Raw genomic sequence first — 111,198 nt, 5'->3', positions numbered from 1 at the left:
CCTGCCCGATTTATTACTTTAATAAAGTAATGACGGTATAATACCCTTGTTCATACAATTTAATGTATGATTGTACTACACTCTTGAATGTTGTTATTTCATTTCCTTCAAAGATCGCTTCTAAACTTAGGGACTAAAAATAATCGGTGATATAGTTAAACTCTTGCATAATCGCAAAACAAACCATCAACCCATTCTTTTGCTCGTTTTAAACTCGCTCGTTTAACTCCCAAAGCGGGTGCAAAGATAAACACAATTATTCTCCAATTCCAAATATTATCCAAACTATTTTTAATCTTTTTTCTTACCAAACAAACAAGATACTATAAATGAACAACTTTCAAAAGAAAAAAAAATTAATACAAACTGATGAAGTCTGGCTTAATCACAATACCGAGCCTTAAGCGTTGGCGAAATTGTTTGTAGTCTAACATGGATTCTCCATAGCCATTATAGTATTCTAAAAAGAGAAATTGATTATCATCATTGAATAACCGGACAGCAAAATTAGCTGTAATATTCGCATTTAAGTTTCGCCCCCCTCTCTTGGTCATAAGAAATCCGAAATTATATTTCTTTTTAGGGCTGGAATAATCCATTCCCCACATTCCCCACCCTGAATATTTTACTATATCCTTATTATTGCCTCCATCAACTATTGGAATCCAAGCTTTTGCGTGCATAGTCCAACGATCATTTAATGTAAAATGAGTACCGAATGAAACTTTATTCCAACTGCGAGAATCTTCTTCATCCTTACCATTAGATTCGTGCTCGAACTGAAGGGTCATAGTTCCCAGAAAACGATTATGTCTAACTAGAGCTCGCCCCAGCCCGACTGTTGGATTATAATTAAGATCGCGGAAGGGAAAAGATTTTTGAAACACATTCCAAAAAGCTTTTTGAGTATAAGTTAAAAACACATATGTTTTGAAAGGCAGGGTACTATTGGTTAGTTTATGACGAATACTGACCTGAAATTTTGCATCTGAATTTAGATTTGTAGGTTTTTCAAACAGATTCGTTCCCACGACAATATAGTTATCTTTATATATACCAAAAGATGGTAAGGCATCAAATCTATTTATAATACTATCTGCATTACTCAATTGTCTAGAAGCACCAAAAACAGAACCAACAAGTGCATCTGTCTGATGAGAAATGAAAGAACCAATACGGCTTCTGACTGTATCTGCCCTCTCATATGCTACTTTTACTGAGTCGGATTTCGTATCCTGAGCACTTACATAAAATTCTCCCACAGAAAAGAGAATGAAAAGAATAAAAATGTATCTCATTACAAGGTTTTGTATTTCTTATTTCTCAATCAATTTTGACAATACTTCAAACGCAATAGGACAAGTCTTAGCATTTTTAACAGTCAACATGTAGATTTGTTCGAACTTCTTTCTATCTGTATGAGGATACTCACGACAAGCTTTTGGCCTACTCTCATATATAGAACAATAATTGTCGGGCATTAAGAATGGACATGGCATAGATTGGAAAACATAATCGCCATCCTCATCCATTTTGAGATATGAATTGACAACTTCGGATGGCTTCATTTTCAAGGCTTTTGCGATACGCTCAATATCTTTATCATATATTGCCGGCCCTAAAGTCTTACAACAGTTTGCACAAGACAAACAGTCTATTCTTTCGGAAAATTCAGAGTGCAATTCTTGAACCCTGACATCCATTTTTTTTAGATGCTTTCTATTTTTTTTATAAAACTGACGAAACAAAGGTTCTGCCTTTTCTGCCAGAAGGCGCAGATTTTCATAATCTTTCATTCGTTCGGTCTTCTAAACGTGTAATTTCACCCACCATAGGTACTCTCATTCTGATCTTTATGTCTTCTTTTTCATACTTATGTCCAATCAAAAACATAAGTTTAGTAATCGCTGTCTCAAAGGTTGCATCAAATCCACTGATTACTCCTGCTTTTAAGAGCTCTCGTCCAGTTTCGTAACGCTGCATATCTACCATTCCTATATTACATTGGGTTATATTGAGAACAATAACTCCACGTTTCACGGTTTCGCGTATAGCTTCTACAAACCATGGAGAAAGGGGCGCATTGCCTGACCCATAGGTTTCAAGAATAATTGCTTTTATATTTTTAAGAGCCAGAATAGTCTCTACAGTCTGTCTCTCGATACCCGGAAAAAGCTTAAGTGTGGCTATACGTGTATCGAGGCGGTAATGAAATGCCGTTTTCTTATCAAAGTCGGGTTGATGAATTATTTTTCTGTCATACCTGATTTGAATTCCTGACTTACCAAGATTAGGATAATTATAAGACTTAAACGCATTGAAGTTTTCTGCGTTCACTTTTGTTGTTCTATTGCCTCTCAGCAAATCATTCTGAAAAAATATACATACTTCGGGCACTATAGGATTTCCCAGTTCGTCTTTATCCGCAGCTATCTCGAGAGCTGTTATAAGATTTTCTTTGGCATCGGTACGCAACTTCCCAATAGGCAGTTGCGACCCTGTAAGCACTATTGGCTTATGAAGGTTCTCTATCATAAAACTTAGAGCTGACGCAGTAAAAGACATCGTATCTGTACCATGCAGAATAACAAATCCATCGTATTTGTTATAGTTGCTTTCTATAGTATGTACCATCTTCTTCCAATGCTCGGGAGTAATATCTGATGAATCAATGACCGGATTGAATACAATATGATCTACATGGAACCGAAATCTTTGCAACTCGGGCAAATGACTATTGAGATGTGAAAAATCGAACGGTTCTAACGATCCCGTTTCGGGATTTTCGACCATACCTATCGTCCCACCTGTATATATCAATAGAATATGAGCGTTTACATCAATCATTATATATATAATATAGTTTTAAGATCGGTAAAAATAATTAAATAAAGGATACCCTAATAGCATTCAACGAGAAAAATAAAACATTTTGACAGAATTATTTCCAACAGAGTCGCTAAAACGCTTTATATCCAAGCCAAACACTGCACATAAACCAGAATAAATACGACAAATAGACACATCCGAATCATCAGTTTCACAAAACAACGAATTGAGAGGAATATATGCCAAAGAGTTCGGATTAAATTTACTTCCTATCGAAAACCGAAAACCTAATTTTACTAATTGTTTTGTTTGTTCAACGTTACCCCTATAACCATGAATAATCCAAGGCATATCGGGCCTATAGGATTTATATAAAGAAATTAATTCCTCCCACGCCTTTACACAGTGAATAATAAGAGGCTTCCTTATCTGTTCCGACAATTCTATCTGGGCGCTAAACACTTCTATTTGTCTGCTTATAGACTCGCCTCGGAGCTTATCCAAACCGGCTTCACCTATAGCTACTACCCTATCCTGAGAAGCAATAGATCTTAACAAATCCATCTTTCGTTCTGCTTCGAATGTATGCCACGGATGGATGCCACAAGAAAACCACACATCCGGACTGCTCTCTTTTTGAGCATAGAATGTATCTGGATAGGTATTCAAGATACACCTAACCTGATATCCGGCATCGCTGGTACAAGCCTTATGGGTATGTATGTTGTAAAGGTACATCGTTGCAAATATAAAAAACAAAAAGCGAGGTTTCACTTTCTATTGTAAAAACCTCGCAAATAAATCTTTCTACATATCCTCTACCGGATAAGATTGATAAATTCTTCGCGAGTTTTCGCCTGATTAAATACTCCTGTAAAATCGGACGTGGTTGTTGTCGAATTCTGTTTCTCCACACCTCGCATCTGCATACACATATGCTGGGCTTCTATAACAACCATAACCCCGAGTGGATTCAGTGTTTGCTGAATACAATCTTTTATTTGCAACGTCATACGCTCCTGAACCTGTAACCGGCGAGCAAAAACATCTACAACTCTGGCTATCTTACTGAGTCCCGTTATATATCCATTGGGAATATATGCGACATGCGCTTTCCCCCAAAATGGCAACATATGATGTTCACACAAGGAGTAAAAACCAATATCCTTAACTATCACCATCTGGCGATAATCTTCTTTAAACAAAGCTTTTCTTAGAATATCCTGAGGATTTTCCTCATAGCCTTTGGTGAGAAATTGCATTGCTTTGGCAACCCTTACAGGCGTATCTTTCAATCCTTCTCTATCAGAATTCTCTCCCAACAGACCAATTATATTCTTATAGTGAGTAGCTAATAGTTCTATCTCTTTTTCTTCTTGCATTCTAAAGTCTTTTTTACACACTATAGTAATTATTCAACAGGGCGCTTTACAACATCGGGTACTACATACATTTCCCGACCAAAAGACGGAAATGTTTTCTTCATCTCTTTAAGTACAGCTTCAGCTTCGTCACTCTTAAGAAAATTGCCAACTCTAAGCCGCCAAAAAGGAGAATGAAAGCTAACGACTGTTTCCAACTCGGGAAAAGCCGAACGTACTTGCGCCTGTTTAGACTCAGCCTCTCTTTTAGATCGCTGCTGATTATTTCCTGAAAAGACTTGAATTTTAAATCCTTTTACCCGTACAAATTCAGCATTAGGATCTACATGACCAAATTTTTTAGTTGTATCAGTTTCCTGACGAATTCCAAGCAGTCCGTTAATAGCCTCGTCTTGCAGTACTTTCACATTACCTTGTCCCCACTTTGAGGAATTCAGCTCTTCTATAATACTTCTTTCTTCACTCTGAGCAAAAGAAGATATAGAAATAAGAGTAAGTACAAACAAGAAATAAAAGCCCTTTTTCATAATCTTTATAGTATGTAAATTGCGGGAATCTGTTATTCCCGCAATTATATTATAATCTATCTTATATTAAAATCCTTCGATTACCGGAATAAATTTCTCTACTTCGAGAGAAGCTCCTCCAATAAGACCTCCATCAATATCAGGACAAGCAAACAATTCTTTGGCATTACCTCCATTGGCACTACCTCCGTATAGTATAGAAGTATTATTTGCTACTTCTTTACCATATTTATCGGCAATAGTTTCACGGATAAATGCGTGCATTTCCTGAGCCTGAGCAGAAGTTGCAGTCAATCCTGTACCTATAGCCCAAACAGGTTCGTATGCTATAACAATTTTAGAAAAATCTTCAGCAGAAAGGTTAAACAAAGCATCTACTGTTTGTCTTTTCACTACATCAAAATGTATATTTTTTTCTCTTTCATCTTTAGTTTCACCAATACAAAAGATAGGAGTTAATCCATTTGCCAAAGCAAGAACTACTTTTTCCTTCAAAAGAGCATCTGTTTCTCCGTAATATGTACGACGTTCCGAGTGCCCTAGTATTACATATTTTGCTCCGGTAGAAGCAATCATAGCAGCTGATACCTCACCTGTATAAGCTCCGGAAACTTTATTTGCACAGTTTTGAGCAGCAACGCCAAGTTTTGTAGATGATGCGACACTAGCCAAATGTATAAATGGAGTTCCTATCACTACATCACATTTCAAAGTTTTACCTGCAAGTGCAGCTTCCAAGTCTTTTGCAAAAGCAACACCTTCTTGCAAATTTTTGTTCATCTTCCAGTTTCCTGCTACAATGTTTTTTCTCATAATCGAATTGTTTATTATATTTATTATTCTGAAATCTGTTCTTCCAAATTTTCCTCTTTAGTTTTATTCTTTTTTCGTCTGAAAAACAATATATCGAAGCCCTTCAAACCAAGTAAAGGTAATAGAAAGACTACCGAAAGAGCTATAATATTTTGCTTGTCTTTCTCATCCTGATCGACAAACTGACCAAAGCCAAGTGTATCAAGATCGCCTGTCAGATCTTTTTCGGACGGGACAGCTATATCTGCCCATTTATTGACAACAACTCCATTTTTCAAGAGAATCAAGCCCGGATTGGAACGAATAATAGTCTTTAAGGTTCGTTCATCCATTGTGCAAAAGTCAAAGTTTACCGTATTCTCATTTGCCCACTTTATAATCTCATCAGTGGAAGATGCTGTCAGACAATAGAATTTATATCCATAATCGTTGGCATAGTTTTCTACATCCTCGAAACTACTCAAATAAGAATCATTCATCCTTTCAAGAGAAGGAGTAATCATCAGAAAAACATAATTGCTATCCGCCAATACATCTGATGTAATATCAGACTGATTGATGACTTCCGTCCTTTTGGCATCGAATGTCAATTCATTTATTGTAAAGTCTTTTATTGGAGAAGAAATACCTTCACTAATGACTTTTGTATCCATTCTAACAAATACCCATGTACTATCTTCCCATGGATAATTATCTTCTGCAAATTCCTTTTCCACCCCATCTTTGGCATACACAAATGTAGATTCCTCTATCCTCCCCTTTCCTACTTCAACATCCATTAGCTCAGGAAGATTTGCGCCTATCCGATAAGGACGAAAATCGAGTAAGGGATCGTACAGGTAATTGCGGAACACAAAGAGCCCTATGAATAGGAATATATACAGAAAAGCCAACCAATAGGTCTTACCTGTAAAGAAGTTACTTATGCGTTCACAATATATACAGACTACAATAGCACAGAACAAAAGCACTATATTCTTATAGAATGTTTGCCAATTGGTAATAATCAGAGCATCACCAAAACAGCCGCAATCTTCGACAGGATTAGCTATCGCCAGATATAGAGTAAGCAAGGTCATGAAAATCATAACCGCAAGCATAAGCCGCGAGTTCCATTTACGATATAGTCCGAAGAGCATACAAGCTCCCATAGCGAATTCAGCAATGCAGAGTGCAGCCGAAATAGGGAATGCAAGAAAAGAAAAAGTAGACAGATGAAAAGCAGTAAAATAGTCCTCAATTTTGTAGGCAAACCCAAATGGATCAACTGCTTTTGCAAAGCCAGAGAAAATAAAAGTCAGTCCCAGTATAATTCTGGAAATCTCAACTAACACTTTCACTATAATATTCTTCCCGGTCATTTACGATGTTTACGATTCTTCCCCATCGGGGTATTCCAGCTTGATCAGCCCAAACAATGAATAATTAATCATATCCATATAGTTGGCATCTATACCTTCCGAAACTATTGTTTTACCTCTATTTTCTTCTATTTGTTTGGTTCTGTATATTTTTGTCAGAATAAGATCTGTGTATGAACTGATTCGCATAGAGCGCCATGCTTCATCATAATCATGATTTTTGGCATACATCAGTTCTTTTGTCTCTGTCATATGCTTATCATACAAGGTCAACACTTGATTCTCATCCAAGTCGACACCATCCGAGTAGCCTAATTCGAGTTGTATAAGACCTATTATGCCATAATTGACAATACCAATAAATTCGGGCATTATACCTTCATCTATAAGACTTACTCCCTTTTCCTCTATACTGCGTATCCGTTTTGCTTTAATCAGTATCTGATCTGTAACCGATTGAGGCCTGAGAATACGCCACGAAGCTCCGTAGTCTTTTAATTTTTTGGAAAAAAGGTTGCGACATATCGCTATCACATGCTCGAATTGCTGTTTGGTATCTGCCATGTCAATATCTCTATTTTTCAGGCTACAAAGGTAGAAAAAATACTTGAATCTACGGGGGCATCGTCTATCATTTAATAATTTAAAACATCTAGTTCAGTTTTCAACTTCTTCAATTTATACAAATATATATCGGTAGCATACAAGCTATCAGTAACTACATATCGTTCGCTCAAAGAATGCAGAAAACACCGAAAGTCATTCTGAACTGCCTCGCGTTGCTGATGAACTAAGATAAAGCGATCTAATTCAAGATACTTCTTTTTGATTTCTCTAAGACAGAAAGGACGAATATCCAAAGAATCTTCCTCCAACAAAAGAGTATATTCTCCTCGGGGAACAATGAGCTGTAAACGTGGCATTACATGATAAGAAAAATCATTTACAACAAATTCAGGAACAGAATCTTCTTTGGACACAAAATCCCGCAGTTCTATGTATGCAACCTCTGTCTGTTTATAATAGCTTAGGTTCGAGTAAACCCTTACACTTGCATCTATACTCAACAAAAACCAGAAAGAGTAAAATAACCAGCGAGCTGTTTTAAGCTCGTATACTTTTGCCAAGACAACAGCTAAACTAAGAGCAAATAGAGCAAGCGAACATGTCATAAAACGAGGCACCAGTATAGGAGTGTAAACTATTGATAGGACAGCCCCTATGAGTATCGGTATAATAAAAGTGAGAAAAGAGAAAGCTGCAATGTATATATCTTTACTTCGAGACTTAATCCACGAAGCGAAAGCAATTAAAGTGAGCAGGAGTTGTACCGACATAAGCAAGACAAGTGAAATCACCATCTGAGTCTTAGAGAAAAGAGTAAATGGCTGCCATATTTCCTTCGGAGAGTACAGGTAATAGATATGTAGGAACAGATCGTTTTTAGCTAATGATTTTATCCAATACTCTTCCGAAACACTCTCCATTTGAGTTATCAACTGTAATAACCACGGGAGATAAGCAACACTAAAAGCCAAAGCACAGAATACTATATTTCGTATATTTTTCTTCTTATAAATGAATGCAATTAGCAGTAGAAAGTATATACCCAAGACGCTTAACAGCCCATAGTTATGCAAATAAGCCGATAGAATCCCCGAAAGCAGGAATAATATCCAATGAATTGTTTTACCCTCAAGAAAAACGTAATAAGCGGACAAGGCACAAGACAGAACAAAAAACATTGTCCACGAATACATCCTTATCTCAGTAGCGAGATACTGAGTTATGGGAAATAGTATTATAAGTAAAATGAAAGAGATGGCTACCTTATCTCCAAACAATTTGCGGATAGGGATACACCCTGAAATAAGTATGGCTAATACTCCCAAAGTAGAAAATATTCGAAAAGAAAATAAAGAGTCTCCAAATATGGAACTATATGCTTTCAGTCCCCAATAATAGAGAGGCGGATGTACATCTGTTGCTGTTATATGCAAAATGTCAGAATACGACATTTTAGACATAAAAACAGAGTAAGTATTATCGTACAAAATTGTAATATCTTTTGCATCAAGAAACAGGAACAAACAAAGCCCCAAAACAACCAACAATAAATAGGCAATATTATTAAAGGACTTCATCTCTTAGACGAATTATTGTTCTTCCATCTCAAAGACTCCATAAGTGTAGTAATATCCTTTTTCAAAAGTTGTACAATCGGAGAGATTGAGTCTGCTTTTACCTCCCGATCAAAATATAAAGAACCTCGTAAGAAGTTGGAAATACTATCGGTCAAATAAAATTGTATGGGAGTAGCCACAGAACCTTCTATGCCATACATAACCCCGTAGACATGATTTATGGAATCTCTATAAGTAGTCTGAGAAATACCCGCTGCAATAGCTGCATGACTATATGCCAAATGATAACTATCATCGACTAACTGATTAAATTCCCCTTTGGCAAATGGAATATATGTACAATATATAGTTGCATTATAAGCAGGATATTGAACATTGAACCAAAAATCGTTTTGAGTAGGCTGTTTATCTTTCACTTCCTCTACATTTGCATCGGAAGGATATGAAAAAGAGAAATAGGAATGATCGAATAAAACTTCCCTAAATTGAGCTCTTTCTATACGAGGATATCCTTGAGGCTTCGGGCTGTACTCACTACACGAAACAATTACAATGATAGATATAATCAAAAACAGAGACTTTCTCATATTTACAAGAAACAGACTAAAGCAAATGTTGTCACATCCGGTTTAATCCGTTTATAAAATTATAGACTACATATAAATGTAGTAAATTTATGAATATTAAAAAGGCAGATCGTCCTCTTCAGATACATTTGGTGTGCTGTTGTATGTACTGGTATTCGAAGGTTGTTTATAAGACTCATTAGCAGAAGTGTAACTAGATTCACCTTCTCCTTCACGCCTACGGCTACCAAGCAATTCAAGATTATCTGCATATATTTCATTCACGTAACGCTTTACACCATTTGCATCGTCGTAGGTACGCGAACGGATTTTTCCTTCTATATATACCTGAGTTCCTTTTCTTACAAATTGCTCTGCAACTTTAGCCAAACCCCTCCAACAAACAATATTATGCCATTCTGTCCTATCGGGAATCTGGGTTCCGTTGGCAGCTGTATATCCTCTTTCTGTTGTAGCCAACGTAAAATTGGCAACAGCACTTCCATTATCGAAATATTTTATATCCGGATCTTTTCCTACGTTCCCTACTAATATCACCTTATTTACAGACATACTTTATTTATTTTAAGGTCAGCGACCTATTATTATTTTATTACAGAACAACATTCAGTTACAATCAATTGACCATATCTTTTTATTTCCTGCTGGTTATACATTCACAAATATAAAAAAAAAATCAACTGCTACAGATATCTATATTATTTTCCTACCGAAACCATTTTTTGCAAAAACAAAGAATTAGGAATTACGATAAGTTCTCCATTATCTGTTCTTAGATGCGTGTAAAAAGTTAATATACTTTCTATTGTAGCCTCTATAGGCATATCTTTATCCAATATATGTATTTTATCTCCCATACGAAAAGGAGTAGAAAAGAAAATAATAATACCGGCTGTTACATTGCTCAACAGCGACCACTGGGCGAATAATGCCACTCCTATAACTGCAAAGATAGAGGAAACGGCAACCAGCATATTCTGAGGTTGAACACCCCATATTACGGCCAAAGTAACAATACATATGAAATTGACAGAAATATTAATAACTCTTGCAACATGAAGCATACGAGTTTCAGACTTCAATGTTAGTACTCCATACTTCTTCACAATTTTCCCCAATATATATTTAGAAGAAGGCGTTAATAAGATTATAATAGCCGAAGCTATTATTTGAGGTAAGTACTCTTTCAAAAACTCAAAAACCATTATCTATTTTTTAGGTTATAAATGTATCAATAAAAAAGACGCAACCAAATAAGCCGCGTCTTTTTCAATATCTAAAAAGGATGTATTCGACTATGATCCAAATGTCATATAGTAAACATTAGTACCAGACCATGCTCCTATATATTTTGTTGTTGCAGGAACTGTTGTACTTGTAGCAGGAACAACATATCTAAACTTAATAGCTACATCAGCTGTAGTTTCAGCCCCTGTATATTTAGGATTAAACAAATAACGAAGTTCGGATAAATTACCTATAGCATTTACTGTACGAGGCAGTGTTGGTGTATTTTCAGGATCTGTATCTGTTTTAAGAAATACCACATCAATAACAACTCGGTTCTTAGCATCGTCACTGGTGGCTCCACTACCTATTATAGCTCCATTCTCATCTCTTTGATTATTTCTATCGTAATAGAAATATGCATTCACGCCTTCTTTTTCTTTCAATGCAGGTACACTAAAAGTAAATAACCAAGAATCTCCAATATATTTAGTTGGAGCAAATGCTGAAATAGAAATAGAAGTTGCATTGATACTATCACTTTCTACAATACTTGGATCTATCCCGTAATATGGAGCTCCATCTACTAAGCTTTTTTGAGGTATCGGATAACCATTATCCAACACATTTACGTACTCTGCCTGATAAGTACCACCGGTACCGTTTAGCAAAATTTTATATCCTATCCAATAACAACGACCGGCCTCTAATTTATTTATTTCACTATGTTTCAAGTAGCCAACGCTTGTTACTGCATATTTTGCCCCGGTTGCCTCGTCATATGTAACGTAAGCGAAATCCCGATCTCTCTTTACCGAACTATCCCCGTCTCCCAGACAGGAAGTCATAAGCATTATAATGGAGAATACTCCCAAAACCAGTTTTAACAAAGGTGATTTCATGTTTAATATATTTTTAGTAACAAATTATTTAAAAATCAAACTTAAGTCCCATATTCAGATTCAACTGTGTTTTTCTGTCCGAATATATTGTACTGTATTTATTTCCTGCATCAAAGTAATAAGCTCCTCCGATAGTTCCATAAAGATACAACTTTTTATAGATAGGATATGCTACTCCAAGTGTTGTATGTGCAGAAAGTTGCGGATTAGACTGTTTCACTGATTCTCTAATATAATATGGTTCGGAATAGTATACACTAGGTTCCATCATAGGAATGGAAACGCCTTTAATAGATATTTTCATATCACTAACATACTTACCGTTAATATCTTTCTGAATCATACCACCTACCGATAAATAGAATCTAGCTTTCCCTAATTCATAAAACGTATAATTTAGAGATAATGGTATACCCAAATAGTTAAAGTATTGAGACTCCTCTATGTTAAAGCTACTATTAGATGTTATTTTCGATGAAAGATATGTATATACAATACCTGTTTCTACAGACAAGCGTGGGTAAATCTCTTTGCTAATTGTTACTCCAAAAGAAATGGGCTGTCTGTGTTTCAGATTAAAATTACTGTTCTCTTTTACTAATGCTCTATTAAAGGCTTCTGTCCTAATTGGATGAGAAAATAGCAAACTACCTCCTTGTTCACTAACATTTTCAGAGAGTAAATTTGCACTCGCAGCAACACCAAGAGAAAATCCTTTTGACCTGTTTTTCTTTGGTAATATAACCTTTGCTTCTGCTATTGCAGGTTTCTCCAGTTCTTCTATTTTATTTTCTTTTTCCGGCACTTCGCTAATACTATCATCTTTTGCAATAGGCATAGCAGACATTTGAACCGGAACATCGGCTAATAATGTCTTCTGCTCTACGATTACTTTTTTTCTAACAGGAGACTTAATAAATTCTTCAATAGAAATAGTATCCTCATCTTGCACTGTTTCCGGTTCAAAGGCATCTTCTGCAACTACTTTAGGTTCTATCGCTACAGGCTCTTCCGTCCCCGGGATAAGCAGCACTCCGGTAACAACCGCAGCAGCAACCCCGACTGCTATAGCTATTGTCTTTATAAGAGAGGCCTTCCCTACCGCAGTAGCTGTTGCACTTCCTGACGATGATGACGAAGACGCTGAAGAAGCATCAACTGAAGGAGCTGGCTGATTAGACAAAATCTGATCTAACCCACCCCATACCGAAGCAGGCACGTCCGGCTCAAAGTTGCTTAGCTTTGAGGAGAACAGATCTTTTATTTTATCTTTTTCCATATCCATCACTACGATCTCTCTTTTACATATCGTTTAACTTTCTCTTGCAATATCTGTCTTGCCCTGACATATTGAGAACGAGAAGTACCTTCACTTACACCTAACATATTAGCAATTTCCTTATGAGAATAGTCCTCTATAGCATAGAGGTTGAAGACAGTAGAGTAACCTCGGGGCAAGTCCTGTATCATTTTCAACAATTCGTTTTCCGAAATCTTATACATTTGGTCTTCTTCTGTAGAGTCATCGACTACATCAGGAAGATTTTGCACATCATCCGAAGTTTGAATTATTGCTTTCTTCTTTCTTAAGTTTTCTAAAGCTAGGTTTATAAATATGCGCTTCAACCAACCTTCAAATGAGCCTCTGTCTTGAAACGAATCAATATTGGCAAATACTTTGATGAATCCGTCCTGCAATAAATCCTGAGCAGAGTCTGCATCGGAACTATAACGCAAACAAATACTATACATCATACGAGCATATTTCTCGTATAGTAGTTTTTGAGTTTCGCGCTTCTGTTCTTTACAACCTGCTATAATTTGCAGTTCATTCATATTAGCTGAGCTTCATTTTAAAGATGCAGCTTGAAGAGAAATGTTGCATACATCTTTCATAAAATTCACTAACTATTAGTATAATTAGTGAAAACGATCATGTTTTTTTATTTTAAGTCTTAACTATTCCGGTTTTTGGGTAAACAGGACCATCTTCACTCGTAGCCTGTTACCAATATCTATAATATCAACAACGTCCTGTAGGCTTAACGATTTATCAGCCTGTAAAAGGACATTCATTTCTTCATTTTCAGCCTTTTTATCCAAAATGGCTTTTAATGTAGGTTCTATCTCATCTTTAGAGAGCTCTTTATCATTGATATAGTATCTTAAATCACGAGTGATTATCAAATTTATATTTTTCTTTGTCACAACCTGCTCCGATGTTGAAGCATTAGGGAGTAACACTCTTATAGCTGCCGGTGTAACCATAGTAGATATAATCAGGAAAAACAGCAACAAGAAGAACATTATATCGTTCAGTGATGCGGTATAAACCTCGGCTGTCCTTGTTTTTCTACGTTCAATCTTCATGTCTTATTGTATTCCCTATTATTTATTAGCTTAACACCTAAAATTAAGCTTCAGTAACTTGCTGTCCCCTTTTACAAGCTCTGATAGCTTTTATTACCTCGTTCGATTCTTTGTCGATATTTACTACTGCTTTATCAATACGTCCGTTTAGGATATAGTATCCCGCATAGGCAACTATACCGACCAATAAACCTGCTCCCGAGCATATCATTTTCTGATAAAGACCAGTAGATATAGTATCTATTGCCAAATCGTTTGTTCTGGCAATATCATAAAATATTTTTATTACTCCAAATATAGTTCCTAAAAATCCTAACATGGGTGCAATAGAAGCGGTTATCCCCAGCCAATTCATTTGGCTTTCGAGAACATTTATCTGTTGACGAGCCTCAACTTCCATTGCTTCCTGAATTTCATTATCGTCTCTGTCAAATTCTTTCAATCCGGCAGCTATAACTTTAGCGGATGCGTAAGGACGTTCGACACAAAACTTTAATGCTTTATCTATTTTTCCCTCATGCACCAATTCGATTACACGAGACAACCAAACAGAATCTTTTTTACCCAAGCGATTTATCACCAGCCATTTGTTAATAATTACATAAATAGCCAAAAGCGATAAAAGGAATATAGGCAGGAGGATCCATCCTCCTTTCATTACCAAACTCAAGTAGCTTTCTTCCGGAGCGGCTGCTGTTTGAGCAACTTGTTCAGCCATTTCAACTACTGGCTCTGCTGCTTGAAGTAAAATAGATAAATTCATAGATTAATGTATATTTATTACAATAAAATTCGACAGATAGACAAAGATAAGTCATCTGTCGAATTTTTATTTATCATTTAATATTCTTTAATATATACCAAAACTTACACTGTTTATATATTCATAGAAACAACTAACAACTCCTATGATAAAGATACCAGCCATAGACACAACCAGTGAAATTTTCATATAGCTATCAGTATTAACAGTTTCGATAGGCGAATTGTTTTTATTAATAAACATTGCTTTTACAACCAGTAAATAATAATACAATGATATTACTGTATTAAGAAATGCCAAGAACACTAATAATACATGACCTTGTTCCATTGCTGCCATAAATACAAACAGTTTACTAAAAAATCCGGCAGCAAAAGGAATACCTCCCAGCGAGAACATAGCGATCATCATAGCAAGGGCTAACTTAGGGTTGGTAGAATACAATCCATTATAATCATCCATATTCACTTTTCCCGTTTTATCCTCTATTGCAGATATAACACCAAAAGCAGCCAGATTGGAGAATACATATACAAATATATAGAATACTGTAGCAGCCATACCTTCGGCAGTACCGGTAAATAAGCTCAACATAATATAGCCGGCTTGCGATATTGAAGAAAACGCAAGGAAACGTTTCATATTTTTCTGACGAAGAGCAAAAAGGTTACCTATAGTTATAGTTACCAATATAATTATCCAAAGAATATTTACCCATACATCCTGCATTGACGGAAACACTTTGAACAAAATAGCCATAAGAGCAAAAACAGCAGCTCCTTTAGATATAGTGGATAAGTAAAGTGTTACGTTTGTAGGTGCACCCTGATAAGTATCGGGAGCCCACAAATGGAAAGGAACCAACGATATTTTGAAGAACAAGCCTGACATTACAAATATCATAGCCATAATTGTTAGTGGCGATGGATATATGTTCGCAGCGATGTCGGCATAATATAATGTACCGGTAGCTCCGTAAAGGAACGATAACCCAAAAAGCATTAATGCAGAAGAAAATATTGCATTAAATATATATTTAGCTCCAGCCTCCGCCGACTCGTGTTTGTACTTATTGAATGCTACTAATGCTGCTATAGGTAATGAGGCTGTTTCGAGTCCGATATAGAACAACAAGAAGTTGCCTGCCGAAATCATCAGATACATACCCAGCAAAGTGAGAACAGTGAGCATAAAAAACTCGCCTCTCTTGATTATGGATTCAGGTTTCTGCAACCATGAGTTAGCTTGCAACAGGATAAGAAAAACTCCAATATTCAGTATATTCTTTATTGTATGGTATACAGACCCTGTAACATACATTCCTGCAAAGGAGGTTCCATTGTCTTTGAAAAAGAAACATAGAACTGTATGAGCAAGGAATATAGTACAAGCTACAGGAAAATAATATTTCTTTGCGCTGTCTGAAGCAAACAAATCGTAAATAATAAGTAATAGAAATACCACGATAAGTGATAATTCGTGCTTCATCAACAAATAGTTACTTAAATCCATCTTTATTTTTATATCTTAATATTACTATTTACTCTTCCTTATTTTATATATGTCAGGCTTGCACTGATCAGATCGGAGATCCATCCCGGAAATAACCCCATCCCGGCTACACAAATAATCAGACCTACAGTTGCTATTCTTTCGTGCCATACTGCGTCTGTCAATTCTAAATGATGTGGATCTTGTACCGGGCCATATAATATTTTCCCAACCACTTTGAGTATATATACAGCGGTAGCAACAATCGAAGATATGGCTATGATAGTAAATACTCGGTGGAACATATCGTTATGTTCAAATGCTCCTACAAAAATGGTCATCTCTGCCACAAATCCGCTTAGCCCCGGAAGCCCAAGAGAAGCTAGTCCGGCAATTACATAACACACACTCAGGAAGGGCATTATTTTCATCAGTCCACCCAACTCCCGTATATCGCGAGTATGAGTACGTCCATATATCATACCTATGAGAGCAAAGAAAAGGGCTGTCATCAAACCATGAGACAACATTTGCATCACTGCCCCTGTCATTGCAGTCTGATTCATCATCAAAATAGCAAACAATACCAGTCCGCAGTGGCTTACAGATGAGTAAGCATTTATATATTTCAAGTCTGTCTGAGAAATTGCACCCAAAGCTCCGTAGATTACGCTAATACCTGTAAGAATAATAAATATCCACGACAACTCGTCAGCCGCCTGAGGCATCAAGCGCATTGCTATGCGAAAACATCCATATCCTCCAAGTTTCATCAACACTCCCGCATGCAACATGGAAACCGCAGTAGGCGCAGATGCGTGACCATCGGGCGACCATGTATGAAATGGGAAAAGAGCACCTAGTACTCCAAACCCGAGGAATGTAAGAGGAAATATCCAATACTGAGCCGAAACAGGGATTGCATTATTAGCTGCAATCTCCAATATATTAAATGTATAATCTCCTGTGACCGATGAGTTGTAATAAATACCAAAGATACCTACCGCAAGAAAGGCAGATCCTCCCATCAGCATCAGAGTAAGCTTCATTGCCGAATATTCTTTTCGCCCTGTACCCCATAGTCCTATGAGCAGATACATCGGAATCAAAGCTATTTCGTAGAAAAAGAACATAGTGAACATATCTAATGAAATAAAGAATCCGTACACACCTACCGAAAGTAGGGTAAGCCACATAAAGAAATCTTTTGGCAGAGGGTTCATATTCCATGAGGCAAATGTACCTGTAAATATTATGACTGAAGTTAACAATATCATAAGTACAGATATACCATCAACTCCGATAGCATAATGTATGTTCAATGCTTCGAACCAAACCTTGTCGTATGTAAACAACATTTCTGCCGTATTCCCTGCCCCCCTTTCCTGATAGAACATAAATAAAAGGACGAGAGCCAGAACAACTTCAATAACTGCACCAACCACTCCTACGGTGCGTACCTGTTTTATATTACGACAAGGTATAAATGCCACTAACATCAACACAGGTACCAGAACAAATAATGAAAGAATACTCATATTCTTGTATTTTAAATCTAAATCTTACTTACAAATAAAACAAATCAACCATCCGCAAAAACCAACAACAAGAATTAATGCACCAAGTAGATAGGCCAATGCATATTGCTGTATATAGCCCGATTGGAAATTCTTGATAGAGTTTGATGCAGCCTGCGTAACATAAGCTAATGAATCCATAAAACCATCAACATACTTCTTATCGAACCATGCAATTGGTTTTGAGATACGTTTAAAGATTATACTACGAGTAACAAACAGCCACAATTCGTCCCAATAGAATTTATTGTGTGCCCATTTGTATAATGTACTTATACTGCTTGCAATCTTATCAGGCAATTCATTTTTCTTATAATAAAGTCTGAATGCAATGCCGATTCCTACCAACGATATTATCACACTGGTGATGGCTATTTGCATATCTATATGCATGTCGTAGTTTGCTCCATCGGAAGTAACAAACTTGCCAAAAGGAACAAATCCTGCTAATGCTGCAAAAACTGCTAATATAATCAACGGCACAGACATTGCAGGGCCGGCTTCGTGCGGTTCGTGATGGTAGTGTTTCTTTTCGTAAAAGAATATGCGAAGAAACAGACGAGTCATATAGAAAGCGGTAAGACCGGCAGCGAAAGACAGAATAAAGTAGATAGCCTTATTATGCATAAAGGCAGCAGCCAAAATCTCATCTTTACTGAAGAAACCCGAAAACGGCCAGATACCTGCTATAGCCAACCATGCTATACCAAAGGTGATAGCTGTGATAGGTAATTTTTTCGCAAGTCCTCCCATATCGTCCATCTCATTACTGTGCACTGCATGAATAATAGCTCCGGCACAAAGGAACAACAAAGCTTTGAAGAACGCATGTGTAAACAAATGGAACATACCAGCCATATAACCCAATCCATGATGACCTCCATATTCGGATACGCCTAACGAGGTAAGCATGAATGCGATCTGCGATATGGTAGAGAATGCCAATACACGCTTTATATCTGTTTGTGTACAAGCCACTATGGCAGCAAACAGTGCTGTAATAGCCCCTACCCAAGAGATGACAGTAAGTATTTCGGGTGCTCCGAAGTGATATATAGGAAACAATCGTGCTACAAGGAATACTCCGGCTACAACCATCGTTGCAGCATGGATAAGTGCCGAAGCCGGCGTTGGACCTTCCATAGCATCGGGTAGCCAGATGTGGAACGGCATCATTGCCGATTTACCTGCACCTCCCATAAAAATGAGCAGCATAGCCCATGATAGGACAGACATACCCAAGAATGAAGCTCCTGCGGTAGAAGAAACACAGAGAGCAGCTTCCGAAGCGGTAAGTTTCGCAAAATCAAACGTTCCTGTAAAATATGATAATAATAAGATTCCAACAAGGAAGAAAAAGTCGGCAAAACGAGTGACAATGAAAGCTTTCTTAGAGGCTGCCACAGCCGAAGGTTTAACATAGTAGAAACTAATAAGGAGGAATGAAGAAACTCCCACAAGTTCCCAGAAAATATACATCTGGAAAATATTCGTTGCCACCACAAGCCCAAGCATAGAAAAACTAAACAAAGAAAGGAAAGCATAGTAGCGCTGAAATCCTTTCTCACCTTGCATATAGCCTAAACTGTAGACATGTACCATCAACGATACGGTAGTAATAACAACAAGCATCATTACCGAAATGGGATCGAGATACATTCCCAGATCAATATGCAAGCTATCTGTAAAGCGCAACCATTCAAAATTGAATACTCTTATTGCCTGATAAACTCCATCGGCACCTTTACCTACATTGAAGAAATACTGATAAGCTGTTATGTATGACAACATTGTCATCACAGTCAGGGAAATAGTTCCTAAGACTCCGGCAACCAGAGGTTTCATATATTTACCACCCAATCCCAGTATCAAAAACATAACGACCGGAAGGACGAGTATCAGTATAGAATAATTAAAGTGTTCCATATCTTAAATCTATTTCCTTACTTAGTTTTTCATTTTAGTTATATTCTCATCTACATATATACTCTTCACATTGCGGTATATATTGATGATAATAGCTATCGCTATTGCTGTTTCGGCAGCAGCTATACCTATAGCAAACAGGGTAAAGAAAAACCCTTCGAGCTGTCCCGGATAAAGATAGCGGTTGAACACTACGAAATTAAGATCTGCCGCATTAAGCATCAGTTCTACCGAAATAAGAACCATCAGCATGTTTTTGCGGGAAAGGAATCCATATACTCCTGCAAAAAACATCAGCGTACTTACAGCCAAATAAGCCTCAATAGGCACCGGCCCCGACAGAAAACTTGTTATAAAATCACCCATAACTTATATATCTTTTTTCTTATCTTTTTCTGGCAATCATTAATCCCCCTATTATACAAGCCAACAGTAATATACTGATTGCTTCGAATGGCAACAGATATTGATATTTATCAGTACCCATCATAGCCATACCAATGTCTTGCATCTCCAATTCGTTCTGTGTAACATAAGTGTAAAACCTATTCACATTATAGAATATGATATGTCCGCAAATAGCAAGTCCGGCCAAAGCGGCAAGAGCTGCTATAAACATCCGTCCCGGTTTTTCGAACTTAACGTCGACACCCGGCTCGTGCGTCAGCAAAATAGCAAAGATAAACAACACCATCACCCCTCCGGCATATACAGCTATCTGCACAGCCATCAGAAAGTGATAATCTAACAACAGGTACAATCCGGCTGTTCCCAAAAGGACAAACAGCAAGAATGTTGCTGAGCGAATAATTTTTTGTGTAGTCACTGCCATAAAGGAGGAGAATACAATTACCACTGCTAAAATGTAAAATATAATTTGTTCTGCCATAATCTATTGATTACCGTATATTATTTTATTTATCTTCTTTTTCGTCGTCAGCACTCTCCGGCTTCGAAGCGGGTACTGTCTTTGTTGTCACATCTCTTTTTATATCAAGCTCGGGATGCACATTGCCTTCCGTCTTAATATCCTGAGCCGGAACAGGTTCTAATGGTGTTTGAGGAATGCCTTCAGCACCTTTATTGTCTCCATGAACGGCTTCTTCTGCTTTTGCCACAGGCTGGGTTACAACGGGCTTCGGCTCTTTTTTCTTTTCCTTGAGCTTAGATCCTTCATGATTAAGCTGTTCAATCAGTTTGCTGCGTGTAAACAATGCGTTTTCGAACGTATTGGCAAAATGTATAGCATCGGACGGACAAGTGATGACACAAAGATTACAGAATGTACACATTCCTAAATCATATATATACCTGTCAAGAATTTTCTTTTTCTTGCCTTCCTCTGTTTCTATCGACTTAGAGATAACCTTAATCGTTCCATTAGGGCAGTTCATCTGACAAATACCACAAGCCGTACAATTATGTTCATTGTTTTCGTCATGAGGCATAATCAGCTCGCCACGAAAACGATCGGGAATAACAAGAGTAGCCCTGTTTTCGGGATATTGCTCTGTGATCTTTTTAGTCCACAATTCACCCCACGTCACTCTCATTCCTGTAAGAAGCGACTTAATACCTCCGAATAAACCTGAAAAATATTCTGAAACTGAACTCATTTTCTTTAGCTATGATATTAATTAAAGATTTTAGCTATGATCTCGACACTTGTCCAACCCAATAAGACCACTATTACCATTATCAATATATTAAACATATTAATCGGTAGTAAATATTTCCACTCAAGATTCAATAGTTGGTCGATACGCAAGCGAGGGAATGTCCACCTTACCCACAAACTAAGGAATACAAGGAAGAGTGTTTTTCCGAAGAACCAAATAGGAGATGGAATATAATTAAATATTGTATTTAATGTATCGAAAGGAGTATGTAATGGCATCCAACCTCCTAAGAATACTGCTGTTGCAATACCTGCCACAATAAACATATTTAAGTACTCGGCCAGATAGAAAAACCCGAACTGCAAACCTGAGTATTCTGTGTGATAACCGGCAGTCAATTCCGATTCGGCTTCAGGTAGGTCGAAAGGTCCACGATTGGTTTCGGCGTGTCCCGATATAAGATAAATAATGAATGCTATCAGCGCAGGGATATGACCATTAAAAATATTCCAGCAATATGCCTGCCCGTGTATAATCTCAGAAAAGCTCATAGTACCCGACAATACAACCATAGTCATAAGGGCAAATCCGGCCGAAAGTTCGTAACTTATAAATTGTGCCCCACTTCGCATTGCCCCGATCATGGAGTATTTATTGTTACTCGACCATCCAGCCAAGAGAACCCCGATAATACCTAACGAAGATACAGCTAGGACATAGAATACACCAATATTGAAATCGACAGCATATAGACCTTCGCCAAACTGTAAAGCCCCGAATGTAAGCATCGAAGATACAATCATAAAAAACGGAGCCGTAAAAAACAGGAATCTATCCGATTTATTTACATGGATAATTTCTTTTATCAGAATCTTTACCATGTCGGCAACACTCTGCACTACTCCATATTTACCAACACGGTTGGGACCTAAGCGGGCCTGAAAGAAAGCTGTGATTTTCCGTTCTAAATATATCAAAAACAAGGCTAATACAGCATACATAGTCAGCAAAGCAACGCCAACCAGCACAAATTCGATAGCCAGAACCGCCCATGTAGGTAAATTTTCTGTCAAAAAAACATCAAATCTTCTTAACAAACCTATTATTTCTAACGGTCGCGAATAGTTTAACAACATATATATTAGTTATATTGAATAAATAATCTTGGTTAACGGTCAATATCCGGTATCACATAGTCCATAGATCCTCCGATACCGATAAAGTCTGAAATTTTTTCGTCTGCACAAATCAGTGGCATAGCCGAAACAGCAGCCATAGACGGTGAACGGAACTTCAAACGATAAGGTGTTTTATCTCCTCTACTGTTGATATACACACCAAACTCACCCCTACCGGCTTCAACTCGTTGATAGTATTCGCCTTCGGGTAATTTTATTATAGCTTTGGTTTTGGCTAAGAAATCACCTGCCGGAATTTTATCTATAAGTTGTTCGATAATCTTAAGTGATTCTTCTATTTCGTCCAGACGGTTCAGATATCGTGCAAAAGCATCGCCTTCGTGGCGAATAACTTCCGAAAATTCCACCTGATCGTACAATGCGTATGGTACATGTTTACGTATGTCGCAAGAGAAGCCCGAACCACGACCGGCAGGTCCTGTAACAGCATAAGAAATAGCTTCTTCAGTCGATAGCAATCCTAAGCCTTTCATACGGCCTACTGCAATTACGTTTCCTGTAAATAAACGCGCATATTCGACCAAACGCTCACGCATAATTTTCACAAAAGCATTTACATCTTTCTGAAAATCGGGATGAAGATCGAACATCACTCCTCCTATCACATTGTAGTTGATAATAAGGCGTCCACCTGTTGTTTTTTCTATTATCTTAAGTATTTCTTCCCGCTCACGCATGCCATAAATAAAGGCTGTGGTAGCACCAAGGTCCATACACATAGTACCCCATGCTACAAGGTGAGAGTCGATGCGATTCAGTTCATCCATTATGGTACGGATATACTGAGCTCTCTCAGGTATTTCTATTTCAGCAGCTTTTTCGACACACATACACAGTGCATGACGATTTATATTAGCAGAAAGATAATCTAAACGGTCTGTAAGATGTAGTATTTGTGGATAAGTCATGTTCTCACACATCTTTTCTATTCCGCGATGGATATAACCACTATGCACATCTATCTTCTTAACCATCTCACCTTCGAGCGCAACACGGAAATGCATTACTCCGTGAGTAGAAGGATGTTGAGGGCCTATATTTATTATATAATCTGTTTCTTCAAAGATCCTTACAGTTTCTTCTTTCAGTCCCGCAGGTGTTTCCATAATACGGGGAGCGATATCAATAATATCTTTACTCTTAACAGAAACAGGATTTAAAACAGGATTTGCATCATAATCTTTTCTGAGAGGAAAACCATTCCAGTCTGCATTCAAAAAGAAACGACGCATATCAGGGTTGTTGATGAAACGAATACCAAACATGGCGTAAACTTCACGCTCATTGTAATGGGCTGTTTCCCAAATATCGGTTACAGTATAAAGCAACGGATTTTCTCTATCGGCAGTTCCCGTTTTCAGGACTACTTCTTTCGATAAATCTTTCGACGAAGCCAATAAATATACTACGCCTAGTTTTTCGCCCCAATCCATCCCTGTCAACATAGCCAGATAATCGAAAGGCCACTCCGCATTATCGCGAAGAGTTTTAGCCAAATGGCGCAATTTGTCCGGCTCAACAGTAACAGTCAGCTTAGCAGCATCTTCTATTACAGCCTCCGGAACAGCTTCCAATATAACCTTTTTGATATTTTCCATCGATCTTTATTAAGCAAATCAGAGTTACACTTCTGATTCCGATATCTAATTATTTTTTCTTTTTATCTACTTTGAAGAAGAATCTCTCAACTTTAATCTTGCGCTGCAACTGCATCAACCCGTAGAATAATGCCTCGGGACGAGGAGGGCAGCCGGGAATATATACATCGACAGGCATTATCTCATCTATTCCTTTCACCACATGATATGAGTCTACAAAAGGACCTCCCGAGATAGCGCAACTACCCATCGCTATGACATATTTCGGTTCTGCCATCTGATCGTAAACACGCTTGAGGAGTGGAGCCATTTTGTGTACAATAGTACCGGCCACAACCATCGTATCGGCCTGACGAGGACTATTACGCGTAACTTCCATACCAAAACGGGCAAGATCGTAACGAGAAGCTGCCGAAGCCATAAACTCAATACCACAGCAACTGGTAGCAAAGGCTAAAGGCCAAACAGAGTTTGAGCGTCCCCAGTTGATAAGATCATCGAGTTTGCCGACAACAACAGGAACTCCGTTTTCGTTAAGTTCCTTTATCTGGTTTTCCAGATACTCATTGTCTTTGAATTCCTCTGTAGGAATACCTTTTATGTATATATTTTTTATTTCCATTGTAATGCTCCTTTCCTCCAAGCATATGCTAAGCCCAGACCTAATATGAGAATGAAGAATAAAATACTGATTAATCCCGGAAACTCTAAATTACGCACAACCGTTGCCCAAGGAAATAGAAATATGGCTTCTACGTCGAACATAAGGTATAGAATAGCATACAGGTAATAACCTACCTTAAATTGCATCCATGAAGTACCATGTGTGGGCACACCACATTCGTAGGGTTCACCTTTTTGCGGATTAAATGATTTGGGAGAGAGTAATAAGGCCATGCCGAGACCTGCAACGACCAGTGTAATTCCAGTAATAAAAACTACTAAAAAAAGAGCAGAAGTACTCATATTTTCATTTTAAAGTTAAGACTTTTCTATCAATTGTCACTTTTTAGAGCAACATACATTGCAGATTGTTATACACCTGCATCAAAACCCTTGATCAGAGCCCGTTTAACAATCCGCGCAAAATTAGTCTTTTATTTTTTAAAAGCAAAAAAATAGTTGCCAAATTTACCTAATTTGACAACCAAAGATTACAAAACATATCGTTATGCTTTTTCCTTTATTATATATATAGGTCGTTTTTTTGTCTCCAAATATGTCTTCGACAAATACTGACCTAGTATACCCAAACAAAATAATTGAATACCTCCCATGAAGAAAATAGCACAAATAAGAGAGGGATATCCCGCTACAGGGTCACCCCAAATAAGAGTTTTTGCTATAATCACACAAATCATGAAGAAAGCTATCACACAAAACAGGATACCAAATAAGGATGCAATCAACAACGGACGAGTAGAAAAAGCAATTATACCTTCCAATGAATATAAAAACAAACCGACAAAAGACCATTTAGTTTGCCCCGCAACCCTTTCCACATTTTCGAAGGCCATCCATTTTGTACTGAACCCAACCCAACCGAAAATACCTTTCGAGAAGCGGTTATATTCACTCATTTCGAGGATAGCATCTACCATTTGCCTTGTCATCAAGCGAAAATCTCTTGCTCCATCGACAACTTCAGTATCCGAGATATTATTGATTAACTTGTAAAACTGTTTTGCAAAAAAGGAACGTACGGGCGGTTCACCTTTACGATCGAGACGGCGGGTAGCAACACAGTCATAACTTTCGGTAGTAAGAGACACATACATCTCTTTTATCAAGGATGGTGGATCTTGCAGATCGGCATCTATCAACGATATGTAATTACCTTTAGCAGCCTGCAATCCAGCATATATACCGGCCTCTTTGCCAAAATTACGGGAAAACGAAACATAATGAACTCTACTATCATCAGACTGAAGACTTTTTATAAGATCCAGTGTCTTATCTTTAGAGCCATCATTTATAAATATAAACTCGAACTCCTGATCGGGCATTTCTTCAGCAAGTTTTATAATTTCTTTATACAAGAAAGGAAGAGCCTGTTCTTCATTGTAACAAGGGATGATAAGCGATATTTTATCCATGTTTCGATTACTGTTTATGTTATATGCAAAGTTAAGTGGTTTTACGTTTTACACAAGTATAGAATAAAAATTGTTATAGCCTTTCGATATATTTATGCACAAGGCGCGAAACGGGATAAGAATCAACGCCTTCTATTTTTATCTTCAAATAATCATCCGACAACAGAATATTGTCAACTTCTACACGATAAAAAACGGCATTGATAATCTGATGGGAAAGTATATGCTTCATTCTTATTTCTAACTTCAGATACAGGTTATTTGCATTTTCAAAGAAAGACTTAAACCCAAACGTTTTCTGCAACTCTTCGATAGACAAGTCGGCGTCAGTCTCAATCAATGGCAATTCATATAGATTTTGCCATATATCCTTGTCTATTCGTTTGCGCAAAAACATCTCATTGCCACAACGAATATCGAAATAATTAAAATATCGATTACGCACCTTTGTCTTTCCTTCTTTAACAGGATAGCTACTTACTTTATTCTGCGAATAGGCCAAGCACATATCTGAAGCCGGGCAAACCACACAGTTCGGCGACATAGGCACACACTGCAAAGCTCCAAATTCCATAATTGCCTGATTATGCAATCCCGGATTAGACTTATCCAGCAATTCCTGAGCCAACTCAGAAAAAATCTTCTTTCCTCTTGTAGAATCTATAGGATCATTAATCGCAAAAATTCGCGACAACACCCTGTAAACATTTCCATCGACCACCGCATAAGGCTCATTATAAGCAAATGAGACTATAGCCGCAGCAGTGTATTCTCCAATCCCCTTAAGAGACAGAACATCTTTATAATCTACAGGGAATACTCCATTATATCTATCCGTAATGATCTTCGCCGTTGCATGCAGATTGCGTGCACGACTATAATAGCCTAAACCCTGCCACAGTTTCAACACCTCAGTCTCATCTGCCTCTGCCAGCAAATTTACTGAAGGAAACTCTTTCATAAACCTATTAAAATACGCATACCCCTGATCTACACGGGTTTGTTGCAATATAATTTCAGAGATCCAAATCACATAAGGATCTGTAGTATTGCGCCAAGGCAAGTCTCTTTTATTCTCATTATACCATGTTGTTAACACCGAGCTTAATCTCAAATTTTCTTTTTCTCTCATTTACAACAGGTTAAAATTCATTTCCAAGTCCGGGGATTTGATAGTTAATTTCCTCAACATTTAAAAAAAATGATAATTATTTGTTTCAAAGGTAAATAAAAAGCTATATATTTGCAGTCCAAAAAATTAATTGTTTTGAATTTAAATAAATAAGAAAATGACAAAAGCTGACATCGTTAACGAAATCGCGAAGAATACAGGCATAGACAAAGCCACTGTATTAAAAACAGTTGAATCATTCATGGAGGCAGTAAAAGACTCTCTAAGCAAGAATGAGAATGTATATCTAAGAGGATTCGGTAGTTTCATCGTAAAAACAAGAGCTCAAAAAACAGCTCGTAATATTTCAAAGAATACAACTATCATTATACCGGCACATTCAATACCGGCATTTAAACCTGCCAAGACTTTCGTTATCCAAGTTAGAAAGTAATAATCTGATATACATTAATAATTACTAAATATAAACGACATGCCAAGCGGAAAGAAAAGAAAAAGACATAAAATGTCTACGCACAAGCGCAAAAAAAGACTAAGAAAGAACAGACATAAAAAGAAAAAATAAGTCTATTCACTTTCTCTAAGAGGAATATACGAGAACAAACTTACAAATTGTCTAATTTCTAGGTTTGTTCTTTGTGTATATAGGAATAACACTTCTCTCTATAGAGATCAATTCTTTTTAAGATTAGAATAATAGTATTCATAATCTTACTATTTAAAATCCTAAATTATAGTTATGAACAGCGAACTAGTAGTCGATGTCCAACCCAATGAAGTCTCAATAGCAGTACTAGAAGACAAGAAGCTTGTAGAACTGCAAAAAGAAGGAAGAGACGCTTCATATGCGGTAGGGAACATCTATGCCGGCAAAGTAAAAAAACTTATGCCCGGACTAAATGCTGCTTTTGTAGACATAGGATACAAAAAAGACGCTTTTCTTCACTATTTAGATCTAGGTGCTCAATTCAAATCGGTCGACAGGTTTTATAAACAAGCTCTGACAGACAAGAAAAAATTCCCGAATATATCCAAGATGAAACTGGAGCAAGACATCGACAAAGATGGCTCGATCAGTGATGTATTGAAACCGGGACAAGAAATTCTTGTACAGATAGCAAAAGAACCAATATCGACCAAAGGCCCCCGCCTAACATCCGAACTGTCGCTGGCAGGAAGGTTTCTCGTTGTAATTCCATTCAACGACAAAGTATCTGTTTCGCAAAAAATAAAATCGAAAGAAGAAAGAGCCCGTTTGCGACAGCTAATACAAAGCATAAAACCAAAGAACTTCGGGGTTATAGTAAGAACTGTTGCCGAAGGTAAAAAGGTTGCCGATCTGGACACAGAATTAAAAACCCTGGTAAGAAGATGGGAAGATAATCTTCCCAAAATACAAAAGAACAAACTACCTACACTCGTCTTTGAAGAGACAGGGCGCATAGTGGCTCTATTGCGCGATATATTCAATCCTAGCTTCCAGGAAATCCATGTAAATGATGTAGATACAGCCAATCAGATAAAAGATTATATTACATTTATAGCTCCCGAAAAGAAGAATATTGTTAAACTATACGATGGAGCTCTTCCTATATTCGACAATTTTGGGATAACAAAACAAGTCAAAGCTCTATTTGGAAAAACAGTAACATTCAAAAATGGAGCGTATCTGATTATTGAACATACAGAAGCCCTACACGTCATTGATGTGAATAGTGGCAACAGATCGAAAAACCCTGAAGCAGGTCAGGAAAACAATGCATGGGAAGTGAATTCCGCAGCAGCAGAAGAAATTGCCAGACAACTAAGATTACGAGACATGGGGGGCATTATCGTAATCGACTTTATAGATATGACTGAAGGAGAGCACCGCAGTCAACTGATAACAAGAATGCAAGAACTAATGGGCGCAGATAGGGCCAAGCACAACATTTTACCTTTGAGTAAATTTGGATTGATGCAGATAACCCGCCAACGAGTACGCCCCGAGATGGAAATATCGACTACCGAAACATGTCCTAATTGTTTTGGAAAAGGAGAAATAAGACCATCTATATTATTTACCGATACCTTGCGAATGAAAATCAGTTATCTTGTGAAAGATCTGAATATTAAGAAATTTGTTTTGCACGTACACCCGTATGTAGCAGCATTTATTAATCAAGGGATTATCTCACTAAACTGGAGATGGAAATGGAGATATGGAATGGGTATAAAAATTATCCCTAATCAGAATCTAGCCTTTCTTGAGTACCATTTTTATGACGATAATGGAGAGGAAATTGATATGAAACAAGATTTCGAAATTAAATAAAAAATAAAGGCTGATCTCTAAGATCAGCCTTTATTTTTTATAGCCTTATACTACACTATTAGAGGAAATACACTATATTTAGAAAGAAGCAGAATAACCTAAATCATTATATTATGTTCAAAAATATCTTCAAAACAAAAAAGGCATATGAACCGTTGGACTATGAACAAAGAAAATACTTTGAAAACAATATTCTTTTTCTAAATGGAGCCTTTCCCGAGCCACCAATGGACACCAGAAAGGTTTTCACACCTTCAGATAAGGATTTCCCTATAAAGTGGGATGACTCGGAAGAAACTGCCATTAGAGCTTTGAAGATCGTATCAGAAAATATGCAGATTAATTTCGACGATATAGAACTTGATTTTTACACAGAGGGGATGACTGAGTTTAGTGCTAATGGAGGCGAACCTCCTATATTCTTAGTAAACGATGAAGAACAAGAATATACTGCCGGATTGTATTTTGATAAAAAAGAGAACGGAAAATACGAGATATCAATAAATAAAACGTGCCTGAGCAACCCGGAAAGCCTGATAGGTACAATTGCTCATGAACTATCTCACATCAAGCTTTTGGGAGAAGATAAAATAGTCGAAAATGATGAATACCTTACAGACTTGGCAACTGTTTTCTTTGGATTTGGAATATTTTCGGCAAATTCCTCATTTCATTTTTTCAAACAGAGTGACAGATGGGGATATAACAGCACAGGATACTTAAAATTTGATGAATGGGCATATTGTCTAGCTTTATTCGCATTTTTAAGATATGAAGACAACCCCGAATGGAGTAAGCATCTCAATCTCACCATTAAGAAAGAGTTTGACCGATGCATGAAATATATGCTAGAAAACGAACAAGATATTTTCAACTTTAAGGACTGAATTTTCAATAGCCTATTGAAGCAAAAAAAATGATCTGATGCCTCATAACATACAGATCATTCATATTATAAAAGTTGTCTCACTAAGATTCGAACTTAGACAGGCAGATCCAGAATCTGCAGTGCTACCATTACACCATGAGACAGTATTACCTTTGCAGGTGCAAAAGTAATAATAATTTTATTTTACTATCAATAAGAAATAGTTTTTCTTTCCTTTTTGTGCGATAATATATTTTCCAGCAATAAGGGACGAAGCATTGATCTCAACATCGAAGCTAGCCAGTTTCTCTTTGTTTATCATTACTCCTCCGGCTTGCACAGTCTTGCGCATCTCTCCTTTCGAAGGGAATACGGCAGCATTATCGGTAAGTAGATCCACAGCTTTTATACCGACCTCCAAATCACTCTTTGCAACTTCGAAAGAAGGTACACCTTCAAACACTTGTAAGAAAGTTTCTTCATCAAGCTTTTTCAGAGCATCCGCTGTCGAATTTCCAAATAATATATTTGATGCTTCCACCGCCTGTTCGTAATCCTCTACGGAGTGAACCATTTCTGTAACTTCTTTTGCAAGGCGTTTTTGTAACGGACGAAGATGTGGTGCAGCCTTTTGCTCTTCCACAAGCGCTTCTATTTCTTCTTTGCTAAGAGCAGTAAATATTTTGATATATTTTTCTGCATCTTCATCGCTCACATTCAGCCAGAATTGGTAAAATTTATAAGGAGAAGTATAGCGTCTTTCGAGCCACACATTACCCGATTCGGTTTTTCCGAATTTAGTACCATCTGCTTTCTTTATCAGCGGACAAACCAAAGCAAAAGCTTCGCCTCCTACTGTACGGCGTATGAGCTCTGTACCTGTAGTAATATTGCCCCATTGGTCAGAACCACCCATCTGAATGCGTACTCCGTGTGTTTGATATAAGTGGAGATAATCATAAGCCTGCATCAGCTGATAAGAAAACTCAGTGAACGACATACCTTCCGAAGCTTCGCCACTCAGGCGTTTCTTTACCGAATCTTTAGCCATCATGTAGTTTACAGTAATATGTTTGCCTACATCGCGAATAAAGTCTAGAAAAGAAAAATCTTTCATCCAGTCGTAGTTGTTCACCAATACAGCAGCATTTGGTTTATCAGACTCGAAATCGAGAAATTTAGCAAGTTGCTTCTTTATCGATTCCTGATTGTGGCGAAGAGTTGCTTCGTCCAACAAGTTACGCTCGGCAGACTTCATCGAAGGGTCACCGATCATTCCTGTTGCTCCGCCGACAAGGGCTATCGGACGATGTCCTGCACGCTGAAAGTGCTTCAATATCATCACACTTACCAAATGGCCTATATGCAATGAGTCGGCAGTAGGATCAATACCTACATAGCCTGAAGTCAGTTCTTTTTGCAGTTGTTCTTCCGTACCCGGCATGATTTCCTGAATCATACCTCTCCATCTCAGTTCTTCAACAAAATTCATTGAATTGGTTTATTAATACTACGAAATACAATTTTATTTAGTGTGCAAAAGTACGACCTTATTTCGAGAAGAAAAAAAAGTTACACTATTTTTAATGTAATAAAAAACACTTTTATCTATAAAGAGAAAAAACGAATAGATAATAAAGCAACAATAGAAAAATGGACAAAAAGTGTCATGTTTGTCACCCTGTTTTAACAATTGGTTATCTACTACCCAAATCAAGATACATGGTTTGGAAGAAGGCTTTCGCATCTTTTTCCAACTGCGGATTTCCCGACTGACGGATTATGCTCTGACGATCGTTGTCATAGGTCACAGTTCCGGTAGAATCTGTCATAGTGAAACCATTAACATAAGAGTAGAAAGCAAACTTACGTCCTTCGCCAAGTAAGTCTTTACTAAACTTAAAGTCTTGATATTTGACTCCCAACTGAGAAAGCAGACTGGCCGCTATATCTTTCTGTGAACCAAAATCTGAAATATTCTTAGGTTGCTTCACTGCACCTCCTGTCCATATCATAGGAATGCGAAAACGTTCGGGTTCATTATTTTTAATACCAACAGGATAAGATTGCATAGCATGATCGGCAACAAAAATAATCAATGTGTTATCCCAAAGAGGAGTTACCCGTAGTTTGTCGACAAAACTACCTAAGCATTTGTCGGTATAATGTACTGCATTGAGAAAAGGAACGTCAAACTGAGTAACAGGTACATCGAAGGGTTCATGGCTACTAAGAGTCAGTATCAGCTTGAAGAAAGGGAAAGACTGCTCTTTGGTTGTAATTTCAGAATAAACCCGTTCGAGCAACGGATCATCAGGCACCCCCCATTTAGTCATTCGCTGAGCTAAAGGAAATTCTTTATCAGACACCACATCACTAATTCCACAAGCCCCTACAAAGTATGAGCGCATATTAGCAAAATCAGCATCTCCTCCATAATAGAAAGACATAGAACCATATCCGGTATCTTTTAGTGCTTTAGGAATTGTGGGCAAGGACTCTGTTTTCTGAGGATATTTCATTATAGCTACAGTAGGATGTGCCGGATAGCCGCTAAGAATAGAAACCAACCCTCTGTCGGTGCGAAAACTATTTGCATAGAAGTTGCTAAATAAAATTCCCTCTTTTGCAAAACGGCTCATATTAGGTGCAACGATAGAATCTAAAGCTACATTAGCAGAGAAACTCTCTAAAATGAAGAATATAATATTGGGACGGTTGGTATTCAATAAATGCTGGACACTATCACTCTCAGGCTGATACATTATACTATCGAATAGGACAGAGGCTTCCGCTTTATCGAAAAACTGATACTGTGAGGCAAAATTATCCGATTTGAAGAATGAATACATCAAATTGAATTCAGGATTGATTGCAGCATGGTTAAGAAACATGTTATCACTAAAATATGCTTTCCCCACATTCATAGTAGACACCGTAACACCACCTCGGATAGGAAGGAATAATGCACCTGCAAGCAGAAGTAAAATGACTGACGTTTTCCAGATAGATTTAGGTATTTCAAGCTTGATTACCTGCTTACGTATAGCATATATATAACCTAAATAGGCAACAAAAAAGAACAGCAATATACTAAACAGACCTACAAACATTTCTAAAACCGAAGCACTGGCAAAAGTTTCTTTAGGCTTTTGCAGATAGAGGAATACTGTAGAATCGAAATGAAATCCCCAATATGGATATACAACAATGTCTACAACCGTAACAATAGCAATTGAAAGTAATATGATGATATAATATACATTAAATATCCGGGCTACAAATTCAGATTTCAACCAGATAGAAGCTATCAGTATCAATGCAGGAATAATAGTCAGATATCCGCTCATAGACAAATCGAGAGGCAAACCATGATAAAGGATAGCAGGTATATTCATAATTCCATCACCACTACCATTAACCAGCATAAAGATTATTTTCCCTACAAAAAAGATGAGAATAAAATACAGAAAGATACTTACAAACAGATATAACCTATGTTTCATACAGTGCAACAGCTAAAGAATGAGCGACAAAGATAACTGTTCCTTAAAAAAAGCACAATTGATTTATGGAATTTCCACAAACTTTATCTCTATAGAGTAAAAACAGAAGTTTAACCATTAAAAATCAAACATCATGGCTAACATAGATACTAATAGTGGCAACGATGGCAAAAAAGGCAAACCACAACGACAAACTTTAAGAGTCGATTTTACTCCGATGGTGGATATGAATATGTTGTTAATTACATTTTTCATGTTCTGTACAACACTTAGTATTCCTCAAGTAATGGATGTAGCTATGCCGGCCGATTCCGATACAAAAGAAAAAATATCGGACAAGAAGTCTGTTACTGTAATCTTAGGAGAACATGATAAAGTTTACTATTATGAAGGAAAAGCTAACTATGAAGACTATGCTTCTCTGAAAGAAACAAATACAGTGGGATTACGGGATATGCTTATTGATAAAAACACTGCTAACTACGCCAAAATAAAAGACCTGAAAACAAAACGGTTCAGGAAAGAGATATCAGAAGAGTCTTTTAAAATGAAGCTGGCAGAAGTAAACAGATCTAAAGATGGGGCTATAGTTCTTATAAAACCAACAAAAGAATCGAACTTCAAAAATCTGGTAGATGTATTAGACGAAATGCAAATATGTGGTGTAGGCAAATATGCAATAGTAGATCTGGAAGATGGAGATAAATTCTTAATGGAGAATCTAAAAAGCAAAGGAACATTGACTGCTATGGCTGAATAAGGAAGGACTTCTTTAGGGCTTTGCCTGATATTAGGATTTGTTTATCAAACAATAATAACTACTTTTATCTTCTATAAAAGACAACTCCGATAACAGAGTTAAATACTCTTACCATCGGAGTTGCCGTTTATTGTTTGAATGATATAGTCCTAAAATCTTATGCAAGCATGAACTCCATAAATGAAGATTTAATAAAGAAATTGAAAAGTGTAACTCCCCGCAAAGGAGAAACTGTAGCTTTATTAATGGAAATTATATCTATTGGTAAAGAAGCTGCATATCGTCGATTAAGAGGTGAAATACCTTTCTCCCTGGAAGAAGCTGTGGAAATCTCTAGAAAATTAGGTATCTCATTAGATATCCTGTCGGGGACAAAACAAGAGGACATATTCACTTTCCATCTGAATGCTGCCCACAACGAAGATCCAGTAAAGGGATATCATCGAATGATAACACAAATAATAAAGGCGATGGAGGCTGTAAGAAAAGACCCAAAGAGCTTTTCGTGCCGAGCATACAGAGCATTACCTCAAGAGTTTATATTCAAGTATGCATCTCTTTCCAGAATATACATTTACGTTCTACTCTATCAACTCAACAACGGAATAACTCCCAAAGAACTGCTTAGCATAGAAATACCTGAAGAATTATTTTCTATTCAGAAAAAGGCAGCTTCAAGTATGCAGACTATCGACTCGATAGTAATTCTGGATAAAAAAGCATTTATAGATTATATTGAGATAGCAAAATATTTCCACACATTAGGAATTATTACCCATGAAGATATTGCTCACATAAAAAGAGATATTTTATTGATGATAAATGACTTGGAAAAGTGTGCTTCGACCGGCCTTACCATTCACAAGAAAAAAATTGATATTTACATATGCCATATTTCATTCGACTGCACTTATACATATGTTGAAGGAGCCAATTTAAAAGCCTCATCGGTAGGTGTATATTGCGTCGATCATTTATCATGTATAAATCCCGAAATATGTGAGAAACACAAGTCATGGATTAAGGCATTAATCAGATTCTCGTCCTTAATCTCGGTGTCGGGAGAGTTGTTACGGAAAGAATATTTTCAGAATCAACGCCAAATAGTAGAATCTATGTTATAAAAAAAGAAAACCTCCTGAACAATATTTATCCAAGAGGCTTTATATGTAAGGTTATTTGTATATTTCTTTTTTACCAGCTAGCAATGTATTTCTCATCAAAGAGATAATCGTCATAGGCCCCACCCCTCCCGGTACAGGGGTTATATAAGAAGCTTTAGGAGCTACCTCATCGAAAGCAACATCGCCTTTCAGCTTAAACCCTGATTTTGTTTCAGTAGAAGGCACACGGGTAGTACCTACGTCTATGACCACAACTCCTTCTTTTACCATATCTCCCTTCAAAAATTCGGGAACCCCTAATGCTGCAATAATAATATCTGCACTACGACAAATATCCTTAATATCAGGAGTTTTACTATGGCAAACAGTAACTGTTGCATCTCCCGGATATCCTTTTTGCATCATAAGATTTGCCATCGGTTTGCCTACAATATTGCTTCGCCCAAGAACCACACAGTGTTTACCTTGTGTAGGAATTTCATAACGTTTGAGCAGTTCGAGAATGCCCGCAGGAGTAGCAGAGACAAAACAAGGTAAGCCTATTGACATACGTCCTACATTTATAGGATGAAAACCATCTACATCCTTTCTGTAATCAATGGCTTCAATAACTTTTTGCTCCGATATATGCTTTGGCAAAGGTAACTGAACAATAAAACCATCTACATCAGCATCTTTATTTAAGCGGTCGACACAAGCCAACAACTCTTCTTCGCTTACATTATCTTCGAAACGAATTAGAGACGATTTAAAACCAACTTCTTCACAGGTGTGCACTTTACTGGCAACATAAGTTTCGCTTCCCCCATCGTGTCCTACAAGAATTGCAGCCAGATGTGGAGTTTTCTCTCCGGCTGCCTTTATTTGAGAAACTTCTTCTGCTATTTCTTTTTTTATCTGCGCCGAAATGGCTTTTCCGTCAATTAGCTGCATATAAGTAGATTATTAGATTAAAACTGATATTACACAAGGCAAAGATACGAAATAATAAGAGGGTTATTATACTTTAAGCTGGTATTCTTACCTCCCGTAGCCTCATCATTTTATTTTTTCGATAAGGTTATCTTTTAGCCATTCATCGTAACGCTTACTTAAAGACCTGAGCTCTTTCCAATCTTGAATCTGTCCCTTTCTCGATAGAGTCACATTAATTATTGTGAGTTTGGTTTTATTAGGGTTTATCTCCATTAATTGATATTTCACATTTGCAATAGTATCAAATATGATAGTATCATTGTAACGGCGAATTATATTATCTGTTTGATAATAACTCTCACTACGATAAGAAATAGAGTCTACTTTATAAAAATCGCAATTATAGCCAAGTAATTTGATTGAACTAATCACTGAGTCCTTCGGTAGTTTTATATTATAGGACTCACCTATATATATTGTCCCTTTTGGTATTTCCATTAAAGGACGCATAGATGTTGCGCAAAATGCAAAGAAAGCAGTACCCAGCAATACATACCTCGACACCTCCTTCAAGGAACTATGTTCTATAATAGCCTCATCCTCTTTTCTATTTATAAGATAATGACTTATAGGTAATATAAGCAAGGCTATGTAGTCTGAATAATCTATCACTCTATAAATTGAAATAAACGGCACTTGATTTATCAAATCGATGACAGGTGTAAATAGTGGCAATTTCCAAATGAAGAAGCCTATACCTGTAATCAGTGAAATATACTTTTTTGTTTTAGGTAATATAGTAGCAATAAACAGAGGAAAGATGAGCAGCCCTGCAAAATCAGAAAGCTTTCCTGTCATAAAATTCCCATATTCATGCTTAAGATAGAAATCGTTTAAGACAAGCACAAGAAGCCCGCAAATAAAATACGGAGTTAGTATAAGATTCTTCATTCTCTGATTGTTCATATAGTTTGCTTTAGAGGGGAAAATATAGGATGTAAAGATAAAAGCAATAAAGCCCTATAAAAATAGGGCTTTATACATATATATGCAATGATATCTTTCTATTTATTATGTACCTCCACTTTTTGAGTAGGAGCTAACTCTTCATTCCGCTTTTCCAGAGAAGCTACAAAATTATCTGCAAGATGATCAAATGCCATGCCCGTTATCGTATTCTCGTTAAGAGCTACAGGCACACCTTTATCTCCTCCTTCACATATACTTTGCACGATTGGTATCTGCCCCAGCAAAGGGACTCCCATCTCTTCGGCCAATTCTTTAGCTCCATCCTTTCCAAAAATATAGTACTTATTTTCCGGAAGTTCGGCAGGAGTAAACCATGCCATATTTTCTACAAGCCCAAGTATAGGAACGCTAACTTTATCGTTAGTAAACATATTTATACCCTTACGTGCATCTGCCAATGCTACTTGTTGTGGTGTACTCACGACCACTGCTCCTGTTATCGCCAGTGTCTGCACCAAAGTGAGGTGTATATCGCTTGTTCCCGGTGGAAAATCTATTAAAAAATAGTCTAATTCACCCCAGTTAGCATCAGCGATCAACTGCTTAAGAGCATTGCCTGCCATAGCACCACGCCAAACGACAGCATCGTTTTTGTTTACAAAGAAACCAATAGAGAGCATCTTTACCCCATACTTTTCTACAGGAATAATATATTCCTTTCCATCAATGGGTTCGAGGTAGGGATGTGCTTCTTCTTCGTCGAACATCTTAGGAAGTGATGGTCCGAAGATATCCGCATCAAGCAGCCCTACTCTATAACCTTTCTTGGCAAGAGCAACAGCTAGGTTAACCGAGACCGTGCTTTTACCAACACCGCCTTTTCCTGAAGATATTGCAATTATATTCTTCACATCAGACAATAACTTTGCTGATTTCGGCTGTTCCGGCTGTGTTGTTTTTGCCTCTATGTTGCCTTTTATTTCTATATTAGGGTCTGCGTAGGTAAGAATCGCTGTTTCAGCTGCCTTAATCACAGATTTGATAAACGGATCGTTAGGTTTTTCAAACAATATAGAAAGATTTACTTTCATTCCGTTGATATGTATATCATCGGAAACCATGCCCATTTCTACAATATCTTTTCCGGTACCGGGATAACGAACATTGCGTAAGGCATCAAGAATTAGCTTGGGATATATATTAGCCATTTTTAGTTGATTGATTAAGTACATTACTTCGTCCGAAACTCCGGTACGAATCTTTCTCTATCTCTATCTCAGGTTCTATCCAAGTATCTCTTTCGGGACACAAGAACTTGATATATTTTATGTTTAAACCACGAGCAAGCCATTGTTGTTCGTAAAAAGTCTGAATTTTAAGAATATCATCAGCCAAATCCGAATTATACAAATCATCGGTCTCGAAGAGCACAGGTAAAGAATTACTCTTTACCATTTCTGTTGTATAAACAAACATAAAATTACTGTCTGTCTTAAGATGAATAATACCATCTTGAGGAAGAATATTACGATAGAGCTGCATAAAACGGGTAGAAGTCATACGCTTGCTTGTTTTACTCATCTGCGGGTCGGGGAAAGTAATCCAAATTTCAGACACTTCTCCCTGTGCAAAAAAGTGAGTAATAAGTTCGATATGAGTACGAAGGAAAGCAACATTATTCAATCCTTCTTCAAGCGACTGCTTAGCCCCTGTCCACATACGGGCTCCTTTGATATCGACACCTATAAAGTTTTTTCCAGAAAAAAGTTTACCTAGACCTACTGTATATTCTCCTTTTCCACAACCTAGCTCCAGAACTATCGGATTATTATTTTTGAAAAACAGTTCATTCCAACGTCCTTTCATTTCAAAGCCCTTTTCTTGTAAAGTAGCAAAAGGATATTGGAATACATGTGGATATTCTTCCATTTTCGCAAATTTGGCCAGCTTATTTTTCCCCATAGTTTAGAATTGTTGCATATCACAAAGTTTTCTGTAATATCCGTCCATATCGTAAAGTTCGGTATGATGCCCCCTTTCCACAACTACACCTTCATGCATTACACAAATCTCATCGGCATTCTTTATAGTAGACAGCCTGTGAGCAATAACGAGTGTTGTACGATTTTTCATTAGTTTTTCCAAAGCATCTTGCACCAATCTTTCCGATTCGGTATCGAGAGCAGAAGTGGCCTCATCAAGAATCAATATCTGAGGATTCTTAAGAATAGCACGAGCGATACTTACTCTCTGACGTTGTCCTCCAGACAGTTTACCTCCTCTGTCGCCAATACTTGTATCATATCCGTTTTCTGTCGCTTCTATAAAGTCGTGTGCATTTGCCACTTTGGCTGCTTCAATTACTTGTTCTAAAGTTGCACCTTCTACTCCGAAAGAGATATTATTGAAGAACGTATCGTTAAACAGTATTGCCTCCTGATTTACATTACCCATCAATGCACGTAAGTCATGAACATTAGCATCTTTGATATTTACATCATCAATATATATTCCTCCTTCGTTTACATCATAGAAACGAGGAAGAAGATCGGCCATCGTCGATTTTCCCGAACCCGATTGTCCTACCAAGGCGATTGTCTTCCCTTTAGGAATGGTAATACTCACATCTTTTATCACCCAGTTAGTTTCATACTTGAAACGTACATTACGATATGTAATATCTCTATTGAAAGGAATTGCTTTAGGATTTGTCGGGTTAGTTATAGTATTTTCAGCCTTTAGTATCTTATCTATACGCTCGACAGAAGCCATACCTTTCTGAATAGCATAGACAGACTTGGACAAATCTTTTGCAGGATTGATAATCAAATAGAATATAGTAAGATAGTATATAAAGCGTGAGGCATCAATTGTACTGCTACTGTCAAGAATAAGAGAACCTCCAAACCAAAGCACCAATACGATTGTAATTGTACCTAACAGTTCGCTCATCGGGTGTGCCATCTGTTGGCGGCGAGCTATTCGGTTCGACATATCGCGGAAGATATTACTAGCTTTATCAAAACGATCTGTCATTTTTTGCTCTGCATTAAAAGCCTTTATTATACGCAATCCGCTAAGAGTTTCTTCTATCTGCGACATAAGTTGCCCCCAAAAATTCTGAGCCTCTACGGATTTACGTTTCAGGCTTTTACCAACTCTGCCCATTATAAATCCAGCTATGGGCAGGAGAATTAGTACAAAAATGGTGAGTTGCCAACTGATAACAAGCATTGTTCCCAGATATATAAGAATCATAATAGGGTTCTTGCTTATCATATCCAAAGAACTCATTACTGAGTTTTCCACTTCGCCAACGTCTCCTGTCATACGAGCAATAATATCTCCTTTCCTTTCATTAGAGAAGAAACTAAGAGGCAAAGAAAGGATTTTATCATTTATTTGCTTGCGAATATCACGTACGACACCGGTACGAACATCTATTATAAAATAACCACTAAGATAGGTCGCAAGCGTTTTTAATCCTGTCATGACAACAAGAATCACCCCTAACATGAGCAATACCATCCCGCCCGAATGAGTATCCATAACGTGTGTAAGATGATAGTATGCGTTATTCTCCAGCACCTTAAAGCTAAATATACTAGACGAATCCATTGGAATATATTCATAAACCTTCTCATCTACCTTGAACAATATCCTGAGAATAGGTACAATAAGAGCAAAAGAGAACACATTGAGTATTGCACTCAATATATTGAAGAAGATATTTAACGCGACCTGCTTTTTATATGGAGGTATAAAACGCTTAATTAAAATAATAAAATCATTCATCGACAGCTATTTAGTTCAAATATAAACCTTACAAATAAAGGTTTTGTTAAAATCGGCTGCAAGTTAGCTATAATTCTTTTCTTAAGAAACAGCTTTTATTTATTTTAAAGAATATCATAAAACACATTGGGCCAGCTTCACAGCTAGCCCAATATTGATTGATCTCTAAAATCGAATTTTTAAGGACGCCCTCCGGGTCCGGAGGTAGTCCCTACTGTGGTAACTATGTTTAATGTCGTAAATGTTGTTGCTGAAGTACCTTTTGTATATGTCGCCCCCGTATATAGCCCATGAAAATTAGAGCCACCCGAAACACTACCACCTTTATAGATCGTATAATTCGTATTAGCAGCCATAGCCGGACTGCTAAACAGTAGTGTCATCTGAGAATATGTACGTGGAACTTTAAATGTAAGAACGCCTATTCCGGCAGCAGATTCTATATGAATAATCTCGCTTGCTGTTCCGGTTGTTCCGTATATCAAAGAATATTGAGTAGAAACACTTGAAGTAGGATTGCTGGTAGCTCCGCCCGTACCTACAAGAATTCCGCCTGTTATCTTAAAGGTATTATTATCGCAGTCGAAACCCTCTTCCGGCGATTTTGCACCTGAAGAGACTATAACACCCCCAGTAACAGTTAACGTTCCATTAGAGTCTATACCATCATTAGTTTCGCTATAGCAATAAACATTGCCTCCGTTTATTTGTATATGATTCGAGGCATTGATACAATCATCATATGCTTCTATTTCTATTGTTCCGTCGTTTACAGTCAGTATCTTTTTACTTTCCAGCCCTTCAGCCTCTACTCCGGAAGTCTTAATAGTTATATTACCTCCATTTATACTCAGATTTCCATCACTCTTTATTGCTTTAGCCGCAGTGTCGTCTGAGCCATATTTATATTGTCCTCCTGTAGTAACTACTTTTATCGTCCCTGAATTTACAACAAGCTCGCCATCGACACTAATACCTTTTCCTCCCGATCCCGAACTGGAAATATCTAAAGTAGCATTGCTAAAAACAAAGTTACCATCACTCTTCACACCAGCTGCGGAAGATATATCATTATCACTCGTATCATAAAAAGCATCGCCCGAAGTTATAAGTTTAATATTTCCTCCTGTAATATTCACATCACCCCCTGTTTTCAGCCCTTTAGCAGCTACACCTTTTGTGGTAATATTTATTGTTCCGTTATTTATTGTTACCGAGCTTTTATCACTTTTAATTCCCATAGCCTTTTGCCCTGTGGTAGTAATATTTATTGTTGGATTCTCTATCAATATATAAGGAGTAATTGAAGTGTCGTCCTCTTCATAAGAAGCAACTATACCATCATCTGCGCTATTTATTGTCACTGTGCCGGCATCTAAACGAATATATCCGTCGCTACAATCAATACCATCACTAGATGCTTTTATATCCAAAACACCATTATCCATCCTAAAATAATCTTTAGCATGTATTCCATCACTAGCGGCTATTGCAATCTTTATTGTTCCCGATTTTACCCGTATGTAATCATCACTACAAATGGCATGTTTATACTTACCATACACTAGCAAACTTCCACTTCCTTCGAAATTCAACTGACCTTCGCTAAAAAGAGTACCCTTCATATCTTCCTCTCCGAATGCAGTATAAATATCTCCATCCACCAATCTGTTAGATGTACCACCAACCTGAGTTATTGTAACTTTTTTCTTGGATTGAATATTGATTGCAGGGCCATCAGCACTGATAATATCAACACCATTAAGCCCTAGTCCGAATTTATAATCACTATATATTTTTAGCGATCCGCTTTTTGTATTTCCCGATAATACGTAATTGACCTCTACGGTAGTATTAGTAGAAGTAACGACCACGTTTCCATGTGTTTCAGTTATCGAAACACCTTCATTTACATACGGGTTCACAATATCTACCCCGCTATCGCTATATACAACTTTTACGGCATTTGTAAATACTGTGTCTTTTGTATTAGTTTTAAAGTCATCATCTATAACAACTTCCGAGCCACCTTCTTCTCCACCATCTTCAACAATGATTTCATCCACAGTTTCGCTATCTCCACACGATGCAAAAAGCATACATATAGTGCACAAAACAGCATAAAAGAGTTTATTTATATTCATTGCTTCACCGATTTATTAAAAACAAAGCAATGTTAACCTGAATCAATAACAACCACAACAATAATCGACAGATAGAGAGATTGTATCGACGAATCCTTGCAAAAAAAGAGAGGCGCATCTTAACAATACGCCTCTCTCCTCCTTTTTATATCTTCTTATACAAGAGTAACTTCTATGTTACGCTCGCGAATGGCATCTATAATATGGGACGGAGCATTTCTGTCGGTAATGATATGATGAACTTTTTCAAAATCACAAATTTTACAGAAACCTCTTTTTCCGAACTTAGATGAGTCTGTCATAATTATTATTTTTTGAGAAGCTTCAATCATTTGCTGATTGATACGAGCCTCGCTCATATCGCTCGTAGTTAATCCATAGTCAAGATCAATTCCGTCTACACCTAGAAACAACTTATTGCAAGAAAGGCTCTCCAATATATTCTGTGCATAAAATCCGATTACAGACACAGAATTTTTCCGCATAATACCACCCAATTGAATCACCTCTATATTAGGATTATAACACAAAGCCAAAGATACCTTAACCGAAGAAGTAATAACCGTGATACTTTCATTTACATTTATTTCGTTAGCAAATGCAAGAAGGGTAGTACCTGATGCTATAATAATTTTATCATTCGCTTCCAAAAGCCCATTTGCAGCTTTCGCTATCTGAGCTTTCTCTTCCATATGCATTTTTTCTTTTATATCTATATGCTTATCAGAAATTATGGAACTCAGGCTACTTGCACTTCCATGATTGCGATACAATAGCTTCTTACTTTCCAGATATTTTAAATCTTTACGAATTGTAACTTCCGAAACCTGCATTAGCTCGCTAAGCTCCTGTACCTTTACATACCCGTCTTTCTTTAACTGCTCTAGTATTAATTTATGCCGTTTTGCGATATTTCCCATACTATAATTAATTAATTTATAATTGATCGGCAATTATAATGAATTATACAGATACTATTGTTTTATATATTAATTTCTATTTAACAACATTTCTATCTTTCGAGGATAAAGATACATTTTTTTTAATCACCTACTAAAAATGATACAAAATAATTACTCTTCGAAACAATAAAAAAAGCATTAATAAAACATTCAATTATCTAAAAACTTCTTCTATCACAATTTAGGAACAAAACACATAAACACTAAACAGCTTACATGTATCACCTCCATATTTCTGTCTTTAAATATAAAAACAATCAAAAAAGGATAAACAAAACAATTTTATTTCGTTTAGTTTCATATTTAATAAAAAATAGTTCACAAAACAGCAATAAAGCTGTTAATAACATCAAATAAGTTTCGATTTTGTTTTTTTATTTCATATCACTAATTATCTTTGTACATATATCAAAAACTTAATAAGATGAAAAGAGATAATCATATAAAGCAAATAGCAGACCCTTCTATCGTATGGGATATAGTAATAGTAGGAGGGGGAGCTACAGGACTTGGTGCAGCAGTCGATGCCGCTTCCCGCGGTTTCAAAGTTGTACTTTTAGAACAAGCGGACTTCACGAAAGCCACTTCCAGCCGCAGCACAAAGCTTGTCCATGGTGGGGTGCGTTATTTGGCACAAGGAGATGTAGGGCTGGTCATAGAGGCTCTTCGTGAAAGAGGCTTGATGAGAAAGAATGCACCACATTTAGTAAAAGACCAACGCTTCATAATAGGTAATTACAAATGGTGGGAAAAGCCATTCTACACAATAGGGTTAACCATATATGATATCCTTGCCGGAAAACGCGGTTTGGGCAGATCTCTACCCATGAGCAAGAAGTCGGTAATAAAAGAAATTCCTCAGATCGAAGGAAACAACCTAAGAGGTGGAGTAGTGTATCATGACGGTCAGTTCGATGACTCACGCATGGCTATAAATCTTTTGCAAACAGCAGCAGAACAAGGAGCCACTCTCGCCAATTACATCAAAGTGACCAACCTTACAAAAAACGACAAAGGCGACATATCCGGTGTAACTGTTTTTGACGAGGTGGGAAAAGAAAACTATACCCTGAAGGCAAAAGCCGTTATTAATGCTACCGGTATATTTGTAGACGACCTCATGAAGATGGATTCTGCCGAAAAAGACAATATCGTCCGCCCAAGTCAGGGGGTTCATCTTGTCGTCGACAGTTCTTTTCTGGGAGGCGACACAGCTATAATGGTACCTAAGACAAGCGATGGCCGAGTAATGTTTGGCGTTCCGTGGCACGGGAAAGTAGTACTAGGAACTACAGATACTCCTTTAAAAGAGTTCGTACTTGAGCCCAAAGCCTTGGAAGAAGAGATTGAATTTATACTAAAAACCGCAGGACAGTATCTTGCCAAACAACCAAAACGAGAAGACGTCCTTTCTGTTTTCGCCGGCTTAAGACCTTTGGCTGCTCCAAAAAAAGGTGCAGACGGACAAAAGACAAAAGAAATATCTCGTAGCCATAAAGTAGTCATATCAGAAAGCGGACTTATCACTATCACCGGAGGAAAATGGACTACATACCGCGATATGGCAGAAGACGTAGTAAACAAAGCCATTGAAATAGGAAATCTTCCAAAAAGAGAATGCAAGACAAGACTATTGCGTATACATGGCTACAAAGAAAATGTTGACAGATCCAATTTTAACTATGTATACGGAAGTGATTTCGAAAAAATCAAAAAACTGGAACAAGATCAGCCGGAATTAGCCGAGAAACTACACGAAAGATGCGATTATACCGCCTCGGAGGTCGTATGGGCTGTACGCAAAGAAATGGCGCTAACTGTAGAGGATGTATTAGCAAGAAGACTCAGGGCCCTATTCCTCGATGCAAGAGCAGCAATTGACATGGCTCCGAAAGTAGCAACAATAATGGCCGGAGAAATGGGGAAAAACGAAGAGTGGGAAAAGGAACAAACAAAAGAGTTTGTTACCCTTGCTCAAAACTACTTGCTTGTACCCTACAAACCTCAATAACAAAACAACCAAAACCTATCACAACCATGGAACAGTATATTTTATCATTTGATGCTGGAACCACAAGCTCCAGAGCCATTGTTTTCAATAAAAAAGGAGAGATATGCTCTGTAGCTCAAAAAGAGTTTACTCAGATATTCCCTCAAAGTGGATGGGTAGAGCACGACCCGCACGAGATTTGGTCTTCTCAAGCAGCAGTAGCCGCCGAAGCCATCACAAAAATAAATATCAATGGGAAAAATATAGCTGCCATCGGTATAACCGACCAACGAGAAACAACCATCGTTTGGGATAGAGAAACAGGAGAACCCATTTACAATGCTATCGTATGGCAAGACAGACGAACCTCCGACTATTGCGACAAGCTAAAAAACGAAGGACTGCTTCCCTACATAAAAGAAAGAACCGGACTTATCATTGATGCATATTTTAGTGCAACAAAGATAAAATGGATACTGGACAATGTAGAAGGAGCCAGAGCCAAAGCAGAGAAAGGTGAGTTAGCATTCGGAACAGTAGACTCTTGGATTATCTGGCAACTAACAAGAGGAGAGGTACACGCTACGGATGTTTCAAATGCTTCGCGAACAATGCTCTTCAACATAAGCACACTAGAGTGGGATGAGGATTTACTAAAGCTATTCGACATACCTCGAAATATGTTGCCGAAAGTATGTGATTCGAGCGAAATATACGGGCATACCAAAACTACAATATTTGCATCCAAAGTTCCGATTGCAGGAATTGCCGGCGATCAGCAGGCAGCCCTCTTCGGACAAATGTGCGTAGAACCGGGTATGGTAAAAAACACCTACGGAACAGGCTGCTTCATCCTGATGAATACAGGAGAGCAGCCCGTATTTTCTAAAAATAATCTTATAACAACTATAGGCTGGCGGTTGAACGGAAAAACGACCTACGCCTTGGAAGGCAGCATCTTTGTAGGAGGAGCTATAGTACAATGGCTCAGAGACGGATTGAAAATTATAAACTCTTCTTCCGAAATAGAACAGCTTGCAATGCAAGTTCCCGATAGTGGCGATGTATATTTCATTCCGGCACTAACAGGACTAGGCGCTCCCTACTGGGATCAGTATGCACGTGGAACCATTGTCGGCATATCCAGAGGTACAACTTCGGCACATATAGCCCGAGCCGCACTGGAAGGCATAGCCTATCAAACCATGGACGTTATCAATGCCATGATTCTCGATGCCGGAGTAGGGCTAAAAGAACTGAGAGTAGACGGAGGTGCAGCGAACAATAACCTATTGATGCAATTTCAATCCAATGTATTAGGACAATCCGTGATACGCCCTCAAACAACAGAAACCACAGCTCTAGGCGCTGCATACCTAGCAGGTCTGGCTGTCGGATACTGGACTGATATAGATGAGATAAAGCAGCAATGGCACATAGAAACACAATTTACCCCAGACAAGGGAGTAGACATGCAACTAGCAAAAAGGAAGTGGGCAGATGCCGTTTATCGCTCACGATCGTGGGCAAAATAAAAGATTAGCAAATTAACCAACACTAATATCATGGGGCAGGATATTCTATTCGAATTCATTGGCACAGCCATTCTTATACTCTTTGGAGCCGGAGTATGCGCCAATGTGTCTCTAAAAAAAACACTTGGAAATAATTCGGGATGGGTAGTCATAGCCTTTGGGTGGGGGTTGGCTGTTTTTGTGGCCGCCTACATATCAGCCCCTTACTCAGGAGGGCATCTCAATCCCGCTCTGACTATAGGCTTGGCCGTAGCCGGAAAGTTTAAAGGAAGTGTATTGGGCTATATTATTGCGCAAATGCTGGGAGCCATAGTCGGAGCATGTTTGGTGTATCTTATATACAAACCTCACTTCGATGAAGAAGAAAACCCGAATGCGAAACTAGGAGTATTTTGCACTGCCCCTGCCATAAAATCTCTCATTCCTAATTTGGCAAGTGAGATTATAGGTACATTCATTTTAGTTTTTGGTGTATTGATGGCTGCCGGAGCTGAAATAGCAGGCCCTCTACCTGTAGCTTTACTTATCGTTGCCATCGGTATGTCACTGGGCGGAACTACAGGGTACGCCATAAACCCAGCCCGAGATCTAGGGCCTAGAATAGCACATGCTATATTGCCCATTAAAGGCAAAAGAGACAGTAACTGGGGTTACGCATGGCTCCCCGTCATAGCTCCTATTTGCGGAAGCATATTAGCAGCACTCCTATACATCCTTATTTTTTAACCAAACAAAAGAAAAACAGCACAAAAGTTTCATTTTTATTTCGATTTAATTTTGATATATTTCGAAATATTCGTTATTTTGCATCACAATACATTCATTAAAATAAGTAGTATGGGATTAACAAACCATTCAGATCCATTTGACGTAATTATTATTGGTGGAGGAGCTACAGGAGCCGGTGTTGCTCGCGACTGTTCCCGAAGAGGGTTACGCACACTATTAATAGAACGCTATGATATAGCCACCGGAGCCACCGGACGCAATCATGGGCTATTACATAGTGGAGCTCGTTATGCAGTTACAGATATGGAGTCTGCCGAAGAATGTATTAAAGAAAATATGATTCTGAAAAGAATAGCCAGCCATTGCATAGAAGAAACAGACGGACTATTCTTAACACTGCCCGAAGATGATATAAATTATCAGCCCAAATTTGTAGAAGCCTGTTTAAAAGCAGGAATTCAGGCAAATATTATAGATCCTAAAGAAGCATTATTATTAGAACCTTCTGCCAATACGGCTATACTTGGGGCTGTCAGAGTTCCGGACGGATCAGTAGATCCATTTCGCCTGACTGCATCCAATATGATAGATGCCAAAGCGCACGGAGCAGATGTACTGACTTACCACGAGGTGGTAAATATGATAATAGAACAAGACAGAGTTGTCGGAGTAAAAGTTTTGAACCACAAAACGAAAGAAACAAAAGAAATATATGGTTCCGTCATTGTCAATGCCGGAGGAATATGGGGGCAACATATTTCAGAATTGGCAGGAATAAAAATAAAAATGCTTCCGGCAAAAGGTGCTCTTCTTATATTTGGACACAGAGTGAACGGAATGGTACTCAACCGATGCCGAAAACCTGCCGATGCCGATATTCTAGTTCCAGGCGATACTATTTCTCTGATTGGAACAACATCGAGCAATATACCTTACGATCAGATAGACAATATGGTTATAACTCCCGAAGAAGTAGACTTGCTCATACGGGAAGGGGAAAAACTGGCTCCAAAATTAAACCGAACACGTATACTACGTGCCTATGCAGGTGTAAGACCCTTAGTGGCTGCCGACAATGATCCTACCGGACGAAATGTGAGTAGAGGTATTGTATTGCTAGACCATAAAAAGAGAGATGGATTAGACGGATACATTACTATAACCGGAGGTAAACTAATGACATACAGACTAATGGCAGAATGGACTACAAATCTGATCTGCGAGAAACTAAATGTAAATCAACAATGTACAACAGCGACCGAAAATCTACCCGGTTCGAGAGAGAATATAGAAGATATAAATAAAAAAATAATCTCGTTGCCACATGCCCAACGAGAGTCAGCGAGCTACCGACACGGAGATATGGCAGAAAGACTTTCTTCGAACACTCTTTTTGACAATAGCTTGGTATGTGAATGTGAAGAAGTTTCGGTGGGAGAAGTAAAATATGCTTTGAAAGAACTTAATGTGAAAAGCCTTGTCGACTTACGACGCAGAACCCGCGTAGGTATGGGAACCTGTCAAGGAGAACTATGCGCATGCAGAGCTGCGGGAGTAATGGGTGACACCGATTCTTTCTGCACAAAAAGAGCAAAAGCTGATATCGCGTCTTTTCTTAACGAACGATGGAAAGGAGTACATCCCGTGGCATGGGGAGATACATTGCGCGAAAGTGAATATACAAGTTGGGTATACGAGAGCATTTGCGGATTAAGTTTACAAAAAAACGAAGACTAATGAAATTTGACACTATCATCATAGGAGGCGGATTAGCCGGACTAATTTGTGGTATTCGTTTATCGCAACAAGGACAACGTTGCGTAATAATATCTTCGGGACAAAGTGCACTTCACTTTTCATCAGGATCTTATGATCTTTTAAACACCTTGCCTGATGGCACAGAGGTCACAAGTCCGCTTTCTGCAATAAAAAGTCTTACAGAAAGTTACCCAAACCATCCATATGCGAAGCTTGGAGAAGAAAGATTTTCTGAGTTAGCTCTTTTTGCACAAAAGTACTTACAAGAGATAGGAGTACCTGTTCAAGGTTCTGCTAAAGAAAATCATTATAGAGTTACTCCAATGGGTAATCTAAAATCGACCTGGTTGAGCTCCGCCGACTTTGCAACAAGCCAAAGCAAGGATAAGCTACCTTGGAAAAGAGTTGCAATATTCAACCCTATAGGATTTTTAGATTTTTATCCACGATTTATTGCAGACGAATTTCTCAAACTGGGAACAGAAAGCAATATTCATTTATTCAACCTACCCGATCTCGATCTTTTGCGAAGAAATCCTAGTGAGATGCGCTCGACAAATATTGCAAGAGTCCTCGATAAGAAAAATAATTTATCAGAATTAACCCAACTATTGAAGAGAGAGAGTGCGGATTGCGACGCAATCATTTTTCCGGCATGTTTAGGGCTCGATGATGACACTATAGAAATTATAAAAAAAGAAGTGGATAAGCCGTTCGTCCTGATACCGACTCTGCCTCCATCCATCGTCGGAATACATACGCAACAATATTTACACAATTTCTTCATCAAATCGGGGGGAGTATATATGCTTGGCGACAGTGTGAAAAGAGCAGAAATAGATAACAATCTGGTAAAAAAAGTTTATTCATACAATCACGGAGACATCCCTTTTACAGGAAAGGACGTCGTATTGGCCACAGGAAGCTACTTTAGCCAAGGCCTAATAGCGACTCAAGACTCTATATATGAACCTGTATTCGGACTCGACACATCATATGCTAACAACAGGCAAGAGTGGTATAGAACTAATATGTTCGATACGCAAGGTTATCAATCTTTCGGAGTGAAAACGAATAGCAGTTTTAATGGTCTCAAAAATGGCAGGCCAATAGAGAATCTGTATGTGGCAGGAGCCATTCTGGAAGGGTTCAACGGAATTAAAGAAGGCTGTGGTGCAGGTGTCTCAATACTGAGTGCATTACATATTGCCGACACCATTTTAAAGAATGCGAATCAATAGCTGATATTAAAACATTTATCTATACAAGCCCCTCCCACTTCCCCGAAGTGGAGGCTTAGGTTAAGCCGAAAGGAGGAAATAATGACAATTACAAAAGAAGAAGAAAAGCGTACAAGTTTGTCAGGTTTTAGTTAAAATCTTATTTTATATAAATCAACCTTTGATTAGCATAATAAATTAGCTGAAAATATGAATTTACAACAACATAATATAAGCGAAAATAATTTCGAGCAATGCATAAAATGTACAATTTGTACAGTTTATTGCCCTGTAGCCGCTGTCAACCCGGATTATCCGGGCCCGAAACAAGCCGGCCCCGATGGAGAAAGACTCAGATTGAAAAAAGAGAACTTCTACGATGAGGCATTAAAATATTGTATCAACTGTAAGAGATGCGAGGTTGCATGTCCTTCCAATGTAAAAATTGGAGATATTATACAATCGGCTCGTATAAAGTACAGCAAGGAAAGACCTAAAGTAAGAGACTTTATATTAGCCAATACAGACCTTGTAGGTACCCTGTCCACCCCTTTTGCTCCAATCGTAAATCTAGCATTGGGATTGAAACCAGTAAAAATGGCATTGGACATAACATTGGACATAGACCATCACAGAAGTTTCCCTAAATATTCTTCGGGCACATTCGAAAGGTGGTATAAAAAGCAAGCAGAAACTCAAAAAAAATACGAAAAACAAGTCAGCTACTTTCATGGGTGTTATGTAAATTACAATAATCCTCAGCTAGGAAAAGATCTTGTAAAAGTATTTAACTCGCTCAACATAGGCGTACAATTGCTGCGCAAAGAAAAATGCTGTGGTGTAGCCCTTATATCCAACGGATTGATAAAACAAGCCAAAAAGCAAGCAGAGACAAACATCGCTTCGATAAGAGAATCGGTTATAGACAATAAAATACCGGTAGTAGCCACCTCTTCGACCTGTACTTTCACTATTCGTGACGAATATCCACACCTGCTAAATATAAACAATGCGGACATAAGAGACAATGTAGAACTGGCAACACGCTATCTGTATCGCCTGTTCAGTACTTCGGATGTAAAGCCAAAACTAAAGAACAAAAAAATAAAAGTTGCCTACCACACTCCATGTCATATGGAGAAACTTGGCTGGTCTTATTATTCGATCGAATTGCTCAAGCTGATACCGAATATAGAATTAACTATTCTCGATTCGCAATGTTGCGGTATTGCAGGAACTTACGGGTTTAAAAAAGAGAATTATAAAACATCTCAGGATATAGGAGCCTCTTTATTCAAGCAAATAGAAGCTGATGACTATGACTATGTTGTCACCGATTGCGAAACCTGCAAATGGCAGATAGAAATGTCTACAACAAAAAAATGTGAGCATCCTTTATCTATCATTGCTCAAGCTATCGAATGATTGTAAAATCATACAGGTATTTCGAATATACTTTCGCACATGAATTACTGTTCAAAACATAAATATTCGAATTACAATCGGACATCATAATCCAAACAAGAATTATTAGATATATATTACATATACGAAATACGACAAAATGCTGTATATCATAATATTAAAACAATATCAGCAAAAAAAAGAAACAAATCGAAACAAAAAACAATATTTACAAGCAAGAATATTTGCTAAAAGACTTTAAAATTAGTATATTTACTATGAGAGCAGAAAAAGCAAGCAGACAATAGAGTTTAATGTTTCTGTTTTACTTTTCGTCCTGTTTTGTTTATTTTAGAAAACACTATAATTAACTTTATAAAAAACATGTTATGACAAAGACTTATAGCTTAGACAATTCTCAGAATTCCAACATAAGAGAATATAGATTTGATATACAACAAGAAGCAATGAAAGAACTTACTCCTACTTATTCTGAAGTATTAAGAATATTGAGAGAGGCTTTTAGCTTGGTAGATATAACTCAGATCGTTAAGAAAATATAGTTACCAAAAAGTACAGATTTTTTTACTACCTTATTGAAAGGCAGTAACAGAATATTCACACCTCAACGTTTAAGGCTTTCACAGAGAGCCCATCGGCTCAGTTTAAAACAGGCAGCGTTATTTTAGAAGCCAGATCTGCCTGATGATATACCCTTACAACAGACTTGACAAAATCATCTTCAGAACAATTATATATATTTACAAGTTGCTGTGGATTTCTGTCCACAAGAGGAAACCACGTACTTTGTATCTGAATCATAAGCTTGTGTCCTTTCCGAAAAGTATGAGCAATATCTGTCAGTTCAAACTTTACATTTGAAGGGACAAAGGGGATAAAGGCTTCAGGAGTTGAGAAGCTGTTACGATAGCGTCCTCTCATAACATCTCCTCTTACCATCATTTGGTATCCACCCATCACGGTTTTCTTACCCAAGTGGTTGCATGTATTATTATTATATCTGAAATCATCGGGGAATACATCTATAATCTTCACTATAAAATCTGCATCAGTCGTGGATATAGATGCTTTCAGATCAACCATAAGAGGCCCAGCAAGCACAAGGTCTTTCGACAGAACATCAGTTTCGAAAACAATAACATCCGGTCTTTGAGAAGCAAAACGCTGATCTGCGACCATATATTCTTTGGGGCGGTTACGCCCTATTTCATTCAGAAAAGGCACTGGTACAGACGGATCGGAGACATATTCCGAGAAAGAGTTTCTCTCATTAGGCCGTTCGAAAGAAAGTCTCCCCCCCGAAGACAAATAAACATCTGTTGTTTTCATATCTGCCGGTGGCCAACAATTAAATTCTTTCCACTTATTTTCGCCTGAGAAAAACACAATAACATCTTTTACTCCATCAAGACTTCCCTTATCTTTGAGATAATAATTAAAAAAAGGTATCTCGATATTGTGCTGATAATACTCTGCCGTATTAGATCCAAAGCAAATATCTCCGAAAGACGACACATCCACTCCTGTCCATGCTCCATGCGACCAAGGACCAATAACCAACCGACAATGTGCATCTTTCGACTCTTCTTTAATAGTTCTATAGGTATGCCATGTTCCATAACCGTCTTCTGCATCAAATAGACCACCCACTATCAGCATGGGCACTTTCAGTCCAATACACGCCTTTTCAGCACTCCTGTTCTGCCACCATTCATCATAATCAGGATGATTCATCATATCGTTCCAAAAGGGAATACTATCCCCAAAATATCTGGAAAGATTTTTGAGTGTTCCTGTTTTCAAGAAGAAAGAATAGCTATCTGTCTTATAAGAGATCTGCTTACGAGGACCTCGCTCTGTCGGATAAGGTCGCCTATGGCCAAAACCGTCGAAAAAACGGAAAGCATCCATCATCATAAATGCACCGTTATGATGAAAATCATCCCCCATAAACCAATCATAAACTGGAGCCTGCGGACTCACAGCCGTTATTGCTGGGTGCATAGAAGCTGCTGCCATTGTAGAGTAGAATCCCGGATAAGATACACCGAAAACACCAACACGACCGTTATTATTAGATATATTTTTCACAAGCCATTCGACAGTATCGTATGCATCACTAGCCTCATCTATATCTCTATTATTTTGTTTTTGAACAATAAAAGGGCGGACATTCCCGAATTCGCCCTCACTTTTCCATTTACCCCTTACATCTTGTACAACATAGATATACTTCTCCTTCATATACCCATATAAGTAGCTATCCCACAAAGCCTCTTTAAAAGATTCCCCATAGGGCTTACATGAATAAGGAGTGCGGGTTAGAAGAAACGGATGATTCTCCCCTCTATCCACAGGAGCATACACAGCTGTGTATAAACGAACTCCATCTCTCATCGGAATCATATATTCGCTTTTTACATAATTATCTCTAATCCATGCTTCTTGAGATGCTTGAGCCCAAAGTAAAACAGGGAGTACAAAAAGGATATTCAATACGGACAGCTTCAAATTCATAACATTAGACATTTTCATACAAAATAACAAACATTTAACCGAAAAGCAAAATAAGCAACCATACCAAAGAGTATTCTTAACATATTTGAAACACAATTTATTTAATTCGAAATATTTATATTTTGATTTGAAATTTTATTATTTTTACAAGCAGTTATACAGAAAAAATATTTTGAATCATATCAGATTAAATATCAAAACAAACAAGATGAAGAAGATACTTTTAGTTACAGCCTGTTCTGCATTTCTTTTAGGATGCAAAACAAGGGAAAATATAACAAACAACACCAAACCCCAACCAGTCTTCGACACAGAAGCTCACAGAGGAGGAAGAGGCCTTATGCCTGAAAACACAATACCTGCCATGATAGACGCTATAGACAGAGACGTAGTGACACTAGAGTTAGACCTTCAAATATCTAAAGATAAAAAAGTAATCGTATCGCATGACCCATACTTCAACGATAAAATAACAACTACTCCGGAAGGCAAATTCTTAACAACCTCAGAAGCAAAGAAACGGCTCTTATACACCATGACATATGACAGCATACGAAAATATGATGTCGGTATAAAAAACAATCCGGATTTCCCTCAAAAGAAAAGTATTGCTGCATCTAAACCATTACTTTCAGACCTAATAAAAGCCTCCGAAGAGCACGCCCATAGAAAAGGGAAATCAATGCTTTACAACATAGAGATAAAATCATCTCAAAAAGGGGATAATATCAACCATCCGCCTGTGGAAGAATTTGTAATCCTCGCCATAAAAGCAATTACAGACAATGGTATCCGAAACAGAACAGTTGTACAATCTTTCGACATGAGAGCCCTACAGATTATACACAATAAATATCCGGATATCAAGACTTCTTTACTTGTAAGCAAGAAAGATAATGAAAGTGTAAAACAACAATTTGAGACACTAGGCTTCATTCCTCATACTTACAGCCCAGAATACACAATGGTTACCGATGAAATGATTCAGTATTGCCACTCTCTAAATGTAAAAATTTTGCCGTGGACAGTAAACACAATTAGCGAAATAAAGCGCTTAAAAGATATGAATGTAGACGGAATTATCTCAGACTACCCAAACTTATTCAAGGAATTATAATATAAAAAAGAAATCATTTATTAAAAATAACATCTATTATTATTTTATTTCGAAAAAATTCGTTTCTTTGTGAATGGCTTTCGATTTAATTTCGATAAGATATTTATGGACTTTTTTTATCATATGTACTAATAAGCTTAAATACAATACCAATTTACGATTAATATCATGTTCAATTTTTTAAAACCACCAGCACACAAAGATTTATTACCCGACGAGAAAATAGACAAAGAGTATAAAAAATTACGCTTACAAGTCTTTCTGGGTATATTTATTGGTTATGCCGGATATTATTTAGTAAGAAAAAACTTCTCACTAATAATGCCCGACCTCATAGAAGAAGGCTTTTCTAAAGCCGCTTTAGGCATCGTCCTTTCGGCGGTTTCAATTGCCTATGGTATCAGTAAGTTTATTATGGGAAGTGTTTCCGACAGGAGTAATGCAAGAATATTTCTTCCTTTAGGACTTCTTCTGTCAGCCCTTACTCTTGCTTTTTTAGGACTAATACCTGTCCTCACCTCATCCGTAGTAGTTATGTTCGTTCTGTTTTTTATAAACGGATGGTTTCAGGGTATGGGATGGGCTCCTTGCGGACGAGTCATGGTACATTGGTTTTCAATCAAAGAAAGAGGAACTAAAATGTCTATTTGGAATGTAGCCCATAATGTTGGAGGAGGTATAATAGGTCCTCTGGCTATTTTAGGGGTTGCTATTTTCGGAGACTGGCATAGCAAACTATATTTCCCTGCCTTTGTAGCTATTATAGTTGCATTCATAGCCTATTTACTGATCAGAGACACTCCTCAATCGTGTGGTTTACCAAACATAGAAGCTTATAAAGATGATTATCCGGCCGATTACACAAAAAGTCAGGAAGAAGAATTAACTACCAAAGAAATATTTCTTAAATATGTATTAAACAACAAACTGCTTTGGCTTATTGCCTTTGCTAATGCGTTCATATATCTGGTACGATATGGTGTATTAGATTGGGCTCCGGCATATCTGGAAGATGCTAAAGGATTCTCTGTCAAAGAATCAGGGTGGGCCTATTTTGCTTATGAATATGCAGGTATACCGGGCACTCTTCTGTGCGGATGGATTTCAGATAAGATATTTAAAGGAAGACGCGCTCCTGCTATTATTATCTATATGTTATTAACTATGATTGCTGTAATAGTATACTGGAAAAATCCAGCAGGAAATATCATAGTTGACAATATAGCACTTATTGCAATTGGATTTCTTATCTATGGTCCTGTTATGCTAATAGGAGTACAGGCCCTAGACCTTGTTCCTAAAAAAGCTGCCGGTACAGCTGCCGGACTAACAGGGTTCTTCGGTTACTTTCTCGGGACATCCTTATTTGCGAATATAGGCCTGGGATTTGTAGTAGAACATTTATCGTGGGACTATATGTTCATCATTCTAGTTGGAGCTTGTGTTTTATCTATTCTGTTTACTGCAACTACATGGAATAAAGAAAAAGCAAGACTTCAAAGATAAGAAACACATTATTTAACCAATCCTTAATTAAATCTAAATTACCATACAATAAAACTCTTCTTATTTTGTGCTTCATTAAAAAAAGAAAAGCGATGCACTTAAAACAAGAATTTAATTCATTTAATCTAAACGGAATACTATGAATGTTTTTATTTTCAGCTGGAATCAATCCAGAAGAGGGATAAAACTGGCCCTATTACTCTTCATTATTATGGGGAGTATAACTTCAGTTTATGCCCAGCAAAACGGATCAGTATCCGGGATAATAACCGACCCGGAAACATCAGAACCATTAATTAGCGCAACAGTAGTCATTGAGGGTACTAAACATGTTGCATTAAGTGATACCGATGGTAAATATACTTTTCCATCATTAGCTCCGGGAAATTATACTATTAGCGCCACTTATGTTGGATTCAAAAAGTATACAGAGCAGTTTACTCTTACAAGTGGGCAAAAGAAAACGATAAATATCGCACTCATCCCTAGAACAGAGTTAACAGAAGTCGTAGTTACAGCTCTTGGTATTAAACGTGATGAAAAGGCACTAGGTTATGCTGTTTCTAAATTAAGCTCTGATGACGTAACAAAAGCGATGCCTAATAACTGGAGTGACGCACTTTCAGGCAGAGTAGCCGGTGTCAACCTTGTAAATTCAGGAGGCCCTGTAGGCTCTTCTAAAATCGTTCTGCGTGGAGAAAACTCTCTGGATGGGAACAGCTCTGCTCTAATTATAGTAGATGGTGTGATTATTAGTGAATCTAGTGGACGAAGAACAGGTTCCGGATCTACATATAATACATCAGGAGATACGTCTGTCGATTTCGGATCCAGCTTATCCGATATAAACCCGGATGATATCGAAGATATTAGTATCCTAAAAGGGCCCGGAGCAGCTGCTCTTTATGGTGCACGCGGAGCAAATGGAGCTATAATAATAACAACAAAGCAAGGACGGAAAGTACCAGGAATTGGAATAACAATTAATTCTAATATCGATTTTGAAACAATAAATAATTGGCCCGACTATCAATATGAATATGGACAAGGTGATGGAACACACAATTGGTATTCGTATGACAGATCTGTAGATGGTGCCAGTACAAGGAGTACCAGTTCGGCATGGGGCCCTCGGTTCAATGAAAATACATCTTACTTTCAGTACGACCCTGTTACACAAACTCAGGGAAAAGCCAGAACTCCTTGGGTTGCATACCCAAACAATAGAAAAGACTTTTTTAGAACAGGAGTAACATACACTAACAGTGTTGCTTTTCAAGGAGGTAATGATAAAGCAGGGATCCGTTTTTCTTACACCAATAGAACGAACAATTGGATTATGGAAAATACGGGTTATTCAAGAAATACATTAGCCTTATCTGTAAATTATAAGCTAACTGATAAGCTAAAAGTTGATTCTAAAATAAACTATGTAAATAAAAGCAGCGACAATTTACCTAGTATGGGCTATGGTAACTCCAGTATAATGTATTTTATACGAGGGATTGTGCCTAATGCTGATATAAACTGGTATAAAGATTACTGGAAGCTAGGACGCGAAAACCAGGAAATATCTCGTCCATTCAGTAGCTTGATAGATAATCCTTACGCTATTTTATACGAAATGACAAATTCTTCGTATAGAAACCAAGTTTCAGGGAATATCGCTGTAACCTACGATATCATTAAGGATCTTTCTGTATTAGTAAGAGCTACCACAGACCTGTCAACAGAAAAAAGGGAACAAAAACGTCCATATGATACACAGGGAAACAGAAATGGAATGTATCGCCGGCAAAATATAACATCTCAAGAAACAACTATTGAGTTTTTAGCTCAGTATAAAAAGACATGGGATAGATTTGGCCTAAACGCTTCTCTTGGCGGACAAAGGATGGATAACAGATATAATAAAGATGACTTACGAGTTAACGACCTTCTTTTTCCTGATGTATATACATTAGCAAATGGTCAGAATATCCCAATCTCAGACCCTTATCTTTCCCGATATTCGGTAAACAGTATCTATGGAATGCTTGCTCTTAACTACAGTTTTATATACTTGGATATAACAGGTCGTAATGACTGGTTTAGTACTTTGGCCAGACCTGTACCTCCATCCACAAACAACTGCTCGGTATTTTATCCTTCATTCAATCTAAGTGGAGTATTAACAGAGGCTATGAAGTTCCCAGAACAGGTTTCCTTCTTAAAAGTCAGAGGATCGTGGTCAAAAGTAGGTAGTGGAGGAACTACTCCATACCGGACTTCATACACATATGTATCGGAAAGTAGCGCAGGATTCAATGCCGGCTTATCGAACCCAACTGTATTGCCAAACTATGACTTAAAACCTCTTAAAACAATAAGTTATGAAGTAGGAATTGATGCAAGACTATTCAACAACAGATTGAAACTAGACCTGTCTGCATATAAAAACAATACATCAGACCAGATTATTCGTGCAAACCTAGATCGTTCTACCGGATATTCTGCAATCATCTTAAATGCAGGAGAAGTACAGAATAAAGGTATTGAAGCCCAAGTAGAAGGAGTAATTATAGATGGTAAAAAAGATGAATTATTTCTTTCTTCCTTTATGACATATTCTATAAATAGAAACAAACTAGTAAGATTAACAGACAACCTTACTGTTTATAACATATATAATTCGGCAAGAGGGAGCTTAGTAGCATATCCAGGAGGATCACTTGGAGCTATTTACGGACTAGGATACAATAGAGCTCCTAAAGGTTCTACAATAGAAAACCCAGATGGATCAACAACAGATATCAGCGGACAAATTATATATGACGCACAAGGTTACCCAACTATGACAGACTCTACGATATATGTCGGAGATACAAATCCAAAATGGAAAGGAAGCTTTGGTATGAATATTAGATATAAGAACTTTAGTTTTAGTTTCTTACTCGACGGACAGTTTGGAGGGATGGGATATTCCTTAACCCATGCTACAATGATGGAAATGGGAACAAGTACAAAAACCCTTCCTGGACGTTATAATGGTATCGTAGGAGAAGGAGTTGTAAAAAATTCAGATGGAACATATAAATGGAATACAACATTAGCAACCAATATCCCTACCTATTATCAAAAACATTATGACAGATCAAACGTAGAGGCAAACACCTTTAGAACAGATTATATAAAACTACGAGAAGTGAGATTAGACTACAAGATACCGAAGGCATTCCTTAAAAAGTTTAAAATAGAAAGTTTAGAAGTCGGAGTCTACGGACGAAACTTATTTACAATAACTAAATGGCCTGCATACGATCCCGAATTTGGAGATATATCGGGTTCGGATATAGTTGCTGGATTTGAGAATGCCCAATTCCCTTCCACAAGGGTTATAGGATCGAATATTAAACTATCATTCTAAAGAATCTCAAATAAAGAAGATTATGAAAAAATATAATATAAAAATAGCAATATTATCAATTATTGTTATGTTATCAGGTTGTACCGATAACTTCATAGAAATAAATACTGACCCTAATGGTGCATCAGACGCTCTGCCCGCATCATTAATATCACCAGCCATATACAGCACATTAAGTTACAATCTTGGTCGCAACAAAGCGCTAAACAATGAGTTGATGCAAGTCACTGTAACTTTAGGAAACACAAACGATATCCATAGATATGACGTTCGTGCAACATACTCTGATGGCCCATGGAATGCATGGTATACTCAACTGAACAATTTCAGAGATATGTATACCAAGGGAGAAGTACTTGGCGAAGATGGTTCGAAAGGGATTTCTTTGATACTTGACTGCTGGGTAACGTCCCTATTGACAGACACATACGGAGATGTTCCTGACACAGAAGCTTCTCGAGGCAGAGAGGAGTTGTTTCAGCCCAAATACGATAAACAGAAAGATATTTATCTGAGGATGTTCGACAAGCTTGAAGAGGCAAATACTTTATTAAGTACAGCAACTACTACTGAGATCTTCAAAAGACTGGACCTGCTATATGCTGGAAATACCACTTTATGGCGTAAGTTCGGTAATTCTCTATATCTCCGTCTTTTAATGCGTCTATCAAATTTGGAGGATGATCCTGATTTAGATATAAAAGCCAGAGTGAAGAATATTCTCGACACCAATCCTAAATCATATCCTGTTTTTGAAAAGAATGAAGAATCTGCGATTTTATACTTCACAGGAGAAGATCCACTTAAATCTCCTTTTGCAACAAATACAAATAATGCATGGAATGGTAGTGCAGGGCTAGCGAATTTCTTTATCGACAATCTCAACAACTGGAAAGACCCAAGACTCCCTATTTGGGCTACAGAAGCTTCTTTAGGTCAATATTACGGAATGGAAAGCGGCTACGCATCCGGTAATACACCGGACATAGCATCGAAGCTGCAATTAGCACTACGAGAAGAACCTAGATTAGGTAATATAATGAATTATTCAGAGCTCAATTTCATAATTGCAGAAGCTGGAGTCCGGAAATGGACAAATATAGATCCAGAGACTACATATAGAAAAGGTATTGCAGCAGATATTTATCTATGGGTAGATACTCTTTCTGCTGAGATTAAAGATCCATTCAAAATAGAGAAATTTAACAACTATATGGAGCAACCAAGTATTAAATGGGATGCACTTGAAGGAGATAAATTCAAATTAGAAAAAATATTATTACAGAAATATTATTCTTTATTCTTTACAGATTTTCAGCAGTGGTGTGACTATCGCCGAACCGGACAACCCGAAATGCCTATTGGCCCAGGGGTATTAGGATCAATGCCTACTCGCTTAAAATACCCTGTATATGTTCAGAACCTGAACAGAGAGAATTACAATGCAGCGGTAAAGAGTATGGGTGGCGACGATATTAGGACCAAACTATGGTGGCAGAAATAGCCAAAGGATGTATAACGAATAAAAATCTAAAATTTATGAATACAATATCTAAAATATTACTTTTTTCGTTGCTGGCTTTCGTTCTTCCTCTTGGCTTTTCTTCTTGTATTGAAGAAAAGATAAGCGAAGGAACCCACCTAGCTACGTTAAATCCCGTTTGTCTGATATACGAAGTTCGAGAGGCATATATTGATTCAGATATAGATCTGGGACCAAAGACATTAAATGATACATATATGACAACAGGTGTTGTTATTTCAGATAATACTGATGGTAATATACCTAAAAACTACCTGATTATACAGTCTACAGACCCTATCAGTACTGCGACAACAACAATACGTGGCATAGGCTTATTGTTCGAGTTTAATAATGCTGAAGACAATATTTTTAATCCTGGCGACTCTCTGGTAATAGATCTGCGAGGAACTAAACTCCGTAATATTAATGGAGACTTACATGTAACTGGTCTCACGTTAGATAAAGTAAGGAGGCAAAAGACAGGAATAAAGATTGAGCCTAAAACAATCACAACAACTCAACTCTATACTTTTTATGAACGTTATGCAAATATGCTCATTCAGCTAGATTGTGAATTTTCTCCATTACCAGAAGATGGGGATATTCTATCTGGAGAAAAGAGCTTTTACGTAGGAAAGGATAGTCTAATATATCTGCAAACTGATCCTAAAGCAACATTTGCAAATAATCCGATACAAGCTAGTGCCCAATTTACAGGAATCGCGTTCAAAGATGGGAATAAAAGGTGTTTGAGAATGCAATACAATGATGATATGAAATACGCAGCAGGCCCTCTGTATAAAGGTTGGCCCGAAGATTTCGAATATCCATCAATTAAAGACCTTGGTTTAGCGGATGATGGAGGACTCATACCAAAATCTATGACAAGCTATGACAACTCTGATAATATGGGATATTTCAAAACGGGTAAATGGAAATTATACTTTTCAATATTGGTCGACCCTGAAATTTCCGCAACATCAGGACGTGACAGAGTATCAGGAGCACAAGGTATAAGAATGCAGCAAAACCTTTGGACTGCGATAGATCAATTGGGCAACACAGTAAAACACGCATATTTAGAAATGCAATTTGATTTACTAGAAGGCGCTTCAAAAGTAACATATACATATGGTTCTTATTACAATGACGCTAAAAGTTCATTTGTTCTCGAGTACTCAACAGATAAAGGAAAGACATGGCAAGAAGCACATCAGCCGATTTATAATCCGCAAAAGGAAATGAGAGTGGCAATGGCAATGCTGGACAATGTAAAAGGGTCTGTTAGATTCAGAATAAAAAAAGGACTTGAACAAACTCCGGATGGACGATTAAGTATAGATAACATTCAAGTATACAAAGGTGTTTGGTAAGGAATAGAATAGAAACATCTAAAATTCAGAAAATATGATACGATTTTATAAATATATATTTTTAATAGCCATTGTAGCTCTCGGCATTTCTTGCTCTGATGATAATAAATTAGGGGGAGCAACTCCAATCTCCGATCTCATTACGATAGATGAAGTAAGAGAAGTATACAAAGGGACAGACATTACACTAAGTAGTTCCGTTTTTCAAGGACCCTATAAAACAACAGGTGTAGTTATTTCAAATCCCGAAGGAAAGAATATAGAGGACAATCATTTAATATTACAAGCGACTGATGGTTTTTCAATGGGTAATATGAGTCGATCTATAGGATTACAGATTTCACTTCCATCAGCAATGGAAAACACATATAAAATGGGAGATTCTTTAGTAATAGATCTTACAAATACTAAACTAAAAAAAGAAAATGGAGACCTAATACTGGAAGCATCAAAAAGCAATATTGTAAAAATTAAGTCAGACTGTAAAGTTATCCCAAGCCCAGTATCTCTAAATGAACTGTATAACAACATAGATAAATATAATTGTAGACTAGTTCAAATATTATGTGAAATATACCCTCTTCCTCCATTTGGCGAAGGATTAGAGGGAGATAAGCCAATGCCCGTATATGACGCAGAAGGTAGTATTACGGGTAATTTATACCTGCACACTCTATCTTCGGCAACATTTGCTGACAAGAATGTAATGCCTGCTTCTGATGTTATCGGAATAGCTAAATTAAAAGATGGAAAAGGACTTGTAAGTATGAGAACAGAAGATGACATGCAAAACGAAAGTGGCCCGCTCTATACGAATTGGCCTGAAGACTTTGAAATACCATCAATCGAAGCAGGAGGCGTACCTAGTGCTTTAACATCTTATAATTCGGGAACAAATACAGGAACATTCAAAACCGGAAGTTGGTATTTATTCCAAAGTATACTTGTCGATCCTGTACTTGCAAATACTGCGGGAAGAGACAGAATCACGGGTAAACAGGGAATCAGAATGCAAAGGACTCTGGGTGTAGGAAAATATGGTGTTGTAGAAATGAAGTTCAACCTCCCTCATGGGGCTACAAAAATAAGTTACACGCATGGAATATATTATACCGATGCAGCAGTTCAATTCTGGTTGGAATATTCTATAGATAGCGGAGCCACATGGAATAAGTTAGGAGAAACTATTACATCAAACAACGGCTTCTATACCGAAACATTAATGTTAGATATTGATGGGCCCGTCCGTTTTCGGATCTACAAACCCGGAGCAGCAGCAGATGGACGTCTGAGCATCGACAATATTTATGTATATCAAAAAACATGGTAACAAAAAGCATACATATGAAAAAGACTAATATACTATTCAGATATTTATTTTTTATTATTACAGCATGTCTCTTGTCATGCAGCAATGATGACAATATTCCTGTAACCCCTGATCCGGAAGGTCCGAATATAGATTTTGAAGTCAAACCAGGCATGGATCTTGTAGGTATAATATATGACGATTCAGGACCTATTTCAGGTGTTGTGGTCAGTGATGGGTATACCGTAATGACAACAGGGGATGATGGTATCTATCAAATGAAAAAGAATAATCTGGCAAAATTTGTTTTTGCATCAATTCCCTCAGAATATGAAATTCCAACAGCAGGAAGCCTACCCGTTATCTATCAAAAGATAGACCATGAACAAAAGGTTAATCTGGCAAATTTTAAATTAAAAACAAAAACAAAAGAAACTGAGCACATACTTGTTGCCATTGCAGACCCACAGCCGAGTGACTTTTATGAAATGGAACGATTCCGCTTCGAAACACTTGTAGATATACAAGCCCATATAGATAATATTGCAAAAAACACTTCGGTATATGGCATTGTAGTAGGTGATGTTGTGTGGGACAGGCTAGATTTTTATGACCTTTATACCAAGCATTTAAATGACAGGTTAGATTTCCCTCTGTTTCAGGTGATAGGAAACCACGATCATAATCAAGCAGTTATAGACAACGATTATTTAGCATCTGCCGAGTTTGAGGCCGCTTTCGGACCAACTTACTATTCGTATAATATTGGAGACTGTCATTATGTTGTTCTTGACGATATATATTATACAGACAGAGTTAATTATCGGTCATACATAACTCCTGAACAACTAATTTGGCTAAAAGAAGATCTGAAATATGTAAGTAAAGACAAGCTAATAATTTTAGGAATACACATTCCAACAAAACGAAGAGCTACAAATACCCAATTAGAAAACAACCAAGATCTATACAGCATACTTGAAGGGTATAATGTACGCATAATTTCAGGACACGCTCACCATAACTTTACAGCAACTATTTCGTCAACTATTGAGGAAAATACACTTGGAGCAGCAATGGGAGAATTCTGGTCGGGAGATATTTGTGGAGATGGTAGTCCAAATGGATATGCAATATACAAAATAGAAGGAAACAAAATTTCTGATTGGTATTATAAGGGAACATCAAATGACCCTGACTACCAAATAAAACTATATCCTCAAAATACTTGGAATTGCGCTCCAACTGAAAAGAATATAGTTGCTGTCAATATTTTTAACTGGCATACAAACTGGACAGTCAGTGTGACCGAAGATGGAATTTCGACTCCGTGGATCAATCCTTCTTCAACAAGAAAATATGATCCTCTTGCTTATGATAATTTATATGGAGAAAAACTTCCATTGAGACACCCTTCCGGAGAGCCGATAATGACTGATCATATATTTTACTACACTCCAGCTAATACTAATTGGAATGAAATAACAGTGACAGCAACGACTCCTTATGGAAAAACATACACCAATAAAGTTACCAAGGCTGGTTTTATATTAATGAAAGCTTTTGTTAGACCAATATAACATACATAAAACAAAAATAAGATTTTAGCTGTACTTTGAAAGAAAATATTAGGAATGCCTTATCAAGTCATATAAGCTTCCTAATATTTTCCGTTTTGAGATTTTAGTTATTAATATTACATAGAATGAAAAGCAAGATTGTTTTGTATACAATGACTTACATATTAAGTCTCATTTTTAGCATCAACATTTACTCTCAAAACGTATTATCAGATGTAGACACTGATCTCACGGGAAATGTAACTGACGGAATAAAAGGTGTACAGGGAGTAGTCGTTAGTGATGGATATACTACAACTCTTACGGACGAAAACGGGCAGTATCGAATGAAAAGAAACCCAAAAGCAAAGTTCGTATTCATATCTGTTCCCTGTGATTATAAGTTGCCGACAAGAGGTAGTATTCCCGACTTCTACAAGAAGGTAAATCAAGATTTGGAGGTAGTATATGCCAATTTTCAGCTAACAAAAGCAATTCCAGATAAAAATTTCGTACTTGTTGCCATGGCAGACTCCCAACCATCCAAGGACTGGGAATTAAAACGCTTCAGAAAAGAAACGGTACCGGATATCAACAATCTGACCAAAGAATACCCTTCCGAAACTCCTTTTGTGGGAATTGTAGCAGGCGACCTTGTATGGGATGCTCCCAAGTTATACCCGGGATATACTGATGCTATCAATAACATTCCATTTCCTGTACTACAGGTAATAGGTAATCACGATCACGATCAAAAAATTGTAGGAGATGATAGCAAAGCATCTCATAATTTTGAAAAATACTTTGGGCCTACCTATTATTCATACAATAAAGGCAACTGTCATTTTATAGTTCTCGACGACATACTTTATCACGACAGAAAAACGTACGAAAAAAAAATTACCGACGAACAGATGGAATGGCTAAAACAAGACCTTACTTATGTAGCTAAAGATAAGCTGATAATATTGTCTACTCATATCCCTACCAAATACAAACAATCGGAGCTTGTAAATAGCAAAGAGCTGTATAATATTCTTGATGGATACAAAGTTGTCATCATATCGGGACACACTCACTTTGGAGTATCGACTGAGATCAATGAAAATATAAAAGAGTATACTCTCAATGCCGTATTTGGAGCCGGATGGTCAGGAGACATAGGATCTAATGGAGCACCAAATGGTTATGCTGTATTTGAAATCGAAGGCAATAAAGTAACGAATCAATACTTTAAAGGGACAGGTCTTGACAAGTCGTATCAAATCAAACTATACCCACCAAATTCGTGGAATAGCAAAAAGAATAGTATCATTGCCAATATTTGGAATTGGAACAAGCATTGGACTGTGGAAGTAATAGAAGATGGAAAGCCTATGGGAGAAATGACACAGTACAGAGATTATGACCCATTTGCCTACGAGTATATGTTCGGCCCGGACAAGCCAAAGCATCGTCCATCCAATGAGCCGAAACAAACAGACTGCCTATTCTTCTATACTCCCAAAAAGAAGGGAGCAATAATAAAAGTAGTAGCCAAAGATGAGTACGGAAACATATTTACCGAAGAGCTCAACCTGAAGAAATAAGTATTTATTAAGACACGGAAAATGAACCTTACCCCGATATTACTCGTGATGGTAAGGTTCATTATTTAATATGGTCATTGCACGATAAAGCTGTTCTACAAAAATGAGTCGTACCATTTGATGCGAGAATGTCATACGCGATAAAGTAAGCTTCTCGTTGGACTTTTCATATACTGCCCCCGAAAGGCCATAAGGCCCTCCAATTACAAAAACCAGACGCTTGGCTACAGTATGTGTTTTTTTCTCAATATACGAAGCAAATTGGATAGAAGAATACTCCCTGCCCTTTTCGTCTAACAAAACAACATAATCTCCCGGCTGTAGGCTTTTTAAGATCAATTCACCTTCTTTTTCTTTCTGTTGGCTTACAGTCAGGCTTTTTGTGTTTTTTATATCGGGGATAATCTGCATTTCGAATGGAATATAATGTTCCAGCCGTTTTTGATACTCACTTACGGCATCAATAAAATAGCCTGCATCCGTTTTTCCTATCACCAATAAAGAAATTTTCATATCTAGAATAATTTACTGCAAAAATAAGTTTTTATACCTTTATTGCAAAAGCAAATCAACAATGACCAATAAAGAGAAGGAAAACCTTATACGCGGAGTATATGATATTGTAAGGACTATTCCGCACGGGCGAGCCAGTAGCTACGGTGCAATAGCCAAGGCAGCAGGCTATCCGAACATGTCTCGCATGGTAGGAAAAATAATGGGACAATGTCCTGCCGACAGCAACATTCCAGCTCACAGGGTAGTTAACAGTCAGGGGACATTATCAGGAAAAGAAGCATTCGGCAATTCGGATGAGATGAAAAAACTACTGGAAGCCGAAGGGATAAAAATACATAATAATAGAATATGCAACTGGAAAACAATATTCTGGAATCCTATCGAAGAAATACCTTTTGAATAAGTGCCTCAACAATGGTGAAAACATATTCGAAACAAAAGCGTATCTTTGAAGAATCAAACAATAGAAAATGGCAATTATGAGAACAATACCCGAATCAGAATTGATAATAAATAATGACGGTAGTGTATTTCACCTACATATAAAACCGGAACAACTATCGGACAAAATTATAATGATGGGCGATCCGGACCGAGTAGACCTCACTGCCTCATTCTTCGACACCATCGAGTGCGACATACGCAGTCGGGAATTTCACACAATCACCGGAACATATAAAGGCAAGCGCATCACCGCCCTTTCCCATGGTATAGGACCTGATAACATAGACATAGTGATTACAGAGTTGGACGCTCTTGCAAATATTGATTTCGAAACACGTGAAGTAAAAAAAGACTTCAAGCAACTTACAATGGTACGTGTAGGAACATCCGGAGGGTTACAACCATTTTGTCCGATAGGCTCTTATGTAGTAGCTGCCAAATCGGTAGGGTTTGATGGAGTTCTTAATTATTATGCCGGGCGCGACACAATAACTTTATCCGATTATGAAGAATCGTTCAAAAAATATGTGGACTGGAACCCACAACACTGCTCACCTTATTTTGTAAAGGCAGATGAGGAATTGGTAGAACGCATAGGACACGATATGATAAAAGGAATGACAATATCCGCAATTGGTTTTTACGGGCCACAGGGCAGATATGTGCGCATGCCTCTGGCTAACCCCGACCTCAATAGTAAAATAGAATCTTTCGATTTTGAAGGAGATAAGGTTACCAATTACGAAATGGAAAGTGCCCCTCTTGCCGGATTGAGTAGGCTAATGGGACACAAAGGAATGACTGTATGCACAATCATAGCCAACCGATTGGCCGGAGAATCCAATGCTGACTATAAGGGTTCGATAGAAGATTTAATACAAAAAGTCCTTGAGCGAATTTAATGAATATTAGAGTAAAAAAGATATTAAAAAGAGCTTTGATTATCCTTACTATAGCCATTATTGGCATTGTAGCCATAATAGCTTTTGCTAACTGGAAAATCCCTCACGATTCCAAAGATTTTATATATAACAATGCAGACAGCATACCTGCCCAGAAAGCAGCCTTGGTACTAGGTGCAGCCAGATATATAGGAGATAGGCCAAATCTTTATTTCATCTATCGCATACAAGCTGCCAAAGAACTTTACGAAGCAGGTAAAGTAAAAGTATTTGTAGTTAGCGGAGACAACAGATGGGCACACTACAACGAAGCTCAGGATATGCACGACGCGTTAGTAGAGGCAGGAGTTCCCGACAGCATCATCACGATGGATTATGCAGGATTGCGAACACTGGACTCTGTAGTACGAATGAGCAAAATATTCGGGCAAGATTCTTTTATAGTCGTTTCGCAAAAGTTTCATAACGAGCGAGCCATATTTATTGCCCTTCATCATGGCTTAGAGGCTTATGGCTACAATGCCCGTGATCTGGGACTCAACCGTTCTTCGTACCGAACAAAAGCAAGAGAAATACTTGCTCGTGTAAAAGCCTTCGTAGATATCGTTACCAGAAAAGAACCCCGACACTTAGGAGACAAAATAGATATATAATTGACAAACATTTAAACATAGAATGAAGAAATTCTTATTCAGCATTATTTTTCTCATCGTTTGCCTTTGCAGTTATTCTCAAGATTTCAACAACGACCTATTAAACAAACTGGTAGAGAAAAACGTCTTAACCCAAAGCGAAGCCGATTCTCTCAGAGTAACCGAAGATAAAAAACAGAATATCCAGCCCCACACCACCATAGAAAAAGTAAGACAAGCATTCAATACACCATATATGCAGTTTGGAGGATACGGAATGTTTATGTACAAGTATAGTAACGTATCGAGAATTAAACATACAGCCGAACCTCGCGTCGTATTCCTCACATTAGGCGGAAATATAACAAACAATTTCAAATATTTTGTGATGAGCGAGTTTGTAGATCCAAGACTCTTTGAATTCTGGGGAGAATGGAGTCCTGCGAAAGAAATCAATCTGAAATTTGGAGAAATGAAAACTCCACTTTCTCTCGAGAATCAATTATCGCTTACTGCCATCGAGGGTATACAGAATACAAGATCCGTATCTGCCCTTATAGGTATGAACGATGACGTTATAAAACTTCAAAGCGGAAAAAACAGTGGGGGACGAGATATAGGAGTTCTGATTCATGGTAGCCTGTTCAGAACACAGACACTCGATCTGTTGCAATACGGAATAGGCATGTATCAGGGAACGGGTATCAACAAAGGAGAAACGAACAATACGAAAGACTTTGCCGGAAATATAATGTTACAACCCATCAAAGGCCTTCGCATCGGTGGAGGCGCATATTTCGGAGAAGCATACTACAGCCTCGATAAGGCAAATACACCGGAAGCAAACCATGTGAGAAATCGCTGGATAGTAAGCAGCGACTATAAAACTGAGCGTATTTATGCACGAGCCGAGTGGATAAAAGGAAATGACGGGGGCATACAGAAAGAAGGCCTACATGCGATGGGCTCTTACTTCTTTATTCCTAAAAAGCTAAATACGTTTGCAAAAGCAGACTACTTTAATCAAAACAAAGAGATTAATAGTGAAGTTATTGACTATACTATCGGAGTAAATTACTATTTTTATGGCAATTGCCGTTTGCAATTGAACTATATTTACTCTGATTTTTCAAAAAAATGGGACGCACCCAATTCAAATGTTGTATTGGGACAAATGCAAATCGTATTTTAAGAATATAATTATATCTTATTTATCTGACAGAACCGTAAAATGAAAAAGTATAAAATCAGTCTTATTGCATTCCTGCTCATTCTGCTATCTGTTCAGGCATGTAGCAACGATTCACTTATAAATAGTACACAGAATAAGGGAACTGTCAGAGCGGAAGATATAAGAGCAGAATACGAATATTATCTGAAGGAGGTAAAGCGATTGCCTAAAACGGTTATCGACAGTGAACTTTCGAAAATAAAATATGATGTTTCTTTTTACAAAGTGACATACGATGCAACAGACCCATTTGGGGCTACAAAAAGGCTGTCGGGGCTGGTAGGCATACCCAATCTGTCGAAAGAAGATAAATCAAAGCTGTTTAGTATTGTCTCTATACAACACGGCACATTAGTTTATGAGGCTCAGGCTCCTTCAAACATCAAATTCGAGAAAGGAAAACTTACCCGTGATGCTCTAACTATATTGTCTGCTGCACACACAAATGGGTATATAGTCGTCATGCCCGACTATTTTGGATATGGAAGCGATGAAGAAAATGTTCATTACTATGAAACCGGAACATCTTTGGCCGAAGCTACCAGAAAACTGATAGAAGCTATCCCCGATCTGGCAAAGGAAAAGTCTGTCAATATTGACTTATCGAAACTATTCCTGTTTGGATATTCGGAAGGAGGTTTTGCCACAATGTCTACCCTCAAGTCTTTTAGTGAACATCCGACATCGTACAAAAATATAATTACAGTATCGGGTGCAGGCGCTTACGACAAGGTAGCGACAGCAAAGCATGTTACATCTCAAAAAGGAGGAAATTCTCCCCAATTTACAGCTTCTTATCTATGGGTATTACTGACATACAACAGTGTATACGGAATCAACAGAGATTTGCACCAAATGCTCTTACCGGCAATAGTTCCGAAAGTAAAGAAATACGTTGGAACTGACAAGATAATGCAGTCGCAGAATATTCCGTCTGATCCGTCAAAAATATTTGCACCTTTGTTTGTCGAAGGCTTAATAAAGGAGACTGACAATGATTATATAAAAGCTCTAATGGATAATAATGTAAGCGACTTCGATGCACTGGGTTCTGTTATACTTGTGCATGGAATGCAAGACACATGGGTGCCTACTTTCAATACCGATTCAGCATTTGTTCGCTTACAAAAGAGAGGTGTAGATGTAAAAACCAAATATATAGAGGGAGGTACACATTCGTCTTCTTATACAGGTTTTATAATGAAAGCGCTAGAAACATTATAAATTTAAAGGCTATAAATCGTTCCTGTTTTATCTATATCTAGAGTAAAAGGGAGGGGAAAAGGAGGATTGAAAAAACAAAGTGAAAACTGTAACTTTTGTCAGGTTTTAGTTAAAATTATAGTTATACATACCTCTGTATTTTTATTTAAACCACGGAGGAAAAGGAGTAACACGGAGTTCTTTTAATAATATAGAAAAGAATGATAATCGGAAAAGCGAAGAAAAGTGTACAAGATTGTAAGGTTTTAGTTAAAATTCTATTTTACAGAAATTAAATAAATAGGTGTTTAAGGCAAAAATCAACTACTGATCGGTATAATTAATAGATGATTATAATATAACTTTGAATTCTCTCAAATTAAAGGATATGATAGAAAATAACATAATTGCAGCTATTTCTACTCCAGCAGGTATAGGAGGAATAGCTATAATACGCCTATCGGGAAAGGGTGCGATAGAGCTTACTGATAGATTTTTTCATTCTCCAACTAATAAGAAGCTGGCAGAAATGAAAGCCAATACTATCCACTATGGATCTATCGTAAAGGATGGGAGCGTTCTTGACGAAGTTCTTGTCAGTCTGTTCAGAGCACCACACTCATTCACAGGAGAGGATGTTGTAGAAATCTCTTGTCATGGCTCTTTATATATACAACAAAACATCTTACAGCTACTAACCTCTAATGGAGCATCGCTCGCCCAACCCGGAGAATTTACCCAACGGGCTTTTCTTAATGGCAAGATGGACTTGTCTCAAGCCGAGTCTGTGGCCGACCTTATCGCATCCTCTTCAGCCGCGACACATCGTTTGGCAATGAATCAGATGCGAGGAGGCTTTAGCAATAAACTAATAGAGCTACGAACGGAACTTCTGAATTTCACCTCTTTGATCGAGTTGGAGCTGGATTTCTCTGAAGAGGATGTTGAATTTGCAAACAGGGACAGGCTTAAAGAGTCTGCATATGATATAGAATCGCACATCAAGAGGCTTGCTGAATCTTTCAGCATCGGAAATGCTGTTAAGAACGGAATTCCAGTTGCTATCATAGGTGAAACCAATGCGGGAAAATCAACATTACTGAACCTTCTTCTACATGAAGAAAAAGCTATTGTATCCGATATACATGGTACAACGAGAGATGTGATAGAGGACACAATAAATATACAGGGTTTTACTTTCCGGCTAATTGATACGGCTGGCATACGCGATACTATGGACGAGATAGAAAGCATTGGTATAGAACGCACTTTTCAGAAAATAGAACAAGCAAGTATTGTACTATGGATAGTGAGTGCCGAAACCACCAATGAGCACATTGAAGAGCTCGCTAAAAAAATACTTCCCGCAGCGAAAGATAAAAGGCTTATACTTGTCTTCAACAAAGTGGATATCATTTCTGCAGAAAGAAAAGAAGATAAAGAGAATCTTCTTATTGACGAAATTCCTGACAGGATATTTATTTCTGCTAAGTACGAGCAAGGTACAGACCAGCTCGAGAAACTACTTGTGGACACAGCAAATATCCCTGAAATCAGTGAACAAGACATAATCGTTACAAACGTCCGGCACTATGAAGCCCTATCAAAAGCCTTATCTGCCATACAAAGGGTATCGGAAGGATTAGACCTCCAAATATCGGGAGATTTCTTAGCTCAGGATATAAGAGAATGCATACACTATCTTGGAGAAATAACAGGACAAATATCTACAGATGAGATATTAGGAAATATATTCAGTAAGTTTTGTATAGGAAAGTAATCTTGTAAAATAACAACAAAGAAAAAATAAATAAATATACTGTAATTCAAGTATTTATATATACAAATTAGATTTTACAAAAACCTTGTTTTCTTAATATACCGTAAATGTTTGCTGCAATATTACGACAAATGATTATATTTGCCGTAAATAAATGTAAAAATATTACAGCTATGGAAATCAAGTTAATCAAACGTAAATCAAAGACCACAAATCGGGTTTCTCTTTCGTTGGAGTATTACATGGGATATACTAAGACCGAAGAGGGGAAAATTAAGCACAACCGTAAATACGAAACCTTAGAATATTACTTAATCGATCCTGCACGAACCAAAGCAGACAAAGACCATAATAAGGTTAACCTTGAAATGGCAGAGGCTGTTAAAGCCAAGCGTCTCCTAGCTTCACAAAATAAACAATATGGTTTTACTGTAGAATACAAAATAAGAACCAACCTAGTCGAATACATAAAAGGGCTGATTGACCAACGCAAAAACTCTCCAGGCAATTACGGCAATTGGGATAGTTCCTTAAAACATCTGATAGCTTATGCAGGGCATGATACTACTTTTGAAGGAGTTGACAAAGCTTTTGTAGAAGGATTCAAGAAGTATCTGGCTAAAGATGCTAAGACTAAAAGCAATACTAATCTTTCAGCTAATAGCCAAAGTAGCTATTTTCTTAAATTAAAAGCGGCATTAAATCAGGCTATCGAGGATGGAATAATACCTCATAATCCTGCTCAGATGGTAAAACCTGCAAAAACCGAAGATACCCATAGGGAATATCTTACATTGGAAGAATTGCAAAGATTGGTAAAAGAAGAATGTAAATTTCCAGTATTGAAGCAAGCTTTTCTATTTTCTTGTCTGACAGGCATGAAATGGAGCGATATTCAAAAACTGACTTGGAGTGAAGTTCAGGAGTTAGATGGACATACCCGAATAGTTTTTCGCCAAAAGAAAACCAAAGGTTTTGAATATTTAGATATTTCCGACCAAGCGACACGTTATTTAGGCGAACGAGGAGAACCGAACGAACGTGTATTTGTCGCTCTCAAATATTCTGCATGGCATAATCAGGCATTAGAGAAATGGTGTATGAAAGCTGGAATTTTAAAGGATATTACATTCCATTGCGGGCGACATACTTTTGCAGTTATGCAGCTAAACTTAGGTACAGAAATATATACCGTATCGAAGTTACTAGGACATAAAGAGCTGAAAACAACACAGATTTATGCTCGGATTTTGGATGAGAAGAAAAGAGAGGCTGTGAACAAAATACCTGATATAGAGTAGATGCAATGAAAATATTAAACGAGTATCTCTGCTTAGAAAAGATGAAAGATTTTAAGCAACTCTTCCTGAGTAGGGGGGAATGTAAAATATATAAGAGAAATGAATTATTTGTTCGGAAAGGACAAACTAATCATTTCATGGGTTTTGTACACTCTGGAGCTTTTTGTTGTTTCGACCATAGGCAGGATGGAAAAGAACAAATTATCGGATTCAGCTTTGATAATGATTTTGTGACACACTATCCTTCCTTTTTACATCAAACTCAGTCATTGATAAATATCAAATCTATAAAAGACAGTGAAGTGTACGTATTGCCTTATCGGGAGATAAGGGATTTCTTCTATAAAGATGAAGAAAATTTGATCTTTAGCAAACACTTAGCAGAAGCTCTTTTTGCTGAAGCTTATGAATGTCTAATTTCTATCTATTGTGATACAGCGGAAGAACGTTATATTAAATTAATAAGAACATACCCGGATTTGTTAAGTCTGATAACCTTAAAAGAATTAGCAGACTTGATAATGGTTGCTCCCGAAACATTAAGTCGGATAAGAAAAAAAATATCATTATTGCAAGGCTCTTGATTTTCGTCAAGAGTTTTTTTCTTTTATATAGATACCTTTGTTTTTATCTGATATATATATTAATCTAAACAAACGATACTTATGAAATCTATTAAGTTCACTCTATTTGTCATATCTATATCTGTGTTCAGTACATTGTTTTTTTCTTGCAGTGATGATAATAATGATGAGTCTAATGAAAAATTTGAGACTGTAGGGTTTATTCAAGAAATAAACATAAAAGACATACAAGGCATTCATCTCCCTATTGATGAAGAGGTTGTTTTCGTTGCTAGAGTTCTTGTTCCTGTTGGAATTTCAAGTTCTGGTACCGTAACAAATCCAGACTCACGCTATATGTTACGTTTCCCTTTTAACAAAGATCGTATGTCTTTTACGCTACCACAAAATCCAGATCAGTCACTGCTTCGTAAAATAGAGAATGATATGCCCGATGGTCTTACAATCAGTAATCATGAAGCAAAAACGATATCGTTTGTAGATATAGCATGTTGTACCTCAGGATCGAACAATATATTAGGTTGTCTGAAATATTCTAAACAAATAGATGGTGAGACTCTGATAAGATATGAACTCCGTTATATTTATTGCGATAGCTCTGTGAAAATAACAGGGGGCTCAAATGATTGGTGGGGACATTCTGCAACATATGATTTAAAGCTCGAAAAAGGTTGGAACATGGTTGTTGAAAAAAGGGAATATAAAGGTACAGAACAGCCTTTAACTGTAACAAACTGGTTACCGAATGGCATGCAATGGAATTATGATATGCTTATTGGAGGTAAATAATTTGTAAAGAAATCAACAATGAATACTCTATTACTATCTATCATAATAGGCTTAATCGCAGGTACTATTGATATAATACCAATGATTATACAAAAGTTACCACGATACTCAACTGTTGCGGCATTCCTATTTTTCTTTTTCATTTCTATAATTATATTTCACTCAGATATTCCTTATCTTGCATGGTGGCTGCAAGGCGGAATAATTTCAATCGCAATGATGTCTCCTGTATTAATTCATGTAGGAGCAACAGATAGAAAACCGATTCCGATAATTATAGCTAATACAATAGTTCTGGGTACATTGATTGGTGTAGCCAAATATTTTCTGTCATAATTCATAGAATATGCCTTTGGTAAAGATTGAATTAAAAAAAGGACAAACGAAGGAATTTTTATCGTCTTTGATGGACTGTACCATTGAAGCCATAATTGAAGTGTTGGTAATTCCCGATAATGACAGAATATCAGGCTGGTCGAATATGAGCCACATCTATTCTTCATGAAGCCTCCATATGAAATCCTAATAGAAATAATTCTATTTTCAGGGAGAACAGATAGAGCAAAAGCAGACCTTTACAAAAAGATTGTAGAGAAATTGGGCGCTCGTCATTCAATCAAAGGTGAAACGGTTTTTATTATTCTCAATGAACAACCCAAAGAAAATTGGGGGATAAGAGGTGGTAAACCGGCATTGGAGATTAACTTTGATTTTGACATAGAAATATAAAAGAAGGAACTTATGAAAATATCAGTCATACTGGGACATCCTTACGATAAGAGTTTTAATTGTGCAATAGCAAGTAAGGTTATTGAAACGTTAAAAAGTAATGGTCATTCCTTTTACTTCCACGATCTATATGAAGAAAATTTTAATCCGGTTATCCCCTCGGAAGAGCTAGTTTCGGACAAAACAAAAGAACCATTGGTGGTTCTGCATTGGCAGGAAATAAAAGAAGTTGATGGAGTTATTGTTATCCATCCGAATTGGTGGGGGCAACCTCCTGCTATTTTGAAAGGCTGGGTGGACAGAGTCTTGCGTGAAAATATAGCTTATACATTTCCTGAAGGAGACAGTGGCGGAGGATTACCCATTGGACTATTGAACGCCAGAATAGGACTTGTCTTCAACACATCTAATACACCGCAAGAAAGAGAAGAGCATGTATTCGGAGACCCTCTACAAAGAATATGGAAGGATTGCATTTTTGATTTTTGCGGAATAATAACATTTGAAAGAAAGATGTTCCGCATTATTGCGGACAGTACAGATCAAGAGCGGAAAGAGTGGTTAAATGAGGTTGCGGATATGGTTAATAAATATTTTCCCCAATATATTCTTTCAATGGCTGATATCAAACCAACAAATATGAATATCTAAAAAGTCGCAATATCCGATATGCCGGATATATTAGAATTGCAAAAGACAGCATTCCATCCTATCGCGAATTTATTAGATGATCTAGATATTCAACCGATGATTCAAACTTATGATGAATTATTGCAGGAGTTTAATGAAAGCATCATTCTCAAATATATACAAGACTGTCAAATTGTAGGATCTGTGAGAGCTTATGTCGATAAAAATAATATATGCCATGTAGGAAAACTAATTGTACACCCTGATTATCAGAATAAAGGTATAGGAAAAGCTTTGATGATTGAAATAGAGAAAAAGTTTATTACTTGTTCAAAATATCAGCTATTTACAGGAGAAATAACTCCCAATACATTATATCTTTATACAAAGTTAGGGTATAAGGAAATATCCCGAACTTGCGATAGCCTATGTATGATAATAATGGAGAAGTAGAATAAAATATAAACTGAAGAGTTATGATAATTGCAGTCTTAACATATAAAATAGAACTATCAGAGGTTGAAAAACACTTAGAAAAACACCGAATGTATCTGGACAAGTATTATTCTTCGGGAAAGTTCATTGCTTCAGGAGCACAAAATCCTCGTATAGGAGGTATCATATTAATGAATACAACTAAAGATGATGCTCAGATTCTAATAAAGGAAGATCCGTTTTTCAGAAATAATATTGCTGAGTATGAACTGATAGAGTTCTCTCCAACCAAATATCAAGTAGGCTTTGAACAATTTATAAAAAGATAATGTCTGATTTTTTGTATATAGCCTGGCTCTTTCCGATCATTTTTATGTTCCACGAATTTGAAGAAATAATATTCTTCAAATCATGGATAAAGAAGAACAAAGGCTATTTATCAGAACGATATCCGAAATTGGCTAAACGGTTTTTATCTCATATTGAGGGTTTATCCGTTCCGGCTTTTACTGTAGCCGTAGCTGAGGAGTTTCTATTACTAAGTATTGTCACAGTCCTCGCAGTTATATTCAATTGGTATCTATTGTGGCTTGCCATATTTATGGGGTATTTTATTCACTTGTTAGTTCATATAGTGCCATGCTTAATAATTCGCAGATATGTTCCCGGCATTTGTACGACAGTGCTATCCCTAATCTATTGCATATATTCTCTCTGCTTCATCTTTGAGAATAATTTGTTTGAGACAGAGCAGATTTTCATATGGACTATTATTGGATGCGTTATTGTTGGTTTCAATCTGATTTTTGCTCATAAAGCAGCTTTTTGGTTACAAAAAAGAAGAATTATTTGATCTAAGTTGAAATAACCTATCTATTACAAATATCTATTATGGAAAAGAAAGAAAGTCTCATTACAGGAGTAAGCGTTGAGAATTTTAATCAGCAAGTCAAATGTGTTTTTCAGAAGGAGAACTATTCAGTTCGGGACAATGGGGCTGTATTACGACATCCTCGTGATGGTAAACGCATACGTCATTATGATAATCAATGGACATTTGGCAATTTCAATAGTAAAACTGGCTATCTGGAAATAGCTTCTGTTCGCATTCATAGAATAGTCTCAACTGCATTTCATGGAGAACCACTCACAAAAGAGCATGTTGTTGACCATATTGATACAAACAGGCAGAATAACCGACCTGAAAATCTTCGATGGGTTACAAGATTGGAAAACGTACTAAATAATCCAATAACAAGAAAGCGGATTATCTTGGCCTGTGGTAGCATAGAGGCATTTCTTGAAAATCCTTCCATATTGCGAGAAAATGATATTGCCCCAGATTTTAGATGGATGCGAACTGTGAACCCAAAAGAGGCTCAGATAAGTCGAGATAGATTGTTAGCTTGGGCTAAAAGTGATAAGCCTTCATCAGGTGGATATTTAGGGGAATGGATATATAATCATCCTGCTCAACAAGATCAGCCTATTGAAATAGAAGTAAAAGTACCGGAGTTCGTAACGGCAAAAACATCTAATGCTATTCAATATAATTGGCGAATACCTTCTGAATTTCCTTGTTGTCCACAAGGGGATTATAATCAGCCAATCGAAGCTTATGCTGAAAATCTGAAAGAGGGTACAATATTTTGCTGTAATGATATTTATACATCGTTTGTAAGGAAGAGTACAATGTCAGGTGATCACCAATCACTTTATGTGATGTCAGAATCAGGAGAAAAAGAAAAGGCTGTCAAACCTTGGGGGCTTGCTAAGATTGCATATGAAGATGGATTGTTTGCACATACCAGTCTTGGAAGTTTCTTTACTATAGAAGGAGTGGAAAAGCAATATTGCCTGGCGCAAGGTTTTGAATGGACTGGTGGAGAATCTATTGATGATTACTGTTAAAATAATAGATTACACATAAATCCACCATCTTGCACTAAAATTACATTTGTTAATATAAACAGATAGAAAAGATGATTATGAATGTCAGAATTAAGTAAAATGAATAAATTATCATTCAGATCTATTGTAGGTAATGATCTAGGACCCATTTGCCAACTTCCACAAAATAAGGAAGAACTATTCTTTATGTTTCCCAAAGCAGACTATCCCCTATCTGTGGAACAACTGCAAACAGTTGTAGAAAACCGCTCTGATTCGACTGTGATTTTACTTGACAACAAAATCGTAGGCTTCGCTAACTTCTACGAAGTTAAAGAAAATGAGTATTGTTCAATCGGGAATATTATTGTCAGTTCTAACTTCCGGAATAAAGGCATTGGTTTATTTCTGATTTAAGCAATGGAATCCATTACATTGAAGAAATATAATGTCAGAGAAATACATATCTCCTGTCTCAAGATGAACACAAAAGGAATCTTACTATACTCAAAGCTAGGTTATACCCCTTATGAAATAGAAGAACGGTCGGATAAGAAAAAACGCAAAGTAGCCTTGATAAAAATGAAACGGAAAATATAGATATCCATCAAACTACTTTTTTATTTTTCCGCTTAAATCTGACAAATAGGGAGTTTGGATATTATTGTTTCTCGCACAATCTATTATGTCATTCAACATCTTCTGCATTTCATCGGGTGCATGCTGTGTGTGCCCATCGAACATCAGACAAAGAGCCTCATTGCTATATACTTTCTTTGCAATAGTAGTGCCAATAAACAGAGGGAGATAATATAGTTTATTTGATTTTTCAGATTTTGAGTCGATTCCAATCGTGGAGCAGACTTCCAATCCTTCCCGAATAGCTTTGAATGTATGGCGAAGTATTTTTGTATCACTTGAAAAAGCTTTGCCACTGCCTGCCATTATTATCCCAGCGGACAAACCTGCTGCAACAGCATAATGAGTGATAAGCCAGATTTTGATTTGTTTATATAACATCGGTTTCAAGTTGGCTTTTTCTAAAGCATCAGATATTTTCTGTACACGGGGAGTTATCGCTCCATCTATTTCTCCTAAAGGGGTATGAGAGTATTTCAATCCCGAAATAGCATTGTGTATTACATTATTTTCTTTTCCTCCCCCTGCCATAAATGGAAATCCGAAGAAATATTGATTGGGAGATAAATATTTTTCAATTTCATAAAAATCATCAATCCACATATTCTGGAAGAATAGGATATGTGCTTGTCCTGCTGATTCTTTTAGTATCAAGAGTATTTCTGTTAAGTGTAGATTATTAGTCGTGACGATGATATATTCAAAATTGTTATCCGCCGAAAGATAATCTATTACTTTAGGTCGAAAGACAATCTCTTTGACAATCTTTGTCCCACTTCTAAAATCAGAATAATTGATTGTAATACCCTCTTGTTTTATGCTCTCTTTTTTGCCAGGTCGTACCAAAACAGTTATGTCGCACCCTGCTTCGGATAGTTGCCATCCGTATGTACATCCGACAATGCCTGCACCATAAATCAGTATCTTCATAGGAATTTATTTTGCGTTAATAAAAAACGATTGGAATAATGACATAGATGGAGAATATGGGTCACTTTGCTGTGTAAATTCGGCAGGAGTATATCCCGACAAAGCTTTGAAATCTTTTATCAAATGTGATTTATCATAGTATCCGCAACAATATGCCAAATCGTTCAATGTTGTATGAGGAGTAGCCTGTATAATATTTAAGGCTTTGGAAAAGCGGTGAATCTGAATATACTCTTTGGGATTTAAACCGATACTTCCAGTAAACAATCTTTTGAACTGCTTGTAACCCAAACAGGTTGCATCAGCCAATTTATTCAAATCTGTAGTATTAGATGCTATCAGATTGAGAGCAGGAAGTAGTCTGCAATATTTCTCATTGTCAAACCTACTTAATCGCTTTGATAAAAATAGCTCAATCGAATCAATACATTTCTGATTATCAAAGCAATTAATCAATCTATCTTCCAATTCAAGAATGTTAAGATCACTTAAATCTCGAATATCTACATTTTGATCCTTAAAATAACTCATTGGCATATCAAAGAAGAGTTTTGCTCCCAATGGCTGAAAAAGAACCATAATAATATCGAATGAATTGAAGTAAAAGCTATTCGGAATCGTAGATTGCCCGAATATGCAAGCATTGGGTAAAAACCTATTTTCAAAAACAGAGAAGATTTCACCACTCCGTTTAAACGAAAGGGCAATACATCCCGAAGGGATAGTCCGTTGGCTACCGGTTGTTAATTCTTCAGCAGATAGAAACCAGTATTGTTTTACATACGGCTGTAAATGCTCAGAGGGTTGTATTGCTTGAAATTTCTCCATATCAATGCCAAAAATAAATGTAATTCATTAGATATGAGGTGTAAAATTCGGACATTCATTCGAAATTCTACACAATATTATTCTTTATATAGATGCCTGCATAGGTGAAGCCACCACCGAATCCAACAAGCATAATTTTATCTCCCAACTTTAACTTCCCATCCTTGATAGCACTGTACCACGCAAGAGGTATAGAGGCAGCCGAAGTATTTCCGAACAGCCTCACACTATCTAAACATTTTTCCATCGGAATATCCAATTCTTTAAAAATAGCTTCCAATAAGCGATAATTAGCACTGTGAGGAATGAAATAATCAATATCTTCAAGGGTTACATTATTTTTTCTTGCAAGTTCATGTAGCCCACCCGTAAGTGTTTGGACAGCCCATTTATAGACAACTCTACCATTTTGGTGTAATTTATTGTTTGCTATAACTTCTGAATTGCTGATTGGTGCATTTTGATGCGCCAAATACAAATCTTTGCCATAATCGCCATTTGTTCCTGTTATGGTATTGAACAAGCTATTGTTATCGGCTTTCTCTACGATTACCGCTCCTGCTCCATCTCCAAACAAAATACAAGTTGTTCGGTCTGTAAAGTCAGTAACTTTAGAAAGGACATCAGCTCCTATGACAAGAATCTTTTTGTGTGTACCCGATGCTATCAATCCTTTTGCTAAGATAATTCCATTAACAAATCCGGCACAAGCGGAAGATATATCTATTGCTCCTGCATGAGGTATGTTTAATCGAGACTGTACTTGGCTTGCAACACTTGGCATTGGTTGGTCGGGAGTGCTTGTGGCAACTATGATATAGTCTATGTCGTGTAAGTCCTTATTATATTCTTTCGATAAATTCAAAGTGGCTTTTACGCACATATCGCTTGTGTATTCGTTAGGGGCTGTATAGAAACGTCTTTCGATGCCTGTTCTTTCTCTTATCCATGTGTCTGACGTATCAATAAAACTTTCGAAATACGAATTGTAAATTTCTTTTTCGGGATGGTATATTCCAATAGATGTAATTGTTGCACTCATTGTATAATTGTGTTTAAAAATTAATATCAACTAAATACTTATTAGTAAGTAAGCGCTATGGACAAAAAAAATTATATGTTTAACAATCCTTCTTGTATTGATTTATAAATATCATTTCTCAATACTTTATTCATTTGTAATGAAGATAATAAAGTGGAATGAATCATATTTGCTCTTGTTCTTGGAGTTTCTTTAAAGTTAAAAACTTCGGTTTCTTTCCCTTTGGTTAATAACTCTGTAAGCCAATCTAATATTGTATTGACTAATTTCTGCAATTCTTTCTGCATATTTTCGGGAAGCGTGTCAAAAGAGGGAGCTAATGAGCCTACAATACAAGTCCAATGCGTTTTGACAAAGCTATCATGCATTGTAATATATTTTTTGTATTGTTGCTTGCAATTCAATTTACTCCAAGCCTCGGTTTTTTCTAAAAAAAGAGAATGGCTTTCTTTGATAACGGCAATACCCAAATCTGACTTGGAAGGGAAATAATAATGTACCGCTGCATTCTTAATATTAAGCTGTTTAGATATATCAGCGTAACTGAATGCATTATAACCAACTGACCTTATCAGTTCGTTTGCTAATCGTATTATTTCAGACCGAGTATCATTCATAATTGCAAATATATAATTATTTATTTACTTAGTAGTAAGTATAATGAAAATTTGTAAAAATAAATCTGTACCTATTCGTATATTGAAAATTGTATCTGTTTTTACATTTCCCTTTTGATTTTAATTTTCAATTGTATTTAAAGATTATTATGCAGCTACAATTCGCAAAAAGAATGTCCGAAATAAAAGCTTCGGAAATAAGGGAGATACTTAAAGTAACAGAACAGGAAGATATGATCTCGTTTACAGGAGGATTACCCGCACCGGAAATCTTTCCGATAGAGGAGATCAACGAAGTAAATCAGATCGTTCTTAAAGATGCTGGAACTAAAGCACTTCAATATACCACAACTGAAGGTTATGCTCCTTTGAGGGAATGGATTGCCAATCGTATGAATAATAATCTAGATACATCTTTCGATAAAGATAATGTACTAATAACTCACGGTCCTCAGCAAGGACTTGATCTGTCGGGGCTTTCGCATCGGTTGGATTGTAGGAGACAAGGATATTATCCGTAAATATGTTTTGGTTAAACAAGGTACAGATTTACAATGCAACACAATTGCCCAAATGGTTATTTCCGAATATCTGAAACGATATGATTAGATAAGCATATCGGGAAAGTAGTGGAGGTCTATAAAAAACGTCGTGATGTTGCAGTAGAATGCATAGAGCATTATTTTCCTCAAAAAGCGAATAAAGATTATGATTGAAGTAAATGAATAATATTTTATTAATAAAGGAATAATCCCCTTTGTATGAACCTCATATAAGCTATTTAACAAAAGGGATTAAGAAATTTCTGAACAATTAAAAACGTTTATTAATCCAATTGGAAATCAGAGATAAGACCTCCTCAGGTATATCGTCCTTTATCGTAGAATACTCTTGCTGTGTGCATGTCTGGCAAGGCAAAAATAAATGATTTAGCCCTGCTAAAGAGACAGTTGTTACATCATTATTACCCGCCAGATATTTTTTGAAATTACTCAGATTTAGATCCGAGGCCACTAGAATATCTTTATCACCATTCAAAGCTAAAACAGGAATCTTTACTTTACTCAGATATTTTTCAGGATCATACTGCACAAAAAAACGATACCAAGGCCCTATAGCCTGTCTTACATACGAATAGATAGGAAAGCGAAAATGATCATACCCTCCGGTATTCAAGCTTTTGAAATATTCATCGTCTTTCAGTTTCCATTCATTGAATGTGTCGTTCAATTTCTGTTCTAAACTATCTGTCTGTGCATAATCATAAGCTACACGAAACATACGTCCATTTATATCATTATATCTTTTCTTATTATAATCAGGGATATCTGCTGCGGCAACTATATCTTCATTCTGACGTATAAGAGAGTTTAATCCCTCTGTTGCCAAGCCAGCCAAACTAATCATAAATGCAACATCCGTAGATGTGGACGCAACAATAGAGATAACAGCCCCTCCCTCACTATGTCCAAGTAGTCCGACTTTACTTATATTAATATCTTTCCTACTCTTTAGATAATCTATAGCAGAGCGAACATCATCTGCAAAATCAGCTGTAGTCGAGGTTTCATATGCGCCATTACTTTCTCCAACTTCTCTGTCATCTGAACGAAGAACAGCAACTCCTCGATTGCTCAAATAGTCGGCAATAGTTGCAAACATTTTATGTCCAGCCATTGTACCATCCCTATCTTGTTTTCCTGTACCCGAAACAAATATTACAACAGGAAATACCGATTTATCGATAGGTAGAGTCAATGTTGCTCCAAAATGCAAAGTAGAATCTAAATTATAATATATAACATTTTCCTCTTTATATTTCTTTTCACCAATATCCTCTTTTGCAGATATATTGTTTATGACAACAATACAAAATAATAAACTACACAGTATGTATTTCAATATATTCATTTTCTTATTTATTAAAACGATATGATTTCATTAGGCGACATTATGACCTCTATATGATTATCTTGAGACAACAGCTCTTTTGCAATGCTTTTTATATCGTCAGGTGTTATGTTCTCTAATGTAGAGTAATAATCGGAGCTGAAATCTTCTGAATAAAAATAATAGGTAAGCAGATGAGATACCCAATATTGATTTTGTTTTTTCTGATCATCATAGTTCTTCAGCAAGTATTCTTTTACCTTATTAAAATCTGTATCAGAAGGTCCGACCTCAGCTATATTCTTCAGCTCCTTATCTATCTGTGCATTCAAGGCTGAAACTTTTCCTGGTTCTGTTGTATATGTTATTTGAAGCAATGTTTCACCATCAGGCACTCTATTCACACTGATATTAGTATTCACGCCATAGGTACCTCCTTCTGCTTCACGTATAGTACGAGTATAAACAATATCTAATATCTGATTTAAGATACCTAGGCTAATTGAATTTTTGACATTTCTACCTATCATACCTGAATAAATCTTCATGATAGAAGACATTGGTGTTTCCATTGTCTGATTAAAATGTTTCGAATACTCTCCTTTCCTCATACCATATCTTAAATTGCAACAATCAGGAGATTTTGCAACCGAAGATAAAGAACCCAAATACTGTTCTACCAAAGGTTGTAATACACTCTCATCGATTGTTCCTACAAAAACAAATGTAAAAGAAGATGGGACAGCAAAGCTCTGCTGGTACATTTCTATAATACGGCTATAATCTAAATTATCAACGTCTCGATACTTTAACCCTTTAGCACGTGGGCTACTCGCATACAAAGCCGTGCGAACAGAATCACTAAATGCTGCTGACGGATCCATCTCGTTGTTTCTTAATTGCTCCTTCAATCGTTCGCTGAAAGAGGTAAATGCTTCATTATCGCGACGAGGAGAAGTAAAATACAAATACACTAACTGAAGCATTGTCTCTAAATCTTTCTTTGTAGATGTCCCGGAAAAAGATTGAGTCCACTGCGAGACAGATGGTGCTACCTGTGCAGAATTTCCGGCTAACACTTTTTGTAGATCCGAAGAGCTGAAAGCCCCTACTCCTCCGACAGAAGGAACAATATTGATTAGCCCGGCTTCTAAAACTTCATTATCCTCAAACATAGAAGTTCCTCCATAAGACAATCCGGACATAACAATCTGATCATTCTTAAAATCAGTATGTTTCAAGACGATTGTAATACCATTGGATAGTTTCCAAACAGTAGATCCAAATTGTCCATTCTTATCCACTTTTACGACCTTTCCTGCTTCTGGCAATACATCTATCAAAGATGTTGATTCAAGTGTGTCTGAATATGGCTCTATATCTGATAGCCTGACCGAAGCAAAGACTTCATTTACCTGCTCTTTAGAAGGATATAATATATCTGCTCTTTGAGGCCCTTCTATAGTTACAACTACATTCTCGCTGTCATTCTCCAAGACACTCCCCATATAAGAGTTTATAGACTGTAAGTCGATCTCATTCAATATATCTTTTATCAAGGCATATTCATATTCTATACCCATTGCAGGCTCATTCTGAATAAAATTCTGAATGTACGCCTGTACATATCCATCATTTGGTTGTTTATCTTTATTACTATACAACTGATCGTAATATTGCAACATATTGAGCTTATATCGATCAAGTTCGCTTTGAATAAATCCATGTTTCAATATTCTATTCTTCTCTCGCAATAGAGCAGTCAGTGCAGTGATAACCTGGTTCTCTTTACATCCGGCCGCTAGTATAAAAGCGTTTTTAGTAACTGAAACAGAATATTGTCCATCGTAAGCTGAGGCTCCTGTAAAAGGCGCACCAGATTTGCGGGCTATTTCCTGATAGCGATCGGAAAGAAGCTGCCCACCCATATTAGACAAGATGCTTTTTTTTATAGCATCTTTCTGTTGTCGCTTTCCTAATTCGATAATATTATGTTTAAAATAAACAGACACTGATGATGAAGTAGCTTCAGGATCTGTAGCCACAGCAACAATTCTTTCTTTATTATCTTTTACCGGATAATAGATTCGTTCTGCCGGATTTATCGGTTTAGGAATATCCGCAAACATACTCTTGATACGTTGTTCCACCTTGTCTGCATCTACATCCCCTACTATAATTATAGCTTGCAGATCGGGACGATACCATTTGTTGTAATAGTCTTTTATAACCTGATAAGGAAAATTCTCGACAATCTCCATATCTCCTATTGGCATACGATTGGCATATTTACTTCCTTCGAACATTATAGGAAATAGCTTGGCATATATTCTCTGATCAGCATTGTTGCGGGTACGCCATTCTTCCTTAATAATATCACGTTCCTTATCTATCTCATTATTATCGAGTGTTATAAAATGTGACCAATCATGAAGTATCAATAGGCAAGAGTCCATGATACCATCACGAGTCAGAGGGATATCAGACAAGTTGTACACCGTTTCGTCATACGAAGTATAGGCATTTACATTCACGCCAAACTTAGCTCCATTCTTTTCTAAATAATCGAGCATAGTTTTGCGTCCCGGATAGTTTTTAGTTCCGTTAAAAGCCATGTGTTCCAGAAAATGTGCCAGCCCCGATTGATTATCTTCTTCCTGCATAGAACCCACCTTCTGCACAATATAAAAATCGGCTTTCTTACTTTTATACGTATTCTTCTTTATATAATATGTTAAACCATTACTCAGAACTCCTTTTTTTACGGTAGTATCCATCGGAATATCTACTATCGTTTGAGCATTGGTATGCAATACAATTATTGAAACAATAATTTGTAAAATCAGTTTTTTAATCATTCGTATATAGAATTATATTCTTTTAATTTTTAGAAATCTATCAATAGGTCTTCCTCTCAGGAATCATAAAATGTCAGATATTATAACATACTATTCATACCAGAAATAGTTATTATACTCGAGGTTTGTTTTTCCATCCAACTACCAGTTTATGGTAATTGAATGGAAACAAACCTTGAAATAAGTCCTAGTACCAAAAGATTTAAGGTATAACCTTTAATTAAAGTAGTGTGTGCTTATTTATTTCCTTCAGATTTCAATAGTTCTATAATATAGCTTATCTCATCAGCCAATTCGGAAGGACTTCCAAAATAACCCGTTGACCTCCAGCGTAATCTGCCTTTTCCATCTATAATCATTTTTTGAGGGATACCTGAGAATTTGAACTCTTTAGCATATGTGCTATATACAAGATCGGCAGTATCATTTCCACTAGGCGAATCGAGAACGACATCGAAAGAATAACCTTTCTGCTGCATCAATGATTTTATTCTGTCTTTATATTTCGGATTAGATTCTTGTGTAGATAAGAAAAAGAAAGCAACGTTCTCATCTCCCTTATACTTATTTACAGCCATCTGCATACCCGGCATAGCAGCAATACAAGGAGCACACCATGTAGCCCAGAAGTCGATGATAATAATTTTACCTTTCATCTTGGCCATGTCTACCTTCTCACCAGACAATCGCTCTACCTCAAATAGCTTGATAGGCAGATTTACAATCTCCTTGCGTAGCTTCTCCTGTTGTTTCGACAATAAGTCTGATGATTTGAGCCCATTCATATAATTCTCAAAATCTTTATCAGATCCTGTTGTTTTTATATAATCCTGTTTCAATAATTCGATCATTTCGGGAGATGCTGCATTTTCCTTTATTCCACTCTTAATAACTGCCATAACCTCGCCAACTCTATTCGATCTGATAAGCATCTGAGTATATGTATTATTAAAGTCTGCGGACTTATTATTATAATAAGGTTTAATACTATCAAGTAAAGTCATTCCTTTAGCTGTATCTCCAGTTTCGTCCAATATACGAGCATAGGTCATAATAGCATCTTTAGTTCGGTTGAGTCGCATATTTACCCATTCTTTCGGAGAATAAATTAGTTGTGATTCAAGTCTGGGTCTGTTCACGATTTCATTCATTATCAGGTTAGCATAAGGTAATAATTGAGTCGCTGTACGTTCATTGTTACGATATGGAATCTGTACCATATGCCAGAAGAAAGCATCGAGTAATGAGTATGGGGCATCTCCTATGTATTTATAAAGAAGATCATAATTATTATTAGTAACCACCTCATTATAAATTACACTCTGAATTATTTTCGCATAATAAAGATCTGAATTTTCAGTGCGTATATCACTAAATTTGCTTGTAGGAAAACGATTCAACAATTCTACTAATCCATTTTCTTTTGCTTGTTTATTACCTTCTCTGAATAAACTCCAAATCACAATATCTCGGGCAAGTATGCCATTAGGGTATTTTTTCAGCGCTTCTTCTTTCAGCGTATTTGCCAAAGAGTCATTTTTTATCGCCTGTAAAGCCTTGATACAATCAATATAGGTTTGCTCCGGTACATCAGCGTTATTATCTCCGTGCAAAACAAAATCAACCTCTCTCAAAGTCTGCTCTTTACATTTTTCCGGATTAACCCGGCCTTGTACTTCAAGAGCATATTTAAAAATGTTCTTGCGCTCGTTTGGATGATAGCGGAGTTCCTGATTGAACCAGAATAAAAGAACTTCATCTTTTATATACTGAGTCGAATCCTTTATAAGGTTAGGAATACTATATTGTTGAGTATTCTCGCCCCTCAGCAATCCCCAACCTGTATAGGCAGAAGGAAGGTTTCTCTTTTGTTCGTCGAGAGTCAAATAGCCATAAACAGATCCTCTATCTATTTTATCTCCTGTATAAAACTTAAAGTCCAATAAAGCAACACCGTCCGGGATAGTAATTTTTGCTGTCCACAAACTATCTGTTTTTATCATATCAACATCGTGGGCTGTCCATTTATAGTCCTTCCAAAAATAAACAATAGCTTCAACCTTATCTTCATTTTTCAGGATTGTCTTATTACTATTATAAATTACAGTGGCTTCCTTTCCTGCAAAAACATCACTTGTGAAATAGAAAGGATCATTCTGCGTTTGGGAAAAGGAAAAAACACTTATTAGCAGAAAAATAGCTGCTAAAATACATTTCATTAAATTCATTTTGTTCCTGTTTTATTTTTTTAATTATTAAAGAGATCCGATTCCTTGTACTTTGGTTGCAATATCTTCGATTCTATCAAAACCAGTAAATACATTCAATGGTTCTTTATTATTCTCAAGTCTTCCCGAAGTTCGGTTTATAGCAAACTCATATATTTTACCTTCTGTTCCGTTCCATGTAGCTACATACAGAATAGTACCTGTAACATCGTTTAACGCCGGCATCCCTTCAGGATTATAAAGATGAATACGGGTGATTTCTTCTCCGGCGGGGAAGTCGTTATTGATCTTTACGGCAACTTCAGAACCTATATATTCATATACATAAATATTCTTATTGGAGGCATATAAGAAAACATTCCCATTACGTCCGCAAGCATAGAATTTTGCCGATAATGCTTCAGGCTGATTGTCCAAAACATATCTCTTGGCTTGTATCTTATCCGACAGATTAGCTCCTGATATATTAAAGTTGATTTTATAAAGTTCACGTGATGCACCATCGGTAAATATAGCAAAGGCTTCTCCGTTATATCCTTTACCCATATAGAGCAATTCTTTGCCAATATTGTTTATATCCAAAGAGGTCGTTTGAGCGACGAAATTCTTCAGTTTAGATTCTTCTTCGGTAGTAACAGGGATATACAAAAACTTGCGACTATTATTGTCATAAACAATAGCTCCGGTATAGGATGAATAATTACCAATATCATTCATATATATGTACGGAGCAATGTTTAATCCTCCATTAACAGTATTTTCCGGTTCCAACATATATGAGAATGTAAAATCCCAGGCCGGCGATATACGATTATTTATATTATGTATTTTATTGTTATTAATCAGCACATTAAAATAGCAGTCTATTCTATTCTCTGAGACAAAAGCTTGTGGAAATATTTTTGATGGGGCGGTTTTGAATAAATCATTTCCTTCATATTGTTTTTTGAAATCTTTGCCACCCAACTGAACGAACATACCATCTGTACCTGCATATACATAGTCTACAACGGTATTATTCTTTCGAACTGTAGAAACAAAAGGATGAGCTCCTTTTATCTTTGCTCCTTCTACTTCCGAATATACATTTTTTAGCCATCTGTTTGCATCCAAAACAGGAACTGTGTTTGGTGTTGCGATATAATCCAGATCATACTCCTGATTATTGCCATGCAACACCATAATCCCGGATAAAATAGAAGCTTGTACTGAGACAATATATGTTGTCTGGCTAACAAGGCCTGTTTCTTTATCGGTTATATATAGTACAACAGCATAGTCGGTAGATAACGGAGCCTGTGTGATTACTGTATTCAGGTTCTTTTCTTCCGATAATACTGCGATCAGGGTATTATTGGCCTGAACATAAGAATTTGGATAAATAACCCACTTATAGGTAAAGTCCGTTTCCTTACGGTCACTTTGTGTAAATTTTATATTAGGAGTTATATCGAGTACTTCATATTGCCCTACAACAAAAGATGTTTTTTGCCCTACCGTATCAACATATGCTTCATTGATATTGACGTAGTCATAATTACCTTTATCTTCCGAACAACCAACAGTTGAGCCTATCATTATCAGTAGACAAAAGATTGTGCCTAAAAAATTCTTTTTCATATATCTTTTTCGATTAATCGTTATTGTCTAATATCCGGGTGTATAATTTATCTCTATTTTGTTCTCTACATCATCTTCTCTGTATATAGGACCATGCTCTATTCTATAGATTGCGTAATCTCTATTGAGCTGAGCAGCAAAGGCCTGTAATTGAGAGCCTGTATAAATACCCTCTTCGGGTCCTGTAGCCCATCTTGTAGCTTGTGGCCAATCTGTCAGTCCCAAATTATCTATCGCAAACCGATACTTATTAGTACTATATATACCAAAAAAGTAAGGCCAGTTTGCAGGAGGGAGAAGCAAATCGCCCCAAATAACTTTGAAAGTAAGGTCGGCTGGATTCCCTAAACCTAAATCGGCTGTTTCTACCAACTTAAGTGCCACATGTACAGCTTGATCCTTCGTGTCGGGAGTTCTATAAATAACAAGAGGAATATAACCTTCAAACTCATTTGCTTTCAGTACTCCATCCAACAGTTTATAATGTGTACCTGCTATTGCCGTACTATTATCACCATCCACTTCGGCTCTGAATATACGATCACGGTTTTCAGTGTTTCCCATTAGTTTTACACTCACCTTTACTGTATCTTCGTCCAGTACAGGCCCCGTTGTACGTAGAGCAAAAGAATAATTTCTTTCTGTCAGCTTCACCTCAATGGTATTTTCAATCTTTATTTCATGGATATATACCCTAGCCGGTAAATCATAATCCATAACTTCATTTTCTTTACAAGATGTAAAGGACAATAAGCCTAGCAGCAAAGGAATATATATGTATTTTATCATCTCTTTATTTGTTTTCATATCTATCAAATAATAATATTTACAATTACTTTCCGTCTCCGAACTCTATTTCGTCATCAGGCAAAGGGAATATATAGTTAGGAGTAACCATCGTCACCGATTCGTAACCATCAGACCAAACCTGCTTGACCGGTATCTGAGAATAGTTTCTCCTCTTGAAGAAATAATATAATTGACCTTCTGCGTAGAATTCTTTTGCGTATTCCTTATAAAGCTCTTCTTCGGCTACTGTTTTAGAAACTGTTGTTTCTAAAGTGTTCGTTATATTACGTTTACCTCTCACAATGTTTAGATATCCTATCGCAGTAGGTACATCATCGTTATTCAGTGCACATTCAGCTGCTATATAATAGGCTTCACTAATGCGCATCAATGGTATTCTGTTTTTATAATCTGAGACTCCGTTGGATGGTTGTTCATATTTAATACTAAATCGTCCATCCGAAAGTTGAGTTGTTTGATAAACATAACGGTAGTCGGACGAATATCCCGTTTGTGTCAACTGGTAGATAGCATTATAGGCTGCATCAGACATGTATAAACCAGACATTGTTGTAAAATATTCAGTATACAAAGACGTAAGATCGCTGATATAGAGAGAAAATACCAATTCGCGTGAAAATATTCTATTACGGGAAGAAGCTGTAGTACTGGTTATTTCAGAAGCAGGAGTCCAATAGAAAGTTTTCTGAGAGATGATTTCTTGTGCCGCTCTATTTGCTTCAACGGTATTGTTTATAAACAAATATATTCGGGCTTGCAACATCTTCACCGCATAATAATTGAACTTGAATGTTCTTTGCTTTTTCTCGTCATCTGTTGAGTTAACCGCAACTACAGCATCCTGTTTCAACATTTCTTCGGCAATCTTCAAGTCGGCAAGAGCCATCTCCGCAGCTTTCTCCACTGTAACAAACAGATTTACTTCTTTTCCCATTGAGGTAACATACGGTATTGCTTTTGCCTTAGAGTCAGACGCATAAGTTTTGGCAAACAATCGTAATATATCGAAATGCAAAAATGCTCTTAGACCATAAGCCTCTCCACGTATGAGAGAATAGTTGTTGCCCGTAAACATAGATGGTGCAGCAGAATTGATATGGCTTATCAGCTCATTTGTATTAGCAATGGCATTGTATGCTTTACCCCAAATTGCATCTATGCGTCCTTTGGTAGATGCCTCGGTATAAGCAAACTGATAATCGTAATAATATTTATGAGATGTACCACCTATTCCGCTATTATAATACTGAGCCAGTGCATCCAACATCCCGTATGTAGTTTCGCATCCATACAGAGACTCATCAGTCATAAGAAGATATATACCTGTAAGTGCATCCTTATAGCCCTGCTCATTATTGAAATTATCTTCCGATTTTATTTCTGTTTTAGGACTCACATCAAGCCAATCTTCACATGAAAAGAAAGTTATTGCCAAAAGCAATATTAAAAATATATTGTAATTCTTTTTCATATCCTTTTTTATTATTTGTTAGAATCGGGTTTGTATAGTAAAAGAGAATGTCCTTGCTCTTGGATACGACAATCCCTGCTCTCTTTTCACAGAGCTTAACCAAGCTATATCATTCATATTGAAGGTTAATTTGAGGAAGCTTAGCGGACTGCGACGTATTACAGGCAATTCGGAAAAATCATATCCGAAATTGATAGATGAAAATACAAACTCGTTAAGATCTTCTACAAAGCGTGAGGTTGGCCGAGTCTGGCTTATATCTGTTATACTTTTAAATTTAGCTGCAACTCCCGGAGTATTCCATCTGTCAGTCAATACTCGTCGGTCTACATTCCAGTTTAATATATCAGCATTCTCTATTTTGTCTACCAATGTCTGATTATAAGTTTGCCCACCTAAGCGATAGGTAAACATAAGATTTAGTTCAAATCCTTTATGAGCAAAACTTCCTCCAATATTTCCTCTTATTTTCGGATTATTCTCTCCACATACAACCTGATCGGCAGCACTCCATTCGTAAGTAGTAGTTCCATCCTTCTTGATGAAAACCTCTTTGCCGGTTATAGGATCTATTCCTGCCGAACGCACAGCCCAAATAGCATTCAGGCTTTGTCCTTCTTCATATCTTGTAGAAGGCCTACGACGCGCAGCTATTTGTTCTTCAGTTCCTCCCGATCCATCCATTTCTGTATCTACATCATCATTCATCTTTTTGAGAGTATTAGATACTTCCTTAATTTTATTTGAGTTATGAGCTATGCTTGAATATAAATTTATATACGATCGGGTTGCCTGATTGCTATACAGCTTATAATTTAAAGACAGCTCAAAGCCTTTGTTTTCCGTTTTTCCTAAATTTTCGATATAAGATGCAAAACCCGACGATGGCGCTAGTGTCACAGGAGTAAGCAAATCATCAGTAGTAGCTACATAAAAATCGGCACGAAGTGATAGCTTTTTAGCGAGAGTTACGTCCAGACCTGCATTTTTATCGTATTGACGTTGCCAACCCAAATTACTGTTAGCTAAACCTTTCAAGACAGCCCCCATGTCTCCATTATATGACTTGTCGGTAATATATGTGTATGTAGAAATAGACTGATAAGGATTAAATCCTTGCGAACCTGTATATCCGATAGATGCTCTCAGCTTCAGGTAATCGACAAATGTTGCTGAGCGCATAAAGGCTTCGTTTACAATATTCCAACCTAAACCAAACGACCAAAAACTACCCCAGCGATGATTAGATCCAAATTGGGATGAAGCATTTAGACGATAAGACAAGTCGGCTAAATAACGATTATCGAAAGAATAGTTTGCTGCTCCAACAATACCCACACTACGAGTCGTACTCTCACTCCCGGAAGGCTTGCTTCCATCAGGATAGTGATTACCAAACGATGGATAGTCCATCTTGTCGGAAGGGAAACCCACTACCGAGAAAGTTGTTGTTTCCGATCGACTTTCTTCTATATTATATACTGCATTGGTATATAATGTATGCTTATCTTTCTGCAAGGAATATGCAACACCCAGATCGAGACTCACTTGTTCTGTCTTACCATTTGTTTCATTATACTCCCCTCTGTCAAGGTATTCGCTACTCGATGATGAAATAGTAGCATACCGAGTATCGGAAGCAGGTACAAATACTTGTGCATTATTATCCTGTTTCTTGTATCCGAAACGCGCTGTCACTCTCAGGTTACTAAGCGCTTGCCATTCTCCATAAAAGTTTTCGGTAATTGTAGTATATCTACTTTCGTCTTTCCTATTTAGACCTGCATCATATAATGGATTAAAAGCCCACGAGTTATTGTATTGTTTTATAAGCGAACCATTATCATCATATATTCTCCAATAAGGATTCATTTTTGAATAATCAGCAAAATCTCCATAAGGAGAGTTCTTTGCTTTATTATTGTCGATAGAAAGATTGTTCCGAAATGAGAGAGACTTATAACGATAATTGAGACTTATATCTCCACTTATAGTCGTTCTGTCAGAACCTTTCATTACTCCCGCAACATTATTATATGCCAAGTTTGCAGCATAACGCATCGATGAGTCTCCCCCGTCTAAGTATAGGGAATGTTTTGTTCCTATACCAGTACGTAATGGCTTAGACATCCAATAGGTATCTACTCCCCGTGCTATTTCTTTCTGCAATTCATTATATCGTTTTGTCAATGCAGCTTGCTCTTGTGCATTGGTAGAAGTATATTTTCCGGCCAAAAGTTCAGCCTGTAGCTTCTCGCTGGGGCTAGCCAGATCATAACTTGTCAGGTCGGCTAATGTAATATCCAGTCCTCCTGTGTATGAAACCCTAAGTCGTCCTTCGTTAGGTAACTGTGTTTCAATAACAACAACTCCATTTGCGGCCTTCGATCCATAAATGGCTTTTGCAGCAGCATCTTTCAATAAAGTTATGCTAGATACCAGATTCATATCCATGTCATATAATTTCTCTATTGTGGTTTCAAAACCGTTGAGAATAAACAATGGCTGATTTGGGGAAGTAGAATAATCACCTTTTATATTTATGCTGTTTTGTCCTCTCAGCTGGATATCAGGTAACTTGTTCGGATCACTACCAAAGGTAAGATTCTCTGCAATAGAGAAAGAGGGGTCTAATGCGGCTAAACTCACTAATATATTCTGATTGCCTACACTTTTCAACTGGTTTTTAGTATAGGTAGTTACAGCTCCGGTAAAACTTTCAGACTTGCGAAGAAACATACCTGTAGATACAACCCCTACTTCATTAAGCATTGTAGGATTTTCCCGCAAAGTGACAGATAATTTTTCCTCTCCTTTATATTTTATTACCTGAGTCTCCATTCCTATAATAGAAAATTGAATTGTAGGATTATCCATCGCTGGTATCTCCAAAGTATAAGTACCATCAGGTTCGCTATGTGTACCCACCTTGGTACCCACCAGCCAAATACTTACACCCGGAATAACTTCTTTATTAGAATCAAATACAGTACCCTTGAGTGTAGTAGTCTTTTCTTGTCTTCCCTGCTGCTCTTGAGATACAGACGGGGTGTAACTACGACGAATGGTAATAATATTACCTTCAATATTGTAAGTAAAGCCTGTATTAGCAAACACTTTTTGCAAGACATCCGCTACCGATGAATTCTCAACCTTGATAGTAATAGGTTTCAGCAGATTACTTTGTTCTGTATTATATACAAAATTGAGTTTAGTCTGCTTACTTATCTCATCAAAAAGGCGCTTAACCTTAACAGCCTTCAAGTCGAGAGTTACTCTTTTTTCATTTATGCCCTGTGCCAGTAAGTCTGTTGCGGGAAGAATCAGACAAATGAACAGCAATGCAATTAAAGAGTGGGTTAATCTTCTTTTCATACCTTGTTATTACTTTAACGATTTGTTTACATGTACTATATTATCTCTAACACTGAATTTTATATCTGCGGTCTGCTCTACAGCTCTGAGGATGTTATCAATTTTATCATAGCGATTCATCTTTCCTGTAAAATGCAACTTCTCAACATCTTTATTATCTATTACGATATCCACCCCATACCATAACGAGAGAGTATTCATAATATCTTTCATACTTTTATTCTCAAAAATCAACTCACCCCTATGCCATGAAATATATGGATCTATATCTACATTTCTTACCGACAGGGCTTCTTCCTGTTCGTTATATTCTGCTAGCTGATAAGGCTTAATCATCACTTGAGCCGAATTTGGAGGAGTTACACCAATGCTTCCTTCGACCAATACTATTTCAATCTTGGACTGAGAATGAGTATTTACATTAAATACTGTTCCATACTGACGAATTGCAATTCCTTTGGTATGTACAATAAAAGGTCGTTTAGTATCTTTCGCAATTGTGAAATAGCCTTCTCCTTCGAGTACTACTTCACGAATATCCCCTTGAAAATTGACTGGAAATTTCAAAGTACTTGCAGAGTTTAGATGTACTGTTGTTCCGTCCGATAAGGTTACCGAATACTCTTTACCGGGTGAAGTAATTAAGGTATTATATGTATTGGATTTAGGAGAAGTAGTTTCAGAATAATCTATACTATTGTTCTCATTTTTTATTGCTGAAGAATCTTCAAGAATAATTTTCTCAGAACCATCAGTATATACTAGTGCAATTTCTTCTCCGTCTGCTAATATCAGGGTAGCCTGACTTCCTCTGTTCGAAATTTTATTCAGTTCAGAATACATATCCACCGGATTATCCGCAGGTTTCATTACAAAATAAGTACCTACAGCAACCATTATTAAAACAATAGCAATAGCCGCATATTTAGAATATTGCAAGAAATACCTCCTAAATGTAGATCTGCGTCCTATCCGTTTCAAAAAAGAATTATAAGCAATATCAGTATCGATACTATCATACAATTCTTTCTTTTCCAACAACGCATCAGCAGAAATTAGCTTTTCGTAAATTCTTTTATTTTCAGCAGATTCATTAATCCAGTTATTTAGTTCCGCTTCTTGTTCAGATGTTATTTTACCTAATAATTTGCAGATAATTAGGTTTACTCCCTCTTGTCTACCATCCATAATATTTCATTTTCATACATATAATACAAGGAAGCTGACAAAAAGGGGTACAAAAAAGACAATAAAAAATAAATAGTATTACAATTAACTTATTTTTAAAATACGGAGTCAATAAGTAAAGAGAAGAAAACAAAGGGAAGAAGGTTCTTTCGTATATATACCAAAGCTCTCTTTTTATGTGTTTTAACTGTATCTACTGCGATGTTTAATTCAAGGGCAATTTCTTCATTCTTTTTACCAGCTATATGTAACAAAAATATTTCTCGCTGACGCTTTGGTAGTTCATCTATCACAGCAAATAATTGTCTGTAAGCCTCTTCCATGAATGCTTCCTCATCCAGCAATTCGGGTTCAGCCTGCTGACTCTGCAAATAGTCAATATACTTATTCTCTACATTCTGATGATTCAAATAGTTTATTGCTCTATTTTTTAGCGAATTGTAAAGATATACACGAAATGAATACTCGTCCGAAAAAATCATATCCTTTTCCCATATATACACAATAATATCCTGTACAATATCTTCTGCGATATCTTGCCGTTCAACGAATGTTTTTGTGTATAAAACCAAAGAATTGTAATATTTATAATAAAGAGTATTATAAGCGTCAATTCTCTTTTCGTTTATCATTTTTATGAAAGATATGTCATCCTTCATATTTTATCTAAAAGGTTTTTCGTGAGACATTGATATTTGGACTACTTTCTATTCTAGGAATTACAAAAATATTAATTTTTGTAATAAAATAAAGAAATATGATCATGAGATTTACTATTAACTATAGTAATGCGAAATACAGGATATTCTGCTTCTTATCATTTCTGTAAACATTATGCCTTAAATACAGAATGTAAAAAGACTGTTACCACCCAATTTTTTATTGAGTAACGAAAATTTAGACCTATGTTACTCTTTATATTTTCATAGACAGAACATAAGCTATATAAAATAATATATATCAATCAGATAAACCAATAAGACAATCAGTAAGGCCAACAAATAATACACTAACTCTCTCTAAAATCAAAATACCTAGATGTGGGTATAAGATTTAAATAAAATAGCAAATAATAGGGATTGTTCAATATTTTTAACATCTATACATTTGTCGTCGATAACTCATAGACGAAATTTATAATGAAAAAAAATCTTTTTCTTTTACTGCTCATATACCTGATTGCGAATGGAGACATAACCTCTCAAAACACGAACAATATGACAGATTCCATTTCCAAGGCTCCAACAGAGTGGAATTTTAACAAATATCGCATTGGAGGCTATGGGGAAATTTTATTTCAAAGTATGAATTATGGAGCCGATCGCTATAAAGATCCGGCAGGAGCACCAAAACAGACCCGTTCATATATTTCGATACCTCGTGCAGTATTTGCTTTCGATTACAAATTTCGTAGCGACATTATACTCAGCACCGAATTAGAAATAGAATATGGGGGCGCCGGATCTGCAATGGAACTGGAATATGAAGAAGGTGGTGAGTACGAGATGGAAGTCGAAAAGGGTGGTGAAATAGAATTGGAACAATTCCATATTACCAAACGATTCAGCGATGCATTCAATATTAGAGCCGGGCATATGATAGTACCTGTTGGTATCACAAATTCGCATCATGAGCCTATCTATTTTTTCACTACTGCACGTCCCGAAGGAGAAATGACGATTCTTCCTTGTACATGGCACGAAACAGGAATCGCTATACTAGGTTATGTATCTAGTTTCAGATATGAAGTAATGATGGTTAATGGATTAGATCCCAATGGATTTTCGTCTATCAACTGGATACAAGGAGGAAAGCAGGGAATGTTCGAAACATCGGTAATGACAAGTCCGGCGTTTGCGGGAAGAATAGAGTATGCTGGAATAAAACATTTACGCTTAGGAGCTTCAGGCTATTTTAATAATACAGCAAAGAATGCCAGTAAGCCCGAAAAAATGACAGGAATAAAAGCACCTGTAACCATCGCAACATTCGATGCTCAATATCTCACAAAAGATATGGCTATACGAGCCAATGCCGTATACGGTAATCTTGGTGCATCAAGAGCCCTGTCTGAAATAAACAAAGGAATTTCTAAAGCGACAACTTTTCCTCGAACTCCTGTAGCAAAAAATGCAGTAACATATTCCATAGAAGCTGGATACAACATTATGAAGTTCTTCAATACTAAAGAAAAACTTATGCCTTTTGCTCGCTACGAATACTATAACAGTGCAGAAAAGGTAGAATCAGGAATGGCCGAAATGCCAATAAATAAGAGAGATGTATACACATTCGGATTAAATTATTATATGATGCCGAATATGGTTCTAAAAGCAGATTATTCCATTCGAAAACTAAACAGAGGCAAATTTAACGATGAAAACACATTTGGCCTTGCATTAGTATACACAGGATGGTTTTCAAAAAAATAATATTTATTTACTAAACACTAATTAATATAATAATGAAAAAATTAAGCTATTGTTTGTTTATCGCTATTTCTACCGTCTTTGCCATAACCTTCTCCTCTTGTGACGAAAGTAGTGATAATAAAGAAGTAGAAAGTGGATATGGGTACAACTTTACCTCTTCAATAAATACTTATGTAGATGATGTTGTTCTATCTACATATAAGGATATGAAAGAAAAATGCTGGAATCTGTATGATGCTGTTGAAAAATTTAATGAGACTCCATCTCAGCCAAACCTTGTTACAGTATGTGCTGCATGGAGGGCTGCCCGCATACCTTGGGAGCAAAGTGAAGGCTTTCTTTTCGGACCGGCAGAACAATTAAGCCTCGACCCATCTCTCGACTCATGGCCATTAGATAAAGGGCAAATAGATGAGATATTAAATTCGAACATGACAATAACAAATACTACTATTGCATCCTCTAATGTACATGGATTTCATACAATAGAATATCTTATATTCTCGGGAGAAAATCAGGTAGCTGACGAAAACGGAGTAAACAGTCCGAAAGATTACTCTACTATCAACAGCCGCCAACGAATATATCTGCAAGTTGCAACCGAATACTTGAGAAACGACTGCATCAAGCTATGGGCTGCATGGAACGGTTCTGATGGAATCACAGGTCGTGATCTGGAAGTGATTGAAGAACTTGAGTTCAACCCTGATACATACCGATTTGCATCTAACTTCCGCAAAGCAGGAGAAGCTGGTAGCACATTCCCTTCACAAGACGATGCCATAGATCAGATTATTGACGGCTGTATAGATATAACCAGTGAAGTCGGATCTCAAAAAATAGGTGGTCCTAATGGATTGGCCAAGGCTGGAAAAATAGATCAGGCAATATTGGAAGTAGAATCTTGGTATAGCTGGAACTCAATAGATGACTATTCTAACAATATCGTTAGTATTCGCAACTCATACTTCGGAGGAAAAGGAAAAACATCTACCAATGCAAGTGCAAACAGTATATCAGCTTTTGTAAAAAGTAAAAACTCATCTCTCGATGCCGAAGTCACTACAGCTATAGATAAAGCTTATAATTCTATAATAAGTATGGATCGTCCTTTCCGTAACAATCTGCAAGGAGCAAAAGTAAATGCAGCAATGAACGCATGTGCCGATTTGGAAACCACACTACAAAAAATTAAGAATTTAAGATAGATACACTATTTCAACTAAAAACAAAAAATATTCATTTAACAGAGAATGATACAACTAGAGAAGTAAACAGACATGATAAATTCTTACTTTTCAAACAGATACCTGCTATTAAATGCCATAATGACAATTTTCATTATGGCATTTAGTGCGTGCGGAACAACAGATGACGATATTATATTGAAACCAAACGGAACTGTTGCCGATCCTCGAGAATTATCCGCAGGCAGATCTACTGTATTCATGACAAGTATAAGAGCCTACGACACCCCATCAGATTGGGTTACAGGCACTTTGCTCGACAGGTTCAACAATGGAGATAAGCTGTACGATGACCCTCGCACCAGCGACCAGAACGACCCTCTACAAGGAGGCTTAGGGCCTCTCTATGCCGGTTTTTCATGTGGTAGTTGTCATAAAAATGCAGGACGCACCTATCCGACATTACATTCGGAAGGAGGTTCCGGGTCTTCCGGATTTTCTTCTGCACTGGTATATATAACCAGAAAAAATGGAAAATTCTTCAGGCAATATGGACGAGTATTACACGATCAATCAATATTTGGAGTAAAGGCCGAAGGAAAATTGAAAGTACAGTACGAGGAAAAAGAATATTCATTCCCCGACGGAGAAAAATATTCGCTGGTAACTCCTCACTATTCTATTTCGGAATGGTATGCTGATAGCATAGCCCCCGAGGATCTGATTATAGATGTTCATATTCCCCTACGCCATGTTGGTATGGGACAGATAATGGCTCTCGACACCGACGAATTACGGAGACTTGCCGCACAAAGCAATTATCCCGAATATGGAATCTCAGGGCGTTTAAGCGTTATCACCGAACGTAACAAATCGTACGTCGGAGTTGGAGGAAATAAAGCACATCATGCAGACCTAACCGTAGAACTCGGTTTTTCTTCCGATTTAGGCGTAACCAACGACCGTTATCCGCTAGAGATAGCAGAAGGACAATCTCAAATGATCGGTTATAGTCATTACGGTATTCAGATATCTACCAAAGATATGGAAGACGTAGATCTCTATATGAGTACACTCGGTGTACCTGCACGGCGAAATGTAAATAATGAAACGGTGCTAAAAGGAGAAGCAAATTTCTATAAAGCAAAATGTCACTTATGCCATACCCCCACTCTGCACACACGGCAAGATGCTCCCGTACTGCTAAACGGTACGCGACTACCCTGGCTCTCTAGTCAGACAATTCATCCATATAGCGATTTTCTTTTGCATGATATGGGCAAGGGTCTTGACAACCATGCTACCATCGGTGTAGCCAGAAGCTACGAATGGAGAACGACTCCTCTTTGGGGCATTGGTTTGCAAGAAACTGTAAACGGACACACGTTTTTCTTACACGACGGACGTGCCCGAAACTTTACAGAAGCCATTATGTGGCACGATGGAGAAGGCGCAGTCTCACGTGAATTATTCAGCCGTATGTCGAAAGAGGATCGTGATGCTTTAATTGTCTTCTTAAAATCATTATAAATCAGTAGAAAATATACATATGAAATTCAGAGCAATATTAATTCCATGTTTGCTGTTTACCCTCAGCTTAGCAGCACAGGAGAAAACAGAAGAAGTCAAAAATCATGACAAATATATAGAAAGTGATGTTATCCCTCTCGCGGGAAAGAAAGGATTTAGTTTTGAGAGCAAGGCCGGTGATTTTACATTCAAGCCCTTTGTATTAGTGCAAGCATCTGCAAAGTATAACTATTACGATGATGAAGGGCTCGAACTTGCTGATCAGGACAATGTAGCCAACAGCGGATTTGAAGTAGGAAACGCATTAATTGGCTTTGCAGGAAAAGCCTTCGATAAAGTTACATTCAACATGACACTCAATGCTGCTCAATCAGGAGATGCTCTTCTCCAACAAGCATGGGTAGACCTGAATCTGAAAGATGAGCTTCGCTTCCGTGTTGGTAAATTTAAGACACCATACAATCAGGCATATCTGGTAACTTTGGGCGAAACCTTATTCCCCACCCTGCCTCTCTCTTTAACCACTCCTGTAAATATCCCTTACTCTATCAATTCCGTAAATCCAAACATAGCAACAGGATTCGACCTCGGAGTACAAGTGCACGGGCTATTGAGAAACAAATGGGAATACAGAGTCGGCATATTCAATGGAACAGGCATAAACGTAAACGGAGCAAAGAAAACAATGAGTGACGATCTGGGCATTCCTTCACTCCTATATGCCGGGCGTTTTGCGTACATGCCTAAAGGAGTAATGCCAACCCATCAGGGAAGTCCCGATGACCTCAACAACAACAAATTTATGGTAGCTGTATCTACCTCATACAATGTAGAAGCCAACTGGCAGGCAAGTAACGATCTTCGTGTAGGAGGAGAGTTCTCATATCTCTACAACCGTCTGTATTTTACTGCCGAAGCCTATTGGTTAAATATGAAATTTGTAAAGAAACAACAAATAGCTCCTGCTTACAACTTTTGGGGAGGATATATACAAGGAGGTTATTTTGTAACAGACAAAATGCAGCTTGCTGCGCGTTACGACTTTTTCGACCGCAACTCTTCTAAAACAGATGGAATACTAAATGCTCCATCTGTAGGATTCAATTATTTCATTGCAGGATATAACCTCAAGTTGCAAGCTATGTATCAGTATCTGGGCAAATGGGGACATGAAAACCAAATGGAACGAGACAACGATGACCTTGGTTTGGCTCAACACTTTGCACAAGTAATGCTCCAGTTCTCTTTCTAATAAAGAAACATTATGAAGAAAAAAACGAATATCGGATTTTGCACTATTTTTCTGATTATAGTTACTCTTCTACAATCCTGTGATAGTGGCGACATTTATCCGAAAGAAGAAGAATATGAAAAAGTATATGTAAGTGTTTCCGGTAGTTTTACATTTAAAGGAATAAATGCTTTTCCAGAAAACTACAAAGTACTCTTTGTAACATACAGAAATGAAACTGATAATGAGCCTCTCTCATACAAAGAGATTGCTAAGCCGGGAAATGATGGCATCATTAATGTTTCATTTCCAACTCTACCCGAAGGAACAAAAGGTATTGGAATATGGCTCACCGAAAAAACAAATAACAAGAAAATCATAGCCTTTTACAATAAGGATTTTGAAGAAACTCCGACAGAAGATATAATCCTGCCATCTCAGGATATTAATCTTTTAATCTATAGCCGTGTACAGAAGCAAGTTTTCAATCAGTGTATTGCCTGCCATGGAGGAGGAGCGTCAGCTGCATCGGGAATGTATCTTACCGAAGGAAAAAGCTATGATAACATTGTAAATGTAGCATCTTCTCACAATGCCGCAAAAATGAGAATATCACCATACAGTACTCTGAACAGTTACCTGATGGATGTTCTTCATGGACAGGAACTGATTGCTGTACACTCAGGACTCTCTTCTTTGAAAGATGAAGATATAACTCTTGTCGAAGAATGGGTACGAGAAGGAGCTAAAAAAGAGTAAGAACCAAGTGAATGACAAAACACAGAAAGATATCGTACCCGCTGAACTTTATCTATATAAAGGCAATTAGAATATTTGATAATTAGCGAATAAAGTCAGAGAATAAGTGAAAAATAGGATGAAAAGCTGTACAAGTTTGTCAGGTTTTAGTTAAAATTTTCTTTTGAAAAGAAATTAAATATAATAAAAAAGACTGTGGAATATAAAGTAATAAATTGGGATAACTTGGCGGTAAAAGTTACAATAGCTACATTTTTGTCCCAAGCCGGTATTACCGAATATCATGCGATGATAGAGGTAAATAACAATAACCTAAGTGCAGAAAAGCAATTTAATAATATTGAAGAATCTATCAACAAGTTACAAGAAAGTTTAGGAAACGCCTCTCTTGTAATAAAACGTTATTTTGTCAGCGATGCCGTTAATCAGGCTGATTTCTTAAAAAAAGCACCACTAGATTCGGCTACATCAATCGTGCAACAACCTCCTCTCAACGGATCTAAAGTTTCGGTATGGACGTATTGGGTTAGTGACAGTAAAGTTAAAACAGACAGTTTAGGCAACTGCATTCTTGAGAGACCTGCTTACAAACATTTATACAGTACACAATTACAAAAGCCTATGCTGAATGAATATGCCGAAACCGACTATATATTCGAGACATATACCGAAACGTTGAAGAAATATAATTGTAAGCTGAAAGATAACTGCATACGTACTTGGATATATGTACAAGGAGTAGATATACATTATAGAAAAATGGTAGAGGCAAGATCTGCATACTTTGAACGTGAAGATTTAACCTCTGACACTCACTATATTGCCAGCACAGGAATAGAGGGAAAACATCTCGACCCCAACTCTTTGGTTCTTATGGATGCTTATGCCATTGAAGGAATAGAGAAAGAACAGATAAAATATCTACAAGGACTTACTCATCTAAATCCCACTTATGAGTATGGGGTTACCTTCGAACGAGCAACAGCAGTCGACTATGGAGACCGCCGACACATATACGTTTCGGGTACTGCCAGTATAGACAACAAGGGTGCGATTGTATATCCTACAAAAATTGAAAAGCAGATAGAACGTACACTCGAAAACATAGAAGTCCTTTTAGCTGAAGGGAATGCTCAAATGAATGATATTGCCCAAATGATAGTCTATCTGCGCGATACTGCTGACTATGAATTTGTATCTTCTTATATGAATAAACATTATTCTTCTACACCCAAAGTTATCGTATGGGCTCCGGTATGCCGTCCGGGATGGTTGATCGAGATAGAATGTATTGCCATAAAAGAAATAGGAGACAACGGATTCGAGTGTTTCTAAACTAGAATTAATTTTATTAAATAAGAAAATCGGACTATGTCTCTTGCCAAACTTCCTTTCATATCAACTATTACGATAATAATAATTCTCGCCATTGCTACTTTTATAGAAAAAGCAAATGGAAGCGATTATGTTTATTCTCAGATATATGGATCTTGGTGGTTTGCGGCACTGTGGGGCTTACTGGTTGCAGTAAGCCTTCTTGGTATTATAAAAGGAAAACTGTACAAAAATCGCCCCTTGCTATTACTGCATATTTCATTCATTGTAATATTGGCAGGAGCGCTATGCACTAAACTAACGGCTAAACAAGGATATATAATCTTAAACAAAGGCATAGAAAATACACTTATAAAAACAGATAATGACTCTATACTGTTAGATTTCAGTGTAAAACTAGATACTTTCTACATATCTTACTATCCCGGTACAAGCTCTCCTGCCGACTATATTTCTCAAATTTCAATAAAAGACAATGATACACAAGGGTCCGTTGCAGGTATAGTCTCCATGAATAATATATTTAGTCACGATGGCTATCGTTTCTATCAGACCTCTTTCGAAGACGACCTGCAAACCAGCATACTCAGTGTCAATAAAGACATATGGGGCATCAGTCTCACTTACTCGGGATATACCTTGTTTGCAGTGGCTATGCTATGGCTTCTTTTTTCGCGAGATAATGCCTTTAGAAAGTTATTATC

Annotated in this window: 99 protein-coding genes and 2 pseudogenes (1 of these 101 cut by a window edge); 47 read left to right on the top strand and 54 right to left on the bottom strand. The window is 37.1% G+C overall.

Going from position 1 to position 111,198, the window contains the following annotated elements:
• Positions 1-356: 356 nt before the first annotated feature.
• The 30 genes and pseudogenes from BGC7_RS09945 to mutY all read right to left on the bottom strand — a co-directional run bounded on the left by BGC7_RS09945 (position 357) and on the right by mutY (position 27,543).
• Complete coding sequence (locus BGC7_RS09945; protein ID WP_050701423.1) at positions 357-1,298, bottom strand: phospholipase A; 942 nt, start codon at positions 1,296-1,298, stop codon at positions 357-359.
• Positions 1,299-1,316: 18 nt separating this feature from the next.
• Positions 1,317-1,796 carry a YkgJ family cysteine cluster protein gene (locus BGC7_RS09940; RefSeq protein ID WP_050701422.1) on the bottom strand — a complete coding sequence of 160 codons (480 nt, stop codon included), beginning with the start codon at positions 1,794-1,796 and terminating at the stop codon, positions 1,317-1,319.
• Positions 1,783-2,847: an asparaginase gene (locus BGC7_RS09935; protein ID WP_050701421.1), complete on the bottom strand. Its 1,065-nt coding sequence runs from the start codon at positions 2,845-2,847 to the stop codon at positions 1,783-1,785. Before BGC7_RS09935 ends, BGC7_RS09940 begins: the two co-directional genes overlap by 14 nt.
• Positions 2,848-2,910: 63 nt before the next feature.
• The gene (locus BGC7_RS09930) at positions 2,911-3,567 is read right to left on the bottom strand and encodes a TatD family hydrolase (protein WP_050701420.1); all 657 of its coding nucleotides are present in this window, start codon (positions 3,565-3,567) and stop codon (positions 2,911-2,913) included.
• Between the two features lie 80 nt (positions 3,568-3,647).
• Positions 3,648-4,211: a GTP cyclohydrolase I FolE gene (gene folE, locus BGC7_RS09925; RefSeq protein WP_050701419.1), complete on the bottom strand. Its 564-nt coding sequence runs from the start codon at positions 4,209-4,211 to the stop codon at positions 3,648-3,650.
• Between the two features lie 29 nt (positions 4,212-4,240).
• Positions 4,241-4,738 (bottom strand): SPOR domain-containing protein, encoded by a 498-nt coding sequence (locus BGC7_RS09920; protein WP_050701418.1) that lies wholly within the window; start codon positions 4,736-4,738, stop codon positions 4,241-4,243.
• A 66-nt stretch (positions 4,739-4,804) separates the two neighbouring features.
• Entirely contained in the window at positions 4,805-5,551 is a 747-nt protein-coding gene (gene tpiA, locus BGC7_RS09915) for a triose-phosphate isomerase (RefSeq protein WP_050701417.1), read from the bottom strand.
• Positions 5,552-5,574: 23 nt separating this feature from the next.
• Entirely contained in the window at positions 5,575-6,912 is a 1,338-nt protein-coding gene (locus tag BGC7_RS09910; RefSeq protein ID WP_050701416.1) for a BT_3928 family protein, read from the bottom strand.
• A 9-nt stretch (positions 6,913-6,921) separates the two neighbouring features.
• Positions 6,922-7,476, bottom strand: a complete 555-nt coding sequence (locus BGC7_RS09905; protein ID WP_050701415.1) for a DUF1599 domain-containing protein — start codon at positions 7,474-7,476, stop codon at positions 6,922-6,924.
• Between the two features lie 71 nt (positions 7,477-7,547).
• Positions 7,548-9,056: a glycosyltransferase family 39 protein gene (locus BGC7_RS09900; RefSeq protein WP_050701414.1), complete on the bottom strand. Its 1,509-nt coding sequence runs from the start codon at positions 9,054-9,056 to the stop codon at positions 7,548-7,550.
• A complete protein-coding gene (locus BGC7_RS09895; RefSeq protein WP_050701413.1) occupies positions 9,053-9,643 on the bottom strand; it encodes a gliding motility lipoprotein GldD in 591 nt (196 codons plus the stop codon). Before BGC7_RS09895 ends, BGC7_RS09900 begins: the two co-directional genes overlap by 4 nt.
• Positions 9,644-9,739: 96 nt before the next feature.
• A complete protein-coding gene (locus BGC7_RS09890) occupies positions 9,740-10,195 on the bottom strand; it encodes a single-stranded DNA-binding protein (protein WP_050701412.1) in 456 nt (151 codons plus the stop codon).
• 146 nt (positions 10,196-10,341) lie between these two features.
• Positions 10,342-10,848, bottom strand: coding sequence for a mechanosensitive ion channel family protein (locus BGC7_RS09885; RefSeq protein ID WP_050701411.1), 507 nt, complete (start codon positions 10,846-10,848; stop codon positions 10,342-10,344).
• A gap of 90 nt (positions 10,849-10,938) precedes the next feature.
• On the bottom strand, positions 10,939-11,772 hold the full coding sequence (locus BGC7_RS09880) for a hypothetical protein (protein ID WP_050701410.1): 834 nt from the start codon (positions 11,770-11,772) through the stop codon (positions 10,939-10,941).
• A gap of 28 nt (positions 11,773-11,800) precedes the next feature.
• Entirely contained in the window at positions 11,801-13,051 is a 1,251-nt protein-coding gene (locus BGC7_RS09875; protein ID WP_242034327.1) for a hypothetical protein, read from the bottom strand.
• A gap of 8 nt (positions 13,052-13,059) precedes the next feature.
• The gene (locus tag BGC7_RS09870) at positions 13,060-13,608 is read right to left on the bottom strand and encodes an RNA polymerase sigma factor (protein WP_050701408.1); all 549 of its coding nucleotides are present in this window, start codon (positions 13,606-13,608) and stop codon (positions 13,060-13,062) included.
• A gap of 123 nt (positions 13,609-13,731) precedes the next feature.
• The gene (locus tag BGC7_RS09865; protein WP_050701407.1) at positions 13,732-14,142 is read right to left on the bottom strand and encodes an ExbD/TolR family protein; all 411 of its coding nucleotides are present in this window, start codon (positions 14,140-14,142) and stop codon (positions 13,732-13,734) included.
• Between the two features lie 43 nt (positions 14,143-14,185).
• Positions 14,186-14,905, bottom strand: coding sequence for a MotA/TolQ/ExbB proton channel family protein (locus BGC7_RS09860; RefSeq protein WP_050701406.1), 720 nt, complete (start codon positions 14,903-14,905; stop codon positions 14,186-14,188).
• Between the two features lie 87 nt (positions 14,906-14,992).
• Entirely contained in the window at positions 14,993-16,417 is a 1,425-nt protein-coding gene (locus BGC7_RS09855; protein ID WP_050701405.1) for an NADH-quinone oxidoreductase subunit N, read from the bottom strand.
• A 38-nt stretch (positions 16,418-16,455) separates the two neighbouring features.
• A complete protein-coding gene (locus tag BGC7_RS09850) occupies positions 16,456-17,934 on the bottom strand; it encodes a complex I subunit 4 family protein (RefSeq protein ID WP_050701404.1) in 1,479 nt (492 codons plus the stop codon).
• Between the two features lie 24 nt (positions 17,935-17,958).
• A complete protein-coding gene (gene nuoL / locus BGC7_RS09845; protein ID WP_050701403.1) occupies positions 17,959-19,899 on the bottom strand; it encodes an NADH-quinone oxidoreductase subunit L in 1,941 nt (646 codons plus the stop codon).
• Positions 19,900-19,920: 21 nt separating this feature from the next.
• Positions 19,921-20,265, bottom strand: a complete 345-nt coding sequence (gene nuoK / locus BGC7_RS09840) for an NADH-quinone oxidoreductase subunit NuoK (protein WP_050701402.1) — start codon at positions 20,263-20,265, stop codon at positions 19,921-19,923.
• 19 nt (positions 20,266-20,284) lie between these two features.
• Entirely contained in the window at positions 20,285-20,788 is a 504-nt protein-coding gene (locus BGC7_RS09835) for an NADH-quinone oxidoreductase subunit J family protein (protein ID WP_050701401.1), read from the bottom strand.
• A 253-nt stretch (positions 20,789-21,041) separates the two neighbouring features.
• Positions 21,042-21,515: pseudogene (locus tag BGC7_RS09830) on the bottom strand (4Fe-4S binding protein); the annotation flags it as partial.
• 17 nt (positions 21,516-21,532) lie between these two features.
• Positions 21,533-22,654 (bottom strand): NADH-quinone oxidoreductase subunit NuoH, encoded by a 1,122-nt coding sequence (gene nuoH / locus BGC7_RS09825; RefSeq protein ID WP_050701399.1) that lies wholly within the window; start codon positions 22,652-22,654, stop codon positions 21,533-21,535.
• Between the two features lie 32 nt (positions 22,655-22,686).
• The gene (locus tag BGC7_RS09820; RefSeq protein ID WP_050701398.1) at positions 22,687-24,315 is read right to left on the bottom strand and encodes an NADH-quinone oxidoreductase subunit D; all 1,629 of its coding nucleotides are present in this window, start codon (positions 24,313-24,315) and stop codon (positions 22,687-22,689) included.
• Between the two features lie 49 nt (positions 24,316-24,364).
• Positions 24,365-24,937: an NADH-quinone oxidoreductase subunit B gene (locus BGC7_RS09815; protein ID WP_050701397.1), complete on the bottom strand. Its 573-nt coding sequence runs from the start codon at positions 24,935-24,937 to the stop codon at positions 24,365-24,367.
• Positions 24,928-25,281 carry an NADH-quinone oxidoreductase subunit A gene (locus BGC7_RS09810; RefSeq protein ID WP_050701396.1) on the bottom strand — a complete coding sequence of 118 codons (354 nt, stop codon included), beginning with the start codon at positions 25,279-25,281 and terminating at the stop codon, positions 24,928-24,930. The genes BGC7_RS09815 and BGC7_RS09810 overlap by 10 nt, the downstream gene beginning before the upstream one ends.
• Positions 25,282-25,484: 203 nt before the next feature.
• Positions 25,485-26,411: a glycosyltransferase family 2 protein gene (locus tag BGC7_RS09805; RefSeq protein ID WP_050701395.1), complete on the bottom strand. Its 927-nt coding sequence runs from the start codon at positions 26,409-26,411 to the stop codon at positions 25,485-25,487.
• A gap of 73 nt (positions 26,412-26,484) precedes the next feature.
• A complete protein-coding gene (gene mutY, locus BGC7_RS09800; RefSeq protein ID WP_050701394.1) occupies positions 26,485-27,543 on the bottom strand; it encodes an A/G-specific adenine glycosylase in 1,059 nt (352 codons plus the stop codon).
• A gap of 157 nt (positions 27,544-27,700) precedes the next feature.
• Here mutY and BGC7_RS09795 point away from each other — a divergent pair, with 157 nt between their 5' ends.
• The 3 genes from BGC7_RS09795 to BGC7_RS09785 all read left to right on the top strand — a co-directional run bounded on the left by BGC7_RS09795 (position 27,701) and on the right by BGC7_RS09785 (position 30,744).
• A complete protein-coding gene (locus BGC7_RS09795; protein ID WP_050701393.1) occupies positions 27,701-27,976 on the top strand; it encodes an HU family DNA-binding protein in 276 nt (91 codons plus the stop codon).
• 306 nt (positions 27,977-28,282) lie between these two features.
• Positions 28,283-29,857 (top strand): Rne/Rng family ribonuclease, encoded by a 1,575-nt coding sequence (locus BGC7_RS09790; protein WP_050701392.1) that lies wholly within the window; start codon positions 28,283-28,285, stop codon positions 29,855-29,857.
• A gap of 113 nt (positions 29,858-29,970) precedes the next feature.
• Positions 29,971-30,744 carry a hypothetical protein gene (locus BGC7_RS09785; protein WP_050701391.1) on the top strand — a complete coding sequence of 258 codons (774 nt, stop codon included), beginning with the start codon at positions 29,971-29,973 and terminating at the stop codon, positions 30,742-30,744.
• A 180-nt stretch (positions 30,745-30,924) separates the two neighbouring features.
• On the opposite strand, the gene tyrS is transcribed toward BGC7_RS09785, so the two are convergent.
• The gene (gene tyrS / locus BGC7_RS09775; protein ID WP_050701390.1) at positions 30,925-32,217 is read right to left on the bottom strand and encodes a tyrosine--tRNA ligase; all 1,293 of its coding nucleotides are present in this window, start codon (positions 32,215-32,217) and stop codon (positions 30,925-30,927) included.
• Between the two features lie 205 nt (positions 32,218-32,422).
• A complete protein-coding gene (locus BGC7_RS09770; protein ID WP_050701389.1) occupies positions 32,423-34,231 on the bottom strand; it encodes an LTA synthase family protein in 1,809 nt (602 codons plus the stop codon).
• A gap of 133 nt (positions 34,232-34,364) precedes the next feature.
• On the opposite strand from BGC7_RS09770, the gene BGC7_RS09765 reads away from it, so the two are divergent.
• Together BGC7_RS09765 and BGC7_RS09760 are read left to right on the top strand one after the other, a co-directional pair.
• Positions 34,365-34,991: an ExbD/TolR family protein gene (locus tag BGC7_RS09765; protein WP_050701388.1), complete on the top strand. Its 627-nt coding sequence runs from the start codon at positions 34,365-34,367 to the stop codon at positions 34,989-34,991.
• A gap of 167 nt (positions 34,992-35,158) precedes the next feature.
• Positions 35,159-36,115, top strand: coding sequence for a hypothetical protein (locus tag BGC7_RS09760; protein WP_050701387.1), 957 nt, complete (start codon positions 35,159-35,161; stop codon positions 36,113-36,115).
• Positions 36,116-36,166: 51 nt separating this feature from the next.
• On the opposite strand, the gene folD is transcribed toward BGC7_RS09760, so the two are convergent.
• The 7 genes from folD to BGC7_RS09725 all read right to left on the bottom strand — a co-directional run bounded on the left by folD (position 36,167) and on the right by BGC7_RS09725 (position 44,858).
• Positions 36,167-37,048 carry a bifunctional methylenetetrahydrofolate dehydrogenase/methenyltetrahydrofolate cyclohydrolase FolD gene (gene folD, locus BGC7_RS09755; RefSeq protein ID WP_050701386.1) on the bottom strand — a complete coding sequence of 294 codons (882 nt, stop codon included), beginning with the start codon at positions 37,046-37,048 and terminating at the stop codon, positions 36,167-36,169.
• A 105-nt stretch (positions 37,049-37,153) separates the two neighbouring features.
• Positions 37,154-37,981 (bottom strand): pepsin/retropepsin-like aspartic protease family protein, encoded by an 828-nt coding sequence (locus tag BGC7_RS09750; protein WP_185112969.1) that lies wholly within the window; start codon positions 37,979-37,981, stop codon positions 37,154-37,156.
• Positions 37,982-38,094: 113 nt separating this feature from the next.
• The gene (locus BGC7_RS09745) at positions 38,095-39,207 is read right to left on the bottom strand and encodes an Mrp/NBP35 family ATP-binding protein (RefSeq protein WP_050701384.1); all 1,113 of its coding nucleotides are present in this window, start codon (positions 39,205-39,207) and stop codon (positions 38,095-38,097) included.
• On the bottom strand, positions 39,200-39,961 hold the full coding sequence (gene trmB / locus BGC7_RS09740) for a tRNA (guanosine(46)-N7)-methyltransferase TrmB (protein ID WP_050701383.1): 762 nt from the start codon (positions 39,959-39,961) through the stop codon (positions 39,200-39,202). Before trmB ends, BGC7_RS09745 begins: the two co-directional genes overlap by 8 nt.
• Before the next feature lie 3 nt (positions 39,962-39,964).
• Entirely contained in the window at positions 39,965-41,794 is a 1,830-nt protein-coding gene (locus tag BGC7_RS09735; protein WP_050701382.1) for an ABC transporter ATP-binding protein, read from the bottom strand.
• Positions 41,795-41,973: 179 nt separating this feature from the next.
• A complete protein-coding gene (locus BGC7_RS09730) occupies positions 41,974-43,938 on the bottom strand; it encodes a carbohydrate-binding domain-containing protein (protein WP_082206615.1) in 1,965 nt (654 codons plus the stop codon).
• Positions 43,939-44,093: 155 nt separating this feature from the next.
• The gene (locus BGC7_RS09725; protein ID WP_050701381.1) at positions 44,094-44,858 is read right to left on the bottom strand and encodes a DeoR/GlpR family DNA-binding transcription regulator; all 765 of its coding nucleotides are present in this window, start codon (positions 44,856-44,858) and stop codon (positions 44,094-44,096) included.
• Between the two features lie 466 nt (positions 44,859-45,324).
• Between BGC7_RS09725 and BGC7_RS09720 the strand changes: the two genes are divergently transcribed.
• The 7 genes from BGC7_RS09720 to BGC7_RS17870 all read left to right on the top strand — a co-directional run bounded on the left by BGC7_RS09720 (position 45,325) and on the right by BGC7_RS17870 (position 54,099).
• A complete protein-coding gene (locus tag BGC7_RS09720; protein WP_050701380.1) occupies positions 45,325-46,911 on the top strand; it encodes a glycerol-3-phosphate dehydrogenase/oxidase in 1,587 nt (528 codons plus the stop codon).
• Positions 46,912-46,937: 26 nt separating this feature from the next.
• The gene (glpK, locus tag BGC7_RS09715; RefSeq protein WP_050701379.1) at positions 46,938-48,425 is read left to right on the top strand and encodes a glycerol kinase GlpK; all 1,488 of its coding nucleotides are present in this window, start codon (positions 46,938-46,940) and stop codon (positions 48,423-48,425) included.
• A 30-nt stretch (positions 48,426-48,455) separates the two neighbouring features.
• Positions 48,456-49,151 carry an MIP/aquaporin family protein gene (locus tag BGC7_RS09710; protein ID WP_050701378.1) on the top strand — a complete coding sequence of 232 codons (696 nt, stop codon included), beginning with the start codon at positions 48,456-48,458 and terminating at the stop codon, positions 49,149-49,151.
• 111 nt (positions 49,152-49,262) lie between these two features.
• Positions 49,263-50,891, top strand: a complete 1,629-nt coding sequence (gene glpA / locus BGC7_RS09705; protein WP_050701377.1) for an anaerobic glycerol-3-phosphate dehydrogenase subunit A — start codon at positions 49,263-49,265, stop codon at positions 50,889-50,891.
• Positions 50,891-52,153 carry a glycerol-3-phosphate dehydrogenase subunit GlpB gene (gene glpB, locus BGC7_RS09700; RefSeq protein WP_050701376.1) on the top strand — a complete coding sequence of 421 codons (1,263 nt, stop codon included), beginning with the start codon at positions 50,891-50,893 and terminating at the stop codon, positions 52,151-52,153. The genes glpA and glpB overlap by 1 nt, the downstream gene beginning before the upstream one ends.
• Positions 52,154-52,342: 189 nt before the next feature.
• The gene (glpC, locus tag BGC7_RS09695) at positions 52,343-53,557 is read left to right on the top strand and encodes an anaerobic glycerol-3-phosphate dehydrogenase subunit GlpC (RefSeq protein WP_050701375.1); all 1,215 of its coding nucleotides are present in this window, start codon (positions 52,343-52,345) and stop codon (positions 53,555-53,557) included.
• A gap of 368 nt (positions 53,558-53,925) precedes the next feature.
• Complete coding sequence (locus BGC7_RS17870) at positions 53,926-54,099, top strand: hypothetical protein (protein ID WP_157258692.1); 174 nt, start codon at positions 53,926-53,928, stop codon at positions 54,097-54,099.
• Between the two features lie 97 nt (positions 54,100-54,196).
• Here the strand turns inward: BGC7_RS17870 and BGC7_RS09690 are convergent, their stop codons facing one another.
• Entirely contained in the window at positions 54,197-56,074 is a 1,878-nt protein-coding gene (locus BGC7_RS09690; protein WP_082206627.1) for a CocE/NonD family hydrolase, read from the bottom strand.
• Positions 56,075-56,282: 208 nt separating this feature from the next.
• Between BGC7_RS09690 and BGC7_RS09685 the strand changes: the two genes are divergently transcribed.
• From BGC7_RS09685 to BGC7_RS09650, 8 genes are all read left to right on the top strand, one after another.
• On the top strand, positions 56,283-57,191 hold the full coding sequence (locus tag BGC7_RS09685; RefSeq protein ID WP_082206626.1) for a glycerophosphodiester phosphodiesterase family protein: 909 nt from the start codon (positions 56,283-56,285) through the stop codon (positions 57,189-57,191).
• A 168-nt stretch (positions 57,192-57,359) separates the two neighbouring features.
• A complete protein-coding gene (glpT, locus tag BGC7_RS09680; RefSeq protein ID WP_050701374.1) occupies positions 57,360-58,697 on the top strand; it encodes a glycerol-3-phosphate transporter in 1,338 nt (445 codons plus the stop codon).
• A 139-nt stretch (positions 58,698-58,836) separates the two neighbouring features.
• Positions 58,837-62,103, top strand: a complete 3,267-nt coding sequence (locus BGC7_RS09675; protein WP_050701373.1) for a SusC/RagA family TonB-linked outer membrane protein — start codon at positions 58,837-58,839, stop codon at positions 62,101-62,103.
• Between the two features lie 22 nt (positions 62,104-62,125).
• Positions 62,126-63,607 carry a SusD/RagB family nutrient-binding outer membrane lipoprotein gene (locus BGC7_RS09670; RefSeq protein ID WP_050701372.1) on the top strand — a complete coding sequence of 494 codons (1,482 nt, stop codon included), beginning with the start codon at positions 62,126-62,128 and terminating at the stop codon, positions 63,605-63,607.
• 35 nt (positions 63,608-63,642) lie between these two features.
• A complete protein-coding gene (locus BGC7_RS09665) occupies positions 63,643-65,001 on the top strand; it encodes a DUF5689 domain-containing protein (RefSeq protein WP_157258691.1) in 1,359 nt (452 codons plus the stop codon).
• A gap of 34 nt (positions 65,002-65,035) precedes the next feature.
• Complete coding sequence (locus BGC7_RS09660; RefSeq protein WP_050701370.1) at positions 65,036-66,331, top strand: DUF5689 domain-containing protein; 1,296 nt, start codon at positions 65,036-65,038, stop codon at positions 66,329-66,331.
• 14 nt (positions 66,332-66,345) lie between these two features.
• Complete coding sequence (locus tag BGC7_RS09655) at positions 66,346-67,890, top strand: calcineurin-like phosphoesterase C-terminal domain-containing protein (RefSeq protein ID WP_185112968.1); 1,545 nt, start codon at positions 66,346-66,348, stop codon at positions 67,888-67,890.
• A 125-nt stretch (positions 67,891-68,015) separates the two neighbouring features.
• Positions 68,016-69,458: a calcineurin-like phosphoesterase C-terminal domain-containing protein gene (locus BGC7_RS09650; RefSeq protein ID WP_050701368.1), complete on the top strand. Its 1,443-nt coding sequence runs from the start codon at positions 68,016-68,018 to the stop codon at positions 69,456-69,458.
• Positions 69,459-69,497: 39 nt separating this feature from the next.
• Here the strand turns inward: BGC7_RS09650 and rlmH are convergent, their stop codons facing one another.
• Positions 69,498-69,971, bottom strand: coding sequence for a 23S rRNA (pseudouridine(1915)-N(3))-methyltransferase RlmH (rlmH, locus tag BGC7_RS09645; RefSeq protein ID WP_050701367.1), 474 nt, complete (start codon positions 69,969-69,971; stop codon positions 69,498-69,500).
• A gap of 61 nt (positions 69,972-70,032) precedes the next feature.
• Between rlmH and BGC7_RS09640 the strand changes: the two genes are divergently transcribed.
• The 19 genes from BGC7_RS09640 (at position 70,033) to BGC7_RS09555 (ending at position 83,124) form a co-directional block, all read left to right on the top strand.
• Positions 70,033-70,377: an MGMT family protein gene (locus BGC7_RS09640; protein ID WP_050701366.1), complete on the top strand. Its 345-nt coding sequence runs from the start codon at positions 70,033-70,035 to the stop codon at positions 70,375-70,377.
• A 76-nt stretch (positions 70,378-70,453) separates the two neighbouring features.
• Positions 70,454-71,320 carry a nucleoside phosphorylase gene (locus tag BGC7_RS09635; protein WP_050701440.1) on the top strand — a complete coding sequence of 289 codons (867 nt, stop codon included), beginning with the start codon at positions 70,454-70,456 and terminating at the stop codon, positions 71,318-71,320.
• Complete coding sequence (locus BGC7_RS09630) at positions 71,320-71,973, top strand: SanA/YdcF family protein (RefSeq protein WP_050701365.1); 654 nt, start codon at positions 71,320-71,322, stop codon at positions 71,971-71,973. The genes BGC7_RS09635 and BGC7_RS09630 overlap by 1 nt, the downstream gene beginning before the upstream one ends.
• Before the next feature lie 22 nt (positions 71,974-71,995).
• Positions 71,996-73,144, top strand: coding sequence for a porin (locus tag BGC7_RS09625; RefSeq protein WP_050701364.1), 1,149 nt, complete (start codon positions 71,996-71,998; stop codon positions 73,142-73,144).
• Positions 73,145-73,183: 39 nt separating this feature from the next.
• Positions 73,184-74,407, top strand: coding sequence for an alpha/beta hydrolase family protein (locus BGC7_RS09620; RefSeq protein WP_050701363.1), 1,224 nt, complete (start codon positions 73,184-73,186; stop codon positions 74,405-74,407).
• Between the two features lie 370 nt (positions 74,408-74,777).
• Positions 74,778-76,166, top strand: a complete 1,389-nt coding sequence (gene mnmE / locus BGC7_RS09615; protein ID WP_185112972.1) for a tRNA uridine-5-carboxymethylaminomethyl(34) synthesis GTPase MnmE — start codon at positions 74,778-74,780, stop codon at positions 76,164-76,166.
• 173 nt (positions 76,167-76,339) lie between these two features.
• Positions 76,340-77,467 (top strand): tyrosine-type recombinase/integrase, encoded by a 1,128-nt coding sequence (locus BGC7_RS09610; protein ID WP_050701439.1) that lies wholly within the window; start codon positions 76,340-76,342, stop codon positions 77,465-77,467.
• A 5-nt stretch (positions 77,468-77,472) separates the two neighbouring features.
• The gene (locus BGC7_RS09605) at positions 77,473-78,051 is read left to right on the top strand and encodes a Crp/Fnr family transcriptional regulator (RefSeq protein WP_082206613.1); all 579 of its coding nucleotides are present in this window, start codon (positions 77,473-77,475) and stop codon (positions 78,049-78,051) included.
• Positions 78,052-78,132: 81 nt separating this feature from the next.
• Positions 78,133-78,840, top strand: a complete 708-nt coding sequence (locus BGC7_RS09600) for a hypothetical protein (RefSeq protein ID WP_050701360.1) — start codon at positions 78,133-78,135, stop codon at positions 78,838-78,840.
• 18 nt (positions 78,841-78,858) lie between these two features.
• Positions 78,859-79,176, top strand: coding sequence for a hypothetical protein (locus BGC7_RS09595; RefSeq protein WP_050701359.1), 318 nt, complete (start codon positions 78,859-78,861; stop codon positions 79,174-79,176).
• A 10-nt stretch (positions 79,177-79,186) separates the two neighbouring features.
• Positions 79,187-79,345 carry a tautomerase family protein gene (locus BGC7_RS17865; RefSeq protein ID WP_157258690.1) on the top strand — a complete coding sequence of 53 codons (159 nt, stop codon included), beginning with the start codon at positions 79,187-79,189 and terminating at the stop codon, positions 79,343-79,345.
• Complete coding sequence (locus tag BGC7_RS09590; protein ID WP_050701358.1) at positions 79,342-79,569, top strand: tautomerase family protein; 228 nt, start codon at positions 79,342-79,344, stop codon at positions 79,567-79,569. The genes BGC7_RS17865 and BGC7_RS09590 overlap by 4 nt, the downstream gene beginning before the upstream one ends.
• Before the next feature lie 12 nt (positions 79,570-79,581).
• Positions 79,582-80,220: an NAD(P)H-dependent oxidoreductase gene (locus BGC7_RS09585; protein ID WP_050701357.1), complete on the top strand. Its 639-nt coding sequence runs from the start codon at positions 79,582-79,584 to the stop codon at positions 80,218-80,220.
• A gap of 18 nt (positions 80,221-80,238) precedes the next feature.
• Positions 80,239-80,652: a GNAT family N-acetyltransferase gene (locus BGC7_RS09580; protein ID WP_050701356.1), complete on the top strand. Its 414-nt coding sequence runs from the start codon at positions 80,239-80,241 to the stop codon at positions 80,650-80,652.
• A 23-nt stretch (positions 80,653-80,675) separates the two neighbouring features.
• A complete protein-coding gene (locus BGC7_RS09575; RefSeq protein WP_050701355.1) occupies positions 80,676-80,963 on the top strand; it encodes a YciI family protein in 288 nt (95 codons plus the stop codon).
• Complete coding sequence (locus BGC7_RS09570; RefSeq protein WP_050701354.1) at positions 80,963-81,487, top strand: HXXEE domain-containing protein; 525 nt, start codon at positions 80,963-80,965, stop codon at positions 81,485-81,487. Before BGC7_RS09575 ends, BGC7_RS09570 begins: the two co-directional genes overlap by 1 nt.
• 38 nt (positions 81,488-81,525) lie before the next feature.
• On the top strand, positions 81,526-82,545 hold the full coding sequence (locus BGC7_RS09565) for an HNH endonuclease signature motif containing protein (RefSeq protein ID WP_050701353.1): 1,020 nt from the start codon (positions 81,526-81,528) through the stop codon (positions 82,543-82,545).
• Positions 82,546-82,626: 81 nt separating this feature from the next.
• Positions 82,627-82,941: a GNAT family N-acetyltransferase gene (locus BGC7_RS09560; RefSeq protein ID WP_050701352.1), complete on the top strand. Its 315-nt coding sequence runs from the start codon at positions 82,627-82,629 to the stop codon at positions 82,939-82,941.
• A gap of 3 nt (positions 82,942-82,944) precedes the next feature.
• Positions 82,945-83,124 (top strand): hypothetical protein, encoded by a 180-nt coding sequence (locus tag BGC7_RS09555; protein WP_050701351.1) that lies wholly within the window; start codon positions 82,945-82,947, stop codon positions 83,122-83,124.
• A gap of 12 nt (positions 83,125-83,136) precedes the next feature.
• On the opposite strand, the gene BGC7_RS09550 is transcribed toward BGC7_RS09555, so the two are convergent.
• The 4 genes from BGC7_RS09550 to BGC7_RS09535 form a co-directional block, all read right to left on the bottom strand.
• Positions 83,137-84,093 carry a ketopantoate reductase family protein gene (locus BGC7_RS09550; RefSeq protein ID WP_050701350.1) on the bottom strand — a complete coding sequence of 319 codons (957 nt, stop codon included), beginning with the start codon at positions 84,091-84,093 and terminating at the stop codon, positions 83,137-83,139.
• A 6-nt stretch (positions 84,094-84,099) separates the two neighbouring features.
• Positions 84,100-84,921 (bottom strand): helix-turn-helix domain-containing protein, encoded by an 822-nt coding sequence (locus BGC7_RS09545; RefSeq protein ID WP_050701349.1) that lies wholly within the window; start codon positions 84,919-84,921, stop codon positions 84,100-84,102.
• A 67-nt stretch (positions 84,922-84,988) separates the two neighbouring features.
• Complete coding sequence (locus BGC7_RS09540; protein ID WP_050701348.1) at positions 84,989-85,963, bottom strand: beta-ketoacyl-ACP synthase III; 975 nt, start codon at positions 85,961-85,963, stop codon at positions 84,989-84,991.
• 71 nt (positions 85,964-86,034) lie between these two features.
• Complete coding sequence (locus BGC7_RS09535) at positions 86,035-86,580, bottom strand: TetR/AcrR family transcriptional regulator (RefSeq protein WP_050701347.1); 546 nt, start codon at positions 86,578-86,580, stop codon at positions 86,035-86,037.
• 149 nt (positions 86,581-86,729) lie between these two features.
• Here BGC7_RS09535 and BGC7_RS09530 point away from each other — a divergent pair.
• Positions 86,730-87,269 (top strand): annotated as a pseudogene (locus BGC7_RS09530) (aminotransferase); the annotation flags it as partial.
• A gap of 124 nt (positions 87,270-87,393) precedes the next feature.
• Here BGC7_RS09530 and BGC7_RS09525 read toward each other — a convergent pair.
• The 9 genes from BGC7_RS09525 to BGC7_RS09485 form a co-directional block, all read right to left on the bottom strand.
• Complete coding sequence (locus BGC7_RS09525) at positions 87,394-88,491, bottom strand: alpha/beta hydrolase family protein (protein ID WP_082206612.1); 1,098 nt, start codon at positions 88,489-88,491, stop codon at positions 87,394-87,396.
• Positions 88,492-88,502: 11 nt separating this feature from the next.
• Positions 88,503-91,328, bottom strand: coding sequence for a M16 family metallopeptidase (locus tag BGC7_RS09520; RefSeq protein WP_050701345.1), 2,826 nt, complete (start codon positions 91,326-91,328; stop codon positions 88,503-88,505).
• A gap of 236 nt (positions 91,329-91,564) precedes the next feature.
• Entirely contained in the window at positions 91,565-93,556 is a 1,992-nt protein-coding gene (locus BGC7_RS09515; RefSeq protein WP_050701344.1) for a TlpA family protein disulfide reductase, read from the bottom strand.
• A gap of 27 nt (positions 93,557-93,583) precedes the next feature.
• Positions 93,584-95,176, bottom strand: a complete 1,593-nt coding sequence (locus BGC7_RS09510; protein ID WP_082206609.1) for a PKD-like family lipoprotein — start codon at positions 95,174-95,176, stop codon at positions 93,584-93,586.
• A gap of 27 nt (positions 95,177-95,203) precedes the next feature.
• Positions 95,204-95,983 carry a DUF4843 domain-containing protein gene (locus BGC7_RS09505; RefSeq protein WP_050701342.1) on the bottom strand — a complete coding sequence of 260 codons (780 nt, stop codon included), beginning with the start codon at positions 95,981-95,983 and terminating at the stop codon, positions 95,204-95,206.
• A 25-nt stretch (positions 95,984-96,008) separates the two neighbouring features.
• Positions 96,009-97,457, bottom strand: a complete 1,449-nt coding sequence (locus tag BGC7_RS09500; RefSeq protein ID WP_050701341.1) for a RagB/SusD family nutrient uptake outer membrane protein — start codon at positions 97,455-97,457, stop codon at positions 96,009-96,011.
• Between the two features lie 18 nt (positions 97,458-97,475).
• Positions 97,476-100,832 carry a SusC/RagA family TonB-linked outer membrane protein gene (locus BGC7_RS09495; protein ID WP_082206606.1) on the bottom strand — a complete coding sequence of 1,119 codons (3,357 nt, stop codon included), beginning with the start codon at positions 100,830-100,832 and terminating at the stop codon, positions 97,476-97,478.
• A 9-nt stretch (positions 100,833-100,841) separates the two neighbouring features.
• Positions 100,842-102,020 (bottom strand): FecR family protein, encoded by a 1,179-nt coding sequence (locus tag BGC7_RS09490; protein WP_050701339.1) that lies wholly within the window; start codon positions 102,018-102,020, stop codon positions 100,842-100,844.
• 95 nt (positions 102,021-102,115) lie between these two features.
• Positions 102,116-102,679: an RNA polymerase sigma-70 factor gene (locus tag BGC7_RS09485; protein WP_050701338.1), complete on the bottom strand. Its 564-nt coding sequence runs from the start codon at positions 102,677-102,679 to the stop codon at positions 102,116-102,118.
• 480 nt (positions 102,680-103,159) lie between these two features.
• On the opposite strand from BGC7_RS09485, the gene BGC7_RS09480 reads away from it, so the two are divergent.
• The 7 genes from BGC7_RS09480 to ccsA form a co-directional block, all read left to right on the top strand.
• On the top strand, positions 103,160-104,452 hold the full coding sequence (locus BGC7_RS09480; protein WP_050701337.1) for a hypothetical protein: 1,293 nt from the start codon (positions 103,160-103,162) through the stop codon (positions 104,450-104,452).
• Between the two features lie 32 nt (positions 104,453-104,484).
• Entirely contained in the window at positions 104,485-105,660 is a 1,176-nt protein-coding gene (locus tag BGC7_RS09475; RefSeq protein ID WP_050701336.1) for an imelysin family protein, read from the top strand.
• Positions 105,661-105,780: 120 nt separating this feature from the next.
• Positions 105,781-107,169 carry a di-heme oxidoredictase family protein gene (locus BGC7_RS09470; protein ID WP_050701335.1) on the top strand — a complete coding sequence of 463 codons (1,389 nt, stop codon included), beginning with the start codon at positions 105,781-105,783 and terminating at the stop codon, positions 107,167-107,169.
• A 19-nt stretch (positions 107,170-107,188) separates the two neighbouring features.
• Complete coding sequence (locus BGC7_RS09465; RefSeq protein ID WP_050701334.1) at positions 107,189-108,421, top strand: porin; 1,233 nt, start codon at positions 107,189-107,191, stop codon at positions 108,419-108,421.
• A 12-nt stretch (positions 108,422-108,433) separates the two neighbouring features.
• The gene (locus BGC7_RS09460; protein WP_050701333.1) at positions 108,434-109,159 is read left to right on the top strand and encodes a hypothetical protein; all 726 of its coding nucleotides are present in this window, start codon (positions 108,434-108,436) and stop codon (positions 109,157-109,159) included.
• A 195-nt stretch (positions 109,160-109,354) separates the two neighbouring features.
• Positions 109,355-110,494 (top strand): Rid family hydrolase, encoded by a 1,140-nt coding sequence (locus BGC7_RS09455; protein ID WP_050701332.1) that lies wholly within the window; start codon positions 109,355-109,357, stop codon positions 110,492-110,494.
• 36 nt (positions 110,495-110,530) lie between these two features.
• A protein-coding gene (gene ccsA, locus BGC7_RS09450; RefSeq protein ID WP_050701331.1) for a cytochrome c biogenesis protein CcsA crosses the window boundary here: on the top strand, positions 110,531-111,198 show its start. 1,699 nt of this gene lie beyond the right edge of the window; 668 of the gene's 2,367 nt are visible here — the first part of the coding sequence; its start codon is at positions 110,531-110,533; the stop codon falls past the right edge of the window.

This window comes from Dysgonomonas sp. BGC7, assembly GCF_001261735.1.
Lineage (GTDB): Bacteria > Bacteroidota > Bacteroidia > Bacteroidales > Dysgonomonadaceae > Dysgonomonas.
The sequence above is the reverse complement of the archived record's forward strand: the minus strand, read 5'-3'. Positions and strand labels throughout refer to the sequence as shown.

Bases quoted from the DNA above. Each gene is read 5' to 3' on its own strand.
- BGC7_RS09945 (WP_050701423.1), bottom strand. From the start codon at position 1,298: ATGAGATACATTTTTATTCTTTTCATTCTCTTTTCTGTGGGAGAATTT.
- BGC7_RS09940 (WP_050701422.1), bottom strand. From the start codon at position 1,796: ATGAAAGATTATGAAAATCTGCGCCTTCTGGCAGAAAAGGCAGAACCT.
- BGC7_RS09935 (WP_050701421.1), bottom strand. From the start codon at position 2,847: ATGATTGATGTAAACGCTCATATTCTATTGATATATACAGGTGGGACG.
- BGC7_RS09930 (WP_050701420.1), bottom strand. From the start codon at position 3,567: ATGTACCTTTACAACATACATACCCATAAGGCTTGTACCAGCGATGCC.
- folE (WP_050701419.1), bottom strand. From the start codon at position 4,211: ATGCAAGAAGAAAAAGAGATAGAACTATTAGCTACTCACTATAAGAAT.
- BGC7_RS09920 (WP_050701418.1), bottom strand. From the start codon at position 4,738: ATGAAAAAGGGCTTTTATTTCTTGTTTGTACTTACTCTTATTTCTATA.
- tpiA (WP_050701417.1), bottom strand. From the start codon at position 5,551: ATGAGAAAAAACATTGTAGCAGGAAACTGGAAGATGAACAAAAATTTG.
- BGC7_RS09910 (WP_050701416.1), bottom strand. From the start codon at position 6,912: ATGACCGGGAAGAATATTATAGTGAAAGTGTTAGTTGAGATTTCCAGA.
- BGC7_RS09905 (WP_050701415.1), bottom strand. From the start codon at position 7,476: ATGGCAGATACCAAACAGCAATTCGAGCATGTGATAGCGATATGTCGC.
- BGC7_RS09900 (WP_050701414.1), bottom strand. From the start codon at position 9,056: ATGAAGTCCTTTAATAATATTGCCTATTTATTGTTGGTTGTTTTGGGG.
- BGC7_RS09895 (WP_050701413.1), bottom strand. From the start codon at position 9,643: ATGAGAAAGTCTCTGTTTTTGATTATATCTATCATTGTAATTGTTTCG.
- BGC7_RS09890 (WP_050701412.1), bottom strand. From the start codon at position 10,195: ATGTCTGTAAATAAGGTGATATTAGTAGGGAACGTAGGAAAAGATCCG.
- BGC7_RS09885 (WP_050701411.1), bottom strand. From the start codon at position 10,848: ATGGTTTTTGAGTTTTTGAAAGAGTACTTACCTCAAATAATAGCTTCG.
- BGC7_RS09880 (WP_050701410.1), bottom strand. From the start codon at position 11,772: ATGAAATCACCTTTGTTAAAACTGGTTTTGGGAGTATTCTCCATTATA.
- BGC7_RS09875 (WP_242034327.1), bottom strand. From the start codon at position 13,051: ATGGAAAAAGATAAAATAAAAGATCTGTTCTCCTCAAAGCTAAGCAAC.
- BGC7_RS09870 (WP_050701408.1), bottom strand. From the start codon at position 13,608: ATGAATGAACTGCAAATTATAGCAGGTTGTAAAGAACAGAAGCGCGAA.
- BGC7_RS09865 (WP_050701407.1), bottom strand. From the start codon at position 14,142: ATGAAGATTGAACGTAGAAAAACAAGGACAGCCGAGGTTTATACCGCA.
- BGC7_RS09860 (WP_050701406.1), bottom strand. From the start codon at position 14,905: ATGAATTTATCTATTTTACTTCAAGCAGCAGAGCCAGTAGTTGAAATG.
- BGC7_RS09855 (WP_050701405.1), bottom strand. From the start codon at position 16,417: ATGGATTTAAGTAACTATTTGTTGATGAAGCACGAATTATCACTTATC.
- BGC7_RS09850 (WP_050701404.1), bottom strand. From the start codon at position 17,934: ATGAGTATTCTTTCATTATTTGTTCTGGTACCTGTGTTGATGTTAGTG.
- nuoL (WP_050701403.1), bottom strand. From the start codon at position 19,899: ATGGAACACTTTAATTATTCTATACTGATACTCGTCCTTCCGGTCGTT.
- nuoK (WP_050701402.1), bottom strand. From the start codon at position 20,265: ATGGGTGATTTTATAACAAGTTTTCTGTCGGGGCCGGTGCCTATTGAG.
- BGC7_RS09835 (WP_050701401.1), bottom strand. From the start codon at position 20,788: ATGGCAGAACAAATTATATTTTACATTTTAGCAGTGGTAATTGTATTC.
- nuoH (WP_050701399.1), bottom strand. From the start codon at position 22,654: ATGTTGTTAAACTATTCGCGACCGTTAGAAATAATAGGTTTGTTAAGA.
- BGC7_RS09820 (WP_050701398.1), bottom strand. From the start codon at position 24,315: ATGGAAAATATCAAAAAGGTTATATTGGAAGCTGTTCCGGAGGCTGTA.
- BGC7_RS09815 (WP_050701397.1), bottom strand. From the start codon at position 24,937: ATGGAAATAAAAAATATATACATAAAAGGTATTCCTACAGAGGAATTC.
- BGC7_RS09810 (WP_050701396.1), bottom strand. From the start codon at position 25,281: ATGAGTACTTCTGCTCTTTTTTTAGTAGTTTTTATTACTGGAATTACA.
- BGC7_RS09805 (WP_050701395.1), bottom strand. From the start codon at position 26,411: ATGGATAAAATATCGCTTATCATCCCTTGTTACAATGAAGAACAGGCT.
- mutY (WP_050701394.1), bottom strand. From the start codon at position 27,543: ATGAGAGAAAAAGAAAATTTGAGATTAAGCTCGGTGTTAACAACATGG.
- BGC7_RS09795 (WP_050701393.1), top strand. From the start codon at position 27,701: ATGACAAAAGCTGACATCGTTAACGAAATCGCGAAGAATACAGGCATA.
- BGC7_RS09790 (WP_050701392.1), top strand. From the start codon at position 28,283: ATGAACAGCGAACTAGTAGTCGATGTCCAACCCAATGAAGTCTCAATA.
- BGC7_RS09785 (WP_050701391.1), top strand. From the start codon at position 29,971: ATGTTCAAAAATATCTTCAAAACAAAAAAGGCATATGAACCGTTGGAC.
- tyrS (WP_050701390.1), bottom strand. From the start codon at position 32,217: ATGAATTTTGTTGAAGAACTGAGATGGAGAGGTATGATTCAGGAAATC.
- BGC7_RS09770 (WP_050701389.1), bottom strand. From the start codon at position 34,231: ATGAAACATAGGTTATATCTGTTTGTAAGTATCTTTCTGTATTTTATT.
- BGC7_RS09765 (WP_050701388.1), top strand. From the start codon at position 34,365: ATGGCTAACATAGATACTAATAGTGGCAACGATGGCAAAAAAGGCAAA.
- BGC7_RS09760 (WP_050701387.1), top strand. From the start codon at position 35,159: ATGAACTCCATAAATGAAGATTTAATAAAGAAATTGAAAAGTGTAACT.
- folD (WP_050701386.1), bottom strand. From the start codon at position 37,048: ATGCAGCTAATTGACGGAAAAGCCATTTCGGCGCAGATAAAAAAAGAA.
- BGC7_RS09750 (WP_185112969.1), bottom strand. From the start codon at position 37,981: ATGAAGAATCTTATACTAACTCCGTATTTTATTTGCGGGCTTCTTGTG.
- BGC7_RS09745 (WP_050701384.1), bottom strand. From the start codon at position 39,207: ATGGCTAATATATATCCCAAGCTAATTCTTGATGCCTTACGCAATGTT.
- trmB (WP_050701383.1), bottom strand. From the start codon at position 39,961: ATGGGGAAAAATAAGCTGGCCAAATTTGCGAAAATGGAAGAATATCCA.
- BGC7_RS09735 (WP_050701382.1), bottom strand. From the start codon at position 41,794: ATGAATGATTTTATTATTTTAATTAAGCGTTTTATACCTCCATATAAA.
- BGC7_RS09730 (WP_082206615.1), bottom strand. From the start codon at position 43,938: ATGAATATAAATAAACTCTTTTATGCTGTTTTGTGCACTATATGTATG.
- BGC7_RS09725 (WP_050701381.1), bottom strand. From the start codon at position 44,858: ATGGGAAATATCGCAAAACGGCATAAATTAATACTAGAGCAGTTAAAG.
- BGC7_RS09720 (WP_050701380.1), top strand. From the start codon at position 45,325: ATGAAAAGAGATAATCATATAAAGCAAATAGCAGACCCTTCTATCGTA.
- glpK (WP_050701379.1), top strand. From the start codon at position 46,938: ATGGAACAGTATATTTTATCATTTGATGCTGGAACCACAAGCTCCAGA.
- BGC7_RS09710 (WP_050701378.1), top strand. From the start codon at position 48,456: ATGGGGCAGGATATTCTATTCGAATTCATTGGCACAGCCATTCTTATA.
- glpA (WP_050701377.1), top strand. From the start codon at position 49,263: ATGGGATTAACAAACCATTCAGATCCATTTGACGTAATTATTATTGGT.
- glpB (WP_050701376.1), top strand. From the start codon at position 50,891: ATGAAATTTGACACTATCATCATAGGAGGCGGATTAGCCGGACTAATT.
- glpC (WP_050701375.1), top strand. From the start codon at position 52,343: ATGAATTTACAACAACATAATATAAGCGAAAATAATTTCGAGCAATGC.
- BGC7_RS17870 (WP_157258692.1), top strand. From the start codon at position 53,926: ATGACAAAGACTTATAGCTTAGACAATTCTCAGAATTCCAACATAAGA.
- BGC7_RS09690 (WP_082206627.1), bottom strand. From the start codon at position 56,074: ATGAATTTGAAGCTGTCCGTATTGAATATCCTTTTTGTACTCCCTGTT.
- BGC7_RS09685 (WP_082206626.1), top strand. From the start codon at position 56,283: ATGAAGAAGATACTTTTAGTTACAGCCTGTTCTGCATTTCTTTTAGGA.
- glpT (WP_050701374.1), top strand. From the start codon at position 57,360: ATGTTCAATTTTTTAAAACCACCAGCACACAAAGATTTATTACCCGAC.
- BGC7_RS09675 (WP_050701373.1), top strand. From the start codon at position 58,837: ATGAATGTTTTTATTTTCAGCTGGAATCAATCCAGAAGAGGGATAAAA.
- BGC7_RS09670 (WP_050701372.1), top strand. From the start codon at position 62,126: ATGAAAAAATATAATATAAAAATAGCAATATTATCAATTATTGTTATG.
- BGC7_RS09665 (WP_157258691.1), top strand. From the start codon at position 63,643: ATGAATACAATATCTAAAATATTACTTTTTTCGTTGCTGGCTTTCGTT.
- BGC7_RS09660 (WP_050701370.1), top strand. From the start codon at position 65,036: ATGATACGATTTTATAAATATATATTTTTAATAGCCATTGTAGCTCTC.
- BGC7_RS09655 (WP_185112968.1), top strand. From the start codon at position 66,346: ATGAAAAAGACTAATATACTATTCAGATATTTATTTTTTATTATTACA.
- BGC7_RS09650 (WP_050701368.1), top strand. From the start codon at position 68,016: ATGAAAAGCAAGATTGTTTTGTATACAATGACTTACATATTAAGTCTC.
- rlmH (WP_050701367.1), bottom strand. From the start codon at position 69,971: ATGAAAATTTCTTTATTGGTGATAGGAAAAACGGATGCAGGCTATTTT.
- BGC7_RS09640 (WP_050701366.1), top strand. From the start codon at position 70,033: ATGACCAATAAAGAGAAGGAAAACCTTATACGCGGAGTATATGATATT.
- BGC7_RS09635 (WP_050701440.1), top strand. From the start codon at position 70,454: ATGAGAACAATACCCGAATCAGAATTGATAATAAATAATGACGGTAGT.
- BGC7_RS09630 (WP_050701365.1), top strand. From the start codon at position 71,320: ATGAATATTAGAGTAAAAAAGATATTAAAAAGAGCTTTGATTATCCTT.
- BGC7_RS09625 (WP_050701364.1), top strand. From the start codon at position 71,996: ATGAAGAAATTCTTATTCAGCATTATTTTTCTCATCGTTTGCCTTTGC.
- BGC7_RS09620 (WP_050701363.1), top strand. From the start codon at position 73,184: ATGAAAAAGTATAAAATCAGTCTTATTGCATTCCTGCTCATTCTGCTA.
- BGC7_RS09610 (WP_050701439.1), top strand. From the start codon at position 76,340: ATGGAAATCAAGTTAATCAAACGTAAATCAAAGACCACAAATCGGGTT.
- BGC7_RS09605 (WP_082206613.1), top strand. From the start codon at position 77,473: ATGAAAATATTAAACGAGTATCTCTGCTTAGAAAAGATGAAAGATTTT.
- BGC7_RS09600 (WP_050701360.1), top strand. From the start codon at position 78,133: ATGAAATCTATTAAGTTCACTCTATTTGTCATATCTATATCTGTGTTC.
- BGC7_RS09595 (WP_050701359.1), top strand. From the start codon at position 78,859: ATGAATACTCTATTACTATCTATCATAATAGGCTTAATCGCAGGTACT.
- BGC7_RS17865 (WP_157258690.1), top strand. From the start codon at position 79,187: ATGCCTTTGGTAAAGATTGAATTAAAAAAAGGACAAACGAAGGAATTT.
- BGC7_RS09590 (WP_050701358.1), top strand. From the start codon at position 79,342: ATGAAGCCTCCATATGAAATCCTAATAGAAATAATTCTATTTTCAGGG.
- BGC7_RS09585 (WP_050701357.1), top strand. From the start codon at position 79,582: ATGAAAATATCAGTCATACTGGGACATCCTTACGATAAGAGTTTTAAT.
- BGC7_RS09580 (WP_050701356.1), top strand. From the start codon at position 80,239: ATGCCGGATATATTAGAATTGCAAAAGACAGCATTCCATCCTATCGCG.
- BGC7_RS09575 (WP_050701355.1), top strand. From the start codon at position 80,676: ATGATAATTGCAGTCTTAACATATAAAATAGAACTATCAGAGGTTGAA.
- BGC7_RS09570 (WP_050701354.1), top strand. From the start codon at position 80,963: ATGTCTGATTTTTTGTATATAGCCTGGCTCTTTCCGATCATTTTTATG.
- BGC7_RS09565 (WP_050701353.1), top strand. From the start codon at position 81,526: ATGGAAAAGAAAGAAAGTCTCATTACAGGAGTAAGCGTTGAGAATTTT.
- BGC7_RS09560 (WP_050701352.1), top strand. From the start codon at position 82,627: ATGTCAGAATTAAGTAAAATGAATAAATTATCATTCAGATCTATTGTA.
- BGC7_RS09555 (WP_050701351.1), top strand. From the start codon at position 82,945: ATGGAATCCATTACATTGAAGAAATATAATGTCAGAGAAATACATATC.
- BGC7_RS09550 (WP_050701350.1), bottom strand. From the start codon at position 84,093: ATGAAGATACTGATTTATGGTGCAGGCATTGTCGGATGTACATACGGA.
- BGC7_RS09545 (WP_050701349.1), bottom strand. From the start codon at position 84,921: ATGGAGAAATTTCAAGCAATACAACCCTCTGAGCATTTACAGCCGTAT.
- BGC7_RS09540 (WP_050701348.1), bottom strand. From the start codon at position 85,963: ATGAGTGCAACAATTACATCTATTGGAATATACCATCCCGAAAAAGAA.
- BGC7_RS09535 (WP_050701347.1), bottom strand. From the start codon at position 86,580: ATGAATGATACTCGGTCTGAAATAATACGATTAGCAAACGAACTGATA.
- BGC7_RS09525 (WP_082206612.1), bottom strand. From the start codon at position 88,491: ATGAATATATTGAAATACATACTGTGTAGTTTATTATTTTGTATTGTT.
- BGC7_RS09520 (WP_050701345.1), bottom strand. From the start codon at position 91,328: ATGATTAAAAAACTGATTTTACAAATTATTGTTTCAATAATTGTATTG.
- BGC7_RS09515 (WP_050701344.1), bottom strand. From the start codon at position 93,556: ATGAATTTAATGAAATGTATTTTAGCAGCTATTTTTCTGCTAATAAGT.
- BGC7_RS09510 (WP_082206609.1), bottom strand. From the start codon at position 95,176: ATGAAAAAGAATTTTTTAGGCACAATCTTTTGTCTACTGATAATGATA.
- BGC7_RS09505 (WP_050701342.1), bottom strand. From the start codon at position 95,983: ATGAAAACAAATAAAGAGATGATAAAATACATATATATTCCTTTGCTG.
- BGC7_RS09500 (WP_050701341.1), bottom strand. From the start codon at position 97,457: ATGAAAAAGAATTACAATATATTTTTAATATTGCTTTTGGCAATAACT.
- BGC7_RS09495 (WP_082206606.1), bottom strand. From the start codon at position 100,832: ATGAAAAGAAGATTAACCCACTCTTTAATTGCATTGCTGTTCATTTGT.
- BGC7_RS09490 (WP_050701339.1), bottom strand. From the start codon at position 102,020: ATGGATGGTAGACAAGAGGGAGTAAACCTAATTATCTGCAAATTATTA.
- BGC7_RS09485 (WP_050701338.1), bottom strand. From the start codon at position 102,679: ATGAAGGATGACATATCTTTCATAAAAATGATAAACGAAAAGAGAATT.
- BGC7_RS09480 (WP_050701337.1), top strand. From the start codon at position 103,160: ATGAAAAAAAATCTTTTTCTTTTACTGCTCATATACCTGATTGCGAAT.
- BGC7_RS09475 (WP_050701336.1), top strand. From the start codon at position 104,485: ATGAAAAAATTAAGCTATTGTTTGTTTATCGCTATTTCTACCGTCTTT.
- BGC7_RS09470 (WP_050701335.1), top strand. From the start codon at position 105,781: ATGACAATTTTCATTATGGCATTTAGTGCGTGCGGAACAACAGATGAC.
- BGC7_RS09465 (WP_050701334.1), top strand. From the start codon at position 107,189: ATGAAATTCAGAGCAATATTAATTCCATGTTTGCTGTTTACCCTCAGC.
- BGC7_RS09460 (WP_050701333.1), top strand. From the start codon at position 108,434: ATGAAGAAAAAAACGAATATCGGATTTTGCACTATTTTTCTGATTATA.